Origin of the sequence: Gordonibacter sp. RACS_AR68 (assembly GCF_030418485.1) — a bacterium.
Taxonomy (GTDB): domain Bacteria; phylum Actinomycetota; class Coriobacteriia; order Coriobacteriales; family Eggerthellaceae; genus Gordonibacter; species Gordonibacter urolithinfaciens.
Genome location: NZ_JAIPUP010000003.1, coordinates 285,118 through 399,074 on the forward strand (window position 1 = coordinate 285,118; position 113,957 = coordinate 399,074).

Consider the following 113,957-nt stretch of genomic DNA (forward strand, 5'->3'; position numbering starts at 1 on the left):
GTGGCGGCCCTGCGGCTCGGACTCCATCGGGGCGGCCGCCTCGGGCGGCACGGAGAGCCCCAGGTCGCGCATCATGGCATCGGCGCACACGGATATGCACTCGTCGCAGATGTAGATGCCGTTGGGGCCCGAGATCATCGCGGCCACCTCGTGCGGGTGCTTCCCGCAGAAGGCGCACGCGATGTCGTCCCGGCCGGCGAATTCCTCGTGTCTCTCGTTCGTCATAACAGGTTATTCGCTCTTCTTCTCTTCGGTGTCCGACGCGACGGCGCGCGACGTGGTGATGCGGTCCACCAGGCCGTAGGCCAGCGCCTCCTCGGCGGTCATGTAGTTGTCGCGCTCGGTGTCGGCCTGGATGGTCTCGAGCGTCTGGCCCGTGTTGTCCGCGAGGATCTTGTTCAGGCGGTTGCGGGTCTTCAGCATGAAGTCGGCCACGATGGCGATCTCGGTCTGCTGGCCCTGGGCGCCGCCGGACGGCTGGTGGATGAGCACCATGGAGTTCGGGAGGCACAGGCGCTTGCCCTTGGCGCCGTTGGACAGCAGCACGGCGGCCATGGAGGCGCACTCGCCCAGGCAGATGGTGGACACGTCGCACTTGATGAAGTCCATGGTGTCCAGGATGGCCAGGCCCGCCGTGACGGAGCCGCCCGGCGAGTTGATGTAGAGGGAGATGTCCTTCTCGGGATCGGCGCTCTCCAGGTGCAGCAGCTGCGCCACCACGGAGTTCGCCACGTTGTCGTCGATCTGCTCGCCCAGGAAGATCACGCGGTCGTTCAGCAGGCGGGAGTAGATGTCGTAGCTGCGCTCGCCGCGGGGGGACTGCTCGATGACGTAGGGGATCAGTGCTGCCTTGGTATCGTAGCTCATAGCTTGTTGCCTCGCTTTCGCTCGCGGCCCCGGCGGGACCGCACGGAATCGTCTAATGCCATAGTGATGTACGTTTCGCCGCCACGCAAGGCCAGGCTACCGTTTCGTTACCCTCGGCGAGACGAGCGGACGCGCCCCCGGAAGGGCGCGTCCGAAGAGCCGCCTGCGGCGCTATTCGGCGTCCGCTGCCTTCTCGGCGTCGGCGGCCTCGTCCTTCTTGGCCTTCTTCGGGGCGGCCTTCTTGGCGGCCGGCTTCTTCTCGGTAGCCTCGTCCTTGGCCTCGTCCTTCTTGGCGGTCTTCTTGGCCGCGGCCTTCTTGGCGGGCTTCTTCTCGTCCTTCTTGTCGTCGGCGGCCGCTCCCGGCTCGACGATGGTCACGACGGCCTTCTCCATGACGTCCTCGGCGGCCCTCGTGCGGGCGATGCCGTTCTTCACCATGTGGAGCTGGCCGTTTTTGCGCCACTCCTCCTGGAGCTTCTTCGGATCCTCCACGCCGCTCTTCACGAATTCCTCGGCCACGTCCTCGTCCGTGACCTCCATGCTGTAGTGGCGCGCCCACGCGTCGAGCGCGAGGTCCTGCTTGGTCATGTCGGCGGCCTGCGCCTTCACGTCCTCCTTGAAGCGGTCGGGCGTGATGCCCTGCTGCTTCAGATAGGCGTCGAAGCTCACGCCCTGGCGCTGCAGCTGCTGGAAGAAGTCCTGCAGCAGGCTCGTCTCGGCCTCCTCGCACATGGCCTCCGGCACGTCGCCCTGCAGGCGGTCTGCCAGCTTGGAGAGGCACTGGTTCTCCTTGATGCGGGGCAGCACCTCCTCCTTCTGCTCCAGGATGGAGTCGGCCACGCGGGTGCGCAGGTCGGCCACGTTCTCGAAGCCGAGCGTGTCCTTGACCCACTCGTCCGTGACCTCGGGCAGCACCTTGTTCTTGACGGCCTGCACCTCGACCTCGAAGTTGATCTTGGACGTCTTGCCCATGAGAGGCTGCGTCATGACGGTCGGCTCGGCCGGCACGTCGATGGAGAACTCCTTCTTCTGGCCCTTCTTCATGCCCACGAGCTCGGCGTCGAACGCGGCCGGGAACAGGCCGGTGCCCAAGCCGTACAGGCGCGTGGGGGTGGTCAGGGAGGCGATGTCCTCGCCGGCGTCGTCGGTGGCCTTCATGCCCAGGTCGAGGTAGCTGTCCTCCTTGACCTTCGTGGCCGCGGCGGCGTCCTCGTAGTCATAGTAGTGCTCGCGGAGCTGGTCGATCTGGTCGTCGACCTCGGCGTCGCTCGCGCCCTCGGCGGGCATGTCGATCTCCACCGGCTCGTAGCTGGAAAGCTCCAGCTCCGGCTTCACCTCCACCTCGAGCGAGTACTCGAACGGCTTGCCGGCCGCCACGAGGCCCATGTCCTCGGCGAACGTCGGCTTCGACACGGGGTACAGGTTGCATTCGTCGATGGCGAGGGGATAGGTCTCGTTCACCACGTCGTCCGTCACCGTGGCGGGGACCGCCTCGGCTCCCAGCGCGTTGTCGATGATCGGGCGCGGCGCCTTGCCGGCGCGGAACCCGGGGAAGTTGTACTTGTGCGCGAAGTCCTTGTAGGTCTTCTTGATGCGCGCGTCGATATCCTTGGCATCGACGGTAACGGTCACCTTGACGCGGTTATCCTGCAATGCCTCAACTTTTGTCTCCACGTAACTATCCTCCATCATTTCCGATAAATCGCCTCGCGGCAGCGTGCGGTGCTCTCGGCGGCTGCCCCCTAGCGGCGCGCATCCGCGTCGGCCTCGCAAGACGTCCGATTCGCACTCTGGCACACCGAAACGGAATTATCGCACATATGGTAGGGTTGAGGAAGCAGGTTCACGAAGAACCGACGAAAGAGGCGCGGTATGGGGGCGCAAACGCCGCGTTGCCCGCCCGGAGCTTCTGGGTACCGGGACGTTTCCTGATCTCCGGCGATTTTCCACACCCACCGTCCGCCGCGACCCGCTATCATGGAAACCATCATCATGAACCCGACCGAGAGGTGCGCGTGGCCATCTCCTTGAACATACCGCAGGAGCGCGAGCTGGCGCGGCTCATCGACTACGAGCGCTCGACGTGCAGCGTCGAGGGCGAGCTCGTGTACCGCTGCGCCTTCCCCTACCGCCCCGACGACGAGCTGCAGGCCGAGCTCATCGACGCCGGAGCGCTGGCCGCGAAGGCCGAGGGCAAGCGCGGCACCATCGTGGTCATCACCTCGGACGGGTACTCCTTCTTCCTCGAGCGCAACCGCGCCGAGCGCGAGCGCGTCCGCCGCGAGAAGCGCGACGCGCGGCTCATCGGCCTGTCGGCCCTGTTCGCCGCGCTCTGCGTGGTGGCCGGCTTCCTGCTGGGACGCTTCCTGGCGTAAGGGCCACGGCGCACCCCAATCGCCGATCGGCAGGAGCGGTATCGAAAGTCATGCCTCGTCGTCTCTCCCGGGTCGAGCGTAGGGCAAGGGCAGGGCCCTTGCCTAAGCGAAGAACGTCTGCGTGAGCCAGGGGCCGTACTCGCCTTCCCACATGCCGCCCAGCTGGGCGAACACCTGCGACCAGTCGATGGTCTGGCCGAACAGCAGCTCCAGGTAGTGGCGGTTGCCGATTCCGCGCTCGGACGGCGCTCCCAGGCAGGCCTGCGCCACCGTGTAGGTGCAGGTGGGGCACGTGGTGATGAGCGTTTCAGCGCCGGTTTTGCGCGCCTCGTCGATAATGCGCCACACGCGTCGCTCCGTGACGTCGCCGTCGTAGCCCGCCACGGCGCCGCCCGCCCCGCAGCAGAGCGTGCCCTTGCGGCGGTGGTCCATCTCCAGACGGGCCGTCTCGGGCAGGTTGCGCGCCACGAGCGCGCGGATGGCGGCGCCATGGCGTCCGTCGAAGCGGTCGTGGCACGAGTCGAAGAACGTGACGCTTCGTTCGGGAAGCGGCGCGAAGCCCGTGGGACGGCCGGCGCGCTCGGCGGCTCGGCTCTTCTTCAACAGGAGCTCCGGCAAGGGGACGATGTCCACCTCGTCGCCCATGAGCTCCACGAACTCCTCCCCGCAGCCGGGGCACACCGTGACCACGCGCTCGATGCCCGCCGCGCGTATCTGGTCGAGGATGCGCTGGCGCAGCGCGGCGGCGCGGTCGAACAGCCCGGCGCTCATGAGCGGGCTTCCGCAGCAATCGGTGGAGAGCGCCCAGGCCACGCCGTTGTCGGTGAGCCACCTCCCCACCGTGCGCGTGAGCTCGGGCGCGTAGCTCACCAGCGAGCAGCCGGGGAAGAACAGCGTGTCCGCCAGGCCCGGCCCGTTCCCGGCCGCCTGCTCGAGCGAGGTGAGCTCCGGGTAGCCGATGCCGTAGACGGCACGGTAGGCGCTGAAGATGTTCCACTCGTTGTCCACCATCACGAGCTTGGAGTCGTCGGGCGGCATGAGCCCGGCGCGCATGAACAGCACGCGCCAGTCGCGCATGCGCTCGGGCGCCAGCACGTGGGTCTGGCACGTGGCCGTGCAGAAGCCGCAGAAGCAGCAGCGGCGCAGCGCGTGGTAGAGCTCGGGGCGGTCCTGCACGAGCTGCAGCACGGCGGCGGGCTGGTCGTCGAACGGCAGCGCCGCTATGGCGCCGTAGCCCTCCTCCACCTGGCCCATGTCCAGGCCCGGCTCCTTCAGCACCTCGCAGCGCAGCGTGCAGCGCTTGCAGTGCGCGCAGGTGAGCTTCTTGTTCGCCCAGGCGGCCAGCATATCGAGCTTGGCCGCGTCCAGGCCGGCGATCTGCCCGAGTTCCTCGGTCGTGAGTTTTTCCGGTCGTGGCTGCATGCGCATGGCGTACTCCCCCCTCGTATCCGCGACCAGTTTAGCGCAATGCGCCCCGACTGAGGCGAGAATCGGGCGAGGACGCGCATTTTGCGCAGGCTGCGGCAGAGACGATGCGCTGCGGCAACCGGGAAGCGCGCCCGGGAGCAGCGCCCGGAAGCAGCGCCCGCGTGCGCGGCCCGCGCCTTCGGCCGCAGCCTCAAACGCAGCATACCCGGGAAAGCTTGCAGCTTCCCCGGGTATGCTGGTGCGGGCGAAAGGACTTGAACCTTCACACCTTTCGGTACCAGAACCTAAATCTGGCGCGTCTGCCAATTCCGCCACGCCCGCACGTGCGCCCTTTTCGCGCAGCGAACATGATAGCAGAACTTGGCGGCGCGCGGCCAGGTTGCGCGGTCTGCTATCATAGGCGCCCGAACCGTAGGGAACGAAGGCAAGGAGCAGGCGTGGACTTCAAGGCGCTCGCGCGCAAGTACAACGACATCAGCCTTATCAAGCGCATCGTGGCGGGACTCGCCGTGGGCGCGGTGCTGGGCATCGCGTTTCCAAACGCAGAGGCCGTGGGGCTTCTGGGCACGCTGTTCGTGTCGGCCCTGAAGGCCGTGGCACCGGTGCTCGTGTTCTTCCTCGTGACAAGCGCGCTGGCCAACGCGAAGGCGGCGGGGTCCATGCGAACGGTCGTGGTGCTCTACCTGGTGAGCACGTTCGCGGCGGCGCTCGTGGCCGTGGGGGCGAGCTACCTGTTCCCCACCGAGCTGACGCTGGCGGCCCCGGCGGAGGCGCAGGGCACGCCCTCGGGCATCGGCGAGGTGCTGGGCACGCTCGTCTCGAACATGGTGGCGAACCCCGTGGACGCGCTGGCGAACGCGAACTACCTGGGCATCCTCGTGTGGGCCGTCGTGCTGGGCATCGCGCTGCGCGCGGCGTCGGGCACGGTGAAGGACGTGTTCGCAAGCGTGTCGGACGCCGTGTCCACGGTGGTGCGCTGGGTGATCGCGCTCGCCCCGTTCGGCGTGCTGGGGCTTGTGTACTCCACCGTGTCGCAGAACGGGCTGGACGTCTTCGCCGAGTACGGACGGCTCCTCCTCGTGCTCGTGGGCTGCATGCTGTTCATCGCCCTCGTTGCGAACCCGCTCATCGTGTTCGCCTGCGTGCGCGCGAATCCCTACCCCCTCGTGCTGCGGTGCCTGAAGGACAGCGGCGTCACGGCGTTCTTCACGCGCAGCTCGGCGGCGAACATCCCGGTGAACATGGAGCTCTGCCGGAAGCTCGGCCTCGACAAGGACAACTACTCGGTTTCCATCCCGCTGGGAGCCACCATCAACATGGCGGGCGCGGCCGTGACCATCACGGTCATGGCCATGGCGGCCGCCCACACGCTCGACATCGCCGTGAACCCGCTCGCCGCCGTGGTGCTAAGCGCGCTGGCCGCCGCCTCCGCCTGCGGCGCGTCGGGCGTGGCCGGCGGGTCGCTTCTGCTCATACCCCTGGCCTGCTCGCTGTTCGGCATCGACGGCGACGTGTCCCTGCAGGTGGTGGCCATCGGCTTCATCATCGGCGTGGTTCAGGACTCGTGCGAGACGGCCCTGAACTCCTCGTCCGACGTGCTGTTCACCGCCGCGGCGGAGTACCGCCAGCGCCGCCTCGAGGGCCGCAGCTTCCGCCTGGGCCGCGACGCGTTCGACGAGAACGAATTGGCATAGGGCGGCGCGGGGCAAGCCCCTTCCCATACGGAAACGGCGCGACGGTCCACCGGGCCGCCGCGCCGTTTCCGTATGAGGCGCAGTTTGCGCCCCCCTTACGCGTCCACGATCTGCAGCGTGTAGGCGCCCTCTCCCACGGTGAACGGGTGCAGCAGGTTCTCCACGAGGGTGCGTGCCTGCTCGTTGGCCTGCCCGATCATGCCCGTCTGGTCGACCTTGCCCTCGGCGTCGGCCTGGGCCGTTTTGAGCGCCTCGGCGGTATCCTGCTTGTTCTCCCAGTTGAACAGTGCGAACGCGGAGTCGTAGAACTCGATGGAGTGCGGGTCTATCTCTATGCCCAGAAGACGGGCCTGCGGGAGGCGCACGGTGACGGTGCGGCCGCTCACGTCCACGGAGGCCTGCGACAGGTCCACACCGGCGCGCACCTCGGCGTCGTAGACCATGGTGAAGCCCTTCTTGTTGATGAAGTCGATGTCGCCGTTCTCGTAGCGCACGAGGCCGCGGTACTCCAGCTTGGCCGTGGCCAGCTCGCTCGAGTTCGTGAGCTGCTCCTGGATGGACGTGGCGGAGAGCCTGACGCTGGGCTCGAAGGCGCGCTGGAACGCGAGCGTGCCCACGACGCCCACGGCGACGAGCGCCACGGCCGCCACGATCGCGAGTAACTTCTTCATGGCAAGGTTCCTTCTCGGTGGAAACGGGATCAGGGGGCAGGATACCACGGACGAACGGGCTCCCGTCCTCCGTCAACGAGCGGTTGAAAAGAGGCGCGCGCCCGGACGGCTCCCCCGACGACCGGCGCGCCCCGGATCACCGGGGCGCGCCGGGGGCGGGGCGGATCGCACCGGGCGCGCGAAGGGCGGGCCGGTCTCGCTGGTCCGCGGCCCGCCTAGCGGGCCAGGCGGGCGTAGAACTGGCCGTCGCGCTGCTCGACGGCAACGCCCTCGAGGTCGGCAAGGTACGGGCGGAACTGGGCGTAGCCCAGGTCGCGCAGCTTGAACGTGCGGAACTTGCCGCGCACGCGCTTGCCGAGCGTGGCGAGCGCCACGCCGTCGGGGCCGGCCTCGGCCAGCGTCTGGCGGATGTACTCCTCGGGCCCGCCTGCGGCGAGGGCATCCTGCGCGGGGGCCTCGGGGGCTTGCGCAGCCTTGGGAGGCTTGGGAGCCCTCCCGGACTTCGCGGCCTTCTCGGCGGGCTGCGCCGTCTCGGCCGGATCGGCCGCCTTCGCGCGCTTCGCCGAGGACTTCGGCGCCGGCCTCTCAGAAGCCTTCGCCGAGGCCTTTGCGGGGGCCTCGGCGGCTTGCGGCGGGACTTCGCCCTGCTCGGCGGGCTGCGGGACCGCAGCGGCGGCCTTGGAGGCCGGCTTGCGGCGGGACTTCGACTTCGGCGCCTGCTCCTGCCGCGCCTCTGCGGGTTCCTCGGCCTGCGGGGCGGCCGGGACGTCCTGCGCCTGCGCCTCCGGCTCCTTGCGCGCGGCCGGCTTCGTCTTGGCCGCAGCCTTGCGCCCGCCCATGGCGTTCGCCCATGCGGCGGCGGCCCGCAAGCGGGCGGCTCGGCCCGGACGGTTGTCCACGGGGGGTTCTTCGACAGGCTCGGGCTGTTCGGCGCGCGAAGCAGCCTGCGGCTCCTCCGCCGGAACCTCCGGGGCGGGGGCTTCGGCGCTCTTCGCCTCGACGGCGTCCTTGGCAGCCGCCTTCGGGGCGTCGCCCTTCCCGCCGCGATGCGTGGCCGCGCGCGTGGAGCGACGGGGCTTCTTCGCGGAAGCGCCCTCCCCGCCCCCGTTCGCAGCCGTCTGCCGCGCCGGCTCGCCGGCGTCCTCGGCCGGGGCGGGCTCCGCCTGCGCGTCGACTGCGGCCTCGGCGCTGGCAGGCCCCTTCGGCTCCTGCTCGGCCTGCGCGTCGGACGCCTCTGAGGCCGGCGCCTCCGCGCCGTGCGGGGCGTCCTTGCCGCGGCCGCCCCGACGCTCGCGATCGTCGCCCGCAAGCTCCACCGTCACCGAGCTGCCGTCCTTCGTGATCTGCACGCTCGGGAACTCGTCGAGCAGCTTCGACAGCAGGTTCGTGCCGTAGCTGCGCACGTCGAAGTCCGGGTAGCGCTTCAGCAGGCGACTGCCCACCTCGCCGAGGCCCGTGGACTTCCCGTTGTTCTGGTTGTCGGTGATGATGTTCACCACGGCCTGCTCGATCTCCTCCTTGCTCGCGGTGGCCGTGCCCGCGCCCGCGCCGGCGGCGTTCGCACCGGCCTGGTCGCCCCGGCCCTTGCCGCGGCCGGGCGCCTTGCCGCCCGCATCGCCCAGCAGAAGCTCCAACGTGGTGAAGATATCGCATGCCTTGCGAAACGGCGTGGGCGTCTTCTTCTCGCCCATGCCGATGACCGTGAGGCCGCTCTCGCGGATGCGGCTGGCCAGACGCGTGAAATCGCTGTCGCTCGACACGATGCAGAAGCCCTCCACCGAGCGCGTGTACAGGATGTCCATGGCGTCGATGATCATGGCCGAGTCGGTGGCGTTCTTGCCCTGCGTGTAGCCGAACTGCTGGATGGGCGTGATGGAGTTCTCCAGCAGCGCGTCCTTCCATTTGGCATGGAGCGTGAGCGTCCAGTCGCCGTAGATGCGCTTGTAGGTGACGGTGCCGTATTTCGACAGCTCGTCGGTGATGGGCTTTATATACTTGGCCGACACGTTGTCGGCGTCGATCAAGAGCGCAAAGCGCTTTTCAGATGATTGCTTTTCCACGTGGTGCCGCTCCTCGGTGAAAGTGATGGAGGCGGGCGCGCCCAGGCGCGCAACGCCGGTTTTTGCGCCGTGGCCGGAAACGGTCGGCAGCCCGAAGCGGTGCCAACCTGCGGAAAACACGGCGTTTCAGGCGACTATACTACTCTAAACGGGCCGATCAGAGCCCGATTGCAGCAAGTCTGATACAATTTGTCCATAATCCTCTTGCGCTCGGGAGGGAAAATCCGTATACTTCCACCTTGCGCCTTGGTGGCTATAGTTCAGTTGGCTAGAACGCCAGATTGTGGCTCTGGAGGTCGTCGGTTCGAGTCCGATTAGCCACCCCAGCGCGCTTTTTGAAATTAGGGCTTGCAATCGTTGGACGCATGCTTTAAGATAGCCCAGCGCTTTGAGCACTTTGACATAGTTTTTCTTTGGACCGTTAGCTTAGTTGGTAGAGCAGGGGACTCTTAATCCCAAGGTCCGGGGTTCGAGTCCCCGACGGTCCACCATTGAGAATCTAAAAGCCAGCCGGCAGAAACCGGCTGGCTTTTTTCGTTTTGCGGGCATCTTCCCTCCCCGCCTACGGCGAAGGTCGCCGGACCTTGGGAGCCGGCCGTCCCCGCCGTCGGCCGCATGCCCGAGGGGCATGCGGCGCGGCTCGGAGCCCCTTAGCACACCACGCGCACGCGGCGGACGCCCTCGAGGGCCTCCAGCTTCTCCACGGCGGTGGCGGGCACAGGCTGGTCGAGGTCGAGCATCGTGTAGGCGGCGTCGCCGCGGGACTTGTTCGTCATGTTCTCGATGTTCACGCCCTCCTCGCCGAACACGTCGGTGATGCGGCTGATCATGCTGGGGATGTTCTCGTGCATGACGGCCGCGCGGCTCATGCCGGCAGGGCACGCGCCCATGTCGCATGCGGGGAAGTTCACCGAGTTCTTGATGTTGCCGTTCTCCAGGTAGTCCATCATCTCCTGCACGGCCATGGCGGCGCAGTTGTCCTCTGCCTCGGCGGTCGAGGCGCCCAGGTGGGGCAGCACGATCGCGTGCTCCATCTTCATGACCTCGGGCGTGGCGAAGTCGGTGATGTAGGCGCCCACCTTGCCCGACGCCAGCGCCGAGGCCATGGCGGCGTTGTCCACGAGCGTGTCGCGCGAGAAGTTCAGCACCACGGCGCCGTCCTTCATGAGCGAGCAGGCGCGCCCGCCCACCATGCCGACGGTGCCCTCCATGGCCGGCACATGGATGGTGAGGTAGTCGCAGGTGCGGAAGACGTCGTCCAGGTTCGTGACGTGATGGACGGCGCTCGAGATGCGCCACGCCGCGCCCACCGAGACGTACGGATCGTAGCCGTACACGTCCATGCCCAGCGCCACGGCCGCGTTCGCCACCTCGGCGCCGATGGCGCCCAGGCCGATGACGCCCAGCTTCTTGCCCTTGATCTCGCGGCCGGCGAACTGCTTCTTCGCCTTCTCCACCGCCTTGGCGATATTCGGATCGTCGGCGTTGTCGCGGCACCATGCGATGCCGTCCACGATGCCGCGGCTTCCCAGCAAGAGCGCGCACAGAACGATCTCCTTCACGGCATTGGCATTGGCACCCGGCGTGTTGAACACGACGATGCCCTCCTCGGCGCAGCGGTCCGTGGGGATGTTGTTCACGCCCGCCCCCGCGCGCGCGATGGCCAGCAGGCCGTCGCCGAACGCCATGTCGTGCATGGCAGCGCTGCGCACGAGTATGGCCGAAGCCTGCGCGGGGTCGTCGGTAAGCTCGTAGGAGTCGGTGAGCAGGTCGGTGCCGTGCGAGGAAATGTTGTTCAAGCAGTGGACGTAGCGCATGGTTCTTCTCCTTCTCTCGTATAAGGTGAGGCCGAGGGCTGCCGTCGCGCAGGGGAGCCGCGCCGTCGTTGCGTGGGAGCCGAGCCGCTTTAGCCTGCTGTAGCAGTATACTCCCTCCCCCGCTGGGCGGGCGGGGAAACGGCGGCGCCCGCGCGAACGGGCGCGTGGGCGGAAAGCAGGGGCGCGATTTGAAAACCGTCGCAGCGGGGCCGCGGTGGGCGCGGTACAATCGGCTGCGACGGAAGCCGCGCACGGCTGACGGGAACGGCACGGCGCGCGAAACGCGGCAAGGCAGATGCAGCCAGGCAGACGAGGGAAGGCGGAGGACCATGGGGAAGAACGTGCTGGTGCTGAACGGAAGCCCGCGGACAAACGGCAACACGGCGGCGCTCGTGGACGCGTTCGCGGAAGGGGCCGGACAGGCGGGCAACGACGTGGTGCGCTTCGACGTGGCGCTCATGGACATCGCTCCCTGCCGGGGCTGTCTGGGCGGAGGCGCCGAAGTGGACAGCCCCTGCGTGCAGAAGGACGACATGGATGCCGTGTACGCCGCCTACCGCGCGGCCGACGTGGTGGTGCTGGCGTCGCCCATGTACTGCTGGAGCGTCACCGCGCAGGAAAAGGCCGTGCTCGACCGCCTGTTCGCGCTCATGGAGGCCGGCATGCGCGCCGCAGAGGCGGGCGGTGCCGAGGCGGCAGCGGCCGAGGCGGAGGCGGGCGGCAAGGGCTGCGTGATGCTCATGCCCGCCGAGGAGGACACGGAGCGCAACTTCGCCCCCGTCGTCTCCTATTACGAGACGCTCTGCGAGCGCATGGGCTGGCGCGACCTGGGGCGCGTGCTGGTTGGCGGCGTGTACCGCGCAGGCGACATCGCCGGCAACCCCGCCCTCGACGAGGCCCGCGAGCTGGGTGCCAGACTGCGGTAGGTCGTGCGAATCGGGCGCTGACTTGCGATGGAGCCCGTGGACGCCAGCCTGCGGCAAGGCAAGCGAGGGCGCGAGCATCCAACGGGCGGTTTCGACGGGCGATCGAAACCGCCCGTCTTTTTTCGGGCAGATCGCAACAAATGACGGTTCCTTCCCCGTGTTCTAGGGGAAAGGAGATGGGGTATGGAAGAATCAGGCGAGATAGCGCTGCCCGCGGGCTTCGGCGGCGCAGGGCGGAGGCGGCCGGACGCGGCACGTCCCCCGCTCGACGGCGCTTCCAGCACCGGCACGTCCCGGTCGGCAGGCAGCAGCGATGCGGGCAACGCCTTCCGCGGCGGCGCACCCGACGCAGTCGCCGAGGCAGGCGGCGCGCAGGCGCGCGAGGCGGCGGCGTTCCTAGAGGAAGCGGTCGGGCGCTGGGGCGACACGGTCCTGCGCCTGGCGGCGAGCCGCACGGGCAACCGCGCCGATGCCGAGGACGTGTTCCAGACCGTGTTCCTGCGCCTGCATCAAGGCGGCAAGCGTTTCCGCGACGACGAGCATTTGAAGGCCTGGCTTCTGCACGTGACCGTCAACTGCTGCAACGACCTGCACCGCAGCCCCTGGCACCGGAAGCGCGCCACACTCGGCGACGAGGACGTGGCGCGCCTCGCCGACCATCCCGACCCGAACGCCACGGAGGGCGCCGCAGACCGGGACGACGAGCTGGAGGCCGCCCTCGCCCGCCTGACCGACCGCCAGCGCACCGCCGTGCACCTGCACTACTACGAGGGGTACGCGACCGAAGAGATCGCCCGTATCACCGGCGAGCGCCCCGCCACCGTCCGCTCCCACCTCCACCGCGCACGCAAGGCACTCAAGATCGACCTAGGAGCACGCCCATGAACGAGAACGAGTTCCGCACGCGCTACGCCGCGTCGCAATCCCACGTCGAAGCCTCCCCCGAGCTCAAGCAGCGCGCCGTCTGCAACGCCCTGCAGGAGGGCGCGGCACAGTACGCCGGGAGCCAGGCGCCCGCGAAGGGAGCCGTGTCCGCCAAGCGCCCGACCCGGCGCCGTCCCCGGCCCGTCTCGCGCACCGCCGGCCATTCCGTCGGCGCCGCATCCCTCGCCCGCCGCTGGGCGCCAGCCGCGGCCGCCTGCCTCGTGGCCGGCGCGCTCGCGGTGGCCGGCATCCCCGCCCTCACCTCGTCGCTCTCGGGCTCCCCCGCCATCACGCTCGACGAGGCCGCCGCACGTTGCGGATTCTCGGTGCGCGCCTACGCGAGCGACGGCAGCGCGCCCCTTGCACCGGGCGAGGGCGGCACCGTGGCATTCGACCGCGACCTGGGCTACCGGTTCCGGGGAGGCGACGACTACAAGGTGAGCGGCTTCTTCTCGGGCTGCCTCTTCCACGTGGAAGGAGAGGGCATCGTCCGCGTGCAGGCGCATCTCACGGGCGGGGCGCTGTACCGCGTGACGTTCGAAGACGGGCCGACCGACCCCGACGACCCGCGCATGGGCGAGCTGGCGAGCTGGAAGCCCACCGCGCGCGGCACCGGCGAGCACTACGGCGGCTACGACTTCGTGGGCAGCGCCATGCGCGACGGCGAGAGCAAGCTGAGCCTCGCGAAGCTCATGGGCGCCACCATCGACGTCTCGGCGGACGACGACCCCGGCATCGCCGACGGCACGACGAGCTTCGGCCTCTGGACGAACGAGGGCGAGGTTCCCGAGGATGTCTTCAACGACTTGCAGTCCCCCGTCATCGACTGGTTCGACGGGCAAACGCTCACCGTTACCGTGACGTTCGAGGACGGCAGCACCTCCACGCAGGCCATCGAGCTGCACGTCGCCAACTTCGAGACCGAGATGGTAGACGGCACCCCCCGCCTGACCACCCGCCTCGCTGCGGACGACGCCGAAGCGGGCACATCGGCGAAGTCGCTCTACGGCACCGTGGTGGAAGCCGGGAGCGAGCCGTTCCCCTTCCCGCTCGACAACGCGAACGACCGCGCCGACGAGGTGCTGCCCGCCTCGATCATCGAGCGGCAGGACGATACATGGCGGGCAACCGTTGAGGTGGACGGCGCGCGCGTCGACGCGACGCTGCCCGAGAGCGCGCTCACGGCAGCCGACGGCGAGATCGCGTTCGACTTCGGTTGCGATAACCCCAACTACTCCTACACGAATACCGAGAGCCCGCAACGGCTGACCGCCCAACTGGCCATGAGCTCCCCTTCCCTCTCGCTCTCCGACACCCTGCCGGGCGGGAAGGCGCTCGGCGACTGCCTCTTCGTGATCGACGGCTGGCTCGGAAACGCGCGCTACATGGACAAGTGCTCGCGCGAGGTGTGGGGCTACGGCTACAACGACGACGGCACCTTGACGAGCAACGATTACCGCTACACGTCGACGACGGTGACGGGGCGCAACCTTGGCGATACGGCCGTGCCCGTCTGGGTGAGCGTGCTCTACGAGTTCGCCCTGCGCAACGACGACGGGACGCTCGACGTGGTGCGGACGGGTTACGATCTGGACTTCGAGGCTTCGGGCGACACCCTGCCCTCCGACAACCCCCAGCACGTCGTCATCGCGCCAGGCGGCACGGTGCAGCTGACCATGGTGCGCGTCCTGCCCACGTACGTCCTGGAGAGCGATAACCTGGTGCTCGTGCCGACCGACAACGGCAGCCTATCCTCGCACGCGTTCGCCTTGGGAAAGCAGGGATAGAGGCAAGCAACGCCCCCGCAGGTCGAACCTGCGGGGGCGTTGTCGTCCTTACTCGCGGGCAAGCTTGCGGGCGCCGAGGTACGTCACGGCGAAGTACACGCCGTACACCGCGAGGAACGCTCCGGCGCAGGCGAGTGCCATCGAGGTGATGTCGAGGTGCCCGAACACGGCCACGACGTCGGTGACCACCACGAGCGCGCACGCGGAGTGCGCCACGGCCAACAGCAGCGGGAACAGGAAGTACACGAGCACCTGCACGAACAGCGCGCCGTCGATCATGCGCTCGGGGGCGCCCAGCTTGCGCAACAGGCCGTAGCGCTGTGCGTTGTCGGACGCGTCGGAGAGCTGCTGGATGGCGAGTATTGCCGCGCAGGCGATGACCAGCACGAAACCGAGGTAGATGGCCAGGTACGCCACGATGGTGGAAAGGCTGATGCTCTGGTCGAAGACATCGGCGCGCGTCATGGACAGCGTGATGGGCCAGGTGCCGGGATTGTCGGTATCCGACACGGCGTCCATCATCTCGCCGAACGCCGCCTCGTCCGCATCGCTTGCACACTGCACGTCGAGGATGGACTGCAGGATGCGCGCACCCTCCGGTACCGCCTCGTCGGGCACCACGAGCGTACCGGTGTTCATGGGGAACGGCGTGGTCTGCAGGCAATCGTCGCGGAACTCGACCACGCGCATAGCGCGTCCGCCCACGGACAGCTCGGTGCCGCGTTCCACCACATCGCGGTAGAACCCGCTCGTGATGTCGGAATCGCTATAGACCGCGCACTCCCCCGCTCCCAGTTCGAGCGCGGGCTTGCCCGCCAGCGCAAGCGCATCGTTGACCTGCGACAGCGCCGCCACGTACACAGGGTACACGCCGTAGCCGCTGTTGATGGACGCGCCCGCGTAATCAGCCAGCACCAGGCTGCTCGCGCGCTCCACGTCGTCCATCACCAGGCCGTCGGACGGGTCAACCAACAGATCGACCTGAGCCGCACCGGACACGACCGCGTCATAGTCGCCTGCTCCCACTGCAGCCACGCTCGAGCGCAACCCGGCAACCATATCGTAGCCCTGCTGCTCGGCGAACTCGCCGAACGCCCCCAGGTCCGCCGCCTGGAAGCCCGCCTCGGCGTTGTAGGAGCCGAAGGAGGTGGACACGCTGGCGCTGTAGTCGGTGCTCCTGTCCAGCGAGCCGTCGATGGCGTTGCGGATGCCGATGCCGCCGCACACGCTGGTGATGGCCAGGAACAGCACGATGCACACCACCGACAGCGACGCGAACGTGGTGTTCACCTTGGCGTTCAGCTGCCGCAGCGTGAACATGTTGAGCCCGCGCAGGTACAGCGGGCGTGCAAGCTGCACGAACTTCAGCAAAAAGCCCGACAGCGCATAGAAGAACAGCACCGTGCCCACGCACACGAGCACCGTGGCCGCGGCGAATTCCGGCGAAGGCTCCATGAGCCCGTTGTCGATGAGCAGCTTGTACGATACGCCGATCAGCACGATCGACACCGCGAACAGCACGAGCGACAGCGGCAGGCTCTTGAGCTTCATCTCCTCGTTCCTGCTGCTTGCGTGGAGCAGGTCGATGAGCTTCGCCCGTGCCACCGTGCGCGCGTTCAGCAACGCGGCAACCAGGAAGATGGCCGCGAACACGACGGCGGTCTTCGCCAGCGCGTCGACCGAGAACACGAACGCGAACCCGCCGGCAGCCGCCACGTCGGCCTTGAACAACGCGCTTGTGAGCTGCAGCAGAAGCTGCGAGAGCCCCACGCCCACCGCAAGGCCCACCGCGAGCGACGCCGCGCCCACGATGAGCGATTCAATCGCCACGATCCTCACCACGTCGCCCGTGCTCATGCCCAGAGCCAGGTACACCCCGAACTCGCGCTTGCGCCGCTTGATGAGGAATCCGTTCGCGTACACCACCAAGAACACGAGCACGAACGCGATGAACACCGACACGCCGCCGATCACCATGCCCAGAAGATCGAACATCTTGTCCTGCGTCTCGGAGAACGCGAGCACGCCCTGCTGGGCCGTCATGGAATTGAACGCGTAGAACACGGCCACGCCCAGCATGACCGTGAGGAAGTAGACGCCGAAGTCCGCGAGGGACTTGCGCACGTTGCCGAGCGCGAGCCTAGCAAGCATGGCGCGCCACCTCGCCTTCGACAGGCTCGTCATCGCCCGCGCCGCCCATGGTCGACACCATCTCCACGATCTTGCGGTAGAACGCCCCGCGGCCGGCGCCCGATCGGCGCAGCTCGCCGAACAGGCCGCCGTCCTTGATGAAGATGATGCGGTTGCAGTAGCTGGCCGAGAACGAGTCGTGCGTGACCATGAGGATGGTGGACCCTCGGCTGTTCAGGTACGCGAGCGACTCGAGCAGCTGCCTGGCCGACTTCGAGTCGAGGGCGCCGGTAGGCTCGTCGGCCAGCACGAGGCGCGGGCGGCCCACCGTGGCGCGTGCCGCGGCCACGCGCTGCTTCTGGCCGCCGGACAGCTGGTAGGGGTGCTTCTGCAGCACGTCGGAGATGCCGAGCGTGCGCGCCGCCTCCTGCACGCGCGCATCGATCTCGCGCGCCGGAATCTTCTGGATGGTCAGCGCGAGCGCGATGTTCTCGTACGCCGTGAGCGTGTCGAGCAGGTTAGAGTCTTGGAAGATGAAACCCAGCTCCTCGCGCCTGAACCGCGCCAGCTCCTTGCCGGCGAGCGACCCCACGTCGCGCCCGCCGATATGGATGCTGCCGCTAGTGGGCGCATCGATGGTGGCCAGGCAGTTGAGCAGCGTGGACTTGCCCGACCCGCTGGGCCCCATGATGCCGGTGAACTCGCCTGCCGCCACCGCGAAGCTCACGTGGTCGAGCGCCTGCGTCACGCTCCCGTCGCGCTTGCGCCCCTCGATGCCGTAGCGCTTGCCCACGTTGCGCACCTCCACCACCGTCTGCATCGCCTGCCCTGCATGTTGTGCCGCCATGTTCGTCTCCTTCTCTCGATCGGCTCCGCAGACAAGCTTACGCGGGCGGCCTTACGCCCTCCCTTCCCCTCCCTTGCGCTTTCCTTACGCTGCCTTGCAGCTGCCTTACGCCCCGCGCGCGGCCGCCCGTGCGCGGGGCGGTTGTGCCATAATGCGAACGTGAGAGAAGGGAGCGAAGATGGCATCGGGCGGATTCGGCATGGTGGACGAGCATTTGCGCGGCAAGCGCATCCTGGTGGTGGACGACGAGCGCGAGCTGGCCGACATGGTGGCGGCCATCCTGCACGGCGCGGGGTTCGCCTGCGTGGACGTCGTGCATGCAGGGGCCGAGGCGCTCGCCGCCATCGACAGCCGCGCGGCCTCGCCCGAGCGCGCCTACCAGCTGCTCGTGCTCGACGTGATGATGCCCGGCATGGACGGCTTCGACCTGCTCGCCCGCGTGCGCGAGCGGCCCGCGTGCGCCCGCGTGCCCGCGGTGTTCCTCACGGCGAAGGACGAGCCCTTCGACCGCGTGAGCGGCCTGGCCCTGGGCGCCGACGACTACCTCGCCAAGCCGTTCCTTCCCCAGGAGCTCGTGCTGCGCATCGCCGCGGTGCTCCGGCGCTGCTACGCCGAGGAGAGCCCGTCGCTCGAGCTCGACGCCTGCCGCGTGAACTTCGCCACGGCCGAGGTGGAGCGCGCGGACGGGAGCACGGTGCTGCTCACCGCCAAGGAGCATGAGATACTGAGCGTGCTCGCGCGCAACGCCGGGCGCATCGTCACCATCGACGCCCTGTGCGAGGCGTGCTGGGGCACGTCGTTCGGCTACGAGAACTCGCTCATGGCGCACATCCGCCGCCTGCGCGAGAAGATCGAGGCCAACCCGTCGAAGCCCGCCTCGCTCGTCACGGCGCGGGGGCTCGGCTACAAGCTCGTGAAGCGCGGCTAGCATGGCCGGCGGGACGCGCGGACGGCGCGGTAAGCGGGCCCCCAGCCTCGCGCGGTTCTTCACGAAGCAGCTGCTGCTGTTCGCCGCGCTCGCCTTCCTCATCGTGGTGGTGGACTTCTTCCTGTACACGGTCATCGCCTACAACGAGTCCAACGAGAACTTCGATGACGGCACGCCCGCCACGGTGACGCGCGCCGTGGACGGCGCGCTCGCGCGCGGCGAGGAGGGCTGGGAGCTCGGCGAGGCGGGGGCCGCGGAGCTCGACGCCCACGGCGCGTGGGCGATCCTCGTGGACGGCGAGGGCGCGGTGGCCTGGTCGCATGGAGCGCCTGACGACGTCCCCGCGTCCTTCTCCCCCGACGAGGTGGCCATGGCCGCGCACTACGCCAGCATCGCCGACTACCCTGCCTTCTTTTGGGACCGCGACGACGGCCTGCTCGCGGTGGGCTTCCCGAAGGGCACGTACTGGCACATGGGCCTCACGTTCCCCGCGTCCACCGTGCGCATGGTCCCGTTCTACCTGCTGCTCGTGTTCGCCGTCGACCTGGGGATCCTTTTCACGGTGTACGCGGCGTCGCGACGGCGCACGCAGAGGGCGGTGGGCCCCATCGCCGACGCGCTCGACGCGCTCTCGGAAGGACGCGCCGCCGAGCTGCGCCTCAAGGGCGACCTGCGCGAGATCGGCGAGCAGATCACCGAGGCGAGTGCTGTCATCGAGCAGAAGGACGCCGCGCGCGCGAACTGGATCCGCGGCGTGTCGCACGACATCCGCACGCCGCTGTCGATGATCCTCGGCTACGCCGACGCGCTGGCGGCCGACGAACGGGTGCCGGAGGACGCTCGCGCCGAGGCGGCCCTCATCCGCGCGCAGGGGCTCAAGATCAAGGACCTCGTCACCGACCTCAACACCGCCTCCCAGCTTGACTACGACATGCAGCCGCTCAAGCTGGAGCGCGTGCCCCTGCCGCGCCTTCTGCGCTCGGTGGTGGCGGGGCACATGAACGCGGGCCTCGACGAGCTGCATCCCCTCGACCTCGAGGTGGCCGAGGGCGCTGCCGAGGCCGTGGTGCTGGGCGACGAGCGCCTGATCACGCGCGCCGTGGAGAACGCCATCGCCAACGCGCGCCTGCACAACGAGGGCGGCTGCAACGTGGCGGTGACGCTTTCGGCGCGCGAGGGGCTCGCCGCGATCCGCGTGGCCGACGACGGCGCGGGGGCCGCACCCGAGGAGCTTGCCGCGCTCGAGGCACGCCTGGCGCGCGCTCGCACCGCCCGCAGCGCCGCCGGCTCCTACGGCGAGGAGCACGGCCTGGGCCTCGTGCTGGTGGACCGCATCGCCCGCGCCCACGGCGGCTCGATCGCGCTGGAGAGCGAGCCGGGACGCGGCTTCGCCGTGGAGGTCCTGCTGCCGTTGGCGTGACGGGCGCCGGGAGGCCTACGCCCCGCAGACGCCGATGCCGATGAGGCCGGGGCCGGTGTGCACCACGAGCACCGGGCTGATCTGGCCCTCGTACCAGGCGTCCGCATGCCCGACCCGCTCCCCTAGCTCGGAGCGCACGGCAGCAGCCTCGTCGGCGGCGTCGCCGTTCACCACGGCCATCGTGCAGCGCGGGAACCGCGACGCGAACTTCTCGGCGCACGCCATGGCCTTCTTGAGCGACTGGCGTCGGCCTTTCGCCTTCGACACCGTCACGTACACGCCCTGTTCGTTGCAGGTGATGACCGGCCGCATGTCCAGCATGCTGCCCACGGCGTACGTCACGTTGCCGATGCGCCCGCCCTTATGCAGGTACTCCAACGTATCGACGCAGAAGAACACCTTCGTGTCGCGCACGATGCGCTCGCTCTCGCGCCGCACATCGTCGAGCGATGCCCCGTCCGCCAGCATGCGCGCCACGGCCAGCGCCACGAGCCCGGCGCCCATGCCGATGTTGCGCGTGTCCACGATGGCGCACTCGAGCCCCGCTACGCCCGACGCTACCGAGCGCATGAGGTCGTAGGTTGCCGAGAGCCCGCTCGATATGGTGACGACGACGGCCTGGCTGTAACCGTCGGCCACCACGCGCTCCAGCACCTCGCGCGTCACGGCCGGCGTGGGCGTGGACGTGGTGGGCACCTCCTCGGCAAAGCGGTCGTATACCTGCTGCGGCGTGATGGTGACCTTGTCCAGGAACGTCTCGTCCCGGTAGTTCACCTGCAGCGGCACCACGTACATGCCGAAGCGCTCGATGTCCTCCGGGGGAACGTCCGTGCACGAGTCAACGACGAGCGCGATGCGGGAAGAGTCCATGGGGCCTGCTTTCGATCGGGTGCTTCTCTATCTTGTATTAAAAACTAGATTACGTGCTTTTTATCACCATGTCAACAAGTTGTAGTAATTGACGCAGAAACCCTTTCTTGCTATGCTCCCCCGATACGACCCGCAAAAAGCGCTCGAACCGGAAGGCACGGCCCATGAAAGACGTCAGCGCAACGCCCTACGCCCAGCGGCTTCTCGAGCTGCACTTGCCCCGCTACGGGGAGATTCCCCGCATCGACCTGTACATGGACCAGCTCGTGGGCTTCCTCGAGGAAACGCTCGCGCCCCTTTACCAGCCCGACGAGAAGATCATCACGCGCTCGATGGTGAACAACTACGTGAAGCAGGGCGTGCTGGCGGCGGCGGCCGGCAAGAAGTACTCGCGTGACCACGTGGCCTACCTCGTGGTCATCTGCACGCTGAAGCAGACATTCTCGCTCTCGGAAATCGACCTTCTCATTCGCCGCCAGATAGCAACGTTCGACACAGGCGTGGCCTACGACTACTACTGCGATGCGTTCGAGGCGGCCGTCCGTGCGCTGTTCGGAGCCCGCCCCGCCAGCCCCCAGGGCCTTGCCAGCGGCGATGCGCCTGGCGACTTCGAGCGCGACCTGGTGCTGGCGTCCACGGCAGCCGTGGCCTACACGCTGCACATCAAGGCCAGCGTCGCTCTCATACGGGAGGAGCCCGCTGGGGGAAATGACTCGCAAGGCGTTGCAGGGCCTGCGTAACCACATGAAAAACCCTCGCCTTTGAAGGGCGCCCCCGCTCGATGGTCGGTTACAATGAAGGGGCCGGCCTTTCGGTCCGGCATCCCGGAAAGCAACGCAACGTAAGGAGGGCGATCGGTGGAGGCACTCGTGCTCGCACTGCTCATGCTCGCGGCCGTCCTGCTCTCCTCGGTGATCGACCAGCTTGTCCCCAAAGTGTCCTCCCCGCTCATCCAGATCGGACTGGGCCTGCTCATCGCCCTGTTCGCCCCCTCGCAGATCAACATCACGCTCGACCCCGACCTTTTCCTCGTGCTGTTCATCGCGCCCCTCCTGTTCGACGAGGCCAAGAACGTGGACAAGGGCGCGCTGTGGAAGAACCGCCGGCCCGTGCTGTCGCTGGCCATCGGCCTGGTGGTGGTCACCGCCCTTATCATCGGGTTCGCCGTCGAATGGCTCGAGCCTTCCATCGGCCTGTTCGCCGCCTTCGCGCTGGGAGCTGCGCTCGGCCCCACCGATGCCGTTGCCGTGGCGTCGCTCTCGAAGGAGACGGACATCGCACCGCGCGACAAGAGCATCTTGGAGGGCGAGTCGCTCATCAACGACGCCTCGGGCATCGTGGCGTTCCAGTTCGCCCTTGCGGCGGCCACCACGGGCACGTTCTCGCTGCTTAACGCCTCGCTCGACTTCGTCGTGAGCTTCTTCGGCGGCATCGCCATCGGCTTGGCGCTGGGGTATTTGGGCAACTTCCTCGTGCGGCGCGTGCGCTCGTGGGGCCTCGAGAACACGACGTTCCACGTGCTGTTCGAGGTGTTCACGCCGTTCATCGTATACCTCGTGGCCAACCAGCTGGGCACGAGCGGCATCATCGCCGTGGTGGCGGCGGGCCTGGTGAACGTCATATCGCCGCGCACCATCGGGCCCTCTATCTCGCGCATGAACATCGTGTCGTCCAGCGTGTGGCGCGTGCTGTCGTTCGCGCTGAACGGCATCGTGTTCGTGTTCCTGGGCACGCAGCTGCCGAAGGCCATGCAGGGAACCTGGGACGACGTGAGCATCGACAACGGCGTGCTCATCGGCTACATCCTGCTGCTCACGCTCATCTACGTGGCGGTGCGCTTCGTGTGGCTGCTCGCCATGGAGCGCTACCACTCGCACCGCGCGCCGGAGGACCAGCGGCCGGGATGGCGCGCCGACGTGCGCTCGTCGCTGGTCATGGCGCTGGGCGGGCCGAAGGGCACCATCACGCTGGCCGTGGTGCTCACCATACCGGTGACGTACCTCGACCCGTTGCGCGGCGTCGTGGCCTTCCCCCAGCGGGAACTCATCATATTCTTGGCCTGCGGCGTCATCGTGGTCACGCTGCTCTTGGCCACGTTCGTGGTGCCGCTGCTGGCGCCGAAGAAGCCCCCGACCGACGAGGATCTGCGCTGCGACGAGACGCAGGTGAGCCTGGAGATACTGCGCTCCGTGATAGAGGAGCTGGCCGCGCGCCAGACGCCCGAGAACCGCACGGCCACGCAGACGGTCATCCACTCGTACAACCAGCGCATCGCGCGCATCAAGAACAGCAACGACATCCTGGACGAGCCGAACACCGCCCTACGGCTGCGCGCGCTCGATTGGGAGCAAGACTACGTGCTGAAGCTCATCGAGGCCGAGGAGGTCTACCCTATCGTGGGCTACCAGTACCTAAGCCGCCTCGCGCACATAGAGAACCTGCTGAAGCACCATGCGGGCCGCTGGTCGCTGCAGAACGCCTACCTGCGGATGCGCGCGCTGGCCCGCACCGGATGGCACCGCCTGCTAAGCGGCCTGCCCGGCGTGAGCCCCACCGAGCGCACGCAGGCCATCCGCGAGCTGCAGATCAAGGGCTCCGAGCACGTGATCGCAAAGCTGCAGGCCATGCTGACCTCGCCGGAGTGCAACGAGCCGGCCGAAGACGTGAGCGCGCTGGTCATGGAGTACCAGCGCACCATCTCGATGCTGCGCAACGCGAATCCCTCCATCACCGCGCTCACCCGCACCGGCGCCTTGGCGACGGACGTGGAGCGCTTGGGGCTGCGCTTGGAGTTGGAGCAGATCCAGACCCGCTACGAGGAGGGCGACCTCTGCCGCGCGTCCGCGAAGCGCCTGCGCGAGAACGTGTACCTGATGCAGGTGGATTTGGAGGACAACGTGTGATGGGGCGAGACAAGGGGACGGGGATAATGTCTCATTCCCCTGCGCCTAACGAGCTTCTAAGGCGTTCCGGAATGAGACATTATCCCCGTCCCCTTGTCTCGCCCCGACCACCCATACGCAAAAGGGCCGCCCGCGGGCGGCCCTTCGAATCGCCGGTGCGTCGTGCTTACATCTTCGCCGGAGCGGTGACGCCCAGGAGGTCGAGCGACTTCGCCAGCACGATGCGGGTGGCGTCGACGAGCGCGAGTCGCGCGTTCGTAACAGCCTCCTCCTCGCCAATGACGTGGCAGTTCGTGTAGAACGAGTGGAAGAGCGATGCGAGGTCCTGCGCGTAGTGCGTCAGGCGGAACGCAGCGCGGTCGCGGGCGGCCTGGGCCACGAGCGGCCCGAAGTCGTCCATCTTGCGCATGAGCGCGAGCTCGGACTCGTGCGTGAGCGGCGAGAGGTCCACGTCGGCGGGAATCACCTTCGCAGCCAGCTCGTCCATGCTCATCTCGCCGGCCTCCGCGGCCTCGGCGTCGGCCGGGTCGGCCGCCTTGCGCAGGATGGAGCAGATGCGGGCATGCGCGTACTGCACGTAGTACACCGGGTTCGACGCGTCCTTCTTCTTCGCCACCTCGATGTCGAAGTCGATGGGCTGGTCCGAGGACTTCGCCAGCATGAGGTAGCGGGTCGCGTCCACGCCCACCTCGTCGATGAGCTCCTCGAACGTGATCATCTCGCCGGTGCGCTTGGACATGCGGACGGCCTCGCCGTCGCGGAACAGGTTCACCAGCTGGCCGAGCATGATCTCGAGCGCGCCGGGCCAGCCCCAGGCCGCGAGCATGGCCTCGCAGCGGGCGATGTAGCCGTGGTGGTCGGCGCCCCAGATGTTGATGAGATGGTCGAAGCCGCGCTCCATCTTGTTGTAGTGGTACGCCACGTCGCTCATGAAGTACGTCATCTCGCCGTTGGCCTTGATGAGCACACGGTCCTTCTCGTCGTCGAACGCGCTCGACTTGAACCAGGTGGCGCCGTCCTTTACGTAGATGTAGCCCTTCTCGTCCATGGCCTCGAGGCTGCGGTCCACCGCGCTCTTGCCGGTCTCGTCGGGCACGTACAGGCTGCGCTCGCTGAACCAGCACTCGAACGTCGTGCCGAAGCGCTCGGTCACGCGGTGCTGCTCGGCCAGCTCGTAGGCGTAGGCGCGCTCGCGGAAGTTCTCCATACGCTCCTTCGGGTCGGCGTCGAGCCACACGTCGCCGTCCTCGTCGATGATGGTCTGCGCGATGTCCTTCACGTAAGAGCCGGCGTAGCACGCCTCCGGCATTTCGACGTCGCGGCCGAGCAGCTGCTGGTAGCGCACGGCCACCGACTCGCCGAAGTTGTCCATCTGCGTGCCGGCGTCGTTGATGTAGAACTCCTCGAACACGTCGTAGCCCGCGTGGCGCATGACGCGCGCCGTGGCGTCGCCGAGCGCGGCCCAACGGCCGTGGCCCACGTGCAGGGGGCCGGTCGGGTTCGCCGAGATGTACTCGAGGTTGATCTTGCGCTCGCCCTCCGGGATGGTGCCGCGGCCGAAGTCGCCCTTCTCGGCGCGCGCCTGGGCGGCCACGCCCTGCAGGGCCGACGGGGCCAGGCGGATGTTGATGAAGCCGGGGCCAGCGATGTCCACGCTCTGCACGAGGTCGTTCTCCGGCAGATGGTCGACGATGATCTGGGCGATCTCGCGCGGGTTCTTCTTGGCGAGCTTGGCCGAGCGCATGGCCACGGTGGACGCCCAGTCGCCGTTGGCCTCGTCGCGCGGACGCTCAAGCGCCGCCCCGGGAGCCTGCTCGAGCTCGAGCGATCCGTCCTTGCACGCAGCCGCGACGGCCGCGTCGATCAGCTGTTCAAGTTGTTCGCGAATTTGCATGGTGCGCATCTTTCCTGTCCGATATCCAAACGGTTGCATATCGGTCGATTCTACCACCTTTTGCCCGCACGGAGGACCCGCGCGGCGCCTCCCGGACAAGGCGTGGCTGCTTATGCAGAAAAAGCACACATGACCTCGCAAAAAGCAGGTTCGGTTAAGCGCGCCCCGCCCGTCGTGCGCCCTGTGGTATCGTAGACGCCTGCACCTTACGGAAAGGAAAAGCCATGGAATACCGGTTCGAGCAGGGAAACTTCGCGGACGCGCGCATCGTGCGCACGCGCGTGTTCATGGAGGAGCAGGGCTTCGCGAACGAGTTCGACAGCCTCGATGCGCACCCGGCCACCCTCCACGTGACCCTCTACGACGCCGAGGGCGCGCTCGCGGGCTGCGCGCGCACGTTCCCCGACCCCGAGCACCCCGACGAGCCCGGCCGCTGGGTGTTCGGCCGCCTGGCCGTGCTGCCCGAGGCGCGCGGCGACGGCCTCGGCGCGGCGCTGCTGGCCGAGTCCGAGCGCCTCGCACGCGAATCCGGGGCCACGGAGATGCACCTGCATGCCCAGTGCCGCGTGACCCCGTTCTACGAGCGCCGCGGCTACGAGCAGTACGGCCCCGTTGAGCTGGACGAGCACGTGGAGCACGTCTGGATGCGGAAGGCGCTGTAGGGCGGAATCCGCGCAGGGCGGGCGGTCTGCGCGAAACGCATGCGTGCACCTATAAAGGAATCCCCCGCCGAGGCGGGGGATTCCCGAAGCGCGTCGCGAGCGCGCGATGCGTCAGCCCAGTGCAGCCGACGTTACGCGGCGCCTGGTATGAGCATCATCGCCGCGGTGAGGATGATGATGCAGGCAACGCCCAGCACGATGAACAGCTTGCCGCCGAACTTAAGCCACGTGGAGTACTCCACCTTAGCAAGCGCCAGGCCGCCCATGATGGCGCCGGACGTGGGGGTGAACAGGTTCACCAGGCCGTTGCCGGCGCTGAAGATCATGATCATCACGTCGGGCGAGAAGCCGAGCGAGTTCGCCAGCGGGCCCATGATGGGCATGGAAACCGTGGCCATGCCGGACGACGACGGGATGAGGAACGACAGCACCACGTAGAGCAGGAACGACATGGGGGCGAATATGATCGCCGACAGGCCGTTCAGCGCGTTGGCCGCATTGTTGAGGATCCACATGTCCAGGCCGGTCTCGCCCATGAGCACCGTGATGGAGCGGGCGAGCGCGATGATCAGCACGACGCTCATCATGTCGGCCGCGCCGTTGATGAAGGCCTTGACGAAGCGGCTCTCGGACACGCCGCCCACCACGCCGATGATCAGCGCCATGATGAGGAACCAGGTGGAAGCCTCGTCGAAGTACCACTGCCCCAGCGGCAGGCCCGTGAGGAACGCGGACCAGCCCTCGGAGACCTGCTCCTCGGCGGTGACCGTGCCGGTCACGTTGCCGTTGAACGTGAGCTCGCCCTCAGCCGCGCCCGCATCTGCGGCATCGGCCCACGTCGCAGAGATATCGTCGCCGCTGACCTGGGTCGTTACCTCCTCGGTTGCAGCGCCGGCGTCGAAGATCTCCACACCGAAGTCGCCCCAGGGGATGAAGCCGATGATCATGACCACGAACGTGAGCGCGAACACGATGAGCGCCCACTTCTGGCGGCCCGTCATGAGCTTCTGGTTCGGGTTTGCCTCGGCGTCGACCGCCTCCTGCTGCGCCTCGCCGAACTCGGCCTTCATGGTCTCCTGCTCCTGCAGCGACAGGATGGTGGAGCCCTTGTTGGCCTTGACCTTCTTCGCGTAGCGCATGACGAAGATGATGGAGATTACCAGCGTCACGAGCCAGAGCACGATGCCCAGCAGGATGATGGTGCCCTGGTTGATGGCGATGCCGCTGCCGGACAGCGAGTCGACCGCCGCGCCGACCGCGAACGGGTTGACCGTCGAGCCGAGCACGCCGCAGCCGGCGCCCAGAAGGACGACCGCCGCGCCGACGACGCTGTCGAAGCCGGCCGCCACCATAGTGGCCGCCAGCAGCAGGTAGAACGGAACCGTTTCCTCGCACATGCCGTACGTCGTACCGCCGATGGAGAAGATGAACATCAGGATCGGTATGAGCACGAGTTCGTTGCCCTTGAGCTTCTTCACCAGTGCGGCGATGCCGGCATCCAGCGCGCCCGTCTCGGTCACGATCCCCAGGAAACCACCCAGGATCAGCACGAACAGGCACACGGGAAGCGCATCGGTGAAGCCCTTGACGGGCGCCGTCGCCACGTTGGCGATGGTTGCGCCCTCGACTCCCTCAACACCGGCTAAAGACATGGCCACCGTGATCAGAGCAAGTGCAACGAGCATGATGAGCAAAATGGTGAACGATGATATAGATCGCTTCTTCTTGCTTTTTTCCTTCGCTTTCTCGGTCATGAGAACCCCTCCTTTGAAGAGGATCGAGGTGAATACGTTTGGCGAACGAGAAACCTCTTGAACGTACCGGCCGGAAGCATAACCGCCCGGCACGCGGATACCCCTCCTGCGGCGGCGAGACGCTTGCGCGTCCGCCGCCGCAGGTAAAACACTAGGCCGTGATAACCGTGCCCGTCTTGCCCTTCAGGCCGTCGGCAGCGCACTCGAGCGAGGTGATGAGCGCCTTGCCCTCGGGATGCTGCTGCACGAACTCGATGCAGGCCTCGACCTTCGGCAGCATCGAGCCGGGCGCGAACTGGCCCTCCTCGATGTACTTCTGGGCCTCGGCAACCGTCATGGAGTTGAGCTCCTGCTGCTCGGGCGTGTTGAAGTTGATGCACACCTTCTCCACGGCCGTGAGGATGACCAGCATGTCGGCCTTGAAATCGGCGGCCAGCTTGGCGCTGGAGCGGTCCTTGTCGATGACGGCCGGCACGCCATGGTAGCTGTCGTCCTTCTCGATGACCGGAACGCCGCCGCCGCCCGTGGAGATGACGATGTAGCCGTCGTCCATGAGGTCCTTGATGGCGTCGAACTCAACGATGCGCTGCGGCTTCGGGGAGGCCACTACCTGGCGCCAGCCGCGGCCGGCGTCTTCCTTGTAGGTGTAGCCGGTCTCCTCGGCGCGCTTCATGGCCTCTTCCTCGGTGAGGAAGGCGCCCACGGGCTTCGTCGGGTTCTGGAACGCCGGGTCCTCCGGGTAGACGACCGTCTGCGTCACGATGCAGGCCGTGGAGCGCATGATGCCGCGGCGCTTCATATCGTTCAGGATGGCCTGCGACAGCTGGTAGCCGATGTAGCCCTGGCTCATGGCGCCGCACTCGGGGAACGGCATGGCCGGCGTCTTGCCGTCATGCGTGGAGGCGTAGTCGAACGCGTTGTTGATCATGCCGACCTGCGGGCCGTTGCCGTGGGAGACCACGACGTTGATGCCCTCGGCCACCATGTCAACGATGTGCTCGGCCGTGTTCTTCACCAGCTCCAGCTGCTCCTGGGGCGTGTTGCCCAGGGCGTTGCCGCCGAGCGCGATGACCACGGACTTGCCTTCGCCTTTCTGGTATGCCATAGTTCGTCTCCTTTCTCCAGCTCGTGCTTAGGAGAGCGTGGCGTACATGACGGCCTTGATGGTGTGCATGCGGTTCTCGGCCTCGTCGAACACCTTGGACTGCGTGGACTCGAACACCGCGTCCTCGACCTCCATCTCGGTCACGCCGAACTGCTCGGCGATCTCGGCGCCGATGGTGGTCTTGGTGTCGTGGAACGACGGCAGGCAGTGCATGAAAATGGCGTCCGGAGAGGCCATGGCCATGACTTCCTTCGTCACGCGGTAGGGCTCCAGCAGCTTGATGCGCTCGGCCCAGAGCTCGGCCGGCTCGCCCATGGACACCCAGATGTCGGTGTAGATGACGTTGGCGCCCGTGCAGGCCTCCTTCACGTCCTCGGTCAGCGTGATGGTGGCGCCGGTCTCGGCGGCAACCTCACGGCACTGGGCCACGAGGTCGGCCTTCGGCATACGGGCCTCGGGACCGCAGGCCACGAAGTGCAGGCCCAGCTTCGCGCACACGACCATGAGCGAGTTCGCCACGTTGTTCTCGGCGTCGCCCATGAACACGAACTTCAGGCCCTTGAGGCCCTGCGGGAAGTTCTCCTCGACCGTCAGCATGTCGGCGATCATCTGCGTGGGATGGAACTCGTTGGTCAGGCCGTTCCACACCGGCACGCCGGCGTTGGCGGCCAGGTCCTCGACGATCTCCTGGGAGAAGCCGCGGTACTCGATGCCGTCGTACATGCGGCCGAGCACGCGGGCGGTGTCCTCGATGGACTCCTTCTTGCCCATCTGGGAGCTGCCGGGATCGAGGTAGGTGACGCCCATGCCGAGGTCCATGCCGCCCACCTCGAACGCGCAGCGCGTACGGGTGGAGGTCTTCTCGAACAGCAGGACGATGTTCTTGCCTTCGAGGTAGCGATGGGGGGTACCCGTCAGTTTCAGGTTCTTGAACTCTTTGGACAGCTTGATGAGGTAGCGGATCTCGTCAGGCGTGAAATCCAGCAGCTTCAGGAAGTTGCGTCCGCTCAGGCTCGTGGGCATGATTCATTCCTTTCGTCGTTCTTTGCCAAGTTTTCCTACCGTGTGAACCGTGCAGGCGGGCGTCGCCAAGTTGAAACCGCCCGCCTCTTTTCAGCCTTCGAGGGGAACCCGCCTCGGGGCTCCCCTCTCCGCTGGAAAGACAAAGGGTTGCGGCCCGGTGCGCCCCGGGCCCCGGCGCTGCTAGTCCTCGCGCCAGATGGGCATGCTCATGCAGCGTGGGCCGCCACGGCCGCGGGACAGCTCGGCGGAGGGGATCACGATCAGCTTGATGCCCTTCTCCTCGAGCACCTTGTTCGTCACGTCGTTGCGCTCGTACACGCATACCGTGCCGGGGGCGATGCACAGCGTGTTGCTGCCGTCGTTCCACTGCTCGCGCTCGGCCGCGATGCGGTCGCCGCCGCCGCAGGGGATGAGCTCCACCGGCATGCCGACGTACTTCTCGAGGATGTCCTCGAGCTTGCCGGTCATCTCCTTGACCTTGATGCCCTCGCCCTCGGGGGTGATCTCGAACACGGTCAGCGGGCCCATGATGCCCGGGTGGATGGTGAACTTGTCCGTGTCGATCTGGGTGAACACCGTGTCGAGGTGCATCATGGCGCGGTTGTTCGGGATGTTGAACGCCAGGATGGTGTCGATGGGGCTGGTCTCGTCGTTGAAGATGTTATGCGCCAACGCGTCGATGGCGTCGGGCTCGGTGCGCTGCGAGATGCCCACAGCGAGCACGTGGTCGTTGATGTTGAGGATGTCGCCGCCCTCGATGTGGAACGTGTTGTAGCGGCTGTAGTACTGGGGGACGTCCTTGAAGTCCGGGTGGTACTTGAAGATGTACTCGCCGTAGATGGTCTCGCGGTTGCGCGTGACGGAGTACATGCGGTTGATGGACACGCCGTTGCCGATCATGGCGAAGTTGTCGCGCGTGAAGTACAGGTTCGGCATGGGGGCGACGACCATCTTGGAGGCCTCGGACACGAGGTCCACCAGCGAGTTGGACTTGTCGGTGTGGAGCTCGGTGAGGTTGATGCCCTCCATCGTCTTCAGCACGAGGTCCTTGTTCTCGGGATAGTTGTCGTTCAGGTAGTCGAAGATGATCTTCTGGTAGCGGTCGGTGCGGATGCCGGCTTCCTCGATGAACTGCTTCAGGAAAGTCTCGCGCACGTCGGGGTTCTGGTCGAGCACCTCGGTCATGAGGTCCTCGAGGTACACGACCTCCACGCCGTTGTCGCGCAGAGCCTGGGCGAACGCGTCATGCTCCTCCTGGGCGACCTTCAAGAACGGGATGTCGTCGAACAGCAGCTCTTCGAGCGTGTTCGGCGTCAGGTTCAGAAGCTCGTTACCCGGGCGGTGCAGCAGGACTCGCTTTAAAGGCTTGATCTCGCTTTTAACGTTGACACCAGCCATTGCAACCCTCCTTTTCTTTATGCATTTTCCAGATTTTCGGCCTCGAGGGCATCCGTTGCGCACCGTCTGCCCGCTCGATGACCCCAAAATCGCACGGTTCGATTCGAATTGCAACCACAATTTCGCAACAAAACCGGACCCCGTTTGATATCGGGTGCTTTTTCGGTGAACGGTTGCTTTTAGATGACCTCTTATTCACATTTTCTTCACATACACTTTACTGCGACGGAGCGGTAAATCGAACGGAACAGCGCTTTTTCGACCCGACTGCAGGGCGACCGTCCCCCCACCCTGCGACACGCTGATAAATGGGAATGCATAAACGAGGCCAAAGATGCATTCTTAGCGCAAACGGCTCATCGATGGGCCGCCTGCTGGGCGGACACGGCGAGGGCTTCCGCTCTTCCACTTGGTGAAGCTCGCATGAAACGAGGTTTTCACGTGCGGTTTCTCCACAGAGGGGGCTTCGTCGGCCTTTCTCGGCTCCGCAGGATGCACGCGCGCGTTTTACGGTATAATACCGATGCCGAAGCAAACGCGCTCGTGGCTCAATGGATAGAGCAACGGACTTCTAATCCGTCGGTTGCAGGTTCGAGTCCTGCCGGGCGCACCAGGAATCACCAGCCGCCTCCCCCTCGGAAGGCGGCTTTTTTTATGCCTGTTTGAAAAAATTTTAAAGTATATCATAAGTTTTGTATTTTTGAGAATTTTTTTGCCATCTGGTTTCCGATCCTCTGCCCTGCCGAAACCTTGCACCCCTTCTCGCGGCGCACCCGCCGACGCGCGCCGCACCGACGCGACAGCCATGCAGCTTGCCAGCTCCGGTTTCCAGGCCGCCCAGCCCTCGGCTTCCACCCCGGCCCCCCGCCGTATGCCGTCCTGTGCGCATCCCTCGCAAAGGGGCGGACGCCCCTTTGCTTTATCTTAATAAAGTAAACCGCTCGGCAACAAGTTGGCCCTCGGCTGCAAACAAATCGGACTGCTCGCCTATGATAAAGTTTCCGTTCATATATATCGTCGAGGCCGCTTGCTCGAGCGATGAGGAAAGGAACGTCTATGCCTTATCTGGAAGACCACACCCTGTACTACAAGAAATCGTGTCCTTACTGCCAGAAAGTGCTGCGTTTCATGCAGGACAACAAGATCAACCTGGATATGCGCGACACGCTCCAGCCCGGCAACCAGAACGACCTCATCCACATCGGCGGCAAGAAGCAGGTTCCCTGCCTCGTCATCGGCAGCAAGCCGATGTACGAGTCCGACGACATCATCGCCTACCTGCGCGGGAAAGCAGGCTGAGCGCGGCATACCGCGAAACCCAAGCTACCAAGCGCCCTGCGTCGAGCCAGACCGAATCCAGCTTGCGCCAATCCCCCAACCCCGGCAATCGAAAACGGCCCCGCCAATTGGTAGGGCCGTCGTGTTTCCGTGGAGCGGGTGACGGGAATCGAACCCGCGTCATGAGCTTGGAAGGCTCAGGTTCTACCATTGAACCACACCCGCGTAACGCGGCGATTATTGTACCGCAAGATGGCCCCCTGCGAGCGAGAATATCGAGCATCCAAGTAAAACCCGGAAGATGCGGAGGTATCCGCCGTGCCCGCGAAGCTGAGCGCCTACAACGAGAAGCGCGATTTCAACCGAACCGCCGAGCCGGAAGGCGAGCCCGGCGAGCCCGCGGAGCGCCTGCGGTTCCTCGTGCAGCACCACCTGGCCCGCCGCGACCATTACGATCTGCGCCTGGAATGGGACGGCGTGCTGCTGAGCTGGGCGGTGCCCAAGGGGCCCTCGTACAACCCGCACGACAAGCGGCTTGCCGTGCACGTGGAGGACCATCCGCTGGAGTACCGCAACTTCGAGGGAACCATCCCGCAGGGCGAGTACGGCGGCGGCACGGTGATGCTCTGGGACGAGGGGTTCTGGGAGCCGCTCGGCGACGTCGACGCGGGCCTGCGCGACGGCGAGTTGAAGTTCGCGCTGGACGGCCGGCGCCTCAAAGGCGCCTGGGTGCTCGTGCGGCTGAAGCCCAAGCCGGGCGAGCATGGAGACAACTGGCTCCTCATCAAGGAGAAGGACGGGCACGTGCAGGCCGAACCCGGCATCGCCGGCTATGACACGAGCGTGCGCACGGGCCGCACCATGGACGAGATAGCGTCCGGCGGCGACGGGCGGCTCGCGCGCAACCCCTTCGAACGGGCCGACGTGGAGCTGGCGAAGCTCGTGGCCTCGGCGCCGAAGGGCGACGGGTGGTTGTACGAGGTGAAATACGACGGCTACCGCATGCTCGCGTTCGTGGAGGAGAACCGCGCGCGGCTGGTCAGCCGCAACGGCAAGGACTACACCGGGCATTTCCCCGCCATCGCCGACGAGCTTGCCGACTGGTCCGCCGGCCGCGCGTTCGTGCTGGACGGCGAGGTGGCGATGATCGACGCGGACGGTCGCACCGACTTCCAGGCCCTGCAGAACTTCCTGCGCAACCCCGGCGGCCCGCAGCCCGCCTACCTCGTGTTCGACCTGCTGGCGCTTGACGGCGCGGACCTGCGGGACCGCCCCCTGCTGGAGCGCAAGGAGGCGCTCGAGCAGCTGCTGGAAGGCGCGCCCGCCGACGCACGCTACAGCAGCCACGTGCGCGGGCACGGCGAGGACAGCCTGCGCGCCGCCTGCGAGCTGCGCCTCGAGGGCGTGGTGGGCAAGCGCGCCGACGCGCCCTACCGCGGCGTGCGCAACGGCGATTGGATCAAGCTGAAGTGCGACCATCGCCAGGAATTCGTCGTCGGCGGCTACACGCGTTCCGAGAAGAACCGCACGGGCGTAAGCTCGCTGCTGCTGGGCGCTTACGACGGCAGCGGGCTCTGCTACGTCGGCCGCGTGGGATCGGGCCTGGGAGCAGCCGAGGCACGCGAGCTGGAGGAGGCCTTCGAGGGGTTGCAGCGCGCCGACGCGCCGTTCGAGAACCCGCCGAAGCCGCGACCGCACGAGCAGGCGGCCTGGCTCGAGCCGAAGCTGGTAGCCGAGGTCAGATTCGCCGAATGGACGCAGGACGGGCTCTTGCGCCACCCCAGCTACCTGGGCCTGCGCGCCGACAAGGATCCGCGCGCCGTGCGGCGCGAGGAACCGGACGAGGACGGGCCCGCCGACGATGACGCGAGGCCCTCCCCTGCCACGGCGGCCGCGGACGGCGTGGAGCCGGCAGCCGCCCGCCAACAGGCGGCATCCCCGCAAGCGGCGGCGAGCCCTTCCGCGTGGCCGTCGTCCGATCCGCACTCCCCCGACCGATTGGAGCGTCCCATGGTTACCGCGAGCAGGAAAAGCGGCCTCGTCATCGACGGCGTGACCGTCACGAACCCCGACAAGGTGATGTTCGGCGAGAGCGGCATCACGAAGGAGCAGATGGTCAGGTACTACGCGCAGGTTGCCGAGCGCATGCTGCCCTACGTGGGCGGCCGCGTCCTGAGCATCGTGCGCTGCCCGCGCGGCGTGGGCTCGGCCTGCTTCTTCAAGAAGCACCCGGGTCCCGGCAGCTCCGGGATAGTCACCATCGACGTCCCTGCAAGCGACGGCGGGACGGAGGAGTACTTCTACCTGGAGAGCGCCGCGGGGCTCGTGTCCGAGGCGCAGATGGACACCATGGAGTTCCACGTGTGGGGCAGCCGGGTGGACGAGCTCGAGCACCCCGACACGATGGTGTTCGACCTCGATCCCGACAAGGGCCTCGACCTCGAGCAGGTGCGCCGCGGCGTGCGCGACCTTAAGGGCCTCCTGGACGAATTGTCGCTCACGTCGTTCCTGAAGACGAGCGGGGGCAAGGGCTACCATGTGGTGGTGCCGTTCGAGCCCGCCTCGTCCTGGGACGCGTTCCGCCAGTTCGCGCGCCGCATGGCGCAGGTGATGGCCGAGAAGTGGCCCGACCGCTACACCAGCAACGTGCGCCTGGCCAAGCGCAACGGCAAGATATTCATCGACTGGATGCGCAACGGCCGCGGCGCCACGAGCGTGGCCCCCTACTCCCTGCGCGCGAGGTCGGGTGCGCCCGTGTCGGCCCCCCTCGCCTGGGACGAGCTGGACACGGTAGCCCCCGACGCCATCCACCTGGAAGCCGCCCTCGCACGCGCCGCCGCCCCCGACCCCTGGAAGGGCTACTTCGACGTGGACCAGGGGCTGGGGTGACGCAGGGGGCGTTTCAAACGCACAGGCGGCCACGGAAGCCGCGGACGGCGTAGTACGACTCGGCGCCGTTGTGGTAGACGAACGTGCGACCGAACCGCCGGTCGCCGAAGAGGGCGCCGCCGCGCTGTCGCACGTCCTTTGGCGTGGCAAGCCAGCTTGACGTCTTCTGGTCGAACTCGCCGCGGCTCTGCAGCAGGGCGTACTGGCCCTCCGTCAGAAGCTCGATGCCCAGCCGCTCGGCTTCGCCCATGGCGCTGCCGCGCGGCTTGTTCCGCTTGCGCGCAGCAAGGGCCGCATCATCGAAGCAGAGGTTGCGCCGACCGATCGGGCTCTCGGGCGAGCAGTCGAAGAAGACGAGTCCTCCCGTACGCTCGTCGACATCGACGACATCGGGTTCGCCGCCAGTGTTCTCCATACCCTGCAACACGCGCAGCTTCCCTGGCTGCACCTCCAGGCGAGCCCACACGTTATCCCAGTCGACGCCTGGATGCCGCTCGGGATGCTGCGCGAACCGGCTCTCCAGCACCCGCACGATCCCGCCCCGCTCTTCCGCTCCTCGCCCATCCCTATGCACCATGGCAACTCCAACCGCCGCGTTTGTCTGTTGGCCTGCATGGTATGAGACACCCTGCCGCAAACCCCAAAACGTTGCCGGACCGCAAAACCAGGCCCCCATACGCCAAGGAAGGTCGAAGTAGATTGGTGATGATTGAAAGAGGGAATGGTCGGGGCGACAGGATTTGAACCTGCGACATCCTGCTCCCAAAGCAGGCGCGCTACCAAGCTGCGCCACGCCCCGACGCTGAACAGCAGGGGTCATTATAGCAGAAGCCGCCGTCATGGCGACAGCGGCTTCATCGACGTTTCCGGCGTCTCCGCATCTTCTCCGCGCTCCCAAGCGCACTCTGCTCAGAAGGCGGAAAAGGGGTCGCGCGGCTCGGAGCCGACGGCATCCCGCCCGCCGAAGCGCTCGCCGGCATTGCCGGATGGCCTAGCCTAGCCTCGCCCTAGGCGTTGGCGCCGCCGGCTTCCTCGAGCTTCGCTCGCAATTGGCGCAGGGCGTTGCCGCGGTGGGACACGGCGTTCTTCTCGTCGCGGTCGACCTCGGCGAGCGTGCGGGCGCCGCCGAACACGTCCGGCAGGAACAGCGGGTCGTAGCCGAAGCCCTCGCTTCCCCGTCCCTCGTGCCCGATGCGGCCCTCGACCGCACCCTCCGCCACGATCTCCGAGCCGTCCTCGTCCACGAACACGAGCGTGCTTGCGAAGCGGGCGGTGCGCTCGGCGTCCGGCACGTCGGACAGCTCCGCGAGCAGCTTGGCGTTGTTCGCGGCGTCGTCGCACGGCTCGCCGGCATAGCGGGCCGAGTGCACGCCGGGTGCGCCGTCGAGCGCGTCCACCACCAGGCCGGAGTCGTCAGCCAGCGCCGCGAGCCCGCCGGAGGCCTCGTGTGCCGCGCGGGCCTTGATGCGCGCGTTGCCCTCGAACGTGTCGGCGTCCTCCGCCGGGTCGGACTCGATGCCCAGCTCGCGCAGCGTGCGGAACTCCCAACCCGGGAAGTCCAGCGCCGTGGCGATCTCCGCCACCTTGTGGGCGTTGTTCGTGGCCAGCACCACCGTCTTCATATCAGTTCCCCTTCCCTGCCGCGCACCGTGGCAAACTGCAGTGCGTCATCGTCTTTTACTGCCCGCCTGGACTCCGCGTTCCTCGCTGCGGCACCGTCAAGCCAGGTCGACGTGCGCCACCGTGTCGATAGGCTCGCGGAACACGCGGCTTCCGAAGCCGCGGAACTCCTCCAGGTCGTCGCCCGTCGTGTAGAACTCGTAGCGCGCCTCGTGGTCGACGCGCGCATAGGCGCCGCGGCGGGCCAGGATCTCGGCCACGTCGCGCGCTGCCTCCGTCGACGACGAGATGAGCGTGACCTCGCGCCCCATAACCCCGCCGATCAGCGCCTTGAGCAGCGGGAAATGCGTGCAGCCCAGCACGAGCGTGTCCACGCCCGCGCGCCGCAGCGGCTCCAGGTACTCGCGCGCGATCTCCTCGAACGCCGGGCGGATGTACACCTTCGACGCGAGCGACGTATAGTTCTCCAGCGGCCCTTCCGCCATGCGGATGCCCTGCTCGGCAATCTCAACGAAGCGCGGCGTGGCCGTGGAGAACACGGTGATGCCGGCGTCCAGGTGCCGGATGGCCAACGTGTACGCGTTCGACTCCACCGTGGCCTTCGTGGCCACAACGCCCACGCGGTTGTTCCTCGTGGCGTGCGCCGCCGCCCGCGCGCCCGGCTCCACCACGCCGATGACCGGCACGGGGAACGTCCTCTGCGCGTGCGCCAACCCGGCCGCCGTGGCCGTATTGCAGGCGATGACCACCATCTTCACACCGCGGTCCACCAGCCAGCCGCCGATCTGCTGCACGAAGCCGTCTACCTCCTGCAGCGTGCGCGGCCCGTAGGGGCACCGCGCAGAATCGCCCAGGTACACGATGGATTCCCGCGGAAGCGCCTTCGCCAGCTCGCGCGCCACGGTGAGGCCGCCGAACCCGGAGTCGAACACGCCGATGGGCGCGTCGTCGAAGGTGGGCGCGGGCGCCGTGGGTTCCGGGGCCGAGGATGGCACCGCGGTTGCGCCGGATACCGGGAAGGTTGTCTGCATGTCGTCCATGCGGCCAGTATAACGTAAGGCCCCAGCCATTGTTCGCCATCGGTACCGGGCTGCCATAGTTTCTGCTAATCTGGAACATGAGCAAAACAGGAACGACCACGCGAGAGGAAGGCACCCCCATGAAAGTCCTGCTGATCAACGGAAGTCCGAACGAGGAACGCTGCACGCACACCGCACTGGCCGAGGTAGCCGGCGCGCTCGAGGCCGAGGGCGTGGAAACCGAGATCGCCTGGATCGGCCGCGAGCCCGTGCGCGGGTGCCTCGGCTGCGGCGGCTGCGCCAAGCGCGGCGACGCCCGCTGCATCTTCGACGACGATGTGGTGAACGGACTCATAGCGAAGGCCGAGGCCGCCGACGGCCTGGTGGTGGGCACGCCCGTCTACTACGCCGGCGCGAACGGCGCCCTGCTGGCCATCCTCGACCGCATGTTCTACGCCGCGAGCGCGCGGTTGCGCTTCAAGCCCGCGGCCGCCGTCGCCTCCGCCCGCCGCGCCGGCACGACGCCCGCCATCGACCAGGTGAACAAGTACTTCCAGATCAGCTGTATGCCGGTGGTCTCGTCGAACTACTGGCCCATGGTCCACGGCAAGACCGCCGACGACGTGGCGCAGGACGCCGAGGGCCTGCAGATCATGCGCGTTTTGGGCAGGAACATGGCCTGGCTGCTGAAGGCCACAGCCCAGGTGCCGGCCCCCGAAGTGGAGCCCAAGGTAATGACGAACTTCATCAGGTAAAGAGCGAAACGCCCGGCCTACACGAGCCGGGCGTGATTCTGCGCTGTATAGAAAATGCGGCCAACCTTCACCGTGTGATCCTCCACACGGTGAAGCGCCATATACCTCCTACCATGGGCGAAATCATCCTCGGCCTCCACTGCCCACATAAGCCTAGCCTAGTCGGGAATATACTCCATGATGCCCCCGGCTGCACGTCGAACCGCTCGCAAATGCGCACGACAGCGTCCTACGGCAAAAGAAGCTCGCACAGATGCTCCGATTGAAACACCCCGTTATAAGTGATATTCTCCGTACATCCAGACATTCAAAGGAGAATAGATGTATCGGCAAAGGCCCGTTATAGCATCGCGACTAGAGGCCCTCGACGAGCTGCGCGACGTGCAAATGACGCTCGATGGAACCTCGGCGCTCGCAATGGCGCTCTCCAAAAGCGGTATAGCCGATACGTAAGCCGTCGCACTCATCTCCTGCCTGCTCGAGTACTGCGCGCTTACCGTCGAGACCAGTTGTCAGGTTATGGATGATGAACTGGCGATCAGTCACGAGTACCGTGCGTAATCGACATCATGTCCTCTGATCGATTGCTTTCATGATTGGATTGTAGCATGATGTGCAACAATCCAATCATTAGCGGCGCTCAAGAGCCCAGGTCAGGCTTAGAAGACGATCAACCGGCATCTGGAAAACATTGACTTCTGCCTGGGCGTGGACATGCTTAGACACGCCCAAGGGACGCTGACAATCAAATTTGTGAAAAACCGCCCTGTCCAAAGCGTAAAATGTTGTGCCCAGATTCGGACCTGATCAGGAGTTTGGTTATCAAAGAAGTGATCACTCTACGATGTTTTACCTGATGGCGAGTTGATTATCGTGATTTTCTACCCATATTGTTGTTCAGAGCCTCTCTCCCTTCGCAGCCTGACAGCAAGGCCTCGCGCCAACGGCGCCGCCTGGCCCCTCTCGACCCACCAGAACGCGGCAAGTGCAGCCGCCACGGGCAACACGCTCCAGGCGGCCAAGAACCACGACGCCGCCATGAACACAGCCGAAATAACCGCCTCCAGGACGCAGTCCCGCACGTATGGCTCTCCGTAGCGGCCAGCCATAATTCTCTCGAAAGCGAAGTCCCTCGCCGCCAGTGAGGCAACGATACCCACGGATGCGGCCCCCACGCTCCCAGTTCCCAGAATCGCAGTGGCAGATAGGGCGGCGTTCGCAACCATTGTCGCAACGTTCACGGCGCACAGCAAGCCCTCGTCACGCGACATCTTGAGATAGGTGCTAAACAGGATATTCGCCTTGCAGCTGTAGACGCATACGGGCAGGACCAGGCCAAGATAGGCAAGGCTCTCCCTGTACTCAGGCAACCACCAGCCCAGGATGAGCAGAACGGGGGCATAGCCCAGGTACACCGCAGGTAGGAAGCAGTGCAGCACCGAGCGGATCTCCAGGTACTTCTCGCGCTTGCCCTCCTCGCCGAGACGCTTCAACACGGGGAACGCCACCATAGCGAACTGCCCGACGAAGTTGAGGGCGAAGTTGATGAGGGAGAAGGAGAAGGACAGCTTACCAAACACAGCGAGGCCAAGGTGCCAGTCGGTAAGCATGCGCGTGAAACCGACCACGAGAGAGTCCGCGTAATAGGCGACCATAACCTTTGCACCCGCCCTTACGTCGGCAGCGCAGGTGCGGGCCGCCTTGGAAAGAGACCCGCACCGAGCCCGGATGACATCGCGCGCGCAGACGAGAAGGTATGCGAACGCAACGAGCTGGCACAGAATGAAGGCAACGACCACCGAAATGTAGCTGTCAATGTCCAGGACGATGAAAGAGGCCAGCAGGGGCAGGAACAGCACCTTGTTGAAGAAGCTAGCCAGGGAAGACACCTGCGTCAGGTTCACGCTCTGAAAAACGTAACCTAGACAGACGAAGTTGTTGGCGAGCAGCCCGTAGACGATCACCACAAGGAACACCAGCAATCGATCCCCTGAGATACCTGACGCGAGTAGCGTAGCAAGGCAAAGCGCACCGACAGTCACCTGGGAAATCCCGATAACGGAAAGCTGAGCCTTGAGCCCGCTCTTGTCCAGCTCCCCGTACCTCATCCCGCCGAGCCGGAGGTATATTCCGTCGTTGACGCCCAAGGCGGCAAAGCCAGTGTACGAGGAATAGAGCGTGAACATCTGCCAATAGGCGTAGTTCTCAAGGCCCAGCACCTTCGGTATCACCAGGGACATGACAATGCTGGAGACAAAGCCCATACCCTGCGCAGTCGCCGCATACGCCAGATTCTTGGTCAGGCCCGCGTTCTCTTTAGTAGAAAAAATCGACAAGATGTCTCCCATGCTTCATGCACGACATCGACGTGTTGGTCGGCAACAGCTTAGCCACGCTGCGGCACCTCATCTCCTCGAGATCTTATGCAGGGCGGCCTTCGCTTTCGCCATGGCCCAGATGACGTCGAAATGGCCCGAGGAGAGCATCCTGAGAATCAAGCGCCTGTCCCTACGGATGCCGTCAAGGCAGCAGGGAAGCGCATAGTACTCGAGGAAGGTTGGGTCTTGGGAAAATTCGCAAAGACAATTCATTGCTTCTGCCTTGGGCAAGACCTCGCAGACGCCCTGAGCGATTTCGGCGTAGGACTTAAGTCCCGTCATCTGCACGCCCGCGACAAGCGAGGTGTCTCCAAGTTCCTCGGCCCATCGCCTGGCGTACCCAAGGTGGATCTTATGCACCAGTTCGCGTGCATCGAGTTGCCTGAGGTCGAACTTCCTCGTAAGGCTTGCCGTGTTGACCCGGTAGTAGTACAGAGGTTCATCGATGTAGTAGCCTCTTCGCACGGCATCGGCTATGGGCAGCGATTGCAGGAGGTCTTCGGCGAAGCTGAGGCCGAAGTAATCGGAATAGTCGGCATCCAAATCCATGACCCTGCGGCGAACCGCCTTCGCCCACATTGAGAACAATGTGGGCGGAAGGCACGACCTTCGCACAAGGTCGGCCCTCGTGAAGTGCCCGGCGGAGTCAAAGGGAGCCGCGACCATCGTGGAGAAGCCCCTGTCCCTGCTGTAGCCGTACGCGACAACGTCGACATCCTCACCCGACCGAAAGGCTGCATCGATCATTTCAAGCGCGTCGGAGCGAAGGGCATCGTCGGAATCAAGCGAGACAAAGGCGTCGCCCTTCGCCGCCCGCAGGCCCGCTCGCCGGGCGGCGAGCGGGCCTGCGCTGTCCTGATGGACAACGCAGGCCTGCTCCCCTAGCTCCTCCGCAAGTTCGTCGCAGATCGCAGGCGAGGAATCCGTCGAGCCGTCATCCACGAGGACAAGCTCCCAGTCCGGATACGTCTGCGCCCTAACCGAGCTCACGCACTCGCGAAGATACGCCTCCACGTTGTACACCGGGACTATCACCGAGTAAAGCATGGGCATCAGTCTAGCCCTCCCTTCTGCTCAATACCGCTGAGGGCTCGAACCGTGCACCGCCCGAGGCGAAGAACTCGGCAAGCCTTGCAGCCTCCGCGTCTATATCGTAGCCCGCGGCTCTCACCGCAGCGACTCCGGCCTTCCTGTCGGCGGGCAACTCAGCCGAGGCCATTCGCTTTGCCCAGGCCATCGCCCCAGTGGAGAGCGGGATCCTCTCAAGCGAGCCGAGAATCGCAACCTCGGGCGTGATAGCATCCGAGCACAGGCAAGGAAGGCCCGATGCCTGAGCCTCAACAAGGACGAGGCTCAGGCCTTCGAACAGGCTCGGCATCATAAAGCAGTCGGCGGAGCAGAGCAGCTCGGGTATGTCGCTTCTGAACCCGAGAAACAGCACGCTGTCGCCCAGGCCTAGATCTCTCGCCTTGGCCCTAAGTGCCCCTTCGTCAGGCCCGCCGCCAACAAGCAGCAGCACACTCTCCGGCTGTAAAGCAAGCAACTCCTTGAAGGCCTCTAGGAGAAAGGCCTGGTTCTTCTGATGATCGAGCCTGCCTACGTTGATGTAGGTAGGCAGGTCGCCGAGCCTCAGCTGTCTGCGCATGCGCGTTCTTGTCTCTTCGTCGAACGAGAAGCGACCGACGTCCACGGCGTTCCGGACAACTCGGAAGCGCTGGGATTCAAGCTGGGATTCGTTGAAGCACCACTTAGCCGCCGCCAACGAGCACGCCCAGAAGTCCGTGGCCAGCGAGGCAATGCGGATCCGGTTCGCCTTGTGCCTCAAGATCCTGACTTGACCGTCGGCGATGTCGCGAGTGTTGTGCGCGTGGGCGATGCGCCGCGGTACCCCGACCTTCTTCGCCTTAACGAGAATGTCGAGGTTGCCCCATCTGCAGTCGTTGAGCCAAACGGCATCATATGAGCCTAAGCACTCGCTGGAAAACCTGTCAATGGCCTGCTTGTAACCAATCGGATCCTTTGAGCGCGAAGGCAGATAGAGCACCTCGCTTCCTAACTCCAGGACCCAGTCTTCGAAGGCCATGCTCTCGTGCGTGGTCACGAAGTCGAAACGCACGTCCGAGGGGGATATGCGCCCGACGTAGTTCTTGACAACCATCTCCAGGCCGCCGACGTTCGAAGTGAGGCCCCAAACAAGCACCTTTTTTCCTGGCTCGCTCATCGAGGCCCTCCGCCCTTCTCTGCTGAGCAGGCATTGTCGCCTGCAAGGTGGATACGAAAAAGACGTCCGCTCGCGGGGCGCTTCGCCATAAGCCCCATAAGAATCATAAGCAGGGTCCAGGCGAAGTTGGTTCCGAGAGAGTCAGCGAAAAGCATCTGGGCCATGACGAAGGTCATCACGAACGTCCCGTAAAGGCGGTTGCAGGCCATATCCCAGTAAAGCCAGATGAACAGCGCAAGGCCTAAGGGAGAAACCTCCAGGATGAGCCTGGCGAAGTCCATCTCGATGCCCCTTCCCGCAAAGGCCTGGATGGATCCGAAGCCGTACATCACGTAGTTATGTGAAAGCGCATTTACGAGCATCTGGTTTCTACCGGAGGTGAAGTCGGACTGGGTCTCGCCGAACAGGCCGTAGAAGAGTATGCTGTTCTCTGGCAGAAGGAGCCAGAGCCACGCAAAGGCCGCTAGGAAGAAAGCGAGTTTGAAGAAAACGGCCCAGCCTTTCTTGATGCGCCTGTCAGGGTCGAAAACCAACGGCAGGATGAACGCGGCTATCGCGTAAACAATCATGAGGCGTTTGAACACGAATATCGCAAAGAGAATGCTCAGAACGACCCAAACCTTGTTCTTCCTGAAGTAGCAGAAGTAGAAGCAAAGCATGATGGCGTTACTGGCGGCATGACTCGACTCGGTTACGGACTCGGAGTCTTCGATGCTTGCCGAAAAGAGGGCATCGAAGGACAGGCTTTCGAAACCTATCTCAAGTCCATAACCGATAATGGAGAAGACGAGGATCGCTACCATATCCCGATAGATCTGATCCTCGCTGAGACAATTCAGCATGCAGTAGGCAAGAAAGATGGGGATGGCCATCTTGAGCAAAAGCCCCAGGCAGGTCGTGTTGACAGCCCCCCTGATCAACATGACGAGGCAGGTGAAGATGATGAAGGCGAATAAAACGACGAGCAGCTTCTTGAAAGGCTCCCCAAACACCTCACGCTTCGAGCGAAGCACCGATGGTAAAGAGCAAAGCACCGCGAGGAGAGCCGTCAGGTACTTGACGTCGACAAGCGCTGACTCCACGTCGTGGGCAACGTAAAGCCCGTCGGTAAGCGCCTTCAGCGCATAGGTGGCAACAAAAAGGAAAGAGGCGATGGAAGAAAGACCGATCACTCGCCGCCTATAGGATGCTCCGGTCGTTGAGGTGCGCCGCACGTCATCTGTCTTCGACGCTATGCCCTCCATAGTGCCTCCCCACCCAAGAGCGCATACAGGACCCTCTCGTTCACAGCCGTGTACAGGTATTGCTCCGAGGCCTTATACGCATTTAGCGAATAGAGCTGGTAGCTATTGGCGACGCGCTCGACCGCCCTTCGAATCGATTCCGCAGTCCCGTCGGCGCTCTCGCCAGTAACCCCAAACTCCAAGACCTCGGAAATGCCGCCGACGGCGGTGGTGACAACCGGCAGCCCCATCCCCAAGGCCTCTAAGATGGTCATTGGGATGCCCTCATGGCTGGAGTTCATAACGAGGACGTCGGCGTGCCTCATCTCGTCGAGAACCTCATCGTGCGCAAGGGCTCCTGTGAAGCGCACCTTCGCCGTCGGGATTGAACGAAGGTCGTCATCGAGCTCCCCGGCTCCAACAAGCGTGAGCGAGGCCACGCGGGCGTCGGACTCCGCAGCTTCAATGATGGCGGGGATGCCCTTCACAGCCGAGAAGCGCCCGACGAAGAGCAGCCTCACGGCATTTGGATCGAAAGCTCTCTTGACCCCCTCGCGATACGTTATCGAATTCCCGACGAGCCTCACGTTGTCGTTCAGCCTCTCGTATTCCGCTTGAGTCCCACGGTCGAGTACGAACAGCCCGTCGGCAGCCTTGATAACGTGCGTCATGTAGTGCTGAAAAGCCGCCGCCACGGGGGAGCCGGAGAAGAACCGCAGGTTCCTGGACATCCCGACGAAGCTGCCATGCGAGAAGACGTAGCGCCTCCGTCCGCCGCGCAGTCGGATGAAGGAAAACGCCTCGGGGGTGTGAATGTAGTTGACGTCGTTGCCGGTCAGGTGGAGCCGGCCAAGGTTCCGCAGGAGGCCCTTGGCATACTCGAATCTAAGCGAGCGCCTTGTGTGGCTCTGGTCGCGCTCAGCAAGGCAGACGGGCAGAAAGGCAAAAGCCATGCCGAAGAGCTCCACGGAGCCAAGCTTGCCGACGGCGCCCCCGTCGAGCGTAACGCCGATGAGCACCGTGCGCTCAGCAACATCGGGGTGCTCTTCCGCCAGATTGCGTAGGAAGCCCTTGACGCTTGTCAGCTGCCCTCCGAGCGGGAAGTCTTCGAAGTTTGACGTGTCGTATATGAGAAGACGGGCACCGGCGTTCATCGCAGAACCCTGCTCTCGCGCAAGGTAAGGGTCTCCGCGCATCCGCCCGTGCCGTACGTCCATACCGGCGTTCCGCAAGCCTCGGCCTCCAGGTTCATCGTGGGGTAGTTGTCCTCTCGCGTGGGATTGAGAAAGAGGTCCGCGGCGGTATAGATCGCCGCCAGCTGCCCATGGCTCTCGGTGCGCTCAAGCATCACGACGAGGCACCCCCCCCCCAGCCGAATGACAGTCGCACGCAGGTCGGAGAGGTCGGCGGCTATGACGTGCGCCTCCGCCCCCGAGGCCTCTGCGACCTCAACGCAAGCGCTTCCCTCGACAACGGCCACGGGTGTCCCGCAGGCGGCGGCCTCGGCAACGGTCATCCCATAGGTTTCCTCGCGGCTCGGGTTCACGAACAGGTCTGCAGCGGTGTATATACCGGCAAGCTCAGCAGGGCCGTCTACGCGCCCAAGGCCAACGGCGTTGGCGGGGAGCTGCTTCATCTGCTTGGAACTCAGACCCACCAATACAACGGCGTAGCGCTCGTCTAGGTTGGCGGCCAACCACTCGAAATCCCCAAGCCCCTTACGCTCCGTCCACGGACTCGCCACGCCCAGCACCATGAAGCGGTCGCCGATGCCGTACCTCTCGCGGAAGTCGCTGGGGGTCGGCTTGAATACGGAGCGGTCGATCTCATTGTGCCTCACGGTGACCGGGTACTTCGAGAGGAAGGACTCGCCCACGAGGTCGGCGAGCCACTGCGAGGGGGCTATCAGCTCCATGCGCTCGGCGGGGACGAGGTTGAAGAGGCACCTCTTGTCGTCGAAGTTCCGCGTGCAGGAGCGCTTGGAGATCGTCTTAGGGTACGTGAACAGCTGGCAGCAGGGCTCTTCGTACGCGCAGCGGGACTGCCACTGCGCGCACTTCGCATATGTGAAGTGCGCGCAGTGGCCCGTGAACGCCCAGCAGTCGTGGAGGGTCCATTTGACTTGGCAGCGGTGCGCCGCCAGCCACTCGAAGAGCATCTCGACGTTGACGTAGTAGCCGTGGACGTTATGCAGGTGCACCACGTCGGGGTCGATCCGGTCGAGCTCCGCGAGCAGCCTCGCCGTGTCGCGCCTCGAGTAGAAGCCCGCGCGGCCGGTCAGGCGCGTCAGCGCCCCGTGCAAGCAGACCCCCGCTTTCGAGGCGCAGCGCCGCTCATGGTCGGACACCGTCTCGTGGCGGCGCCCCCAGAAGACGTACGAGTCGTGGCCCTGCTCGAGCAGCTCCTTGTGCAGGCCGCGCATGATGGTGCCGGTCGACCCGTTGTAGAAGGAGTTGATCTGGACGTATCTCACGTCAGCCCTTCCGCCACACCGTCTTGTCGACGACGCCGGCGTAGGACTGGACGATCCTCACGACCTTCGCCGACACGTTCTCGTCGGCGTAGTCGGGCACCTGGATGCCGCCGTCGCCGGCCTCCTCGAGGGCGACGGCGGTGCGCACGGCCTGCAGGAGGCCCCGCTCGTCGATGCCGGCCAGGACGAAGCAGGCCTTCTCGAGGGCCTCGGGGCGCTCGGTGGAGGTGCGCACGCACACCGCCGGGAAGGGGCGGCCGATCGAGGCGAAGAAGGACGACTCCTCGGGCAGCGTCCCCGAGTCGGAGACGACGCAGTACGCGCTCGACTGCAGCTTGTTGTAGTCGTGGAAGCCAAGCGGCTCGTGCATGCGCACGAGGGGGTGCAGCGCGAGGCCGGCCTCGGCGAGCCTCTTGCGGCTGCGCGGATGGCAGGAGTAGAGGATCGGCATGCCGTAGCGCTCCGCGAGCGCGTTCACGGCGCCGAAGAGCGAGCGCAGGCTCGCCGCGTCGTCGACGTTCTCCTCGCGGTGGGCGGAGAGGAGCATGTAGCGCTCGGGCTCGAGGCCGAGCCCGCCCAGGATGCCGCTCGCGTCGATCCTCGGGAGGTTCGCGCGCAGCACCTCGGCCATGGGGCTGCCGGTCACGAAGGTGCGCTCGGGGGCGCATCCGCACTCGGCGAGGTACCGTCTAGCGTGCTCGGAGTAGGCGAGGTTGACGTCCGATATGATGTCGACGATGCGACGGTTCGTCTCCTCTGGGAGCCTCTCGTCCTTGCAGCGGTTGCCCGCCTCCATGTGGAAGATGGGGATGTGCAGGCGCTTGGCGGGGATGGCCGACAGGCACGAGTTCGTGTCGCCGAGGACCAGGAGCGCGTCGGGGCGGACGGCGGCCATGAGCTTGTAGCTCGACTCGACTATGGCGCCGATCGTCTCGCCGAGGTCCTCCCCCGCGGCATCCAGGTAGACGTCCGCGTCTCCGAGCTCGAGGTCGCGGAAGAAGACGCCGTTCAGGGAGTAGTCGTAGTTCTGCCCCGTGTGCGCGAGCAGGCAGTCGAAGTGCTCGCGGCACTTCTTGACCGTCTCGGACAGGCGGATGACCTCGGGGCGCGTGCCCACGATCACGAGCAGCCTGAGGCGGCCGTCGCCCTTGAAGGAGACGTCGGAGAAGTCCGTCCTCATAGATCCACCTCCTCGAAGAACGTGTCGGGGTCCTCGGGGTCGAAGGGCTCGTTGGCCCACATGAGGGTCACGAGGTCGCGCTCGGCCGAGAGGTTCTCGATGCAGTGGGTCATGCCCGGCGCCATCTCCACGACCTCGGGGCGCCCGCCGGAAACGCGGTGCTCCACGGTCGGAAAAGGCCTCCCCTCCTCGTCGAGGCCCACGCGGCGCAGGCGGATCGACGCCTCGCCGGAGACGACGAGGAACTTCTCCCACTTCATGCAGTGCCAGTGGTTGCCCTTGGTCACGCCGGGCTTGGAGACGTTCACGGACACCTGGCCGCGGTCGGGGGTGCGCAGGACCTCGCAGAAGGAGCCGCGCTCGTCGGACTTGGGGTCGAGGGGGTACGAGAGGCGTTCGGGCTCGTAGTACGAAAGGAACGTCGAGTGGAGCTTCTTGGAGAAGGAGCCCTCCGACTGGTCGGGGACGACGAGGGTGGCGCGCGAGTCCCGGAACGACTCGAGCAGGGCCACGATCTCCCCGAGGGTGGCCCTGTCGGTCGGGCCGGCATGGCAGAGGCCGTCGTCGCCGCGGGACTCGTTCCCGAGCAGGGCCTCGAGCATCTCGGCGACGAGGTCGTCGACGTGCAGGAGCTCCAGCTCCGTCGAGGGGTCGTCGACCCTCACGGGAAGCCCGCGCGCGACGTTGTGGCAGAACGTGGCCACGGCGGAGTTGTAGTTCGGGCGGCACCACTTGCCGTAGAGGTTCGGGAAGCGGTAGACGAGCACCTTCGCGCCGGTGCGCTCGGAGTGGTCGCGGAACAGCTCCTCCCCCGCGAGCTTGGACCTACCGTACTCGCTTCCGGCGTAGCGGCCCTCCAGCGACGCCTGCGCGGAGGAGGCGAGCATGACCGGGCACGCGTTGCCATGGCGCTCCAGGAGCCCCAGGAGCTCGGAGGCGAACCCGAGGTTGCCCTCCATGAACTCGGCGGGGTCGTCGGGCCGGTTCACGCCGGCGAGGTTGAAGACGAAGTCGGCCCCCGCGCACCACGCGTCGAGGTCCTCCGGGGAGGAGCCCCGATCGTGCTCCCAGACCTCCAGCGGCAGCAGCGGGGCGTAGCGCGGCCGGCGGTCCTTGCCGTCCCGGACAGCCTTGAGCGACTCGCAGAGGTTGCGGCCCACGAAGCCCTTGGCGCCGGTCACGAGCACCCTCACAGCAGGTCCCCCTTCCGCCCGGCGAGCGCCTCGCGAACGTAGGAGGCGGTCGCGATCTTCCCCACGGTACCGGCCACGTCGAGCCGCTCGGTGTTGTGGGAGGTGTAGGACTCGTCGGCCTGGGTGCGCACGTTGCCCACGGTGAACCTGTCGTAGTTGAGGTCGCGCGTGTCGGCCCTCACGCGGAAGTACTCCCCCATGTCCTCGGCCCGGAGGCGCTCCTCGCGCGTCATGAGCGTCTCGAAGAGCTTCTCGCCGTGACGGGTGCCGATGACCTTGGTGCCCGTGCGCCCGAAGAGCTCCTGCACGGCCTCGGCGAGGTCGCCCACCGTGGCGGCGGGCGCCTTCTGGATGAAGAGGTCCCCCGGCTCGGCGTGCCCGAAGGCGAAGAGCACCAGGTCGACCGCCTCGTCGAGGTTCATGAGGAACCGCGTCATGGCCGGGTCGGTGACCGTGACGGGCCGCCCGGCGCGGATCTGGTCGATGAACAGCGGTATGACCGACCCGCGGCTGCACATGACGTTGCCGTAGCGGGTGCAGCAGATGGTGGTCCGGCCCGCGCCGTTGCGGGCGTTGGCGTAGATGATCTTCTCCATCATGGCCTTGGAGGTGCCCATGGCGTTGATGGGGTAGGCGGCCTTGTCGGTGGAGAGGCACACGACCTTCTGCACGCCCTCGTCGATGGCGGCGTGGAGCACGTTGTCGGTGCCGACCACGTTGGTCTTCACGGCCTCCATCGGGAAGAACTCGCAGGAGGGCACCTGCTTGAGCGCCGCGGCGTGGAACACGTAGTCGACCCCGCGCATCGCGTCGCGGACGCTGCGCTCGTCGCGCACGTCTCCAATGAGGAAGCGCACCTTCGCGGCGAGCCCGGGGTCGCGCTCCTGCAGGCGGTGGCGCATGTCGTCCTGCTTCTTCTCGTCGCGGCTGAACACGCGCACCTCGCCCACGTCCGAGCCGACGAAGTGGTCGAGCACGGTGGAGCCGAAGCTGCCCGTGCCGCCGGTTATCATGAGGGTCCTGCCTTCCATTGCCCGCATCTAAGAGATCCTTTTCTTCCCTGTCGCCGCGTAGTAGACGAACTTCGTGTTGGTGACGGCGTAGCGCTCGAACAGCCGACTGGGCTCCTGGACAAGGCGGTAGAGCCACTCGAGCCCCGCCCGCTGCATCCAGCCTGGAGCCTCCGGCACCACCCCGGCCAGGATGTTGAACGCGCCGCCGACGCCGGCCATGAGGCAGCGCGTTCTGCCCTCGAGGCGCGCGCAGAGCGCCTCCTGGCGCGGGGCCCCGATGCCGACCCAGAGGAAGTCCGCGCCGGAGGCGTCCACGCGCTCCGCGAGCTCCCCCACCTCCTCGTCGGAGATCTCCCGGAAAACCGAGGGCTCGGCGCCGACGACCCGAACCCGCGGATAGTCCCGCCCGAGGGCGGCCGCCAAGAGCCCGAGGTTCTCCGGCGTGCTACCGTAAAAGTAATGGGACCAACCGTGCGACGGCGATCGCTCGAGCAGGGCCCGCAGCAAGTCGGGGCCGGTCACGCGGCCCATCGAGGGCTCGCTCCTGCGCCCGATTACGGAGAGGGGCTTGCCGTCTGGCAGGGACATCAGCGATCCCGCCTGCACCTCGAAGTACGCCGGGTCGTCGTGGGCCATGACCGTGGTGTGGGCGTTGGAGAGGCAGAGGTAGCTCCCCCGGATCGCGTCGAGGTTCTCCTCGACGAAGCGAACGCACCCCTCGAGGTCGACCGCCGTGATGGGCACGCCGATGACCGGCACGCGCGGCGGGGCCTGGACGCAGGGCTCGGCAGCCACCTAGCACGCTCCCTTGCCGGTGAACACGACGGCCACCGTCTTGAAGATCACCTTGAAGTCGGTCAGCACGCCGCGCTCCTCGATGTACTTGAGGTCGAGGTCCACCATGTCGTCGAAGGTCGTGTCGCTGCGGCCGCTCACCTGCCAGTAGCCGGTGAGGCCGGGCTTCACGGAGAGACGGCGCATGGCGCGCTCGTCGTACTGGGCGACCTCGGAGGGCAAGGGCGGCCTCGGACCTACGCAGGAGAGCTGGCCCAGCAGGCAGTTCACGAACTGGGGGAGCTCGTCGATGGAGTGCTTGCGGATGAAGCGGCCGATGCGGGTCACGCGGGGGTCGTCCTTGATCTTGAAGAGCGGGCCGTCGGCCTCGTTCAGGTCCTTGAGGTCGGCCAGGCGCTCGTCGGCGTCCTTGTGCATGCTCCTGAACTTGTACATGTCGAACGTCTCCACCTCGCCGCTTTTGCCGATGCGGCCCACGCGCTTCTGGGAGTAGATGGGACACCCCGGACTCTCTAGGCGGATCGCCAGGCACAGCAGGAGCGAGGGCGCCAGCAGCACGGCTATCACGCAGAGAGAGCACTATGTCGAACGCCCTCTTCGCAAAGCGGTACGCGAGCCGTGCATCGTCGCACACATGCCCAACACGTGCTTCAGCATCTTTCGCCCCGGCCGCCGTCTCGCACAACGGAGCGTCTGCGTCGAGAGCCAACTCGCCTATCTGGTTCGGTTCTTGCACGAAGCTGCGACCGTAGCGGTCAGCACCCCCCCCCGTCGGAAGGTCCAGGTGCCTCACGCGGTCTTCCTCACAACTTCCAGGCCGACGCTTGCCGGCACGGTGCGGCCGAAGAGGGTGACGTCGAGGTAGGCGCGGCGCTTGTGGCGGTCGATCTTGCGGATGTCGCCCTCGAGGCCTATGAGGGGACCGCGCGTCACCGTGACCTTGTCGCCTGTGATGTAGCCCTCGCTCATGCGGACGATGTGCTCGCCGTCCATGAACGACAGGAACCAGTCCTGCTCCTTCTTCGTCAGCGGGAAGAACGAGTTCTCCTCGTTGCCCAGCAGGCGGATGGGCAGGGGCACGCGCAGAAGCTCCTTGTTGAGCTCCTCGGCATCGCCTGTGACGAAGAACAGGTAGCCGGGGAACAGCAGGCGCCTCACTAGCTTCCACTCGCCGCGGACGCGCCACATGGTCTCGTACTCGGGCATGAAGCACTCCTCGAGCACGTCCGGGGACACCAGGCGAAGGCAGAGGTCGCGCGTCGCGGACTCGCGTCCCGCCTGCACCTGCGCCACGTACCACATCGCCAGCCCCTTTCCCGCCGCGTCGATGCTCCGCCAAAAGAAAAGAGGATGAACAGCTGCATGCTTCTGCTTTCCCGACCCATGGCCGCGAGAGAGATCGCCTGCACCTATTCATCCTCTTGTCGATCGGCGGAACGCGCTTAGCGACGATTACGCCATCTCAAGATATGTAAGTTGCCTCGATGTTGCTTTTATACAACAACGAGGAGCCAAAGAAAGGCGCCTCGCGCCCTTCGAATGGTCAACGATTGGGCAATGTTGTATATAGTCCGTTGTTATACATACAACACGCCCGTAGTCTTCGTTCATGCGAAACTTACTGCAAACAAAAGTCGGGTTGCGGATCAAGGACCTGCGCGCCGCCGCCGGGCTAAGCCAGGAGCGGTTCGCCCTGAAGATCGGCATGGACCGCACCTATCTTGCCTCCATCGAAGTCGGCGGGCGCAACGTCACGCTGCAGAACCTCGCCAAAATCGCCAACGGCTTCGACATGACCTTGTCGGAGTTCTTCGAGGGCATCCCCCGCATCGATCCCCGCGAGTAGAGGCCCGCGATGCTTTCCGCACCCGGCATGTCGATTATAACCTATAGTTGTATAAAAACAACAATTGAGTAACAGGATGCCGGGAGAACGGCGCGAAACGCGCGGCTCCGCTGGGGCGAGGCGCTAATCCGCGGGCATCCCCAGGCCAGCCGATCCCATGCTATGCCGTCGGAGAGAGAACCGCGGCGGCCACCCGGATCGGAGCAGCCCGATTGGAAAGGAAGGACCCATGCCGAAGGACCACGACCGCAAGACGAACGCGCTGCGCGAGCTGGACGCGGCGTGCGTGCCGTACGAGGCGCGGTTCTTCACCTGTCCCGAGGCGCTCTCGGGCATGGAGGTGGCGAACCTTCTGGGCCTCGAGGCCGACCGCGTGTTCAAGACGCTCGTCACGCAGGCCAAGTCGGGCGGGCACTACGTGTTCATGATTCCCGTGGCATGCGAGCTGGACCTGAAGAAGGCCGCCCTGGCCGTGGGCGAGAAGGCCGTGGCCATGCTCCCTGCGCGCGAGCTGCTTCCGCTCACCGGCTACGTGCACGGCGGCTGCTCGCCCATCGGCATGAGGCGCCCCCTCCCCACCGTCATCGACGAGACGGCGGACCTCTTCGACCGCATCGCGTTCTCGGGCGGGCGCCTGGGCTGCCAGGTGGAGATGGCGCCCGACGACCTGGCGCGCGTCGTGCCGCTCGTGCGCGCCGACCTGACGGTGGCGTGAGGGCGGGCGCGCCATGGGCCGCCCCGATCACGGTCCCCGTGCGAAAGGATCCCGACAGCGGGCGGCCCTGCCGACCGAAAGGCCGGCAGGCGAGGCATCCTACCAGTGGCTCACCACGACGTCGCCCGCCTGGATGATGCCGTACAGCTCGGCAGCCTTGTACGGCGGCAGGTTCACGCAGCCGTGGCTGCCGGCGCCGTCGCGGTAGCGGGAACCGCCGAAAGAGGACTGCCAATCGGCATCGTGCAGGCCGATGACGTTGCCCACGAACGGCATCCAGTACTGCACGGTGGACTCGTACTTGCTGCCGTCGAGGTTCGTCCCTTTGAGCTTCGAAGGGCTGGCCTTCTGGTTGAGCCAGTACACGCCGGTCGGCGTGTCGTGCGACCCGTTCGGCGTGCCCGACACGATGGGCGACTCCCACACGAGCGCACCCGTCTCATCGTAGAACCGTGCGTACTGCTCGGCCAGGTCGATGTCGCAGTACCGCAGGCCCCAGTCCTGCGCGCCCGCGCCGTTGTAACCTGTGCCGACCGTGGTGCAGGGAACCTCCGCGGTCTGCACGGTGCCGGCCGCCACGGACTCTTTCACCAGGTTGAGCAGCGCGTCGCGGTCGACGCTCCAGCCGTAGACGCCTCCCGCCACCGTGACCACCTTGCCGTCGGGGCGCGTGTAGGTGCGCTGCGTGCCCACCGTGTTGCAGGCGGCCGCCAGCTCGTCGACCCAGGCCGTGAGCGCGGCCTCGTCGAGCGTGGCCGAGAGGTCGTCGCCCAGGCGCACCCACTGCGAGATGAGGTCGGCGTTCACCTCGCCGGCCGTGTCGCCGGCCATCGTGAGCACGAGGTCGGCCTTGATCATGGTGTTCGCCTGCTCGGCCGCAGCCGTGAGCTTCGGATCGGATGAGAGCACCTTGGGCTGCTGCAGGGCATCCGCTCCCAGCTTCACCGCGGGCTGCAGGGCCAGCACGGCGTCGTCCACGGCCTTGATGACGGTATCGTAGCTAAGCGCCGTGCCCACAGCTTCCGGCTCCACCACGAATGCGCCCTTGGCCTCGCTATACGCGATCACGGCATCCGTGGGCGGGGTGGCGGTCTTGTTGAACTCGTCCACCGCGGCGCGCACCGTGTCGCCCAGGCCGCTCTCGTTGTACGTGGCTGCGAGCTTGTCGCTCTCGTCATGGGCCTTCAGTATCTCTATGGGCCACGCCCACACGTTCGCGGAGGCGTGCATGGCATCGGTGGCGGCCCGACCGTCCAGCCTCATGCCGGCCTCCGCCGCGGACAGCTTGAGCGAGAAGCCCTGGCCCTCCACCTTCAGCACGTAATCGTCGATAACGTCGGCAAGCAGGCCCTGAACCTCCGCGGACGACTTGAGCGACACGTCGAGGTCGCCCACGGTCGTGCGCGGCAGAAAGCGGTCCATGAACACGAGCGCCCCGGCCAAATACACCACGGCCAGGAGAGCAACGATCACGCCGAGGACGATGCCGAGCACCTTGAGCGGCTTGCGGCCGCCCTTGGCGTCCGCCTCGCTCACGTCCACCGGCAGCATGGGGCCGCCCGCGAATGCAGGCTGGCCCGGCTGGCCGCCGGGCTTCGCCTTGGCGTTCGGCATGACGGGGCGCACGGGCTGGGGCATGACGGCGGTCTGGTCCGGGGCAGGCTTGCCGGGAGCCGGCGCGCCCGAGGTTGCCTTCCCCGGGTCCTTGTCGGGAGCCGCCGAGCCGGGAGTCTCCGGCTTCGGCGGCACGGCTTGACCGGCAGGCATCGGGCCTCCCTGCGCATCGCCGCCGTCCGGCTGCGGGGCCGGGGCGGCGTGGCGCGCATGCCGGGCTTTGCTGTTCTTGTTATCGTTCATGTGCGACTCTCATACACTCGGTTGTCTCGTCTGAAACAGGCTTCTCGGGTATCCGTTGCATTGTACCAAGAGAAGCGTCGATCCCTCGTAAACAAAACGACTAACGCTGCCCGAAGGTTACACTCGTCACAAATTCGCCACGGGAAAAGTCTCATTTCCCCGGGTGCGTCAACGCTCGGATGAAGGTCGCAGGTTGCGAACGGCCGTACCGCCGTGCTTGACAAACGCGCGTGGCAGGATAGAATGAACGTTCCGCAGCGCCTCGGCGCGGCGGGCGCCCGGCATCGGGCGCGATCCTTGAAAAGGTGGGGCCATCCCCTCCCGACGGCTGCGCCGGCCCGGCACGGGCATCGCGGCAAGCATCCGGGGGCGACTGGTTTCGACATGGTACGTCTGAAATGAGGAGCAGGTCGTGGTCTCCTCGCCACGTTAAACAGGGGTAACGTCAATTTAATTGGCAAAGCTAAGACTCAGAGCGCTCCGGCGCTCGCCATGGCTGCTTAATAGCGCCTGGCTGTCGGCCTTGGGACTTCCCCGCCCCTCGGTCCGGCATCAACTTAGGGGAACGCGCTCGGGCACGTAGCCGGTATGGCTCGGGCAAAGACTGAACCGGCTAGGAAGCGCAACGCCCGTCGGCGGGCCGCGCGCAACCGAACGATGATCGCCGACTAAGCTTGTAGAGCCTCATGGACGAGGTAGTATGGACCGGAGTTCGATTCTCCGCGCCTCCACCAACCAAAGGCAGGAGCCCTGCCGGCAGCATGCCGGCAGGGCTCCTTTGCGTTGCGGCCACGCCGCCGGGAGCTGCGCACGGAACGCTCGCCGACCCTCGATAGGGCGGCCACACCCCGCACGCCCCGGCCGGCCCTATTTCTGCTTCAGGAACGAGAAGTCGAAGGCGCTCTTGATGTCGTCGAAAGCGTCCTTCAGCTCGGCCGCCACGGCTATGCCGTCCTTGTAGATGGCGTTCATGTCGTTGGTTGCCTCGGCCACGCCCTCCTTGGTGATGCCCAGGTCGTAGGGGTTGTCCTCGTCCTCCCCCGCACCGTCGGCATCCTCCTCGTCGTCCTCGACGTAGAGGTACTCGCACTCCTCGCCGTCCTCCATGAGCACGAAGCCTATGCGGTTGCCGTCTTCGTCCTCCAGGTAGCGCACGATGTCGTCCTCGTCCAGCTCCAGCTCAACCAGCTCGTAGCCGTCCTCGTTGTCGGCCGGCTCCACCACGGTGACGTCCTCCGTGTCGTCGGCCAGCTCCTCGCCGTCGTAGCCGTCCACGGTGCCTTCCTCGCCCAGCTCCGCCTCGAGGTCCTCCCCGTCGCCGTCCACCAAGTGGAAGCCCTCCTCGGAAAGGTCGATGCCCGTGGAGCGCTCGACGACCGCGGCCAAGCCGCCGTCGTCTCCGGAGGGCGACGTCTCGCCCTCGCCGTCCGGGCCCTCCTCGGCGAAGAAGCCCTCGTAGGCCTCCTCGAGGTCGGTCTCCCCGGCGTTGGGGTCGAACTCCTCGTCGTCCTGGAACTCCTCGAGGTCTTCCAGCTCGGTTTCCTCGTCGATCTGCTCGGCCTCCGTCTCGGCGCCGTTTTCTATGTTCTCAAGCTCATCGTCCAAGTCCATGGAAGGCCTCCTTCGCGTAAGGCGCCGTCGCTCGGGCGGCGCGGGTTTCGTCCTAGCGGCTGCGCTCCTTGAGCGCGCGCTCGATCTCGCGGCGGGAGTCGCGCTCGGCCATGGTCGCGCGCTTGTCGTGCAGCTTCTTGCCGCGCGCCACGCCCAGCTCCACCTTCACGAGCGAGTTCTCCTTGAAGTACATCTTCAGCGGCACGAGGGCCATGCCCTTCTCCTTCACCTGCTCGCGCAGAAGGCGGATCTGCCGCTTGTGCAGCAGGAGCTTGCGCTTGCGGTCGGGGTCGGGGTTGGCCAGGTTGCCGTTGGCATACGGCGGGATGTGCACGTTGTGCAGCCACACCTCGCCGTCGCGCACGAGCGCGAAGCAGTCCGTGAGCTGGCAGTGGTTCTCGCGCAGCGAGCGCACCTCGGTGCCCGTGAGCTCGATGCCGGCCTCGTAGGTCTCCAATATGTCGTACTCGTGGAAGGCCTTCTTGTTCTTGGCGATGGTGGAGGCTTCGCGTTTCATGGCGGCTACTCCACGCCCGTCTCGTCGAACTGCCGCTGCGCAGCCGTCTCGTGCGCAGGCGCGCCGGCGACAGCCTGGGCCGCGAGCTCGGCGTCGTCAGCGGCCTCCTCGCGCGCAAGCGGGCTCGCGCCGGCCATGCCGGGCACGAAGCACGCGTCCTCGCCCAGGTCGAGCGCGAACCTCACGACCAGCTTAACCGTGGCGTCCAGGTCGGCCAGGCACACCACCTCGGTGGGCGTGTGCATGTAGCGCAGCGGCACCGACACGAGGCCCGTGGGGATGCCGCCGCGAGCCATCTGGATGGCGCGCGCGTCGGTGCCCGTCACGCCCGGCTCGGCCTCCAGCTGGTACGGCAGGCCCTCGGCCTCGGCGGCGGCCACCAGGCGCTCGAACACCTCGGGGTTGATGTTGGGGCCGCGCGCGATGACGGGGCCCTGGCCGCAGACGATCTTGCCGTGCTTCGTCGGGTCGATGCCCGGATAGTCGGTGGCGTGCGTCACGTCGAAGGCGAGCCCCACGTCGGGGCGCACGGAGTACGCGCTCGTCTCGGCGCCGCGCGTGCCGATCTCCTCCTGCACGGTGGCGGCGAACGTGAAGTCGCCGGGCGCACGGCCGGCGCGCGCCAGCTGCTCCAGCACGCGCACGCCCACCCAGACGCCCGCCTTGTCGTCGAACGCGCGCGACACGGCCATGCCCGCGCCGAAGCGCTCGAAGCCCACGCCGAACGTGATGACGTCGCCCACGCGCACGAGCTTGCGCACCTTCTTCCCCGGAAGCCCCAAGTCGATGACCAGCTTGTCCAGCGGCGTGACCTTCTTGCGCTCGTCGGGCTCAATGAGGTGGATGGGCTTGCGGCCCACCACGCCGCGCAGCGGCTCCGCCGACTCCGAGGCGTGCACGTCCACGCGCATGCCTGGCAGCACGGCCGCGTCCACGCCGCCCACCGAGGCCACCGACAGGTAGCCCTCGTCGGAGATGTACGTGACCATGAGGCCGATCTCGTCCATGTGGGCGGACAGCATGAGGGACGGGCCCGCGCCGGCGCCCTTGAGCGTGGCGTGCACCGACCCCATGACGTCGGTCCTTACCTCGTCGGCCGTGTCGGCCAGGCGCTCGCGCACGAGGCGTGCGACGGCGATCTCCGTGCCGGTGGCGGAAGGCGTCTCGAGCAGTTCCTTGAGGAACCTCACCTGTTTCTTCTTCATGGCGCTCCCTGCTGGTTCGCGCGCGCCGGGCCGGCAGCGCAGCAAGCCGTGAGCCTGCCGCCTGCGCCGATGCGGCGCGCTTCCACTGATGTCGGGCCTCATTATAGCGCCTCGCGCACGAGGCGCGGGCGTCTTTCGCACGATGACGCAAGGCCGTCACCAGCCCATCACGAATGCGCCCGGGCGGGGCACGGCGGGAGCCTACCAGTACTCCTTCTTCTTCGCGCGCACGCGCTGCTTCTTCGGCGGGCGGAAGTCCAGCTCCAGCTGGCCGTCCTGGCTGGCCTCGGAAGCCTTCTTGCGCTCGACGCGGTCGATGGTCCACGACACGGCGGCCTTCCCATACAGCTCCAGCATGCGCAGGCGCGCATCGCGGGAGTTCGCCTTGGTGCCGGCGCGGGCGTCGCTTTGGAACTCGAAGAGCCCCGTGGCACGCGCATCGGAGGCGGCGGGCGAGCGGTAGTGGGCGATATAGGTCTGCATGTCCTTCCTTCACGGTCGAGCGGTTTTCCAAACGGCAGCGAAGATGATACCACGACGCGCCGCCGAATGGCCTGCCGTCCGACAGCGCAAGGGGCTGCGCGGCGGCGGTCACAAGAGAACCACGGCCCCGCAACGGCCCCGCAACCGCTTCGCGGGGCCGCAGGGCTCACCCGTACAATGGAACGGAAACCGGCAACAGGTAAGGTGAACCGCATGGACAACCCGCACAACCGCCTCATCATCGTATCGAACCGCCTGCCCTATCGCATCGAGCCCGACGAACGCGAGGGCTTTGCCTTCACGCGCACCGTGGGCGGCCTCGTGGCCGGGCTGGAGCCGCTGCACGCCCAGCCGGGCAACGTGTGGCTGGGCTGGGCCGACGAGCCCGCCGGGCTCGACGATGCGGGGCGGGCGCGGTTCGAGCGGGCGCTGGCCGAGCGCTCCTGCGCCCCGGTGCGCCTGGACGGGCGCGACGCGGAGCTGTACTACGAGGGCTTCTCGAACTCCACGCTATGGCCGCTCTTCCACGGGTTCCCCCAGCATACCCGCTTCGACGAGGAGGCATGGGAGGCCTACGTGCGCGTGAACGAGCGGTTCCGCGACGCGGTGCTCGCGCTGGCGCGCCCTGGCGACACCGTATGGGTGCACGACTACCACCTCATGCTGCTGCCGTCGCTTCTGCGCGAGGCGCTGCCGGACGCCTCCATCGGCTTCTTCCTGCACATCCCCTTCCCCGACTACGAGACGTTCCGCATGCTGCCGTGGCGCCGCGAGCTCATGCGCGGCGTGCTGGGCGCCGACCTCGTGGGCTTCCACGCCTACGACTACGTGCGCCACTTCCTTTCCAGCTGCCGGCGCATCGTGGGCGTGGAGAACGAGAGCGGCACGCTGTTCGCCGACGGCCGTCTCGCACAGGTGGACGCGTTCCCGCTGGGCATCGACTACGGTCGCTACCGCGACGCCGCGCGCCTCCCCGCGGTGCGCCGCCTGGTGACGGAACTGGGAGAGGAGAAGGGGCACGAGGGCTGCAAGCTCATGCTGTCGGTGGAGCGGCTGGACTATTCCAAGGGCATCCCCGAGCGCCTGCTGGCCTTCGACGCGTTCCTGGACCGCTTCCCGGAGTGGCGCGGCCGCGTGGTGCTGGTGCTGGTAACGGTGCCGTCGCGCGAGAACGTGGCGTCGTACGCCGCCCTGAAGAAGCAGGTGGACGAGCTGGTGGGGCTCATCAACGGCAAGCACTCCACCATGGACTGGACGCCCGTGGACTACTACTACCGCTCGCTGCCCTTCGAGCGGCTGGTCAGCCTGTACGCCGCGAGCGACGTCATGCTGGTCACGCCTTTGCGCGACGGCATGAACCTCGTGTGCAAGGAATACCTTGCCTGCCACGACGGGGCCGGCGGGACGCTCGTGCTCTCCGAGATGGCCGGCGCATCTTATGAGCTGCACGAGGCCCTGACGGTGAACCCGTTCGACCAGGAGGGCGTCGTGGACGCCATGCGGCGGGCGCTGGAGATGCCGGAGGCCGAGCAGCGGCGGCGCAACGCCCCCATGCAGGAGCGCCTGGCCCGCTACACGTCCGAGAAGTGGGCGCGGGAGTTCCTGGACGCGGCGGCCGATGTGAAGCGCCGCCAGGCGGGGCTGAGCGCGCATCTGCTGGGGCCCACGTCGGCAGGTCGGCTGCTGGAGGCGTTCCGCGGGGCGCGGCGGCGGGCGCTTCTGCTCGATTACGACGGCACGCTCATGCCGTTCTCCGACGACCCGGCCCGCGTGGCCCCCGATGCGCGGCTGCGCGCGCTGCTGCAGCAGCTGGGCGCAGGCGCGCGCACCGACGTGGCCGTGGTGTCGGGCCGCGACCGCGCCACATTGGAATCGTGGCTGGGAGATTTGCCGGTGGACCTGGTGGCTGAGCACGGCATCTGGTTCCGCGGACGCGACGAGCGCACGTGGGTGCTCGAGGAGCCGTTGAGCGACGACTGGAAGGACGCCGTGCGCCCCGTGCTGGCCGACTTCGTGGACCGCACGCCGGGCTCGATGCTGGAGGAGAAGGACTTCTCGCTCGTCTGGCATTACCGCATGTGCAGCCAGGAGCTGGCCGAGCGGCGCGTCATCGAGATAAAGAACGCCCTGGGCGACGGGCTGGCCGACCGCGGCATCGCGCTCATGGACGGCAACAAGGTGGTGGAGGTGAAGCCGCGCGGCGTGGACAAGGGCCATGCGGCCCACCGGTGGTTCCGCGACCCCGCCTACGGCTTCGTGATGGCGGCCGGCGACGACCGCACCGACGAGGACGTGTTCGAGGCCGCGCCCGAGAGCGCCTGGACCGTGAAGATAGGCGACGGCCCCACGCGGGCGCGCTACGCGCTGAAGAACACGGGCGAGATGCGCGCGCTGCTGGAGCAGCTGGCGGCCGCATGCGCCGAAAAGGACGCCGGGGACGACGTGCCGCCCAGTGCCGGGCGCCGGGACGCGCTGCGCGCGCCGGCGACGGTAATGCCGCGCACGCGGGCGCTCGCGCGGGCGTAGGCTCAAGGTCGCGGGAAGGCTGCAGGGCGAAACGGCTTTCTTCGGCCTCCGCTGCCCCATCGCGCGACCCCTCTCGGCCCGCGCCCCGGATGGGCGCCTGCCCGCATCGCTCAGAATACCCGCGACACGAACCGCACGGCACCCGGACGGGCGCCCTCGCGCACGGGGTCTCCCAGCAGGAACGCCATAACGGCGTCCAGCAGCTCGGCCAGCCCCTCCGGCGGCAGCGTGCGCGAAAGGCCGCTCTCCGCCAGGCCCGCGAACCCGGCGTCCTGGGCGTGCCGCACGCCGTCGAGCACGAACGCGCGACGACGGTTCACCGCATCGCGCACCGCCACGACGGTGCGCGCGGGCAGCTGGGCGTAGAGCTGCGGGGGCACGCCGAGCTTGCGCTCGTACCACTCGGGCACGTTGCGCACGCCCTCCTCGGCGAAGAACTCACGGAACTCCCCGCTGCCGTCCAGCGGGTACGCCGGCAGGCTGTAGCCCGCGCGGCGGCCGTACTCGTAGACGTAGCGCGAGGCGTCGCCCACCAGGGCGCGCTCCCCCAGCAGCAGCGACAGCAGCTCCAGCATGCGGCGCGTGCCCAAGCGGTCGCGCTCCGCTTCCAGCAGGCGCGCGAGCTGCCCGACGAGCGCGTCCTCGCCGGCCGTCAAGCCCGCACCTTCACCACGATCTTGCGCACGCGCCCCGGCTCGTCGGCCGCGCATCCCGGCTTGTGGGCGTCCTCGGGCGCGAGCACGGCCATCTCCCCCGCCCGCAGCACGATGGAGCTCAGCGCCTCGGGCGTGGCGAACAGCCCGAAGTCGGCCTCCTCGTCGAACTCCCCGTTGGGCACGAGGCCTGCGAGCGGCGCATACTGCAGCACCTCCTCGCCTTCCACCACGTACTGCACGTCGTAGTAGCGCCGGTGGGCCTCCATCTGCTTCTGGTCGGCGGGCACCGTGTCGTACTCCTGCACGTTCGCGAACACCTCGTCGCCGTCGATGTCCGCGCGCCCCAACGGCAGGTGCGCCAGATCGGCCTCGCGCAGGAAGGAGAAGGCGGCGCGCATGCGCGCGGAGAGGTAGTCGTTCTTGTCGGCAGTGGGAAGCGGGGTCACGAGCACGGGAAGGTCCTTTCGACGGCGGGCTCCCCTGCAGCGTGCGGCGCTGCAGGGGAGATGTTGGATGCGTTTCGCCTGCCATTCTAGCAGCATCGGGCGCCGAACGCGCCAGCCGTCTCCCTACGCTTTACCGCCCGGGTGCCCGCCGTCATCGACGGCAGCGCCCGCATCGGCGCTCGCAGCCTCCTGCAGCTCGGCGAGGACGACGGCGAAGCCCTCCGTGCGGGCGCGGGCAAGCAGGCGGTCCTTCGCGCGGCGCGACAGGTGCTTGAAGCGGAACTCGGCGCTCATGGCCTCGTGCTTCGTGGCGAAGCGCGCCTGCGCCACCACTTCCACGGGCGTGCGGCTGCGCGTGTACTTTGCCCCCTTGCCGGCGTTGTGCGTGCGGGCGCGCTGCTCCACGTCGTTCGTGTAGCCCGTGTAGAGCGTGCCGTCGGCGCAGGCCAGCACGTACACGTAGAAGGCCGGCCGCTCCTGCGGCGCCGCGTCCGGCTCGGGGCTCGACCCACCCTCTACGCCCACTTGTAGGTCACGCCCCTGCCGTCGGCGGCGGCCTCGTCGCCCCAGCGCTGGAAGAGGTCGTGCAGCGTGGTATCGGGCTTGTAGCGCTTGACCTGCGCGTATCCGTCACGCACAAGGATGGCGTTCAGCATCTTGCCTGCGATCTCACCTTCGTCCGCTGGGTCATCCGGCCGCTCGATCCACACGTAGCGCAGAAGGCGCCCGTAGCGGTCGGCGTCCGAGACGTCGCGCGAGAGCCACACCGTCTGCCCCGGCGCCACGAGCGACTTCGCGTAGTCCGAGGCGATGCGCCCCTCCTCGCAGTTGCGCGCCTCGTCGGCCGCCACGCTCTCTGGGGTATCCATCCCGATGAGACGCACCGTGGCGTCCGCTTCGCCAGGCACGCTCACCTTGAGCGTGTCGCCGTCGACCACGCGCACGACCTGGGCTTGCTGGAGGCCGTCCCCTACGGGGGCGATAGTTGCTTGGCCGTCTCGGCCCGGCGCGGCATCCTCCGCGACCCCGCCGCCCGCAGCGCCGAACCATCCAAGCGCGGCACCGATCACGAGCACGGCCGCAATGGCGAGGGCGGCAAGCGGGTTCTTCCGCGCCAACCGCCTTAAGGCGCGCCCTGCCTGCTGCTTCTCCGACGCCATGGATCCCCTTCTCCCGTTTTTCTACGAACGAGAATTATAGACCAACTGCTTGGAGATCGCCGCAAGCTCCAACCTTCGTCGAGCCTCCTTGCAGGTAGCCGGGACCGCACCAGCCGGCTCGCCGCTCACCGCTACCGCCCGTCGAGGGGTGCGGCATAGCATGTGCGCGGAGTCGGGCGGGCGCGCCTCGACAGCCGCATCGTTTTAGGAGGGAAATAACCCGTCCAGTCCATCGACGCATGCGGCGCCGTTTTCACTTAGGAGCCCGCCATGATCAACCAGCTCTGCAAGAAATCGCTGCGGGAGTGCTCGTTTTAACGCGCGAGCCAATAAGGGGCGCGACTTCTCGTCCAGCTCCACGCAAATATAAGATGTCTCGTTTCAATCCATGCGCCCTGAGGACTCGACCATGGTGCCCTCAACGGCCTCACCGTCCGAATCGACGTTTCAACCCGCGAGCCCGCGAGGGCTCGACCATTTTCTCCTCCCAACCTTGATTAGATTGTTTCCAGTTTCAACCCGCGAGCCCGCGAGGGCTCGACGAGCCTGAACCAGGGCGTCACGCAGCTCATCACCCTGGTTTCAACCCGCGAGCCCGCGAGGGCTCGACTGATGCACTCCGCTATTTTCTGGGCCGATCCTTGTTTCAACCCGCGAGCCCGCGAGGGCTCGACAGGTCTTTAAGGCCCTCGCTTGCTGCTTCGTAGCGTTTCAACCCGCGAGCCCGCGAGGGCTCGACCCGGTGAGCGGAGCGATGGCCACGTCGGAGAGGCCGTTTCAACCCGCGAGCCCGCGAGGGCTCGACGGGCAGCGCCCAGGTCTTTTTCGAGCCGGCCAGACGGTTTCAACCCGCGAGCCCGCGAGGGCTCGACCGAGGCTGCAAGAGTTCGGCATCGTCGCAGGGGCGGTTTCAACCCGCGAGCCCGCGAGGGCTCGACGCTCATCTCGCTCTTCGCCTTGCGCAAAGCACTCGTTTCAACCCGCGAGCCCGCGAGGGCTCGACTGTCAGAATATGCATATATACGCATATTCTGATTATTATATTCATATTAGACAATCAGTCTGCCCCATGAACAGCTATCAGCGGGCTTGTGAAGCCTAAAACCTGCGCGAACCTCCCGAATGGCGCGCCATCGCTTGGGGTTCGCGCAGCACGCAATAGAGCTTCTACATTGTCAAGGTGCGCATTTCCTCTCACACGCACAGGAACCCTTCCGGGTCGTAAGCCTCCTTCGCCCCCACATGCTCGACTTTCCGCTTCCAGTTCTTCCCGAGATTGTAGAACCGTAGGCTGTCACGCGTCAGGTCGGCCGCCTTCATCAGCTCGCTCTTCATTGTCTCGAACTGCGCCGGATCGAGCGAGCACTCGAACACCGAGTTCTGCACGCGCTGGCCGTACTTCACGCAGATCTTCGCAACCCGACGCAACCGGCAGGTTCCCTGCGGACTCGCCGTTTCCACATCGTATGTCACCAGCACGTACATCGCTACCTCCAAATGAACGCCGGATAATCGTCCAAATCTCCGCGCAGGTGCCGCGCCAGCAGCTGTACCTGCAAGAACGGCACGAGACCCACCGGCACCTTCTCCTTCAAGAACGGATGCATCACCTGCTCCTGTTTGCGCTGCTGCCATAGCCCAAGCGCATTCTTGCGGGCTGCGTCAGTCAAAACGACGCCCGATGCTTCGCTCGACGAGAAATCGGCCCCGCCCACCTGCCGACGATTGATAAGGGACACCACGAAACGATCGACGTACCACGCTCGCAACTCCTCCATGACATCCAACGCGAGGCTCGCCCGCCCCGGCCGATCTCGATGGAAGAACCCGACCTGGGGGTCGAGCCCGACGGTCTCGCACGCGCTCGCCACCTCGCGCGCCAACAGCGAGTAGAAGAACGAAAGCATGGCGTTCACCGGATCCCTCGGCGGCCTCCTCGTGCGTCCCGAGAAGGCGAAACCGTCCCCCGCCCGGAGCAAGCGGTCGAACACGCCGAAGTACCGGTGCGCCGCGTCGCCTTCGATTCCCCTCAGCTCGTCGGCGTCGACTGCCGAGAACGCACCAGCTTCACGAAGCTTGAGCCCTTCGATGGCCTCGTCCAAGGCGCTGTCCGCCTCATCGGGATAATCGCGCCTGTAACGCTGCAGAACGGTCCGTGCGTTGCGCACCTTGGCCGCGACGAATCGCTGCGCGAGATGGAGGGCAGCGTCAGGATCGTCCGACACCCGGTACTGAGCGCGTCGGAGCAGCACGTTCCCGGAAACCGGCCCCTCGACCCGCGCGAGAAACCGGCCGGCCTCATCCAAAAACGAGAGCGTTATCCCCCGTTCGGCGCACGCCCCCAAGACGGCAGGGGAACAGCCGAGGTACCCGAACATCACGATGCCCTCGAGCAAGTGGAACGGCACCTGCAGCGCCTTCTCGCCGTCCACCCGCACCACGAGAGCGTCGTCGCCCTTGCACACGTACGCCTCAGAGTTCGTCACATAGAGCGTGTTGAGAAGCTTTTTCAAATCCCGCCTCCTTCCAATACGCCACGGCATCGTGGTCGAACGCCTCGGGGAGACAGGAGTCGGCCAACGAGCACCGTCTGCACTTCGAGCCGCGCACGGCCCGAGGTGTCTCGCCGCGCTCGAACAGTTCATGCATGCGAAGCGCCAACCCCGCGACACGCTCGCGCAAGGCATCGTCGAGCACGACGCGCTCCCGACGACGGGTGGCGCCGTAGAACAGGTCGCCCTGCCCTACGGCGCATCCGAGCATCTCCTCCAGGCACAGCGCCTGCGCGCACACCTGGATGCGATCCCATTCCTCTATCTTCGGCTTCCCCACCTTGTACTCCACGGGGCGCACCACAGCCTTGGCAGCATCGCCGTCGGCAGCGAACTCAACGACATCGGCGATGCCCGCTATACCGAGGCTGCGGCTCACGAGCCGATACCCTCGTTCGGATCTGACGCCCTTCGCGGCGGAGTATCCCTCCAAGTGCACCCGTTCGTGGAACAGCGAGCCCCGCACCGTGTCGTAACTCTCGTCCCATATCTGCTCGAGATGGATGAGCGCCCATTGCCGCTCGCAGTACGCGATGTGCTGCAGCCCCGAAAGCGGCAAAAGCTCGTCATCGGCGTACATGGCCTACTCGACCGGAAGCTCCAGCAGCTCGACCCCCTCGGGAATCGCCGCGCGGTCGACGACGATCTCGTAGTCCGAGAACGCACGGGCCTCGGCGCCGTCCTCGATAAGCCGCTTCACCGACACCGTATCGAACAGCTTATGGGCCGGCGCGTTCCCCAGCTTGCTCTCATGCTTGAACGCGAACAGCTTGCGCGAGGCCATCAGCCCGCGCGCGGCGCTGCGGTCGTTCTCGAACATGTTCATGAGCGCCTCGAAGAACAGGTCGAGGTCGTCCTGGGAGAAACCCGTCTTCTCGGCCAGCGCCGCGGAGATGAACCCCTCGGCCCGGTACAGCCCGTAGGGCACGTACTGCTTGCGGCCCATGGTCTTCTCCTTCTCGGCGTCCTTCTCGTTGGTCACCGCCATGCGCGTGATGCTCATCTCGAGCGGCAGCACCGGGTCGACGGACTCGGCGAAGCACAACTGGATGGGGCCGCGCACCTGCCCGCAGTTCACGTCGGTGGTCATGACCGCGCCGAACGCGCGGATGTCGAAGAAGTTGTCGCACATGAACTTCGTGACTTTGAGCTGGTCCTCCTTGGCCTTCGGCAGCTTCTTCGACGCGGGCTTCATATCGTAGTGCACGTACGCCTTGCGGTTGCGGTCGTTGAGCACGGCCGCCTCCTGCACGTAGATCTTGTACCCGAGCTCGCCCTCGGCCACGTCGGGGTCATCGATCTCCTCGCCCTTCACCAGGTCGACGTAGTTGCGGATCTTGCGCTTCAGGCACACGTCGGACACGATGCCGCGGCTCGTGTCGGGGTCGATGCGGGGCATGTTGCCGGCATCCGGATCGCCGTTGGGATTGCCGTTCTTCACATCGAAGAAGAAGACGAAGTCGTAGCGGTTCTTGATGGGCTCTGCCATGATGTCCTCCTAGTTGGTTTCGGTCTCGTCGTCAGCGTCTTCGGCATCCGCTGCCGCATCGGCCTCGTCGTCGTGCTTCTTCCACAGGTCGACGCGCTGCTGGTGGTACCCCACGAAGAACTCGCCCTGGTCTTCCGCGTCGAGCGTCTTGGGGAACAGGGCCGGTCCGTCGAGCATCGCCATGATCTCGTCGTTCGCCTTCTCGAACTTCACGCAAAGCCCCGGGTTGAACTTGCGAAGCTTAGACAGATGGTTCTGCGTGTTGTGCAGCAGGTGCGGGAACACGCGTGCCGGCGTCGTGGAGGCGGCCCCGATGTAGCGGTCGCGGATGGTCGCGTTCACCTCGCCGAGCGCGCTTCGCTGCGCGTGCTCCATGACGGCGAACAGCCTTCCCAGCACGTAGCCGCGGTTCGCCCTTTTCTTGTCCAGATCCACGTCCAGACTCCTTTCCTCATCGGCGCGTGCGGCGCCGTCCTCTCCATTCGAGTTTTCAGCGCCGAGCCGCGCTCTGCGCACAAGGCACGCCTTGAGCAGCGCCGCGCGTTGGCCCATGTCCCACGAGTTGCGCCGCGCATGGTCGGAGCGCATCCGTGAAAGCACCGCGTAGTAGAGGGCCTGTGGAAACGCACGGCCAGTGAGCATGGCCTCTATGCAGCCGTTCACCAGCGTCGAAGGCAGCTGGTCGGCCGACCCCATGGGCGCGGTCTGCAGCAGCAGCGTGCGAAGCGAGCGGGCGCGCACGTCGGCCATGCTCACGTCGCGAAGGTACGCTCCGAAGTTCTCGGCCATGCGCCCGAGCGTGCTCGTCTCGAAGAACCTCACGGCCAAGCGCGCCGCATTCGGCGCGAGGCCGAGCACGAAGTAGCGCGTCTCGGTGTCGACGCCGGCCAGGGGAAGACCGCGCTCCATGCTCTCGAGCGCCGCGCGCACTTCCTGCACGGCGTTCTGGTCCTCGGCCCTGTCGAGCTCGTCGGGGTCGAGTATCCCCAGCATGACCAGGTCCTCCGCCGGAGCCGGACGATCGGCCCAGAACACCACCGTCGTCTCTCCGATGCGCACCCGATGCTCGCGATCGGCGCAGAGCTGCCGTAGCGCGGAGCCCGCGTTGAAAGCCGCCGCCTCCGAAACCGACGCGTTGTAAGCCTGCGACTTGCCATACGACTCGAACGACTGCAGGTTGAACGATACGAGCGACGCTCCGGCCGACTGCGCTCCGGGAACGCCGGTCACCTGAGGAAACAAGCGAGCGAGCGGGCCCTCTTCGCCCGTGACGGCGCATTGGCCAACCACCTCGCCTGCCGCTTGGCCATCGCAATAGGAAGCCCATGCGGCAGCCACCGCGGGCCGCTCGTGCAATCGCCCCCGGTCTCCGTCCAGCCGGAACACCGCGAAGCCGCCGCCTTCGGCCAGCTCCGAGCGCACACCCTCATCGAGGTCGGCGTCGCGATCCTCGCGCTCGAAGAAGCGCAGGACGGCTTGCGCACCCTCGTCGTCGCACTCGCCCAGCACGGCCTCGTGCAGCGCATGCGCGCTCGCCAGCTTATCGGGACCGCGCTTCTCGTCGTAGCCGAGCAGGTAGGCTGCATTGTCGCACAGGAAGAACGGCAGCATGCCGGTTCCGCTGCGCGTCGTATGCTCGGGCACGCGCAGCGAGACGAACCTCCGCAGCTCCTTGCCCGTGCCCGCCGTGAGTTGATACGCGCCCAGCAGCCTGCCATCGCGGGAGAGCTTGAGCTCCCACGCCGCCTTCTCCACGCTCCAATGACGGGCGGGAACGTCGCGCTCGGGATCGGCCAAAAGGCGCTCGTAATACCTGTTGAGCTCTTGCAGGATCATCTGACCACCGCCTCGCGCGCGCGGGCGACGTCGATCACGCCGTCGCGCATCGAGGCGCGGAAGAACTGCGGCTCCATGTCGTGGTCGAAGTCGATGTCGAAGAGCATGAACCCCAGATCCTGCCCGCCGGAACCGGCGTAGAACGACTTGGGCCTATCGCCAGGCTCCTCCATGATCGATACGTCCGCAGGAAACTCGCGGCAGCCGAAGTAGGGCTGGTTGAAGCACTGCCCCTTGCGCAGGCGGCGCAGGGCGATGTTGTAGTGCTTCTCCACCGTGTCGTCCTCCCCCGCCTGCTCCGTCAGCGTGAAATGCGCGTCGATCAGGTACGCGACGTCCTTCAAATACATGGTCGCGCGCTGCTGGCGGTCGTCGTTGGCCGCCGTCCATACCTCCTCGCCGCGCTCCATGGCGGCCTTGGCGTTGCGGTAGCTCAACTTGCCGCCCAGCTCGTTGCGCCTGAACGTGTCGAAGCGGATCTCGTTGAGCACCTCGATGCGATCGATGTGCCACCGGATGGCCGGCTTCCAGTACACGGCCTCGATGAGCCCGCGCGCCGCCGACGGCGTGATGACGTCGTAGCTGACGCGCTCGGCCTTCATCTCAGGTCTCGTGAAACACGCCCGAGGGCCTCGCGCGAGCACTTTGATGCCATACCCCATGTCGAACCTCCTTTCCCTCTCGTCGTAACCGCGCTCGCAAGCGCAGCCTCCGTATCAGCAGCTCAGCAGCTCGAGAACCTCCTCTCCCGCCGCAACCAACCCCACATCCTCCCGGTAGAAGGACCGGCAACCGTCCTCTTTCAATATGAGGAACGGCTCAAGCTCTTCGACGGCGTCCGCCTGCTTGTACCCCTCGATGCTCCAGATAGGCACCCCCACGCTGAACCGCTGCAAGCGCATGGCCATGCCCGCCGGGTTCTCGCTCGCGAGCAGCTCCTTGAGAAGCGCGCGGCCTTCGGCGCCCCAAGGCACGAACACGGGAACGGAGTCGTCTTGGATGATCCGGTAGTCCAAGGCGCACTGCTCGAACGGCATGGTTTCGAATCTGTCCGAAATCAGGTTTTTCGTGGCCGTTTTCTGGAAGATGCCCTTGGCATCGAGGCATTCGGAACCATAGCGCGTTTGGAAGAACGCGGGAATCAGCCCCTCGTCGACCCGTCCGCCGTTTTCACGGACCACGTCGCGGGCAATGCCCTTCATCTTCTCGAGCCACGTTTCCGTCTTCTGCCGCTCGCCGTCGACGGACAGCTCGAACACGCGCACCGTGCCCGCTCCCGGCAAGCGCCCCTCGCGGTTGCAACGGCCGGCGGCCTGCACGACGGAGTCGAGCCCTGCGAGCTCGCGGTACACCTCGGGGAAATCGACGTCCACGCCCGCCTCCACGAGCTGCGTCGACACCACGACGCAGCGCTCTTTGCGGTCAAGGCGCTCGCGAATGCGCTCGAGCATGGCGCTGCGATGGCCCGGAATCATGAAGGCGCTCAAATGGAAGTACCCCTCGTCGAACGCGCGCTTGACGTCCGATAGGTCGCCGCGCTCCACCGCTCGCGCCACCACATTGTCGTATATGGCACGGGCGAGGCCGCGCGTGCCCACCACGCAGAGCACCTCACGACCAGCCGCGATGCGCTCGACGAGATCCGCCTGCTCGATCGTGCCGAGCGACTCGTAGGCAACCCGCCCGCCGAACGCCTCGTCGAACAAGTCGCGATGCTGCACGATCTCGCGCGGCTCGGCGCCGAAGGGCCACAGCCCCTCCAGCGCCGGCTGCGTGGCCGTGCACAGCACCATGCTCGAGCCGTAGCCCGCCGCAAGCTCCTCGAGCATGGCGAGCGAAGGCTTCAGCAGTTCGTCGGGGAGCGTCTGCGCCTCGTCGAGGATGATGACGCTTCGCGCCATGTTGTGCACCTTGCGGCTCTTGCCCGGCTTGTTCGAGAAGAGCGATTCGAACAGCTGCACGTTCGTCGTCACCACAATGGGCGCGTCCCAATTTTGGATGGCGAGACGCTGCCTGGCCTTCTCCTCGTCATCGAGGTCGCGGAAGTCGTAGTTGGAGTGGTGCTCCAGCACGTTCTCGGCGCCGAATATGGCTTTGAGCGTGGCGGCTGTCTGCTCGACGATGCTGGTATAGGGGATAGCCACGATGACACGCTCCATCCCCTGCTCAACCGCATGCCGCAACCCGAAAGCCATCGAGCTGAGCGTCTTGCCGCCGCCGGTCGGCACCGTCATGGTGTAGAGCCCGGAAGGCTGCACGGCGGTCGCGAGGCAGTCTTCGTACACCGAGCGCCGCGCACGGTTGACTGACGTGTCGCCCGCCTTTTCCATAAGCTCGGCCATGTGGCTCTCGAGCTTCGCGAGCAGCTCTTCCATGTTGGCGAGCTCGCGCGCCTCGCGCGCTTCCGAGGCTTCAGGCGTCATGAAGCGTTCGGTATCGAGGTAATCGCCATCGACCAAGCTGGAATACAGGAAGTGCTCGAGCACGAACATCGAGAACGCTTTTCTCGCTGTGCTTTCGAACGTTCGACCGGGGTGCATAGGGGCTCCAAGCCGGGCAGCATCGGGAAGGTTGATTTGCCCTGCCTCGACCAGCTCGAAGAAAGCATTGTAGGATTCGATCTCGCCGCCAAGGCGATCTTTGAGCGGCGACCGCAGCAATTTGCTATTTGAACTGGGGGGATTTGACCAAATTTTACCGTTGGGCATTCCGCCGTGATGTCCGCAAAGGGCGTATGCCATGAATTGCCCGCAGACTCCATACCGACCGACAGCGACCTTCGCTCCCGCCGTCGAATGATCGACCGGCTTGCCGCCTTCCAAGCGCCTCCGGAAGCCGACACTCGCCTTGCCCGCATCGTGCAGCAATCCGAGCGTGCGCCCCCATACCCCCATGCCGAACTTCTCCGCAAACGCCTCGGCCAGCCGCGCCACCTCGTTCGCATGCTCCGAAAGGGTCTGCCACGTTGAAACATCGTCGAGGTCGGAACCAGTATGAGCGTAGTATTCTGGCATGAGGCTTCCGATCAATAATCTAAATCATAATAGATTATTTCATTGTACACGTTTATCGGATTTTGATTATCCTCATAATGGTACAGGTCAAATTATGGGATGAAATATAATTTGAGTTTTGACGTTAGTTCAAAAAACAAGAGCGATCGGCTCCGTTTATCCAACATCCTGTCTGATCTTCCCGGGATCAACCGTCGGGAGCTCAAGGAGGACCTCTGCCCGGCGTGCCACGTAGCCGTTCAGACACTTCAACCGCTCGTCGCTGAAATAGTTGCGGGTATCGCTTTCGTCGAACTCGTCCATGACTGGATGACGCTCAAAAACGAATCCGGCAAGCCGCTCCAATTGCGCTTTCTGCACCGGACCGATCACGAGAGCCGCCTGCTCGTCGAGCGAGGGGGCGAACGCGCCGCGGCCGATCGACGCCTTCCGCATCATGGCATCCACGTTCAGCTCGTCGGGCATCGCTCCCGCGAACAGCCCCACGTTATGGTCGAACAGCGGAGCCATCCCCTTTACGGCGCCTGTGGCGCTATCGCGCAGCACGCCGTAGTTCCCCATATGGCGATCCTCGTTGCCTATGAGCGCGTCAAACACGAGCATCGATTTGAACCTTTCGAGCGCCTCTTCGCCGAGGCTTGCAAAATACGCGAGAGCCTCGCGCAAGTTCATGTTCTTGAAACGCTCGGTGGGTACCGCAAAGCCGAAAGGTACGAACGCGACGTCCTTCGAGCAGAACAGCTCGCAGGTGGAGCAGAGCTTCCCCTTCCATAGGGCCAGGTCATACGGAACCGCGTCGATCCCCATGCGGTGCGCGATCTGGAAGGAAAGGTATTCCGAGTAGGGCTCCTTGCCAACGTTGGCGCCTTCGAACAGATGACCAGCCTTGTACAGGATGCGCTTAGATCCTTCCGCCCGCCATGCCTTGGGGAACATGCCGCTGTTGGTGAGCTCGCTTGGGATGCCGCCGTCGGCAAGCGCGTCTGAAGCGACGCCAGTGTACGCGACAAGCTGCAAAGCGGCGCTCATCTCATTCTCATAGAGGTTCCATTCAGCAAAAGAACCCTCGAAGCCTCGAGGAACAACCCAATAGGAATCGTTGAGCGAAAGGCCCTTACTCACATCGATGATCGATTTCGCATCGTCGGACTCGATGCCGCACGACTTGAGTATCTCGTCAACATAGGCGCGATTCTTCGGGATGCGCCGTCGGCGAATCCATTCGAAGAGACGCTCGTCGGTAGTCTCTCCATCGAACGACAGCGGGAGAAGGCGGCTTGCCGACGAGTCTGCCGAGACAACCTCAACTGAAAGATCGCCGTACTCGCCGCGCGACATGCGAAAGACGATCAGGATCCGATCGAACAGCCGCAGCTCGTATATGTCGCTCTCGCGCATCATGAGCGCATTGTAGCATGGGGGCGCAAATGTCTGTCGAAACCGGTGCTAAGAGCACGATACGGCGACGGTGCGCACCCAATTCACACCCCTTTCGCAACTGCAGCAGTGACAAATCAGGTAGCTTCGCAGAGGCCGAGGCCTATCACTCGTTTTATCGGAAGCTAGCGCGGCGGCATTTCAACCCACGCGCCCCTATGGGGCGCGACCCCTGCATGAGCGACCCGAGCTGCTGGACTAAGGGCAGTTTCAACCCACGCGCCCCGCGAGGGGCGCGACGTTAGAAGAGCTCGTGTGAGCCTTTTTGAGACCTTGTTTCAACCCACGCGCCCCGCGAGGGGCGCGACTATGGCTTCAATCGCTCGTTTGGGCGTGCTCGAGTTTCAACCCACGCGCCCCGCGAGGGGCGCGACGGTGTCTTCCAAGCTCTCGCCTGTCGCGGGCGCGGTGTTTCAACCCACGCGCCCCGCGAGGGGCGCGACAGGCCGCTGCGGCGGATGACGCTCGCGCCCTGACCGTTTCAACCCACGCGCCCCGCGAGGGGCGCGACTGTCAATTCATGCATAATTCTGAATAAAATTGAATGAAATATGCAATTTTCAAGCTGCCTCAGAACCCTCCTAGCAACCATCGACCCGAAATGACTCGATTCATGCGCGAACCTCACGTGTGAATCCCCATAGCTTAGGGTTCGCGCACTAGCGGATCGAGGGCACCCAGACTCATCGTCAACCTCGAATTCACTCAAGCTCATTATAGAACAAGCAAGAACGTACGAGTTCGCATCACCCAAAAGGAAGCCTCTCCTGCCCACCGCTTACCCTATCAGCACGGAATTCCCAATCCTATCCCCCTGCGCCCTTTTGGACATGGCGCCACCGCGCCGCGCCGGCCATACTGCACTCAACATCACTTCCTAGTTGCACTTCCACGGCGTTTCCGAAGGTTTGCGCTCGCAGGCGGCGGCAGGCGGGCGGTCAACATGAAGGCGGGCCTCGTTTGCGGAAAGGAGCGGGATCGGGCTGCGACGGCCGGGCACGGCCGCCAATCGGAGAGACGAGAGGAAGAGGGCTCATGGCTGAGGACAAGGTTGAGGTACTGCGCGCCGGTTGCTTCTTCTGCCACGTGCGCTGCGGCGTGCTGGTGACGAAGGTGAACGGCAGGATCACGAACATCGAGGGCGACCCGGACTGCCCGCACAACAAGGGCTACACGTGCTCGCGCCTGGACAAGCAGCGCTACCTGGAGGGGTTCGTGTACAACCCGAACCGCCTGAAGAAGCCGCTCAAGCGCGTGGGCGAGCGCGGCGGCGGCCAGTGGGAGGAGATCTCCTGGGACCAGGCGTTCGACGAGATAGCCGAGAAGCTGGCCGAGCTGCGCGACGAGTACGGCCCCGAGACGCTTGCCTTCACCGAGGGCACGGCGCGCACGTGGAGCTGGCTGCACTACAAGTTCACGAACCTGTTCGGCAGCCCGAACACGGGCGGCAACGGCACCATCTGCTACTCCAGCGACATGTGGCTCGAGCCCTGCACCTACGGCGGGTTCTGCTCCGACAAGTCGGACTGGGTGAACGCCGGCCTCGTGGTGCTGTGGGGCCGTAACACCATCGCGTCGGAGCCGCTTTTGTGGGACTGGGTGAACACGAACCGCAAGGAGCGCGGCGCCAAGCTCATGGTCATCGACCCGCGCTTCAGCGAGGTGGCCCAGCAGGCCGACCTGTTCCTGCAGATCCGCCCCGGCACCGACGCAGCGCTCGCGCTCGGCTGGATCAACGTGATCATCGAGGAGGATCTCTACGACCACGAGTTCGTGGACGAGTGGTGCGTGGGCTTCGACGAGCTGCGCGAGCGCGCCAAGGACTACCCGCCCGAGAAGGTGGCCGAGATCACCTGGATACCCGCCGACAAGATTCGCGAGTCGGCCCGGATGTACGCCACCACGAAGCCGGCCTGCCTGCCGTGGGGCCAGAAGGGCGGCGACGCGAGCGGCATCAACGCCTCCAGCGCCATCCGCGGCAAGGCCATCCTGCGCGCCATCACGGGCAACATCGACAAGAAGGGCGGCGACCAGCTGGCGCCCCCGTCGCGCTTCCCCCCGGCGTTCTACGAGCACTACGCGCTCTCGCAGGAGCAGCGCGACAAGATGATCGGCAACGACCGCTTCCCCGGCCTCACGTTCAAGGGCTGGGACGTCATCTCGCAGGCCTACCCGTCGTTCTATCCGTACTCCAACGCGCCGCTGCTGTTCCGCGCCATGCGCGACGGCGACCCCTATCCGGTGAAGGCCCTCATCGTGCAGGCCGACAACCCGGTCATGGCGTTCTCGAACACGAAGCTCGTGGTAGAGGCCCTCATGAACCTAGACCTCTTGGTGGTGCACGACTACTTCATGACGCCCACCGCGGCGCTTGCCGACTACGCGCTTCCAGCCGCCACATGGCTCGAACGCCCGGACAACTGCTATGCCGTCATGAACCACCGCCCCATGTACTTCGGCGCGCAGGCGCGCGTGCTGGAGCGCTTCGAGGGCGGCGCCGACGTGGACTTCCGCGACGACTACGAGTTCTTCTACGGCCTGGCCATCCGCCTGGGCCAGGAGGACAAGTGGTGGGGCCCGAAGGCCGAGGACATGCTGGATTTCCAGCTGGCGCCCATGGGGCTCACGCACGAGAAGTTCTACCATGACGTGAAGTACATGGCCGGCCAGAAGAAGTTCGAGAAGTACAAGGAGCCCGGCTACAAGTTCCTCACGCCGTCGGGTAAGGTGGAGCTGTACTCCTCGGTCATCGAGGACCTGGCGCGCGAGACCGGGCTGCCCTTCGACCCGCTGCCGGCGTTCGAGTACCCGGCGTCGAGCGTGGAGAAGCATCCCGAATGGGAGGGCGTCTACCCGCTCGTCATGATCACGGGCGCTCGCTTCCTGCCGTTCTACCACTCCGAGCACCGGCAGCCCGGGCCGTACCGCAACCTGCATCCCGACCCGATTTTCGACATCCACCCCGACACGGCCATCGATCTGGACATCCGCGACGGCGACTGGTGCTGGATCGAGACGCACATGGGCCGCATCAAGCAGCGCGCCCGCAAGACGTCCATCGTGGACCCGCGCGTCATCAGCGTGCAGCACGACTGGTGGTTCCCGGAGAAGGACCAGGCCCTGCCGAGCCTGTTCGGTGCGTTCGAGTCGAACGCGAACGTGCTCTTGGACGACGACCCCGACTCGCTCGACCAGCTCATCGGCGCCTGGCAGCAAACCGGCGTGGCCGCAAAGGTGTACAAGTGCGAGGAGCAGGACCGGTAGGCCCGCTTCCCGCACGCCAAGCCCCGCGGCGCCCGGCGCACGAGCGCCGCGGAAACCGGAAGGCGCCGGGCTGCGACGCGCGCGACCCGGCGCACGAGACGCCCCCCTCGGCAGCACTGCCGAGGGGGCGCGCGAACCAACAGGAAGGCGGATGATCGCAATGGCTGCCGATCTCGACAAGCTTTTCGGAATCGACCCCGACGCCGTGGCAAAGCTCAAGGAGCTGGGCATAGCCACCATCGAGGAGTTCTACGACGTGGCCAAGTACGCGGACTCGCGTGCGGAGCTCTCGGAGAAGACCGGCGTCGACCCCTTCAAGCTGGAGGAATGGTCCTCGACCGCCGGCAACTTCATACTCATGTCGAACTGCGAATGGTAAAGGAGGCCCAGCCGTGTGCTTCAGACCACCCACGGCGGAGGCGGGCGAGGTGGTATGCCCCAGCTGCTACATCGTCGCCGAGCCGAACCCCGACGGAACCTGCCCCGAGTGCGGGGCGGTGATGAGGAAGCCGGAACCTGTAGCGCCGCCGAGCGCCCCTGGCGGCGCTACACCCGGGGCGCCGACATCCCCCGCGCCGCCGAAGGCACCGGGAACCCCGAGCCCGGGCGCCTAGCCGGGCGCCCTTCCCCGCAAGAGCGGAAGTTCCCGCAGCATGCCGCACCGCTGCGGGAACTTCCGCGCTATCATGGAGTCCGCAGCCGCCCACGCAATGCAGCCCGGCAACACCGCAGCCACGTCCCAACGAGGTAGCCATGAGCCCGAAGCGCCCTGATGCGAAGCTCCGCCTGGCCGAGGCGTTCGTGCGCCTCGTGGAAACCATGCCCGCCGAGCGCATAACCGTCAACATGATCGCCGAGCAGGCAGGCAAGCACCGCAAGACGTTCTACTACCATTTCGGCGACAAGGAGCAGCTTGTCGTGTGGCTCTTCCGCTATGACCTGGCGTGCGGCCTGCTGGACAAGTTCCCCGAGGACCTGCTGGTGTGGGAGACAGGCAGCCCTGAAAGCACGCTCGCTGCGTTCCCGTTCTACGCGCGCAAGATCGAGGACTCGGGACGCATCTACAACGCCCCCTTCTTCGCCGCGCTCTCCTACTCGCTGGAGCGTCGGCGGACGTACTACCGCCGCATGTTCTCCACGCGCGGCCCGGGTACGCTCGACTTCTACCTGCACCAGCTGTTCTTCCCCGTCATCAGGGAGGACATCCTGTTCCTGATCGACCGCAGGGTGGAGGAGCAGGCCCCGCTTGTCCGGCAGGCCGTGCGCGAGCGCCTGACCGGCAACGCGGGCGTCGACTTCCTGGCCGAGTTTTACACCGGCGCGTTCCTGTCGCGCTTCGTGGAGCGTTTGAACTACACGTCGGCGCGACGCACGGCGCGCGACATCCTCCCCTTCGAGAACGTGGTGCATGACTCCCTGGCCGCGCTCATACGGCAGGAGGTCGAGAAGGCCGCGAGCGAGATCGGTGGCATGCCGGGGGAGATAGCGAAACCGCAAGCGGAAGGAGGCTTCCCATGTGCATCCCCTGCGTGATGTGCGGCGCATGCATGGCCGACGGAAGCGGCGAGCGCATCGACGACGGCCGCTGCCCCGAATGCGGCGAGCCGGTGCCCGACAACGCCGTGAGCTGCCCGAAGTGCTTCACGTTCCTGTATCGCCCTTCTGACATGATGGCGAGCACGATAAAGAAGTATGGGGCGAACGAGACGCGCGCAACAGCGGGATCGGACGAGCCGGGGAAGCCGGGCAAGACAGGCGAGCCTGCCGGGTAGTGCGGCAAGCTGGGACAATGCGGCCCAAGAACCGGCGAGCGAGGCGTCAACCCAGTTCGCACGAGGATGCCTCTCGGGTTGTTTAGCCGTCCATTTAGCGAGCACGATTCGAATGATTCAACCCGCGCGCCCCTGTGGGGCGCGACAACGACGAACCGCTTCCCGAGGCGACCTTCAGCGGTTTCAACCCACGCGCCCCTATGGGGCGCGACGGCGACCAGCTGCCCCGGGGCCTTGGGCGGCTCGCAGTTTCAACCCACGCGCCCCTATGGGGCGCGACGTGTCGGTTACGTACGGGCCGTGGTAGTCGTTGGTTTCAACCCACGCGCCCCTATGGGGCGCGACGAGCGCATGCACCTCACTCCCCCGCCCTGCTGCGAGTTTCAACCCACGCGCCCCTATGGGGCGCGACCACGGGGTTCCGCCGTGGCGAGGTGTCCGGCTTCCAGGTTTCAACCCACGCGCCCCTATGGGGCGCGACGACGGGGATGTGGGCCAATAGGTATTCGAGCAGGTTTCAACCCACGCGCCCCTATGGGGCGCGACTGGCAGTTTATGCAGGATAGTGCATTTTTCACTTGTAGTATTCATTTTTCAAGATGCGTAGCACCTTGCGCAACCAGCAAGCTACCCCTCTGGACGTGTCATTCTGCGCGAACCTCTTGAGTGGACTGCCAGAGCTTCGGGTTCGCGCAGAGCGGCGCGCTCTCGCGCGAGGCCTCCTCCCATGACACGCGCGTCAGATAGTACGTCTCCAGGTCCTGCATGGTGCCGTCGGGGGCGGGCTCGGCGGCGTGGATGATGCCCTCGCGTTCGAAGCCGCACTTCTCGATAACGCGTCGAGAGCGATCGTTGAACAGGTAATGCGTGCAGGAGATCAGGCCGAGGGCCAGCTCCTCGAAACCGTAGCGGATAACCTCGCGCGACGCCTCCGTCATGTAGCCCCGGCCCCAGGCGGGCTTCGCCAGGGAGTACCCCAACATGAGGGCATCGACGTTGCGCCGCTGCGGGTCAGGGATGAGCCCGACCGAGCCGATGCAGGGACCCGTGCACGGTTCCGATACGGCGCCGTCGGAACCGTCAGCCCCGTCGGCAGCGGAAAGCTTCTCGAACACGCCGAACACGTGCGGCTCGCAGGCCACGGCCTCGATGAACGCGCGCGAGTCATCGAGCGTGCGGTGCACGGGCCAGCCGGCGTCGGCGCCCACATCGGGATCGGAGCAGTAGGCGAACACGTCCTCGGCATCCTCCGGCCCGATGGCGCGCAGCACGAGCCGCTCAGTCTCGAGCACGGGGCAGGCGGCAGACGTCTCGGCGAACAGGGCTGGAAGGGCATCGGGATGCCGCGCGGCAGAGGAGGCGAGCACGGCCGCCAGCTGCTCCTCGTCGACCACGCGCACGCCCTCCGTCCGCAGCAGGCGCGCCGCGGCGCCGTAGCCGGGAACGAGCGCGCCGGAGAACGTGCCGTCGTACACCAGGCCGCATCCGCACGACGGGCTCTTCGCCTTCAGCACGGCCAGCTTGCAGCCGCCCTCCCCCACGGCCTCGAGCGCCGCCTGCGCGCCGGCCATGAAAGCGGCCGTGACGTCCGCGCCCTCCGCGCTCGTCACGCGCAGAACACGCTCGGCGGCATCGATCTCGCTCGGCGACCGCAGCACCGGCAGACCGCCCAAGACCTCCGGGCACACGGGCACGAGCTCGACGCCATCCAAGCCCTGCAGGAGCCGGGCGGCCTCGGACGGACACGACCTCCCGTCGTAGCGGCAGGGCTCTCCCAGCAGGCAGGAACTGATGGCAATCTTCAACGTCTGCGCCTTTCGTCGGCGGGATACGGCTGCGAACGCCATTCTAACACGTGGCAGTGCGGCGAACGGGGCTCCCGGAGCCGATGAGGGCGAGCGCCTTGCTACGACGACCCATCGAAAGCGCACGACGGACTGCATAGCCTCAGACCGGAACCCGACAGAAAGAGCATCTGATGCCGAAAAGCGCCCCTTCCGGCGAAGTCGCGACAGCGATGACGGCCGTTAAGATGACCTGCATGGCGGGGTTTCCGAGCCTGAAGGTCAGACACGACTTCGCCGGCGTGAAGGCGAGCCCGGCGGGATTCGAATCGCTCAAGCCGAAGATTGACCGGTACGCGCACGAGATGGAGGAGGAATCACGTCGAATCGACGCGGACTCTTGGAAGATCAGCGCGGCAACCTAGCCCATGAGCCTGCCTACGAGGCGGCGGGATAGCCCCGATGCATGCCCGAAGCGCCGGAGGTAGGCGAGATGCTCTCCATCCCAACGCTTCCGAGCAGTTTCTGGCACCGAGCCGAAACACAGTCAGAAATCGATGAGGTCGCGCACCTCCACGCCGAGCGCGTCCGCGATCCTTCCCAGCTGCTCGAGCCCGATCTTGATCTTCCCCTGCTCGACGCGGGTGATATAGGTGTGGGAGTTGGGCTGGCCGATCATGCCCGCGAGCTTGCGCTGCGAGAGGCCCTGCGCCAAGCGCTGCTCGCGGATTGACTTCCCAAGCCGCTCGTATTTGTTGTCCTGTGTCACTCCCATGTGCCAAGGGTATGCGCTAGACTATTCGTCATAGTCACATGTGAGTGACCTTGTCGAAATCGTTTCCGCCCTGTCCGGCGGAGGAGGGCATGATAGAGCTGGAGGGGGCGGCAGATGCCGAGAGGGCCGTCGACGAGGCGAAGGCTGCGCTGGAGGAACTCGCCGTGTACTTGAAGCTGTACGGCGAGGGGCTGGAGAACGAGGGGCTCGACACGTTCGACGCTATCGGCGTCAACACGATGGCAAGGGAGGTTCCGGGATCGGCCGCCTCGCGCCTTGGAGAGGCGGTGGACCTGCTCGCTAGACGCCCCTCAGAAGCTCTTCCAGGGAGACGTCCAACCCGCGGGCGATCGAATCGAGCGCGGCCAGGCTCGCGTTGCGCCTGCCGCATTCGACGTCGGCCAGATAGGTCCGCGACACCCCGAGCAAGGGGGCGCAGGCGTACTGCGACAGGCCCGCTCCTCGCGTAGGTCCTTGATCCTGAGGCCGAGCCTCCTCTGCGTTTCGGATGATGTTCGCATTCGCCCATGCTTGCGCATCGCTACTGCTCCAATAGTCCACTTTGGGGGTCTATTTGACACTCGGAGCGGTATCGTCGAACACCCGTTGTCCCGGATCGGAAAGGAGGGACTCATGGCCGTCATCTCCAAACTCGGCCGCATGATGGAAGAGCGCGGCGCAGGCACCATCGAGCTCGCGGCGAGGGTCGGGATCACCCCGGTCAACCTCTCCCGCATCAAGACGGGCAGGGTGAGGTCGATCCGGTTCTCGACGCTGAACGCGCTCTGCCGAGAACTCGAATGCGAGCCAGGGGACATCTTGGGATACTCTCCCGACGAGAAACCGGGTTGATCACGTTGGGAACTATATATGCCCAGCTCCGTTGCACCGCCCACACCGCACGCGTACAATGCCCTCATGGCCCTCATCGACGACATACGCACCTACGAGCCTTTCAACGAGCAGGAGGCCGTCGACCGGCTGACCATCCTGCGCGCGCTCGCGGACGACCAGCACGTGTTCGACCGCTCGGCACCGGCGCATATGGCCTGTTCGATTTGGACGGTCGACCCCGACAAGCAGCGCACGCTCATGGTGTACCACAACCTCTACGACTCGTGGAGCTGGATCGGCGGACATGCGGACGGCGAGCGCGACCTGGCACGCGTGGCCCTCCGCGAGCTCGAGGAGGAGACAGGCGTGGCCGGCGCGCGGCTCGTGCCGTGCGGGCCCGGCGGCATCTTCTCGCTCGAGGTGCTCACCGTGAACGGCCACGAGAAGCGCGGGCGCTATGTGGGCTCGCACCTCCATCTGAACGTCACGTACCTGGCCGTCGCCTCGCCGGAGGAGCCGCTGCGCGTCAAGCCCGACGAGAACAGCGGCGTGCGGTGGGTCGATCTGGACGACGTCTGCGCCATGTCCACCGAACCGTGGATCGCAAACCGCATCTACCGCAAGCTCATCGAGAAGCTGGCAGGTATCGCGCTCTGACAGGATAGGGCCCTTCCCCGGTAAACGGAAGGAGGCGCCGCGCACGCGGCACCTCCTTCACTCGGGCAACCAGGAGTTCGCGCAGCCCCTACTCCAGGTAGTCGCCGTAGCAGTAGCCCACCTGGTCGCCGTACTTCACCTTGTACCAGTCGCCCTCCACCGAGATAGTGCTCACCGACTCGCCAGCCGCGAACGAGCCCAGGACGCGGGCGTCGGCGCCCGGCTCGGCACGCACGTTCAGGGGTGCCGTCGTGGTGAGCTTGTTCATCTGGCTGTTCGAGATGTCCTCGAGCGCGGCGGCCTGGCACTTGTCGGCGCCCGTCTGGCCGAAGCCCAGGTACTCGCCGTAGCAGTACGCCTCCTGGCCGTTGAAGCTCACCTTGAACCAGCCATCGTGCTTGCTGATCACGGGCACGTACTGGCCCTCGGCCAGCGAGCCGATGATCGAGGTGCCCGTGTTGGGCTGCGCGCGCACGTTGAGCGGCGCAGTGGCGTACATGTCGGTGACGTGCCCGTCGTGTACGGTGCCCTCGGCCGTACCCTCGAAGTCGAGGTACTGGTACCAGCAGTGCCCGCGCGCACCGTTGTACTCAACGTCGTACCAGCCGTCCTGCGTCATGCCGAACACCTGCACCGACGTGCCCTGAGGCATGGTGTCCATGATGTTCGAGTTGATGTTGGCGCCCTCGCGCAGGTTGAGCGGAGCCGTAGTGGCCATGGTGGTGACGCCCTCCTCGGCGAACGCGCACGGCACGGCCACGGCCGTCGTCAGCATCACCGCCGCGGCCAGGCCGCCGAGCATGAGCTTCGCGGTTCTCATCATCTTCATCGTCTCGCTTCTCCTTCGTTCTTTGCGCAAGCAAACTGCCCGCGCTTCCCTCCTGGAGAAAAGTATGACGCTTTCGCACATCGGGCCGGCCCAGACCCAGGGCATTCAATGAAGGTTTGAGGGAAGCGCCCCCGAAACGCAGCCAAGGCAGCACAACTGCGTGGCGCAGCGGTGCGGCGGTGCGGCGGCGCGATCCAACCCGGCCGCGACGGGCCCGATGCCGTTTTCGCGTCGGGCTCCGACCGCAGGCCCCGCGCAGGCGGTGCTGTAGTATGATGAACTAGTACACCCGTTCGGAGAGGAAGGTGGGGAAAGCACCGATGATCCCGGAGAACGCCCTCGCGGCTATCTGCTCCGCGCGCACCCTGGCACGCGCGGAGCAGATAGCCGCCTCCGACCGCAACATCCTCACAAAGCAGGTGCGCTACGATGGCGACGAGGTCACGCTCTCGGCATTCGTAGCATCGAGCAGCGGCTGGGACGACCGCTACCGCACGTCGGTGTGCTTCGAGGACGAGAGCGGCATCGTGCTGGACTATTCCTGCACCTGCCCCGCCTACCGCGAGCATGACGGCATGTGCAAGCACTGCGCGGCGCTGATGCTCTCCTACCGTCGCGCACCCCAGCGGTTCCTCGGCTATCAGGCGCAGCGCACGCGCACGACCTCGGCCTGCATCGAGGACTACATGAAGCGCGCGGCGCGGGCGTCTGGCACGCAGAAGGCGACCGGAAACGTCGATATCGAGACCACGCTCGTTTTCGGCTACCGCTCGTGGTCGGCGCACTTCCGCCTTTCAGGGCCGCAGGGCTCCTATGCGATGAAGGGCGTCTCCGACTTCGTCGAGCGCATGCGCGCGGGCGAGTTCTTCTCCTACGGCAAGAAGCTCGCGTTCCTCCATGTGCCGGCCCAGCTCACCGAGCACGCCCGGCGCGTCGCGCTCTTCCTCGACCGCGCCGTGGCCCTGCGCGAGCAGACGAGCGCGGCGGCGTACTGGCGCTACCGCTCCTCGAGCGTGGTGGGACGCGACCTGGAGCTCTCGGATGCCGAGGCCGTCGAGCTGCTCGACCTCCTGGCCGGACGGGAGTTCGCCATGGAGGAAGACGAGGCCGGCGCACGGCGGACCGTGCGCACGCATGTCGTGGAAGAAGACCCGCGCATAGCCGTTGCCCTGCGCCCCGCCGATCGGGGCGGCTACCGTATCGAGCGCACCGACCTCCTGGCCCTGGCCGCGCAGGGAGAGCGCCTCTACGTGTGGAAGGACGGCCTCTTCCACAACTGCTCGCCCGAGTTCGCCCAATGCGCCGACTTCCTGCGCAATGTCTACGACAGCAGCGAGAGCGACCTTTACGTGGCGGAGGCCGACATGCCGCTCTTCTGCGCGGCGGCGCTGCCGACTATCGAGCAGCACCTGCACGTGGACATGCCCGCCCAGATCGCTGCCTACAAGCCGGTGCCCTGCCAGCTGGAATTCTTCTTCGACCGCGACGACGCACGCGTGACCTGCGAAGCCTGGGCGGCCTATGGCGAGGCACGCCATCTGTTGTTCGGCGGCGAGGTACAGGAAGAGGAAGGCGCGCCGGACGCAGCCTCGGAAACGGAAGCGGCGGCGAAGAAGGCGGAAACACCGCCGAAGCTCTCCGGCCCGCTGCGCGACGAGCGCCTGGAGGCGCGTGCGGGCGAGCTGGCGGCAAGGTACCTCGATGCGGCAGACGCCTCGCTCTCCCTCGCCGACGACGAGGCCGTGGGCGCGCTTTTGTTCGGCGGCCTCACGGAGTTCCGCGCGCTGGGCACGGTGTTCACCACGCCTGCGTTCGACCGCCTCATCCGCGACAAGAAGCCGCGCGTGTCGCTGGGCGTGTCGCTCGCCGGCAACCTCATCAACCTCACGTTGGATTCGGGCGACCTGCCCGCCCGCGAGCTCGCGTCGCTTCTGGCAAGCTACCGCAAGCGCAAGCGGTTCCACCGGCTGCGAGACGGCATGTTCCTCGATTTGCAGGACTTCGACCTCTCGCAGCTCGACCGCCTGGCAGCCGACTTGGGGCTCACGGCCAAGGAGCTGGCCGCAGGCTCGGCGGAGCTGCCCGCCTACCGCGCGTTCTACCTCGACGAGGAGGCCGACCTTGCGCGCGACCGCTCGTTCACGCGTTACGTGGAAGGCTTCCGCACAACCGACGAGCGCGCCTACGACGTGCCACCGGCGCTCGCAGACGTCCTGCGTCCCTACCAGGCCGAGGGTTTCCGCTGGCTCTCGGCGCGCTGCGACGCGGGTTTCGGCGGCGTGCTGGCCGACGAGATGGGCCTCGGCAAATCGGTGCAGATCATAACCCTGCTGCTCGCCCGGCGAGAGCAAGCGCGCACGGTCGGCCCCTCCCTTGTCGTATGCCCCGCCTCGCTCGTGTACAACTGGCTCGCGGAATTCGAGCGGTTCGCGCCCGAGCTCGACGTGCGCGCCGTGGCGGGCACGAAACGCGAACGCGTGCAGTTGCGGCGCGAGGCCTTCGAGGGCGACGGGTGCGACGTGCTCGTGACCTCGTACGACCTCCTGCGCATCGATGCGGCCGCATGGGCGGAACGCGGGCTGTTCTGCTGCGTGCTCGACGAGGCGCAGTACATCAAGAACCCGGCGACCCTCACCACGCGCGCCGTCAAGCGGGTGCAGGCGCAACACCGCTTCGCGCTCACCGGCACGCCCGTGGAGAACCGCCTTAGCGAGCTCTGGAGCATCTTCGACTTCCTCATGCCGGGCCTTCTGGGACCGTACAACCGCTTCCGCGAGCGCTTCGAGCTGCCCATCGTGGGCGGCGACGAGGAGACGGCACGGCGCCTGCAGGCCGTCGCGGGGCCGTTCATGCTGCGCCGCCTGAAGACCGACGTGCTGCGCGAGCTGCCCGACAAGCTTGAATCCATCGTGTACGCGCCGCTCGAAGGCGAGCAGCTGCGCCTGTACGCCGCGCACGAGCAGCGGCTGCGCGAGGAGCTGACCGCGCAGCGCAAGAACAGGAACGACCGCAGCTTCGACCAGCGCAAGGTTGAGGTGCTCGCCGAGCTCACGAAGCTGCGACAGCTGTGCTGCGACCCTCGCCTGCTCTACGAGAACTACGAGAGGGGCGCGGCCAAGCTCGATGCCATCATGGAGCTCGTGTCCTCCGCCCGGGACGCCGGCGAGAAAACGCTCGTGTTCTCCCAGTTCACCAGCTTCCTCGACCGCATTGCGGAACGGCTCGACGCCGCGGGGGTGGGCTACTTCACCATCACGGGGGCCACGCCGAAGAAGCGCCGCCTCGCGCTGGTGAACGCCTTCAACGCCGACGACACGCCCGTGTTCCTCGTATCGCTCAAGGCGGGCGGCACCGGGCTCAACCTCACGGGCGCCTCCGTGGTCGTGCACGCCGACCCCTGGTGGAACGCCGCCGCGCAGAACCAGGCCACCGACCGCGCGCATCGCATCGGGCAGGATAAGGTGGTGAGCGTGCAGAAGGTCATCGCCAAAGGCACCATCGAGGAGCGCATCATGCGCCTCCAAGAGGCGAAGAGCGATCTGGCCGAGCAGATAGTCGGCGCAGGCGGCGTCTCGCTGGCCAGCCTCACCCGCGAGGACCTGATCGACCTCCTGCAGGGATAGCGTGGATCCAGCCGCGTCCGGACGTGACAGGGGGACGGGGATAATGTCTCACGCTCTCGAACGTCTCGCGTAGCCCTGTCGCACCGGAGAGCGTGAGACATTATCCCCGTCCCCCTGTCACGTCCCCCGGCCGGGCGGCCGCTAGAACTTCGCGAAGCGCTCGTAGCGGGCTTGCAGCAAGGCATCCGTCGGCTGCTCGGCGAGCTCGGCCAGGGCGGTGCTCACGTAGGCGCGCACCTGCTCGGCGGCGGCCTCGGGATTCTCGTGGGCGGGGGCGGGACCCTCCGAGAGCACGGCGTCCACAATGCCCATCTGGCACGCCTCCGCCGCGCTCATCTTCATGACCGCGGCCGCCTCGGGGGCGCGGGTGCGGTCCTTCCAGAGGATGGACGCGAAGCCCTCCGGCGACAGCACCGAGTACACGGCGTGCTCCTGCATGGCCACGCGATCGGCCAGGGCGAGCGCGAGCGCACCGCCGCTTCCGCCCTCGCCCACCAGCACGCTCACCACGGGCACGCGCAGGCCTGCGAGCGCCAGCAGGTTGTCGGCGATGGCGTTGCCCTGCCCGCGCTCCTCGGCCTCCATGCCGCAGAACGCGCCCTGCGTGTCAACGAGGCACACGACGGGGCGGCCGAACTTCTCGGCCTGACGCATGAGACGCAGGGACTTGCGGTACCCTTCCGGCTGCGGGCAGCCGAAGTTGCGGCGGATGCGCTCCTTCAGGTCGGCCCCCTTCTCCTGCGCTATCACCGTCACGGCCCGCCCGCCGATCCAGCCGACGCCCGCCACCACGGCCGCATCGTCGCCGAAGGAGCGGTCGCCGTGCAGCTCGATGAAGCCGTCCACCAGCGCGTCGATGTACGTGCGCGCCGTGGGCCGGTGCACGTTGCGCGCCAGCTGCACGCTCTGCCAGGCGCGGTTGCCGGAGTCGGCGGCCGCAGCGGCGGAGATGTCGGCAGATATCCCGTTCACCTCGAGCGACGCGCCGCCCTCGGCGTCGAAGCCGCCGCGAGCGAGGACCTTCCCCAGGCGCTTCGGCGACACGGCGCCAGGGGCCTTCCGCTCCAGGCGCCCCGCCAGGCCGCCCAGCAGCTGCTGGGCGCGCCGCGGGCGCCAGGGAGACGACTCGCCGAACGGCAGGCCGCCCTCGGGTTCGAGCAGGCCGTACGTCACCGTGTTGTACGTGTCGGTGCCATGCTCCAGGTTGTCGCGCACCGTCTGGAAGTCCACGAGGATGGCGCGGTCGCCCGGCTCGTGCGCGCCGCGGTTCGACCTCGCGGTGGCCAGGTGGATGGCCAGCAGGTGCGCGAGGGTCGCGCGCATCTCGGAGCGCTCCACGATGGCGTCGATCAGGCCGTGCTCGAGCGCGAACTCGGCCGTCTGGAAGCCCTCGGGCAGCTCCTGCTTGATGGTGTCCCTGATGACGCGCTGACCCGCGAAGCCGATGAGGGCACCCGGCTCGGCCAGGATCACATCGCCCTGCATGGCGAACGACGCGGTCACGCCGCCCGTGGTTGGGTCGGTGAGCACCGAGAGGTACGGCAACCCCGCCTCGGCATGGCGTGCGAGCGCGCACGAAACCTTCGCCATCTGCATGAGCGAAACAAGGCCCTCTTGCATGCGCGCGCCGCCCGAGGCCGTGAAGATAACGACGGGCAGGCGCTCATCGGTGGCGCGTTCCACCAGCCGGCACAGCTTCTCGCCCACCACCGAGCCCATGGAGCCCATGAAGAACTGCGACTCCATGATGCCCACGGCCACGCGCAAACCCGCGATGCGGCCCTCGCCCGTGCGCACGGCTTCCTCGAGCCCCGTCTTGGCGCGCTGCGCCGCCAGCTTGCCGCCGTAGCCCGGGAAGCCCAGCGGGTCGGTCTCGGGCACGGAGCGGTTCCACTCCGCGAAGCTGCCCGCGTCGAGCGTGTCGTCGATGCGCTCGGCAGACGACATGCGGAAGTAGCCGCCGCACGACGGGCACGTGCAGTGTCCCGACGCCAGGCTCGCCTCGTCGAACGAGAGGCCGCAGCGTGGGCAGGTGCGCCACGTGCCGTCATCGAGCGGCGGCTTGTCGGTGGAGCAGAGTATCCAGCCGAGGGCCGGCGCGTCCGGGCTCATCGCGCGGAACACGCGCACGCCCCGCGCGGCGGCGCGGGCAAGGAAGCTGTCCACCTCGGCCAGCGGAAGCGCCTCGTCGGAGAGCAGCACCACCGCGGCGCCGCATTCGTCCGCCGCCTGCAACACGGCATGGCCGTTGCAGAAGAGCGCGTCGGAGTAGCGCTCGCCCAAGCACACCGCACGCTGTGCCGCCTTGAGGTACCCTTCCCCGCGACGGTCCTGCGTGTACACGGCGCAGGCGCAGAAGCCCGCATCGGCCACGGCCTGCAGCAGGCGCTTGGCCGCTTTGGAGCGCGCCATCACGAGCGCTACGGGCTTGGCGGCCGGGACAGACGTACCAACCTGCGCGTCGACCGCGGCACGCACCCGCGAGCTGGCCTGGGCCTCGCCCGGGGCGACCGCCGTGTACTCGGACGCGTCGGCCGCCTCGAGCGCGTTCGGGGCGAGCGGCAGAGCGGCCGCGGCCTCCTCCACCATGCGCGACAGGCGGTAGGCGACGTCGGCCGACTCCGGCGCAGGGGCTGTCGCACCGCGCTGCGGGACGACCTCGCCGTCGCAGGAGAGCGTGATGTAGTTCTGCTTGCGTTGCCTCATCGGATGCTCCTTGCCTCTTGCCTCGGGGCGCCTGCGCCTCATGCCTGTGCTTCCGCTTTCGCCAGCACGTACTTCTGCGTGGCCGACGCGCACAGCTGGCCGTCGACGCTCGCCTCCACCTCGGCCACGCACAAACGCGACGAGGACTTCACGATGCGCCCCTTGAGGGTGAGCGTCTCGCCCGGGCTCACCTGGCGGCGGAACTTCGCGCCGTCGATGCCGGTGAGGAAGCCGATGGACCTCTCGGCGCCGCGCTCCACGAGGATGCAGAACGAGGCGGCCTGCGCGAGCGCCTCCATGATGATGACGCCCGGCAGCACGGGGTGGCCCGGAAAGTGGCCCGCGAACAGCGGGAGCGCGGGGTCGACGTCCAACTCGGCCGTCACCTCGACGCCCGGCTCGCACGCGACGACGCGGCTCACCCAGCTAAACGGTTCGCGATGCGGCAGCACCGCCTCGACGACGTCCCTCCCACAAGGATATTCGATATCCATGTTGACTCCTTCTTCAATCGACGCACACTCGGCTTCTTCTGCAACCGAACGGATGCGCTTTCCCGTAATGTCGGCAATCCCGACGAGCGCGAGGAGGACGGTGCCGCCCACCAAGCGAGTTCCGCAGCGAAGCGAGGACTGTTCGAGCGACTGGGCGGCACCGTCCTCCTCGCGCGTCCCGCAGGTCGCTAGCCGCGATACGGCGATAGCGCCAAAGAGGCGTTATGCCCCCCGAAGCCGAGGCTGTTCGACAGCGCCACCTTCTGCGGGTAGTTCGTCTTCGCCTCCGTGACGACGTTGACCGGGCACTCCGGGTCGGCCTCGGCGAAGCCGGCCGTGGGCGGCACGCAGTCGTTCATCACGGACAGGGCGCAGACGATGGCCTCGATGGCGCCGGCGGCGCCCAGCGTGTGGCCCGTCGTGCCCTTCACGGACGTCACCGGCACGGCGCGCCCGGCCTCTTCGCCGACGAGGGCCAGCAGCGCCTTGGACTCGGTGGCGTCGTTGGCGGGCGTGCCGGTGCCGTGGGCGTTCAGGTGTCCCAGGTCCTCCGGCGAGAAGCCGCCCTCCTCGAGCGCCTGGCGCATGGCGCGCACCACGCCCTCGCCGCTGGGCTCGGGGGCCGTCATGTGGTAGGCGTCGCCGGTGGAGCCGAAGCCCGTGATCTCGGCGAGCACCTCGGCGCCCCGGCCGAGCGCATGCTCGAGCGACTCGACGACCACGGCGCCCGCGCCCTCGCCCGCCACGAAGCCGGCGCGGCGCGCGTCGAACGGCAGCGAGGCCTGGGAGGGGTCGTCGGCCTTCGACAGCGCGCCGAGGTTCGAGAACCCGGCCAGGCAGATGGGCGACACGGACTCCTCCGAGCCACCGGCCAGCGCCGCGTCGATGTAGCCGTGGCGGATGTCGCGCACGGCCGCGCCGATGGAGTGCGCTCCGGTGGCGCATGCGGTCACGACGTTCAGGCACTCGCCGCGCAAGCCGTAGCGGATGGAGAGGTTGCCGGCGGCGATGTTGCCGATCATCGTGGGGATGAACAGCGGGCTCACGCGCTTCGGCCCCTTCTCGGCCAACGCGCGGAAGCCGCTCTGCAGCTCGTCGATGCCGCCGATGCCCGTGCCGAACACGCAGGCGATGCGCGTGGTGTCCTCGGCCTCGAGGTCGAGGCCCGACTGCGCCAGCGCCTCGTCGGACGCGACGATGGCGTACTGCACGAAGCGCTCGAACCGGCGCGCCTCCTTCTTCGAGATGCCGTGCTCGCACGGGTCGAAATCGCGCACCTCGGCGGCGATGTGCACGTCGAAGTCGGCCGTATCGAAGCGCGTCACCGGACCGATGCAGCACGCGCGGCCCATGACCGCGTCCCATAGCGCCCCCACGCCCACGCCGGCCGGCGATACCGCGCCCATGCCGGTGATGACCACGCGATGCGTGCCGTCTGCGCGGCGCGTGGCGCCCGTGCTCATGCTGTTCTCGCTCATAGCGACATACCTCCGTCGATGCAGATAACCTGTCCGGTGATGTAGCCGGCCTCCTCGCTCGCCAAAAAGCGCACGAGCTTCGCCACGTCCTCCGGCTCCCCGAGGCGCTTCGAGGCGATGCGGCCGAGGATGGCCTCGCGCTGCTTCTCCGACAGCGCGTCGGTCATGTCCGTGGCGATGAAGCCGGGGGCCACCGCGTTCGCCGTGACGTTGCGCGCGGCCAATTCGCGGGCGATGGACTTCGTGAGGCCGATCACGCCGGCCTTCGAGGCGGCGTAGTTCGCCTGGCCCGCGTTGCCCGCCACGCCCACGACGCTTGACAGGTTGACGATGCGCCCGTAGCGCTGCTTCATCATGCGTTGCGCCGCGGCCTTGCAGCAGTTGAACGTGCCCTTGAGGTTCACGTCGATCACCGCGTCGAAATCCTCTTCCTTCATGCGGGCCAGAAGGCCGTCGCGCGTGATCCCCGCGTTGTTCACGAGCACGTCGACGCGGCCGAACGCTTCGTGGGCGGCATCGACGAGCGCGGCGGCTTCCGCGGCGTCGGCCACGTTGGCGGCCACCGCGATGGCGCGCACGCCGCAGTCGGCCTCGAGGGCGGCGGCGAAGGCGCGGGCCTCGTCGAGGCCGCGCTCGCTCGAGCAGTTCACGCACACGTCGAAGCCCGCGCGCGCGAGCTCCTCGGCCACGGCGCGGCCGATGCCGCGGTTCGAGCCGGTGACGACCGCGCTTCGGCGCGGGGTTTCGGTTTCGTTGGTCATGGGAGAAGGGGCTCCTATTCGGAATCGGGCGCGGCCTGGGCGGCGAGGAGCGCGTCGAAGCTCGCGCGGTCCTGGACGCAGGCGCGCGTCGCGGTTTTGTCGATGCGCTTCACGAGGTTGGCCAGCACGCCGCCGAAGCCCACTTCGACGAACGTGTCGGCGCCGGCTGCTGCGAGCGCGGCCACGCTCGCGTCGAAGCGCACGGGGCTCGTGAGATGGCGCACGAGGCTCTCGCGCGCGTCGGCGGCGGACAGCGGCGCGGCGGTGACGTTGCAGATGAGGGGCACGCGCGGCTCCGAGAACTCGACGTTCTCCAGATAGGCGGCCATCCCCTCGGCAGCCGAGGCCATGAGCGGGCTGTGGAACGCGCCCGACGTGGCCAGGCGCGACGAGCGCTTCCCCGCCGCAGCCCACGCCGCCTCGGCGCGCTCGACGGCCTCCGGCGTGCCCGCCACGACGATCTGCCCCGGGCAGTTGAAGTTCGCCGGCACGAGCACGTCGCCTTCGGCGCACTCGTCGCAGAGGGCCTGCACGGCATCCTCGTCGGCCTTCAGCAGCGCGCTCATCGCGCCGGGATGCGCCGCAGCGGCCTCGGCCATGAGCTCCGAGCGCGCCTTCACGAGCGCGAACGTGGCCTCGTCGGCGAGCATGCCCGACACGGCGAGCGCGCTCACCTGGCCGAGCGAGAAGCCCAGCACCGCCGCCGGCTCAACGCCGCGCGCCATGAGCGCGCGGGCGACGGCCACCGACAGCGCGCACAGCGCCGGCTGGGCGTTGCGCGTGTCGTTGAGCTTTTCGGGTTCGGCGTTGAGCACGAGGTCGGCCACGTCGAAGCCCAGCACGTCGGAGGCGCAGGCGAACGTCGCGCGCACCTCTTCCACAGCGAAGAGATCGGCCCCCATCCCCGGTTTCTGCGAGCCCTGACCCGAGAACATGAACACAGGAGCCCCGGAAGCGATAGCGGAAACCGGTTTCGCATTCGACGTGGAGCCGGGCCGATCGGCGGCGTCCACCAAGCGAGTTCCCCCTTCGGGGACTAGCTTCGCTTCGCTTCGCGTCGCCGCACCCGTGCGAAGCGAGGACTGTCCGAGCGACTGGGCGCCGCCGATCGGCCCTCCCGCAGGTTGAAGTTCGGTCACGTTGCCCCCCCCTTAGCGAACGCGCCCACGGCGAGCATTCGATTCCGCCAGGGCCTCCAGGTCGAGTCTGCCGAGGGCCTCGGCCTCATCGATCATCCGAGCGACCGCTTCGGCCGCCGTCGCGCGCTCTCGCACGAGCGCCGCCGACTGGCCCGCCATCATCGTGCCGTTGTCCACGTCGCCCTCGACCGCGCGCTTGAGCGAGCCCACGTACATCGCCTCCAGCTCGTCGCCGTTGGCCGCCACGTCGCCCTCGAGCTTGCGAACGGTGCGGGCGAACTTGTTCTTGAGGCAGCGCACGGGATGCCCGCTGCCGCGACCCGTGACGATGGTGTCTGCGTCCTTCGCCGCGATCACGCGCTCCTTGTACGCGTCGGCGATGGTGCACTCGTCCACCGTGAGGAAGCGGGTGCCCACCTGCACGCCCTCGGCGCCCAGCGCGAAGGCTGCGGCCATGCCGCGCCCGTCGGCGATGCCGCCGGCGGCGATCACGGGGATGGACACGGCGTCGCGCACCGCGGGGATGAGCGCCATCGTGGTGAGCTCGCCGATATGGCCGCCGGCCTCGGTGCCCTCGGCCACCACGGCGTCGGCGCCGAGGCGCTCCATGCGCGCGGCCAGCGCGCTCGAGGCAACCACGGGCACCACCTTGATGCCGGCGTCCTTCCACAGCTGCAGGTAGTTCGCCGGGCTGCCCGCGCCCGTCGTGATGACGTCGACGCGCAGCTTCGCCAGAAGCTCGGCCGTCTCGCCCGCGTTCGGATCCATGAGCATGACGTTCGCGCCGATGGGCTTGTCGGTCATCGAGCGGGCGATGCGCACCTGCTCTTCCACCCACTCAAGCGGCGCGCCGCCGCACGCGATGATGCCGAGGCCGCCGGCCTCGCTCACCGCGCCAGCCAGGCTCGCGTCGGCGATGCGCGCCATCGCGCCCTGCACGACGGGCACCTCGATGCCCAGCAGTTCCGTAATCCTCGTTTTCATGCCCATGCTCCCTTTCCTCGAACCGCCCGAGCCCGCCGGGCGAACATTGCGAACGAGCCGCATTGCGCAGGGCCCGTCAAGCAAGCGGGCCCCGTGATGGGGCCCGGTCAACGCGCCTTTACAGCGAGTCGATGTGCGCGACCAGCTGGCCCACCGTCTCGATGCCCTCGGGCTCGCCGAACTCGACGTCGCACTTCTCCTCGAGGTCGCAGATGAGCTCGACCATGTCGAGCGAGTCAATGCCGAGCGACTCGAGCGTGGCCTCCTCGGTGATCTTGTCGGCCTCGAGATCGAGGTTCTCCACGAGCACTTCCTTGACGGTGTCGATGGTAGCCATGGGGTATCCTTTCGCGTTCAGATTAGTTTGATAATCAAAGTATTTCCGCAGAGGTAATGATACGGACCCGCTCGCCCCGCGGCAAGCCCCGCGGCAAGCCCTCCACGATTTCTGCGCGTCGCAGGCGTCGTGCGGCCGACGTCCCCGCTCGGGAAAAGGGAGGTTCGCGAAACGACGGGCTCGAGGTCACCGTTTTGGCCCCGGTGAAGCCCTACGACAGATTGTCGGAACGCGGCGCGATCATCGACCTGCGCAAACGCAGCTACCGAGACCGCCCGAACCGCGAAAGCACCTCCCGCGGCCGCGAAAACGCTTCACAGCGGCCAAGACGGTGACCTCGGGGGTTCTTTTCCGCGATGGATCTTTCATTGCTCCGCGCACCGCATGCGCCCGCATCGCGCGCGCCCTCGCCCGATGCCCACACGCCTCACCGCCCCTGCCCTACGCCTGGGAGTCGAAAAACGCCTTCACCTTGCAAAGCGCCTCGGCGAACACGCGTTCCTCCTCCTCGGAAAGATCGGCCAGCGCCTCGTCGATCATCTGGTGGTGGAACAGGTTGTGGGCGCGCAGCACCTGCCGGCCCTTCTTGGTGAGCGACACGAGCACCTTGCGCCGGTCGTCCTCGGCGCGCGTGCGCTCCACGAAGCCCTTGCTCGCCAGCTTGCCCACCGCCGTGGTCAGCGTGGCCAGCGTCACGTTCAGGCGAGCCGCGACCACGTTCATCGGATTGCGCTCGTGCAGGCCGATGGCCACGATGGTGTGCACCTCGGTGATGGTGAGCCCGTGCGTCAGGCGGTTGTCGAGCGACTGCTCCTCGATCCGCAGGATGGAGTTGAACGTGCCGGACAGCAGATCGTCGATCTCCTCGCGCCGCTTGGACACGGCATCGGCATCCCCGGAGGAACCGTCCATTGCCCCTCCTTCCTTCCCAATTGTCGTTTCCGTTCCCAGCATCATACCGCAATTGGTTAGATGATCAAAGTATTCGTGCCCGCCACCGGAAGCCGAGGCGCCTCCAGGCCTTGCCGCCCACACGCCTGCCTCATGCCGCACCCGCATCATCCGCCTCGTCGTCCAAAGCATCACCGCATCCTGCCACGTCGGCAGGACCGCCGGCGTCGTCGGTCCAGCCGCCCTTCCCCGGCGCGTCCAGCACCGGCACGAAGCGACGTGCGAACGTTCCGGCGCCCTTGCTCTTCAGGTAGCGGTACCCGATGACGGAGAACGACAACGCGCCGACGAAGTTCACCAGCAGGTCCTCCATCGTGTCGACCAGCCCCACGTCCAGGTACCCGCCCAAGCCCAGGTCCTGCCCGTTCACCACCACGGTCTGGATACCGTCGATGCTAAACGGCCGCTGCAGCCCCTCGGGGTCCAGCAGCACGCTCGCGATCCCGTCCAGCACGGTGTCCTTCTGCATGTCCAGCCCGAACACCCAGTCCATGCCGAACTCGAAAAACTCCCACAGCACGCCGATGGTCATGGAGAAGCAGAACGCCACCACGGCGCAGAAGAACGGCGACAACGAGAACGCGATGCGGTCGGAGCGGTTCAAGATGGACACGAGCGCCAGCCCGATGGCCGCCGCCAGAAATCCGTTGAACGTGTGCAGCAGCGTGTCCCAAAAGGGGAAGAGGGTGTAGAAGTGGAACAGCTCGCCCAGTATCTCGGCCGCGAAGATGAACAGCGCGATGACCACCTCGAGCGTCTCGGGGATGGTGATGCTGAAGCTCGCCTCGATGAACGGGGGCACCAGGAACAACACGAGCGTGAGCAGGCACAGGAAGAACGCCTCGTAGTTGCCGAACACGAGCGCGCCCACTGCGCAGGCCAGCACGATGAGGCGCAGCACGACGAAGAGCGCGAGCGCCTTCTTGCTGCGGCGCATGACGCGCCCCATGGCCTGCGCCTTCTCGCGTACCCGCCCCATCTTCCTCCTTTGCCCCCCTGGCGCCGCGCTCAGCGCCCGCCTTCGCGCGCCGGGCGGAAGTCGAGCCGGCCGGCGCGCGGGTCGGCCGCCGCAAGGATGACGGGCAGGCGCTGCCCCAGCCGGTAGACCGTGCCCGTGTCCTCCCCCGTCAGGCGGTGCAGCACCGGGTCGAACGCGAAGTACTCTCGGCCCAGGCTCTTCATCGGCACAAGGCCCTCCGCCGTGTTCTCCAGCCGCACGTACACGCCGTAGCTCGTCACGCCCGACACGACGGCCGGGAACGCCTGGCCCACCGAACGTTCCATATACTCCACGATCTTGAGCTCCTGCGACTCGCGCGCCGCCTTCTCGGCCACGCGCTCCATGTTCGAGGAGTGCTCGGCTATCCACGGCAGCGCCGCCACCTCCTGGTCGAAGCGCTCGGGGCGGCGCGTCAGCTGCGCCTTGAGCATGCGATGCACCACGAGGTCGGGATAGCGCCTGATGGGGCTCGTGAAGTGCGTGTACGCCCCGCTGGCCAGCCCGTAGTGCGGCTCGCAGGCGGGGCGGTACACGGCGCGCTTCATGGAGCGCAGCACGAGCGTTGACACGAGCTCGCCCTCGGGGCGCCCCGCGCTCGCCTCGAGCACCTGGCCGAGCACATGCGGGTCGCCGGCCACGAGCCGGTTCTGGTCGATGCCGCCGAACCAGGCGAACTCCTGGAACACCGGCACAAGCGCGGCCAGGCTGTCGGGAGAGGGCTTGTCGTGCACGCGGAAGATGCCGGGGAACCGGGCATCGCGCAGGTGGCGCGCCACCGTCTCGTTCGCCAGGATCATGGCCTCCTCCACAAGCGACGTCGCATCCGTCTTGCGGCGCAGGTCGATGCCCACAGGATGCCCTTCCGCATCCAAGCGCACCTTCGCCTCCACCGTGGCGAAGTCCAACCCGCCGGCCGCCTCGCGCGCCGCCGCACGCCTCCTCGCCAAGCACGAGAGCCTCGCGAGCCGGCTTGTGAGGGCATCGTCCCCCGACGCGTCGACGTCGCGGCCCGCCGCCTCCTCCAGCAAGGCCTGCGCCTCGTCGTAGGTCAACCGTGCATCCGAGCGGATGAGCGCCGGATACAGCTCGTAGCCCACGAGTCGCGCGTCGTTGTCCAGGTACAGGTCGGCCGTCATCGTGCGGCGCACCTCGCCGGGCTTGAGCGAGCACAGATCGCCCGACAGCTCTTCGGGCAGCATGGGTATCACGCGGTCGGCCAAGTACACGCTCGTCGCCCGCCGTCGCGCATCCAAGTCGATCGACGAGTTCCACGGCACGTAATGCGACACGTCCGCGATATGAACCCCCAGCCGCCAGCGCGCCGCCGCTAGCGCGCGCCCATCCACTGCCCGCACGCTGCGGGGCATCCCGTCGTTCGCCAGAACGACGGGATGCAACGACAAGGCGTCATCGAAGTCGCGGGCGTCGGCGGGGTCGATGGTGAGCGTGAAGCGCTCCCGCAGGTCGCGGTAGCCCTCGGCGAGCGCGCCCGCCTCGTCCAGCACGGCGGCACGCGCCTCGGCGAGCGCGCCGTCCGAGAACGCCGTCTCCAGCTTGTGGCGCGCCACGATGAGGTCCACGCCCACCCCCTCGTCGCCCGCCCGCCCGATGACCTCCTCCACCACGCCGGTTGCTGCGGTGTGGCGCGTGGGGAACGCGGTGATGCGAACGCGCACGAGCGAGCCGTCCGGCACGTCCGGATGGTCGGAGCGCATGGTGAAGATGTCGTAGGGTATGCGCGCATCCTCGGGCACCACCACGCCGAAGGGCTCGGCCACCTCGTAGCGGCCCACAAGCGTGTCGTGCGCGCGGTCGACGACGCGCAGCACCCGCGCGGCCGGCTGGTCGCCAGGGCGGGCAGCACCCTGATGCGGCTGGCGCGCGACGCCCTTGCCGCCCGTGGGCGGCAGCGGCGCCACCTCCACCAGGTCGCCGTCGAAGGCGCCGGCCATCTTCGACGCGGGAATGAAGTAGGCGCCCTCGGCCGTCTGCACGAAGCCGAAGCCGCCGCCGTGGACGGTCAGCACGCCGCGCGGGTTGCTGCGGGGGCTGCGTCGCGTATGCGACCGCTTGCGCGCCATGGCGCTACTCCCGCGCGAGCGACTGGGCGGTTTCCAGGGCCAGGCTTCTCTGGTTGTCGCTGCCGGCCTCGCCGCCGAGGCCCACCGACACGTCGGGCGTCACGCCCACGTCGTTGATGGTCCGCCCCTGGGGGGTGAGGTAGTAGGCCGCCGTGTAGCGCAGCGCGCCGCCGAAGCTCAGGTCGCGCACCACCTGCACGGAGCCTTTGCCCAGCGTGGAAGCGCCCACGAGCGTGGCGCGCTGGTTCTCCTGCAGCGCCGCCGCCAGCACCTCGGCCGCGGCAGCCGTGTTCTCGTTCACCAGCACCACGAGCGGCTTGTCCGTCGCCACGTTGCCCGTGGCGGACTTCACGCTCTTGCCGTCCTTCGTCTCGATTTGCACGATGGAGCCGCTCTTCACGAACAGGCTGGCCAGGTCCACGGCCTGCGTGAGGTAGCCGCCCGGGTTGTCGCGGATGTCGAGCACGAACGAGAGCGCCCCTTGGGAGCCCAGGTCCGCGAGCGCCTGCTTCACGAGGTCGGCCGACGTCTGCGTCAGCTGCCGCACCTTGAGGTAGCCCACGGTGCCCTCGAGGCTCGTCGTGACGTTCTTCACATCGTACTTCGAGCAGGCCAGCGTCGTGGTGAACTCCTCCCCGCCCTCGGCCTCGAGCGTGGCCGGACGCCGCCACGTGACCACGACGGTGTCGCCCTCGGCACGGTCGAGCGAGGCCGTGACCTCGTTCATCGACCACTCTTGGCCGCGGTCGCCGTCGATGGCCACCACGAAGTCGCCCTGGCGCACGCCTGCCGCCTGGGCCACGGAGCCGTCGAACACGTCCACGACGTACGCCAGCCCGTTGTACTCCGAGAACAGCACGCCCACGCCCGCATAGCTGCCCGAGCTGTCGTGCATGAGCGAGGAGTAGCGCGCCGGATCGTAGTAGCGCAGGTAGGCGTCCTCGGTCGTGTCGGCGAACGCATCGAGCACGCTCATGGTGGCCGCGTCCAAGTCGTAGGAGTCCAACGAGTCGTTGGCGAGCGCGTCCTCCACCTCGGCAACGCGCGCCGACAGCGCATTGTAGGTGTTCTTGTCCTTCGAGGCCGCCGTGCCGGCCGTGGAGTCGCCGCTCTCAAGCAGCGCCGTGAAGCCGAGCGACTCGAGCAGCGCGTCGTTGCTGCGCACGGCGAAGCCGGCCACGAAGGCCGTGCACAGTATCACGACGAACGCGAACGCCCGCATGAGGCGCAGGTTGCGGAGCCGCGCCTTGCGCGCGGACGCCGCAACCTGCTTGTTGTCGCCATGCTTGGCCATAAGGGGCCGCCCCGAGCGCCCGCTACACCTTCAGGTAGCGGCGCATGGCCAGAGCCGAGCCCAGCAGGCCTATGAGCAGGCCCGCGACGACGAGCGCGGCATAGATGAGCAGGAACATGTTAAGGCTCACGTCGAACGACAGGAACGGCAGCGCGCCCTGCAGCTTCGGCAGCGCCGTGTTGCGCAAGAGCTCCAGCACGCCCACTGCCAGAAGCGAGCCGATGAGCGCATGCAGCGCGCCCTCCATGAGGAAGGGCCCGCGGATGAACCCGTTCGACGCGCCCACGAGCCGCATGATGGCGATCTCCTTGCGTCGCGCCAGGATGGCCAGGCGGATGGTGTTGTTGATGAACACCATGGCAATGAAGATGAGCAGGGCGATGAGCGCGATGCCGATGTAGCGCACGTAGTTGGTGAGCGTGAACAGCTTCTCCACCGTCTGCTGGCCGTACTTGAGCGACTCGGACTTCGTCTCGCCGTCCCGGATCTGCTGGTAGGTGGGGTTGTCCCAGATCGAGCCGGCCACCTGCTCGACCAGCTGCGGGTCGGACAGCTCCACGTCGATGGACGCGGGCAGCGGGTTCTGGCCGTCGAGCGCGTCGATGATGTCGGTGGTGTTCGAGGAGCGGAAGTTCTCGAGCGCCTGTTCCTTGTCCGTGAAGGTCACCGACGCCACGCCCTCGAGGCCGCGGACGTAGTCCTCCACCTTGTCGATATCGGCCTGCGAGGCGTCGTCGGCAACGTACGCCGCGATGGACACCTCGTTCTCCACGCCCGACACCACGTTCTCTATGACGAGGCCGCCCACGAGGAACACGCCGATGATCATAAGCGACAGGAAGATGGTGACGATAGAGCCGAGCGTCGTCGAGAGGTTGCGCGTGAAGCCCTTGAGCGACTCGCGTATGAAGTAAGCGAAACTAGACATCGAAGCCGTACACCCCCCGGTCCTGGTCGCGGGTGAGGTGCCCGCGGTCGAGCGCGATGACGCGCCGGCGCATGTTGTCCACCATCTCGCGGTCGTGCGTGGCCACGAGCACCGTGGTGCCCGTGCGGTTGATGCGCTCGAGCAGGTCCATGATGCCGCGCGACGTCTGCGGGTCGAGGTTGCCGGTGGGCTCGTCGCACACGAGCAGCGGCGGGCGGTTCACGATGGCGCGCGCGATGGACACGCGCTGCTGCTCGCCGCCGGAGAGCTGGTCGGGGCGCTTGTTGAGCTTGTCCTGCAAACCCACCAGGCGCAGCACCTCGGGCACCTGCGTCTTGATGACGTGGCGGCTCTTGCCGATGACCTCGAGCGCGAACGCCACGTTCTCGAACACGGTCTTGTTCGGCAGGAGCTTGAAGTCCTGGAACACGCACCCGATGTTGCGGCGCAAATACGGCACGCGCCAGTTGCGCATGGTGGTCAGGTCCTCGTCGGCCACGTAGATATGGCCCTGCGTCGGCTTCACCTCGCGGATGAGCATGCGGATGAACGTGGACTTGCCGGAGCCGGAATGGCCCACGAGGAAGATGAACTCGCCCGCGTAGATCTGCAGGGATATGTCGTTGAGCGCCGGCTTGTTGGGCTGCGCGGGGTAGACTTTCGTCACGTGGTCGAAGGTGATGACCGGCGTGCCCGTCTGCTGGGGAATGTCGTCGACCTCCAAGACGGGCAGCGACGCCGAGAGCTGCGATGCCGTCTGGCGCGCAGGCGCCGGCGCCGCATGGGCGCCGCCGCGCCGGGCTTGGCGCGCAGGAACCCCTTGGCTGGTATCGTTCGTCACAGAATGCTCCGTTCGAATAGTGATGTACTGAGACGGCTCGATTCTATCAGACTTGCTTTCGGGCCATAACCTTCTTCACAGCTTCGACAATCGCCCTCGCGTCCAGGTTGAAGTACGCCATCAGCTCGTCGAACTCGCCCGATTTGCCGAAGGCGTCGCGCATGCCCACGAACTCCGCCGGTGCCGGACGGGTGCGCGCCAGCGTCTCGGCCACGGCCGAGCCGAGGCCCCCCATCACGCTGTGCTCCTCGGCAACCACGGCGCAGCCCGTCTTGCCCACGGAGGCGAGGATCGTCTCCTCGTCGAGCGGCTTCACGGAGAACGCGTCGATGACTTCGGCTTCGATACCCTCCGCGGCCAGCAGCTCGGCCGCCTTGAGCGCCTGCTCCACCTCCACGCCGCAGGCGACGATCGTGGCGTCGGCGCCCTCGCGCAGCACGTAGGCGCGGCCGAGCTCCAGCTCCACGTCGTCGGCGTAGACGCACGGCACGCTCGCGCGGCCCATGCGCACGTACACCGGGCCGGGCGTGGCGGCGGCCAGGCGCAGCGCGGCGCGGGCGGCGGCGTAGTCGGCCGGCACGAGCACGCGCATGTTCGGCAGGCCCCGCATGAGCGACACGTCCTCGAGCATCTGGTGGCTGCCGCCGTCGGGGCCCACCGAGATGCCGGCGTGCGTGGGGGCGATCTTCACGTCCAGGTTGCTGTAGCACACCGTGTTGCGGATCTGGTCGTAGGCGCGCCCCGTGCCGAACACGGCGAAGGAGCCGGTGAAGGCCACGTGCCCCGTGATGGCCAGGCCCGCCGCCACGTCCACCATGTTCTGCTCGGCGATGCCGCAGTTGAACAGGCGGTCGGCGAAACCGGCGTCGGCCAGCTTCTTCGTGGTCGTGGACCCCGTGAGGTCGGCATCCACCGCCACGACGGGCACGCCCTCGGACGCGAGCTCGGCGAGCGTCGCCCCGTAGGCCGCGCGCGTGGCCTTCTTCTGCTGGGCCTGGGCCCCGTCTGCAAGCTTAACCACGGATCGACTCCTTCCCCGCGCCGCCCTCGAGCGCGGCGAGCGCCTCGGCGGCCTGTTCGGCATTCGGGGCCTTCCCGTGCCAACCCGCCTCGTTTTCCATGAACGGCACGCCCTTGCCCTTGACGGTGCGGGCGATGACCGCATGCGGCCTGCCGTCGCGACCGGCCTTCGCAGCCCCGAGCACCGCTACGAGGGCGTCCAGGTCGTGGCCGTCGACCTCCGCCACGTCCCAGCCGAACGCCGCGAACTTCGCGCCCAGGTCGCCGGGGTCGCACACGTCGCAGGTGCGCCCGTCGATCTGCAGGCCGTTGCGGTCGACGACGGCCACGAGGTTGTCCAGCTGCCGGTGCGCCGCGAACATGGCGGCCTCCCACACCTGGCCCTCCTGGCACTCGCCGTCGCCCAGCAGCGCGAACACCGTCTGGGGGGCGCCGTCCAGCTTCAGGCCGGCCGCGGCCCCCGCCGCGACGGACAGCCCCTGTCCGAGCGAGCCCGTGGACACCTCCACGCCGGGCACCTGGTTCGAGTCCGGATGTCCTTGCAGCCGGCTGCCCAGCTTGCGCAGCGTGGCCAGCTCCTCGCGCGGGAAGTAGCCCGCCTGGGCGAGCACGGCGTAAAGCGCCGGTGCCGCGTGCCCCTTGGCCAGGATGAAGCGGTCGCGCCCCTCCCACTGCGGGTTGCGCGGGTCGTGCTCCAGCACGCCCCCGAAGTACAGCGCCGCGAGTATGTCGGCGCATGATAACGACCCGCCAGGATGCCCGCTCCCCGCCTCCGCGATCATGCGCACGATGTCGGCGCGCATGTCGTTAGCACGCCGTTCAAGCTCGGTCATACCGGTTCCTTCCATTATTGGGACACCCTCCATTTGTGGTAGCCTATCACGAACTCCTCCAGGTCGCCGTCGAGGACGGCATCCACGTTGCCGGTCTCCACGCCGCTGCGCACGTCCTTCACCATCTGGTAGGGATAGAGCACGTAGTTGCGGATCTGGCTGCCGAACGTGTTGTCCATGCGGTCGCCGCGCAGCTCGGCCAGCTCCTCCTGGCGCTTCTGCTCCTCGCGCTCGTAGAGCTTCGCCTTGAGCACGCGGAACGCCGCCTCCTTGTTCTGGAGCTGGGACTTCTCGTTCTGGCACGTCACCACGATGTTCGTGGGGAGGTGCGTGAGGCGCACGGCCGAGTCGGTGGTGTTCACGCACTGGCCGCCGGGGCCGCTCGAGCGGTACACGTCCACGCGCACGTCGGCGGGGTTGAGATCCACCTCGATGTCGTCGGGCAGCACCGGCAGCACCTCCACGCCCGCGAACGTGGTGTGGCGGCGCTTCTTGTCATCGGTGGGGCTGATGCGCACGAGGCGATGCACGCCGTTCTCGCTCTTCAGCATGCCGAACGCGTTGCGGCCCTCGATCTGGATGGTGGCCTTGTCGAGGCCTATGCCCTCGCCGGGCACCACGTCGAGGATCGTGACCTTCCAGTCCTTCTTCTCGGCATAGCGCACGTACATGCGGTAGAGCATGTCGGTCCAGTCCTGCGCCTCGAGGCCGCCGGATCCGGGGTTCACCGTGAGGATGGCGTCGCCGCCGTCGAAGCGCTCCGAGAACCACGAGGTGATCTCCAGCGCGTCGAGCAGGCCGGACAGGCGCGCGAGGGCGTCGTCGGCCTCCGCGGCGAAGGCCTCGTCCTCCCCCGCCAGCTCGAGCGCCGCGCGGGCGTCGTCCAGCAGCGCCGCGGCCTCGTCGTACTCGCGGATGGTCTCGCGCAGGTTCGAGGCCTGCTTCGAGACGCCCTGCGCATGCGCCGCATCGTCCCAGAACCCGGGCGCGGCTATCTCCTCGTCGAGCCTTGCCAGCTCGGCCGTCTTGTCGTCGATGTGCAGAAAGCCGCGCGCGTCGGCCACGCGCGCCGCCATCTGCTCGATATCGTGTTCGCTGTCTGCCATGTTCGTCCTACTGGTTCGCGCCGTGGCACTTCTTGAACTTCTTGCCCGAGCCGCAGGGGCACGGGTCGTTGCGGCCCACGTTCGCGAAGGGGTCGTCCTTGTCCTTCTCGAACGTCTGCGGCTTCGCGGCCGCCGGCTTCGGTGGCGGCGCGGACTGGCCGCCAGGCGCGGCGGCGGGCGCCTGGCGGCGTGCGGCGGCCACGCCCGTCTGCTCGAGCGCCTGCTCGGGCGACGAGTAGCTCACCTTGCCGTCGAGCGGGCTCTTCTCCTCGGCGAGCTGCGGGGCCTGCTGCACGGCAACCTGCAGGCGCAGCAGCGTGCGCAGGTAGTCCTCGTACATGGACGACGTGAGGTTCTGGAAGGCATTGTAGGCCTCGTTCTTGTACTCGACGAGCGGGTCGCGCTGGCCGAACGCGCGAAGCCCGATGCCGGACTTGAGGTAGTCCATCTCCTGGAGGTGGGCCATCCAGCGCGTGTCGATGATGCGGAGCATGACCTGGCTCTCCAGCATCTTCATGACCGGCTCGCCCAGCTGCTCGGCCTTCTCGGCGTATACGCCGTCCAGGTACCCCACGAGCGCGTCGGCCAGAAGGCCGGGATCGTCCTCGTGGTCGACGTCGGCCACCTTGAAGTCGTCGCGGCCCGTCATGTTGGCGGCCCACGTCTCCACGGGCCTCACATCCCAGTCGTCGGAAGGCGCCTTGTCGGGGCAGTTCTCCGCGACCACGGCCTCGGCCGCGTCGCGCACGATCTCGGGGATGCGCTCGGAGAGGTCCTTGCCGTCCAAGATGGCGTTGCGCTCGCCGTAGATGGCGGCGCGCTGCAGGTTCATGACGTCGTCGTACTCGAGCACGTTCTTGCGGGCGGAGAAGTGCATGCTCTCCACCTGGCGCTGCGCGCTCTCGATGGCCTTCGACACCATGCCGGCCTGGATGGGCATGTCGTCGGGCATGTCGGTCTTCTCCATCATGCGCCCGATGGAGTCCATGCGGTTGCCGCCGAACAGGCGCATGAGGTCGTCCTCGAGCGACAGGTAGAACTGCGTGGTGCCCGGGTCTCCCTGGCGGCCGGCGCGGCCGCGCAGCTGGTTGTCGATACGGCGCGACTCGTGGCGCTCGGTGCCGATGACGGTGAGGCCGCCGGCGGCTATGACCTGGTCGTGCTCGGCGGCGCACACGCGCTTCGCCTCGGCGAGCGCCGCGGCGCGCTGCTCCTCGGTGGGCGCGGGGGCCGCAGCCTCGTCGCCCTCGGCCGCCACGTCCTCCGGACTGCGGTCGGGGTCGAGCCCCTGCGCGCGCAGGGCGTCTTCGGCCATGACGTCGGGGTTGCCGCCGAGCAGGATGTCGGTGCCGCGGCCGGCCATGTTCGTGGCGATGGTCACGGCGCCCACGCGGCCGGCCTGCGCGATGATGTGCGCCTCGCGCTCGTGGTTCTTCGCGTTCAGGGTCTCGTGCTTGATGCCGCGCTTGTCCAAGAGGCGCGAGAGCTTCTCGGAGCTCTCGATGGACACCGTGCCGATGAGGCAGGGCTGGCCCTTCGCGTTGCGCGCGGCCACGTCGTCGGCCACGGCGTTGAACTTGGCCTCCACCGTGCGGTAGATGAGGTCGTCCTCGTCCTTTCGCGCAACGGGGCGGTTCGGCGGGATGGCCACGACCGGCAGCTTGTAGATCTCGCGGAACTCGGCGTCCTCGGTCATGGCGGTGCCGGTCATGCCGGAGAGCTTCTCGTAGAGGCGGAAGTAGTTCTGCAGCGTGATGGTGGCCAGCGTCTGGTTCTCCTCGCGCACGAGCACGCGCTCCTTGGCCTCCACGGCCTGGTGCAGGCCCTCCGACCAGCGGCGGCCCTCCATGATGCGGCCGGTGAACTCGTCGACGATCTTCACCTCGCCGTCCACCACCACGTAGTCCACGTCGCGGTGGAACAGGAACTGCGCCTTGAGCGCCTGCTGCAGATGGTTCGCCAGCTGGCCCGACGGGTCGGCGTAGATGTCGTCGATGCCGAGCATGGCCTCGATCTTCTCCAGGCCGCCCTCGGTGGCGTTGATGGTCTTCTTCGCCTCGTCCATGTCGAAGTCCACCTCGGGGACGAGGCCGGGCATGACGCGCGCGAACTTGTTGTACGTCTCGGCCGCCTGCGTGCCGGCGCCCGAGATGATGAGCGGGGTGCGGGCCTCGTCGATGAGGATGGAGTCCACCTCGTCGACGATGGCGAAGTGGTGGCCGCGCTGCACGCGGGCCTCCGCGCGCGTGACCATGTTGTCGCGCAGGTAGTCGAAGCCGAACTCGGAGTTCGTGCCGTAGGTGACCTCGGCCCGGTAGGCGGGGATCTTCTTGTCGGGGCGCATGCCGTTCTGGATGAGGCCCACGTCCATGCCCAGGAAGCGGTAGATCTGGCCCATCCACTCGCTGTCGCGGCGGGCCAGGTAGTCGTTCACGGTGACGATGTGCACGTTGGTGCCGTTGAGCGCGTTCAGGTAGCCGGCCAGCGTGGACACGAGCGTCTTGCCCTCGCCGGTCTTCATCTCGGCGATCTGCCCGTCGTTGAGCGCCATGCCGCCGATGAGCTGCACGTCGAAGTGGCGCAGGCCGAGCGTGCGCACGGACGCCTCGCGCACGGCGGCGAACGCCTCGGGCAGCAGGCTCTTCAGGTCCTCGCCGTTGTCGGCGCGCTCGCGGAAGGCGGCGGTGAGGGCGGCAAGCTCGGCGTCGGACTTCGCCTGCATCCCGCCTTCGAGGGCGTTGACCTTCTGCGCGAGCGCCTCGTAGTTCTTCAACTGCTTGCCCTCGCCGAGCGTCAGCAGCCTGGATAGGAATCCTGCCATGTGATGCGCCGTCCTTTTCTTGGCTTTGAACAGTACCTGCTACTCTAGCATAACGCGCCTGGCCTCAAAGGAAATCCACAGTGGCCGCAAGGCGCTGCCGGCGGTCGACCGCCTAAGCGGCGGCCGCACGGGCGACGCCTCCCGTGCGGCCGCCGCCTCGAAGAGAAGCGGCACGGACCCCGCAAGCTCAGCGGTGATCGGCGCTCCCTAGCCCTCGGTCCCCTGCCCGGCATCGGGCATGGCGCCTTCCGCCTGGCCGCCGCCGTTTCCGCCCTTGTCCTTCCGCAGGGACCTCGGGAGCGGGATGGCGGCGCCCAGGGCGGCGGCCAGGAACATGACCACGACGCCCTTGACGGGGAAGCACAGGAACAGCAGCAGCACGGCCATGAGGGGCTGGCGCATGACGGCGCCCACGAGGGCGGCCGTGCAGGCGCAGAGGCAGAACACCGGGTCGGTGCCGGTGAGGGCGGCCATGCCGTAGCCTATCGACACGCCCGCGAAGATGACGGGGAAGAAATGCCCGCCGCGCCAGCCGAAGCGGATGCACAGCGGCGTTACCATGACCTTCGCGAAGCCGGTGGCCAGAAGCGCGAGCGCGCCCATGGAGGCCCATACCTCGCCCAGCTGCTCGGCCTGCACCTCGCCGGCGAACATGGTGAACGGCAGCAGGATGCCGAGCACGGCCAGCACGAGCCCGGCGATGAGCGCCTTCGCCACGGGACGGTCGCCCATCTTTCCCGCCGCGCGCTCGAACAGGCCGTCGAACACGCAGAAGAGCCATCCCGCCGCCGCGCCCACGAACGCGAGCGGCAAAAGCCAGGCGAGCTCCGCCGTGCCGACGTGGATGTCGGTGAAGCGCGGCAGCGACATGCCGCCGCCGAACAGCGCTCCCAGCCCCATGAACGCGGCGAGCGCGCCCGCGATGGCGCAGAAGTACACGACGATCTTCGAGTTCTTCGGCAGCGTGATGGTGGCCGCCCCCTTGGGACCGTCCCCGTTCTCGCCGCCGTCCTTCCCGTCGCCGTAGAGCGGCGCCGCGAACCCGAACAGGGGGGCGGTGAAGATGGCCGAGAGCGCCGCCATGGTGCCCACGGACGTGAGCTGCTGGAAGTCGGCGCCGAAGCGCTTCATGCGGTCGCCCACCCAGGTGCAGATGCCCGCTACGGCGCCGGTGAGACCCGCCTCGGGGCCGATGGAGCCGCCGAAGAACAACGGCAGCAGCGCGGCGATGGACATGACCCCCAGCTTGTCGTAGTCGTAGCGTCCGTCGCGCTTCACCTTCGCCATGACAGTGTCCAGGTCCTCGGGGTAGGGCCCGAAGCGCTTGGCGAAGAGGCCGACGACAAGGCCGCCTACGAGGCAGGCGGCCAAGGGGAAGTAGATGCCGAAGCGGGCCCCCACGCTGTCCCAGACAAACGAGATGCCCAGGTTCATGACGAACAGGAGCGCCCAGACGAACGCGCCGGCCACGGATCCGGTCACCACGACCGAGAGGACGAACAACGTGCGGTTCGCGAGCTTGGCGAGCCTCATGCGCGCCCCCTACCGGCCGGCGATCAGGTCGCGGGCCGCCGGCAGGCCGCATGCGCCCTCGGCTTGGCGCACGGCGTTCACAATGGCGCCCTGCATGGCCTCGCAGGCCAGCACCGATACCGCGTCGGGCAGCGCCTCCACCTCGCCGGACGCGAACGCGAACACGGTATCGCCGTCGTTCAGGGTGTGCACGGGCTTGATGGCGCGGGCGTAGGCGTCGTGCACGGTCGAGGCGGTCTTGCTCGCCTGGGCCTTCGTGAGCCGCGCGTTCGTGAGCACGACGCCGATGGTGGTGTTGGCGCAGGGCCCGCCGGCGGCGGGAGCCGTCCCGTCGCCGGCCGCCGCCATCGCCCCGAACGCGGCGAGCGGGTCCATGACGCGTCCCTCGTCGTCGCGGCAGCCGGCGATCCACGCGCCGTCCCCGTCGCGCACGTTGCCGAGCGCGTTCACGGCCACGATGGCCACCACCGCCAGCTCGCCGAGGGCGAGCCCGCAGGTCCCCAGGCCCGACTTCATGGCGCGCTCGCCACCCAGGAGCTTCCCCACCGTGGCGCCGCAGCCGGCGCCCACGTTTCCCTCGGCCAGCGGCTCTTCCGCCGTGCGCGCGAACGCCGCGGCGCAGGCCTCGGCGCCCATGGCGGCATCCGGGTGGGCGCTCTCCCCCACTAGCAGGTCGAAGAGGCAGGCCCCCACCACGATGGGCACGCGCGCGCCCTCGACGGGAAAGCCGATGCCGCGCGCCGCGAGCTCGTCCATGACGCCGGTGGAGGCGGCCAGCCCGAAGGCGCTGCCGCCGGCGAGCACCACGGCGTGCACGGCCTCGATCATGTTCTCGGGGCGCAACAGGTCGGTCTCGCGGGTGGCAGGGCCGCCGCCGCGCACGTCCACGCCGCATACCGCCCCCTCGGGCGCCACGACCACCGTGCATCCGGTGGCGGCTTCGGGGTTTTGGGCGTGCCCGCAGAGGAAGGCGGGCAGGTCGGCGAGGGAGGCGGTTCGGAACATGGTTCTCTCCTTGCTCGGATCGGGCGGCAGGGGCAGGCTGTAGCCATTGTACACCGCCCGCCGCGCCCGGCGGACGGTCGGTCGGGCGTTGTTCGCATCCCGAAAGGCCGTTTGCGTAACGCGGCGAACGAATGTCCGGTCTTGCTAAATGCTGACCTCGCCGCTATGATGATCGAATCCAACCGGGCCGATGCGCTGCCTCCGCGAGAGGAGCGTTTCCCTATGACCGGATTCCTGAAGCAATCGTCCTGCAAGGGCCATCGGCCCAACCATCTGGCATCGCGCCGCCATTACCCGCGCCCCGACCTCATCGCTCGCCTGCTGCGCGAGCGCCATGTGGCGCGCTTCCTGGTGGCGCCCGAGGGCTTCGGCAAGACGGGGCTCGCCATGGAGTACGCCGACGTGGTGTTCTCATTCGACCACGTGTTCTGGATCAACGGGAAGAGCCCCTGCTTCCTACGCGACCTCGACCGGGGCATTATCTCGTCCTCGCTGACGGCGGCGGACGCCTCATCGTTCCTCGCGGTGGTGGAGGACGTGCCGCCCCTCGATGCGACCCGGGCCGCCGCGCTCTCCGGCGTGTTCGACGAGCTGCTGGGGCGCGGATGCGAGGTGCTGGCCACGTGCGCGCCCTCATGCGACGCCTACGGGCCGTTGCAGCACGACCGCTTGAAGCTCTCCGCCGCCGACCTGCTGCTCTCCGACGCCGAGCTGGACGCCGCCCGCCCCGCCGACGATCGGGCTTCCCGCCCGGCGGCAGCCGTCCCTCCGGCCGAGCGCGTGCCCGGTTTGGTGTGGGGGCCTCTCGGCGGGGAGGGCTCCTTCCTGGAGGGCGCCTTGCGCGAGGAGCTGCCGGCCGACATGCTGCTGGCCATGGCCACCATGCTCGTGCTGGGCCGGGGCTCCCTGTCCGACGTCGAGGCGTTCGGCCCGTGCGGCGAGGACCTGGCGGCGCTTATGGCGACGGGCTACCCCTACCTGGGCATCGATCGGCGATGCGACCGTTTCGAGACGCCTTGCTTCCCCGTGGAGGCCGTGGCGGGGGCGGTCGGGAGCAGGTTGGACGTCCTGGCCGCGCGCTCGCACCTTGCCAACCGCGATGCGCTCGCCGGGCGCTGGGCCGACGTGCTGCTGTCCCGCGCCCAGGGAGAGCGTGCCTGCGGCCTTGTGGGGGCGCTGTGCTCGCGCGGTGCGCGGGCGGCGTGGCTCGCGGAACGATCGCGCGCGCTCGCGCGGCAGGTGTGCATGCTGCCGGCCCATCGGCTGTACGCTTCGCTCGGCCCGTCGACCCCCTCCGGGAACTCCCTGCTCGAGCTGGGGGAGGTCCTGCGGCTCGTCGTGCTCGGAGACCGTGCCGCAGCCCTTGCCCCTGCGCGGCGCATCGCCTTCGACCTGGGGGCGCCCGCCGGCGTCCGCGCCCTTGCGGCGCTCGTGGTCGTGCGGGAGGGAAAGGGACCCGTGAGCAAGCGGGCCCGAGAGGAGCTCGCGCGGCTCGCCGGTCCCGGCGATGCGCCCGACGTCGTGGCGGCGGGCGGAGGCGGCGCGGCGCGGCCCGACCCCACTTTCTGGCGCCCGCTCGCGCAGGCGCAACTTGCCCTGCTCGACGACCCCGCCTGGCTCGTGCACGGTGCCGCCGCGGTCGACGGGAGCGGGGCTCTCGAGGCTGACGGGGACGCCCTCGCCATCGCGGCGGCCTGGGCGCTTGCGGAGGTGGCCGAGGGCCGCGAGGGCGTGGGCGCCGAGGGGGCCGAGCAGGGTGCCGCGGCCTTGGGCCGCATCGACCGGTACGTCCGCATGCGCCTCGCCGAACTGGAAGAGCCCGGGGGCGACCTCTTCGCCGCTGCGGCCGGCCTCGCTCTCGAACGCGTCCGCGAGAGGGGCCTTCTCCCCTCCTCCCCTCCGCTGCGCGCCGCCGAGGCCCTCGCGCTGCACCGCGCCGAGATGGAGCTGTTCTCCCAGCGCCGCGCCTTCGAGCGCTCTGCCCGCGAGAGCGCCGAGCGCCGGGCGGAGCGTGCGGCCACGCATCCCGATGCGTACCTCGACGGGCGCTACCTGCCCGAGGAGGGCCGCGCGCCCACCTTGGTGCCCCTGCTCACCGTCAACCTGTTCGGCGGGTTGGACGTGCGCATCGGCGACACCCCGGTCGATCCGGGCCGCTTTCGCCGCCAGAAGGTGAAGACGCTGCTGGCGCTGCTCGTGCTGAACCGGGGCCGCGAGTTCCCGCGCGACCGCCTCGT

Annotated in this window: 97 protein-coding genes, 6 tRNA genes, 1 other RNA gene and 3 CRISPR repeat arrays (2 of these 107 only partly in view); of the genes, 30 read left to right on the plus strand and 74 right to left on the minus strand. The window is 67.0% G+C overall.

Features of this window, described 5'->3' with window-relative positions; all coding sequences use genetic code 11:
- The 3 genes from clpX to tig all read right to left on the minus strand — a co-directional run.
- Window positions 1-225, minus strand: the start of a protein-coding gene (gene clpX / locus K9U15_RS08450) for an ATP-dependent Clp protease ATP-binding subunit ClpX (protein ID WP_096226738.1). The gene continues 1,173 nt to the left of window position 1, outside the view; only the first 225 of its 1,398 coding nucleotides appear in the window; it begins with the start codon at window positions 223-225; its stop codon lies beyond the left edge, outside the window.
- Window positions 226-231: 6 nt separating this feature from the next.
- The gene (locus K9U15_RS08455) at window positions 232-867 is read right to left on the minus strand and encodes an ATP-dependent Clp protease proteolytic subunit (RefSeq protein ID WP_087190938.1); all 636 of its coding nucleotides are present in this window, start codon (window positions 865-867) and stop codon (window positions 232-234) included.
- Between the two features lie 171 nt (window positions 868-1,038).
- The gene (gene tig / locus K9U15_RS08460) at window positions 1,039-2,541 is read right to left on the minus strand and encodes a trigger factor (RefSeq protein ID WP_227115307.1); all 1,503 of its coding nucleotides are present in this window, start codon (window positions 2,539-2,541) and stop codon (window positions 1,039-1,041) included.
- Window positions 2,542-2,882: 341 nt separating this feature from the next.
- On the opposite strand from tig, the gene K9U15_RS08465 reads away from it, so the two are divergent.
- On the plus strand, window positions 2,883-3,242 hold the full coding sequence (locus K9U15_RS08465) for a hypothetical protein (RefSeq protein ID WP_041239908.1): 360 nt from the start codon (window positions 2,883-2,885) through the stop codon (window positions 3,240-3,242).
- Between the two features lie 102 nt (window positions 3,243-3,344).
- Here the strand turns inward: K9U15_RS08465 and K9U15_RS08470 are convergent, their stop codons facing one another.
- Both K9U15_RS08470 and K9U15_RS08475 read right to left on the minus strand, forming a co-directional pair.
- Window positions 3,345-4,664 (minus strand): (Fe-S)-binding protein, encoded by a 1,320-nt coding sequence (locus K9U15_RS08470; RefSeq protein ID WP_206611224.1) that lies wholly within the window; start codon window positions 4,662-4,664, stop codon window positions 3,345-3,347.
- A gap of 242 nt (window positions 4,665-4,906) precedes the next feature.
- A tRNA-Leu gene (locus tag K9U15_RS08475) sits at window positions 4,907-4,991 on the minus strand.
- Between the two features lie 116 nt (window positions 4,992-5,107).
- Here K9U15_RS08475 and sstT point away from each other — a divergent pair.
- A complete protein-coding gene (gene sstT, locus K9U15_RS08480; RefSeq protein ID WP_087190941.1) occupies window positions 5,108-6,364 on the plus strand; it encodes a serine/threonine transporter SstT in 1,257 nt (418 codons plus the stop codon).
- Between the two features lie 95 nt (window positions 6,365-6,459).
- Here the strand turns inward: sstT and K9U15_RS08485 are convergent, their stop codons facing one another.
- A complete protein-coding gene (locus K9U15_RS08485) occupies window positions 6,460-7,035 on the minus strand; it encodes a DUF4230 domain-containing protein (RefSeq protein ID WP_123673864.1) in 576 nt (191 codons plus the stop codon).
- A gap of 215 nt (window positions 7,036-7,250) precedes the next feature.
- Entirely contained in the window at window positions 7,251-9,095 is a 1,845-nt protein-coding gene (locus tag K9U15_RS08490; RefSeq protein WP_123673862.1) for an NYN domain-containing protein, read from the minus strand.
- A gap of 249 nt (window positions 9,096-9,344) precedes the next feature.
- Here K9U15_RS08490 and K9U15_RS08495 point away from each other — a divergent pair.
- Both K9U15_RS08495 and K9U15_RS08500 read left to right on the plus strand, forming a co-directional pair.
- Window positions 9,345-9,421: transfer RNA gene (locus K9U15_RS08495), tRNA-His, on the plus strand.
- Window positions 9,422-9,510: 89 nt separating this feature from the next.
- Window positions 9,511-9,586: transfer RNA gene (locus K9U15_RS08500), tRNA-Lys, on the plus strand.
- A gap of 159 nt (window positions 9,587-9,745) precedes the next feature.
- Here the strand turns inward: K9U15_RS08500 and K9U15_RS08505 are convergent.
- Window positions 9,746-10,912, minus strand: coding sequence for a phosphoglycerate dehydrogenase (locus K9U15_RS08505; RefSeq protein WP_096226749.1), 1,167 nt, complete (start codon window positions 10,910-10,912; stop codon window positions 9,746-9,748).
- A gap of 329 nt (window positions 10,913-11,241) precedes the next feature.
- Between K9U15_RS08505 and K9U15_RS08510 the strand changes: the two genes are divergently transcribed.
- From K9U15_RS08510 to K9U15_RS08520, 3 genes are all read left to right on the plus strand, one after another.
- Window positions 11,242-11,838 (plus strand): flavodoxin family protein, encoded by a 597-nt coding sequence (locus tag K9U15_RS08510; RefSeq protein WP_123673860.1) that lies wholly within the window; start codon window positions 11,242-11,244, stop codon window positions 11,836-11,838.
- 183 nt (window positions 11,839-12,021) lie between these two features.
- Window positions 12,022-12,723, plus strand: coding sequence for a sigma-70 family RNA polymerase sigma factor (locus tag K9U15_RS08515; RefSeq protein WP_123673858.1), 702 nt, complete (start codon window positions 12,022-12,024; stop codon window positions 12,721-12,723).
- Window positions 12,720-14,549: a hypothetical protein gene (locus K9U15_RS08520; protein WP_123673856.1), complete on the plus strand. Its 1,830-nt coding sequence runs from the start codon at window positions 12,720-12,722 to the stop codon at window positions 14,547-14,549. The genes K9U15_RS08515 and K9U15_RS08520 overlap by 4 nt, the downstream gene beginning before the upstream one ends.
- 48 nt (window positions 14,550-14,597) lie before the next feature.
- Here the strand turns inward: K9U15_RS08520 and K9U15_RS08525 are convergent, their stop codons facing one another.
- Both K9U15_RS08525 and K9U15_RS08530 read right to left on the minus strand, forming a co-directional pair.
- Window positions 14,598-16,700, minus strand: a complete 2,103-nt coding sequence (locus K9U15_RS08525) for an ABC transporter permease (RefSeq protein ID WP_123673854.1) — start codon at window positions 16,698-16,700, stop codon at window positions 14,598-14,600.
- Window positions 16,690-17,499, minus strand: a complete 810-nt coding sequence (locus K9U15_RS08530; protein ID WP_194073885.1) for an ABC transporter ATP-binding protein — start codon at window positions 17,497-17,499, stop codon at window positions 16,690-16,692. The genes K9U15_RS08525 and K9U15_RS08530 overlap by 11 nt, the downstream gene beginning before the upstream one ends.
- A gap of 226 nt (window positions 17,500-17,725) precedes the next feature.
- Here K9U15_RS08530 and K9U15_RS08535 point away from each other — a divergent pair, with 226 nt between their 5' ends.
- Both K9U15_RS08535 and K9U15_RS08540 read left to right on the plus strand, forming a co-directional pair.
- A complete protein-coding gene (locus K9U15_RS08535) occupies window positions 17,726-18,454 on the plus strand; it encodes a response regulator transcription factor (protein WP_123673892.1) in 729 nt (242 codons plus the stop codon).
- A 1-nt stretch (window position 18,455) separates the two neighbouring features.
- Window positions 18,456-19,874: a sensor histidine kinase KdpD gene (locus K9U15_RS08540; RefSeq protein WP_123673850.1), complete on the plus strand. Its 1,419-nt coding sequence runs from the start codon at window positions 18,456-18,458 to the stop codon at window positions 19,872-19,874.
- A gap of 15 nt (window positions 19,875-19,889) precedes the next feature.
- On the opposite strand, the gene K9U15_RS08545 is transcribed toward K9U15_RS08540, so the two are convergent.
- A complete protein-coding gene (locus tag K9U15_RS08545; RefSeq protein ID WP_301155893.1) occupies window positions 19,890-20,744 on the minus strand; it encodes a DegV family protein in 855 nt (284 codons plus the stop codon).
- 164 nt (window positions 20,745-20,908) lie between these two features.
- Here K9U15_RS08545 and K9U15_RS08550 point away from each other — a divergent pair, with 164 nt between their 5' ends.
- Together K9U15_RS08550 and K9U15_RS08555 are read left to right on the plus strand one after the other, a co-directional pair.
- Window positions 20,909-21,484 (plus strand): DUF1836 domain-containing protein, encoded by a 576-nt coding sequence (locus K9U15_RS08550; RefSeq protein WP_123673845.1) that lies wholly within the window; start codon window positions 20,909-20,911, stop codon window positions 21,482-21,484.
- Window positions 21,485-21,601: 117 nt separating this feature from the next.
- Entirely contained in the window at window positions 21,602-23,647 is a 2,046-nt protein-coding gene (locus tag K9U15_RS08555) for a Na+/H+ antiporter (protein WP_123673843.1), read from the plus strand.
- A 166-nt stretch (window positions 23,648-23,813) separates the two neighbouring features.
- Here K9U15_RS08555 and argS read toward each other — a convergent pair whose 3' ends face one another.
- Window positions 23,814-25,541 (minus strand): arginine--tRNA ligase, encoded by a 1,728-nt coding sequence (argS, locus tag K9U15_RS08560; protein WP_301155895.1) that lies wholly within the window; start codon window positions 25,539-25,541, stop codon window positions 23,814-23,816.
- A gap of 224 nt (window positions 25,542-25,765) precedes the next feature.
- Between argS and K9U15_RS08565 the strand changes: the two genes are divergently transcribed.
- On the plus strand, window positions 25,766-26,203 hold the full coding sequence (locus tag K9U15_RS08565; protein ID WP_087190958.1) for a GNAT family N-acetyltransferase: 438 nt from the start codon (window positions 25,766-25,768) through the stop codon (window positions 26,201-26,203).
- 131 nt (window positions 26,204-26,334) lie between these two features.
- On the opposite strand, the gene K9U15_RS08570 is transcribed toward K9U15_RS08565, so the two are convergent.
- The 4 genes from K9U15_RS08570 to arcA all read right to left on the minus strand — a co-directional run bounded on the left by K9U15_RS08570 (window position 26,335) and on the right by arcA (window position 31,483).
- Entirely contained in the window at window positions 26,335-27,957 is a 1,623-nt protein-coding gene (locus K9U15_RS08570; RefSeq protein WP_096226761.1) for a YfcC family protein, read from the minus strand.
- Between the two features lie 151 nt (window positions 27,958-28,108).
- Window positions 28,109-29,062, minus strand: a complete 954-nt coding sequence (gene arcC / locus K9U15_RS08575) for a carbamate kinase (RefSeq protein WP_087190960.1) — start codon at window positions 29,060-29,062, stop codon at window positions 28,109-28,111.
- Window positions 29,063-29,089: 27 nt separating this feature from the next.
- Window positions 29,090-30,085, minus strand: coding sequence for an ornithine carbamoyltransferase (gene argF, locus K9U15_RS08580; RefSeq protein WP_087190961.1), 996 nt, complete (start codon window positions 30,083-30,085; stop codon window positions 29,090-29,092).
- Between the two features lie 180 nt (window positions 30,086-30,265).
- Window positions 30,266-31,483 carry an arginine deiminase gene (arcA, locus tag K9U15_RS08585; RefSeq protein WP_087190962.1) on the minus strand — a complete coding sequence of 406 codons (1,218 nt, stop codon included), beginning with the start codon at window positions 31,481-31,483 and terminating at the stop codon, window positions 30,266-30,268.
- Between the two features lie 537 nt (window positions 31,484-32,020).
- Here arcA and K9U15_RS08590 point away from each other — a divergent pair.
- Both K9U15_RS08590 and K9U15_RS08595 read left to right on the plus strand, forming a co-directional pair.
- Window positions 32,021-32,096 (plus strand) — tRNA-Arg (locus K9U15_RS08590).
- 443 nt (window positions 32,097-32,539) lie between these two features.
- Window positions 32,540-32,782, plus strand: a complete 243-nt coding sequence (locus K9U15_RS08595) for a glutathione S-transferase N-terminal domain-containing protein (protein WP_087192277.1) — start codon at window positions 32,540-32,542, stop codon at window positions 32,780-32,782.
- A gap of 130 nt (window positions 32,783-32,912) precedes the next feature.
- Here the strand turns inward: K9U15_RS08595 and K9U15_RS08600 are convergent.
- Window positions 32,913-32,986: transfer RNA gene (locus K9U15_RS08600), tRNA-Gly, on the minus strand.
- Window positions 32,987-33,079: 93 nt separating this feature from the next.
- Between K9U15_RS08600 and ligD the strand changes: the two genes are divergently transcribed.
- Window positions 33,080-35,650, plus strand: coding sequence for a DNA ligase D (ligD, locus tag K9U15_RS08605; RefSeq protein ID WP_123673838.1), 2,571 nt, complete (start codon window positions 33,080-33,082; stop codon window positions 35,648-35,650).
- Between the two features lie 13 nt (window positions 35,651-35,663).
- On the opposite strand, the gene K9U15_RS08610 is transcribed toward ligD, so the two are convergent.
- From K9U15_RS08610 to murI, 4 genes are all read right to left on the minus strand, one after another.
- Complete coding sequence (locus K9U15_RS08610) at window positions 35,664-36,227, minus strand: DUF4256 domain-containing protein (RefSeq protein ID WP_161959738.1); 564 nt, start codon at window positions 36,225-36,227, stop codon at window positions 35,664-35,666.
- Window positions 36,228-36,372: 145 nt separating this feature from the next.
- A tRNA-Pro gene (locus K9U15_RS08615) sits at window positions 36,373-36,449 on the minus strand.
- Window positions 36,450-36,657: 208 nt separating this feature from the next.
- Window positions 36,658-37,272, minus strand: coding sequence for an RdgB/HAM1 family non-canonical purine NTP pyrophosphatase (gene rdgB, locus K9U15_RS08620; RefSeq protein WP_096226767.1), 615 nt, complete (start codon window positions 37,270-37,272; stop codon window positions 36,658-36,660).
- A gap of 96 nt (window positions 37,273-37,368) precedes the next feature.
- A complete protein-coding gene (gene murI, locus K9U15_RS08625; RefSeq protein ID WP_096226769.1) occupies window positions 37,369-38,310 on the minus strand; it encodes a glutamate racemase in 942 nt (313 codons plus the stop codon).
- A 119-nt stretch (window positions 38,311-38,429) separates the two neighbouring features.
- Between murI and K9U15_RS08630 the strand changes: the two genes are divergently transcribed.
- Both K9U15_RS08630 and K9U15_RS08635 read left to right on the plus strand, forming a co-directional pair.
- A complete protein-coding gene (locus tag K9U15_RS08630; protein ID WP_096226771.1) occupies window positions 38,430-39,044 on the plus strand; it encodes a flavodoxin family protein in 615 nt (204 codons plus the stop codon).
- A gap of 321 nt (window positions 39,045-39,365) precedes the next feature.
- On the plus strand, window positions 39,366-39,497 hold the full coding sequence (locus K9U15_RS08635; RefSeq protein ID WP_274542442.1) for a hypothetical protein: 132 nt from the start codon (window positions 39,366-39,368) through the stop codon (window positions 39,495-39,497).
- Window positions 39,498-39,925: 428 nt separating this feature from the next.
- Here K9U15_RS08635 and K9U15_RS08640 read toward each other — a convergent pair whose 3' ends face one another.
- From K9U15_RS08640 to loaP, 13 genes are all read right to left on the minus strand, one after another.
- Window positions 39,926-41,392 (minus strand): hypothetical protein, encoded by a 1,467-nt coding sequence (locus K9U15_RS08640; protein WP_123673834.1) that lies wholly within the window; start codon window positions 41,390-41,392, stop codon window positions 39,926-39,928.
- 57 nt (window positions 41,393-41,449) lie between these two features.
- On the minus strand, window positions 41,450-42,475 hold the full coding sequence (locus K9U15_RS08645; RefSeq protein ID WP_301155007.1) for a glycosyltransferase family 2 protein: 1,026 nt from the start codon (window positions 42,473-42,475) through the stop codon (window positions 41,450-41,452).
- Window positions 42,476-42,479: 4 nt separating this feature from the next.
- Complete coding sequence (locus K9U15_RS08650) at window positions 42,480-43,643, minus strand: glycosyltransferase (protein ID WP_123673828.1); 1,164 nt, start codon at window positions 43,641-43,643, stop codon at window positions 42,480-42,482.
- Window positions 43,640-44,887 (minus strand): hypothetical protein, encoded by a 1,248-nt coding sequence (locus K9U15_RS08655; RefSeq protein WP_301155896.1) that lies wholly within the window; start codon window positions 44,885-44,887, stop codon window positions 43,640-43,642. The genes K9U15_RS08650 and K9U15_RS08655 overlap by 4 nt, the downstream gene beginning before the upstream one ends.
- On the minus strand, window positions 44,875-46,020 hold the full coding sequence (locus K9U15_RS08660; protein WP_161959736.1) for a glycosyltransferase family 4 protein: 1,146 nt from the start codon (window positions 46,018-46,020) through the stop codon (window positions 44,875-44,877). The genes K9U15_RS08655 and K9U15_RS08660 overlap by 13 nt, the downstream gene beginning before the upstream one ends.
- Complete coding sequence (locus tag K9U15_RS08665) at window positions 46,017-47,339, minus strand: glycosyltransferase (RefSeq protein WP_301155897.1); 1,323 nt, start codon at window positions 47,337-47,339, stop codon at window positions 46,017-46,019. The genes K9U15_RS08660 and K9U15_RS08665 overlap by 4 nt, the downstream gene beginning before the upstream one ends.
- Window position 47,340: 1 nt before the next feature.
- Window positions 47,341-48,519: a UDP-N-acetyl glucosamine 2-epimerase gene (locus K9U15_RS08670; protein ID WP_123673822.1), complete on the minus strand. Its 1,179-nt coding sequence runs from the start codon at window positions 48,517-48,519 to the stop codon at window positions 47,341-47,343.
- A complete protein-coding gene (locus K9U15_RS08675; protein ID WP_123673820.1) occupies window positions 48,516-49,712 on the minus strand; it encodes an NAD-dependent epimerase/dehydratase family protein in 1,197 nt (398 codons plus the stop codon). Before K9U15_RS08675 ends, K9U15_RS08670 begins: the two co-directional genes overlap by 4 nt.
- On the minus strand, window positions 49,709-50,752 hold the full coding sequence (locus K9U15_RS08680; protein ID WP_087190863.1) for a polysaccharide biosynthesis protein: 1,044 nt from the start codon (window positions 50,750-50,752) through the stop codon (window positions 49,709-49,711). Before K9U15_RS08680 ends, K9U15_RS08675 begins: the two co-directional genes overlap by 4 nt.
- Window positions 50,753-51,520, minus strand: a complete 768-nt coding sequence (locus K9U15_RS08685; protein WP_096226794.1) for a WecB/TagA/CpsF family glycosyltransferase — start codon at window positions 51,518-51,520, stop codon at window positions 50,753-50,755.
- The gene (locus K9U15_RS08690; RefSeq protein ID WP_301155898.1) at window positions 51,521-52,087 is read right to left on the minus strand and encodes a sugar transferase; all 567 of its coding nucleotides are present in this window, start codon (window positions 52,085-52,087) and stop codon (window positions 51,521-51,523) included.
- 147 nt (window positions 52,088-52,234) lie between these two features.
- Window positions 52,235-52,282, minus strand: coding sequence for a Vmc-like lipoprotein signal peptide domain-containing protein (locus K9U15_RS14530; RefSeq protein WP_367316813.1), 48 nt, complete (start codon window positions 52,280-52,282; stop codon window positions 52,235-52,237).
- A 27-nt stretch (window positions 52,283-52,309) separates the two neighbouring features.
- A complete protein-coding gene (gene loaP / locus K9U15_RS08695) occupies window positions 52,310-52,822 on the minus strand; it encodes an antiterminator LoaP (RefSeq protein ID WP_123673818.1) in 513 nt (170 codons plus the stop codon).
- 337 nt (window positions 52,823-53,159) lie between these two features.
- On the opposite strand from loaP, the gene K9U15_RS08700 reads away from it, so the two are divergent.
- Entirely contained in the window at window positions 53,160-53,366 is a 207-nt protein-coding gene (locus K9U15_RS08700; RefSeq protein ID WP_231897325.1) for a helix-turn-helix domain-containing protein, read from the plus strand.
- Between the two features lie 229 nt (window positions 53,367-53,595).
- Window positions 53,596-54,081 (plus strand): aminoacyl-tRNA deacylase, encoded by a 486-nt coding sequence (locus K9U15_RS08705; protein ID WP_096226798.1) that lies wholly within the window; start codon window positions 53,596-53,598, stop codon window positions 54,079-54,081.
- 99 nt (window positions 54,082-54,180) lie between these two features.
- Here the strand turns inward: K9U15_RS08705 and K9U15_RS08710 are convergent, their stop codons facing one another.
- On the minus strand, window positions 54,181-55,938 hold the full coding sequence (locus K9U15_RS08710; RefSeq protein WP_241557699.1) for a L,D-transpeptidase family protein: 1,758 nt from the start codon (window positions 55,936-55,938) through the stop codon (window positions 54,181-54,183).
- A 365-nt stretch (window positions 55,939-56,303) separates the two neighbouring features.
- Here K9U15_RS08710 and ssrA point away from each other — a divergent pair.
- Window positions 56,304-56,672, plus strand: a transfer-messenger RNA (tmRNA) gene (gene ssrA, locus K9U15_RS08715).
- A gap of 133 nt (window positions 56,673-56,805) precedes the next feature.
- Here ssrA and K9U15_RS08720 read toward each other — a convergent pair.
- From K9U15_RS08720 to K9U15_RS08735, 4 genes are all read right to left on the minus strand, one after another.
- Window positions 56,806-57,549, minus strand: coding sequence for a hypothetical protein (locus K9U15_RS08720; RefSeq protein WP_096226799.1), 744 nt, complete (start codon window positions 57,547-57,549; stop codon window positions 56,806-56,808).
- Window positions 57,550-57,601: 52 nt separating this feature from the next.
- Entirely contained in the window at window positions 57,602-58,066 is a 465-nt protein-coding gene (smpB, locus tag K9U15_RS08725; protein WP_096226801.1) for an SsrA-binding protein SmpB, read from the minus strand.
- A 5-nt stretch (window positions 58,067-58,071) separates the two neighbouring features.
- Window positions 58,072-59,271, minus strand: coding sequence for a M42 family metallopeptidase (locus K9U15_RS08730; RefSeq protein WP_096226803.1), 1,200 nt, complete (start codon window positions 59,269-59,271; stop codon window positions 58,072-58,074).
- 201 nt (window positions 59,272-59,472) lie between these two features.
- Window positions 59,473-59,754 carry a hypothetical protein gene (locus K9U15_RS08735; RefSeq protein ID WP_087190846.1) on the minus strand — a complete coding sequence of 94 codons (282 nt, stop codon included), beginning with the start codon at window positions 59,752-59,754 and terminating at the stop codon, window positions 59,473-59,475.
- Between the two features lie 213 nt (window positions 59,755-59,967).
- Between K9U15_RS08735 and K9U15_RS08740 the strand changes: the two genes are divergently transcribed.
- Window positions 59,968-62,280, plus strand: coding sequence for a bifunctional alpha,alpha-trehalose-phosphate synthase (UDP-forming)/trehalose-phosphatase (locus tag K9U15_RS08740; RefSeq protein ID WP_227115298.1), 2,313 nt, complete (start codon window positions 59,968-59,970; stop codon window positions 62,278-62,280).
- A 110-nt stretch (window positions 62,281-62,390) separates the two neighbouring features.
- Here K9U15_RS08740 and K9U15_RS08745 read toward each other — a convergent pair whose 3' ends face one another.
- The 12 genes from K9U15_RS08745 to K9U15_RS08800 form a co-directional block, all read right to left on the minus strand.
- The gene (locus tag K9U15_RS08745; RefSeq protein ID WP_096226805.1) at window positions 62,391-62,936 is read right to left on the minus strand and encodes a hypothetical protein; all 546 of its coding nucleotides are present in this window, start codon (window positions 62,934-62,936) and stop codon (window positions 62,391-62,393) included.
- A complete protein-coding gene (locus K9U15_RS08750) occupies window positions 62,933-63,388 on the minus strand; it encodes a YhcH/YjgK/YiaL family protein (protein WP_096226806.1) in 456 nt (151 codons plus the stop codon). The genes K9U15_RS08745 and K9U15_RS08750 overlap by 4 nt, the downstream gene beginning before the upstream one ends.
- Before the next feature lie 117 nt (window positions 63,389-63,505).
- A complete protein-coding gene (locus tag K9U15_RS08755; protein WP_096226807.1) occupies window positions 63,506-63,907 on the minus strand; it encodes a GIY-YIG nuclease family protein in 402 nt (133 codons plus the stop codon).
- On the minus strand, window positions 63,898-64,542 hold the full coding sequence (locus tag K9U15_RS08760; RefSeq protein WP_096226808.1) for a thermonuclease family protein: 645 nt from the start codon (window positions 64,540-64,542) through the stop codon (window positions 63,898-63,900). The genes K9U15_RS08755 and K9U15_RS08760 overlap by 10 nt, the downstream gene beginning before the upstream one ends.
- 377 nt (window positions 64,543-64,919) lie before the next feature.
- A CRISPR array of direct repeats spans window positions 64,920-65,545; the repeat unit is 31 nt; unit sequence GTTTCAACCCGCGAGCCCGCGAGGGCTCGAC.
- 191 nt (window positions 65,546-65,736) lie between these two features.
- Window positions 65,737-66,027 carry a CRISPR-associated endonuclease Cas2 gene (gene cas2, locus K9U15_RS08765; protein ID WP_096226809.1) on the minus strand — a complete coding sequence of 97 codons (291 nt, stop codon included), beginning with the start codon at window positions 66,025-66,027 and terminating at the stop codon, window positions 65,737-65,739.
- Window positions 66,028-66,029: 2 nt separating this feature from the next.
- A complete protein-coding gene (cas1c, locus tag K9U15_RS08770; RefSeq protein ID WP_301155899.1) occupies window positions 66,030-67,007 on the minus strand; it encodes a type I-C CRISPR-associated endonuclease Cas1c in 978 nt (325 codons plus the stop codon).
- Window positions 67,008-67,014: 7 nt separating this feature from the next.
- Window positions 67,015-67,674: a CRISPR-associated protein Cas4 gene (cas4, locus tag K9U15_RS08775; RefSeq protein ID WP_096226811.1), complete on the minus strand. Its 660-nt coding sequence runs from the start codon at window positions 67,672-67,674 to the stop codon at window positions 67,015-67,017.
- Between the two features lie 3 nt (window positions 67,675-67,677).
- Entirely contained in the window at window positions 67,678-68,583 is a 906-nt protein-coding gene (gene cas7c, locus K9U15_RS08780) for a type I-C CRISPR-associated protein Cas7/Csd2 (RefSeq protein ID WP_096226812.1), read from the minus strand.
- Between the two features lie 9 nt (window positions 68,584-68,592).
- Window positions 68,593-70,419, minus strand: coding sequence for a type I-C CRISPR-associated protein Cas8c/Csd1 (gene cas8c / locus K9U15_RS08785; protein WP_096226813.1), 1,827 nt, complete (start codon window positions 70,417-70,419; stop codon window positions 68,593-68,595).
- Window positions 70,416-71,081, minus strand: a complete 666-nt coding sequence (gene cas5c / locus K9U15_RS08790; RefSeq protein WP_096226814.1) for a type I-C CRISPR-associated protein Cas5c — start codon at window positions 71,079-71,081, stop codon at window positions 70,416-70,418. Before cas5c ends, cas8c begins: the two co-directional genes overlap by 4 nt.
- Before the next feature lie 54 nt (window positions 71,082-71,135).
- Window positions 71,136-73,433, minus strand: coding sequence for a CRISPR-associated helicase Cas3' (cas3, locus tag K9U15_RS08795; protein ID WP_123649861.1), 2,298 nt, complete (start codon window positions 73,431-73,433; stop codon window positions 71,136-71,138).
- Window positions 73,434-73,589: 156 nt separating this feature from the next.
- Window positions 73,590-74,834 carry a HipA domain-containing protein gene (locus tag K9U15_RS08800; protein ID WP_123649862.1) on the minus strand — a complete coding sequence of 415 codons (1,245 nt, stop codon included), beginning with the start codon at window positions 74,832-74,834 and terminating at the stop codon, window positions 73,590-73,592.
- 174 nt (window positions 74,835-75,008) lie between these two features.
- Window positions 75,009-75,381: direct repeats of the CRISPR family, unit length 33 nt; unit sequence GTTTCAACCCACGCGCCCCGCGAGGGGCGCGAC.
- 524 nt (window positions 75,382-75,905) lie between these two features.
- Between K9U15_RS08800 and K9U15_RS08805 the strand changes: the two genes are divergently transcribed.
- From K9U15_RS08805 to K9U15_RS08820, 4 genes are all read left to right on the plus strand, one after another.
- Window positions 75,906-78,134 carry a molybdopterin-dependent oxidoreductase gene (locus K9U15_RS08805; protein ID WP_096226817.1) on the plus strand — a complete coding sequence of 743 codons (2,229 nt, stop codon included), beginning with the start codon at window positions 75,906-75,908 and terminating at the stop codon, window positions 78,132-78,134.
- Between the two features lie 160 nt (window positions 78,135-78,294).
- Complete coding sequence (locus tag K9U15_RS08810; protein WP_123649863.1) at window positions 78,295-78,513, plus strand: DUF4332 domain-containing protein; 219 nt, start codon at window positions 78,295-78,297, stop codon at window positions 78,511-78,513.
- A gap of 374 nt (window positions 78,514-78,887) precedes the next feature.
- Window positions 78,888-79,667: a TetR family transcriptional regulator gene (locus K9U15_RS08815; protein ID WP_096226819.1), complete on the plus strand. Its 780-nt coding sequence runs from the start codon at window positions 78,888-78,890 to the stop codon at window positions 79,665-79,667.
- Entirely contained in the window at window positions 79,649-79,906 is a 258-nt protein-coding gene (locus tag K9U15_RS08820; RefSeq protein ID WP_301155900.1) for a zinc-ribbon domain-containing protein, read from the plus strand. The genes K9U15_RS08815 and K9U15_RS08820 overlap by 19 nt, the downstream gene beginning before the upstream one ends.
- A 114-nt stretch (window positions 79,907-80,020) precedes the next feature.
- Window positions 80,021-80,452: direct repeats of the CRISPR family, unit length 32 nt; unit sequence GTTTCAACCCACGCGCCCCTATGGGGCGCGAC.
- A gap of 98 nt (window positions 80,453-80,550) precedes the next feature.
- On the opposite strand, the gene K9U15_RS08825 is transcribed toward K9U15_RS08820, so the two are convergent.
- The gene (locus tag K9U15_RS08825; RefSeq protein ID WP_301155901.1) at window positions 80,551-81,711 is read right to left on the minus strand and encodes a GNAT family N-acetyltransferase; all 1,161 of its coding nucleotides are present in this window, start codon (window positions 81,709-81,711) and stop codon (window positions 80,551-80,553) included.
- A gap of 173 nt (window positions 81,712-81,884) precedes the next feature.
- Here K9U15_RS08825 and K9U15_RS08830 point away from each other — a divergent pair, with 173 nt between their 5' ends.
- Complete coding sequence (locus K9U15_RS08830) at window positions 81,885-82,115, plus strand: hypothetical protein (protein ID WP_123673814.1); 231 nt, start codon at window positions 81,885-81,887, stop codon at window positions 82,113-82,115.
- Between the two features lie 122 nt (window positions 82,116-82,237).
- On the opposite strand, the gene K9U15_RS08835 is transcribed toward K9U15_RS08830, so the two are convergent.
- Both K9U15_RS08835 and K9U15_RS14535 read right to left on the minus strand, forming a co-directional pair.
- Window positions 82,238-82,465: a helix-turn-helix domain-containing protein gene (locus K9U15_RS08835; protein WP_087190831.1), complete on the minus strand. Its 228-nt coding sequence runs from the start codon at window positions 82,463-82,465 to the stop codon at window positions 82,238-82,240.
- Window positions 82,466-82,765: 300 nt separating this feature from the next.
- Window positions 82,766-83,026 carry a helix-turn-helix domain-containing protein gene (locus K9U15_RS14535; protein ID WP_367316880.1) on the minus strand — a complete coding sequence of 87 codons (261 nt, stop codon included), beginning with the start codon at window positions 83,024-83,026 and terminating at the stop codon, window positions 82,766-82,768.
- Window positions 83,027-83,098: 72 nt separating this feature from the next.
- Here K9U15_RS14535 and K9U15_RS08845 point away from each other — a divergent pair, with 72 nt between their 5' ends.
- Together K9U15_RS08845 and K9U15_RS08850 are read left to right on the plus strand one after the other, a co-directional pair.
- Window positions 83,099-83,317 carry a helix-turn-helix transcriptional regulator gene (locus K9U15_RS08845; RefSeq protein ID WP_123673812.1) on the plus strand — a complete coding sequence of 73 codons (219 nt, stop codon included), beginning with the start codon at window positions 83,099-83,101 and terminating at the stop codon, window positions 83,315-83,317.
- Window positions 83,318-83,335: 18 nt separating this feature from the next.
- The gene (locus K9U15_RS08850) at window positions 83,336-83,956 is read left to right on the plus strand and encodes an NUDIX hydrolase (protein WP_241557698.1); all 621 of its coding nucleotides are present in this window, start codon (window positions 83,336-83,338) and stop codon (window positions 83,954-83,956) included.
- Between the two features lie 88 nt (window positions 83,957-84,044).
- On the opposite strand, the gene K9U15_RS08855 is transcribed toward K9U15_RS08850, so the two are convergent.
- Window positions 84,045-84,785 carry an SH3 domain-containing protein gene (locus tag K9U15_RS08855; RefSeq protein WP_123673810.1) on the minus strand — a complete coding sequence of 247 codons (741 nt, stop codon included), beginning with the start codon at window positions 84,783-84,785 and terminating at the stop codon, window positions 84,045-84,047.
- 320 nt (window positions 84,786-85,105) lie between these two features.
- Between K9U15_RS08855 and K9U15_RS08860 the strand changes: the two genes are divergently transcribed.
- Window positions 85,106-88,408, plus strand: coding sequence for a DEAD/DEAH box helicase (locus tag K9U15_RS08860; protein ID WP_123673808.1), 3,303 nt, complete (start codon window positions 85,106-85,108; stop codon window positions 88,406-88,408).
- A 141-nt stretch (window positions 88,409-88,549) separates the two neighbouring features.
- Here K9U15_RS08860 and K9U15_RS08865 read toward each other — a convergent pair whose 3' ends face one another.
- The 19 genes from K9U15_RS08865 to K9U15_RS08955 form a co-directional block, all read right to left on the minus strand.
- Window positions 88,550-91,114, minus strand: a complete 2,565-nt coding sequence (locus tag K9U15_RS08865; RefSeq protein ID WP_301155903.1) for an acetyl-CoA carboxylase carboxyltransferase subunit alpha — start codon at window positions 91,112-91,114, stop codon at window positions 88,550-88,552.
- A gap of 38 nt (window positions 91,115-91,152) precedes the next feature.
- Window positions 91,153-91,608: a 3-hydroxyacyl-ACP dehydratase FabZ gene (gene fabZ / locus K9U15_RS08870; RefSeq protein WP_096226827.1), complete on the minus strand. Its 456-nt coding sequence runs from the start codon at window positions 91,606-91,608 to the stop codon at window positions 91,153-91,155.
- Window positions 91,609-91,796: 188 nt separating this feature from the next.
- Complete coding sequence (fabF, locus tag K9U15_RS08875) at window positions 91,797-93,086, minus strand: beta-ketoacyl-ACP synthase II (protein ID WP_096226828.1); 1,290 nt, start codon at window positions 93,084-93,086, stop codon at window positions 91,797-91,799.
- Window positions 93,083-93,847 carry a 3-oxoacyl-[acyl-carrier-protein] reductase gene (fabG, locus tag K9U15_RS08880; protein ID WP_096226829.1) on the minus strand — a complete coding sequence of 255 codons (765 nt, stop codon included), beginning with the start codon at window positions 93,845-93,847 and terminating at the stop codon, window positions 93,083-93,085. The genes fabF and fabG overlap by 4 nt, the downstream gene beginning before the upstream one ends.
- Window positions 93,848-93,861: 14 nt before the next feature.
- Window positions 93,862-94,782, minus strand: a complete 921-nt coding sequence (fabD, locus tag K9U15_RS08885; RefSeq protein ID WP_096228550.1) for an ACP S-malonyltransferase — start codon at window positions 94,780-94,782, stop codon at window positions 93,862-93,864.
- A 216-nt stretch (window positions 94,783-94,998) separates the two neighbouring features.
- Window positions 94,999-95,976, minus strand: coding sequence for a nitronate monooxygenase (locus K9U15_RS08890; protein ID WP_096226830.1), 978 nt, complete (start codon window positions 95,974-95,976; stop codon window positions 94,999-95,001).
- Window positions 95,977-96,088: 112 nt separating this feature from the next.
- Window positions 96,089-96,307, minus strand: a complete 219-nt coding sequence (locus tag K9U15_RS08895; protein ID WP_015539843.1) for an acyl carrier protein — start codon at window positions 96,305-96,307, stop codon at window positions 96,089-96,091.
- Between the two features lie 441 nt (window positions 96,308-96,748).
- Window positions 96,749-97,219: a MarR family winged helix-turn-helix transcriptional regulator gene (locus tag K9U15_RS08900; RefSeq protein WP_096226831.1), complete on the minus strand. Its 471-nt coding sequence runs from the start codon at window positions 97,217-97,219 to the stop codon at window positions 96,749-96,751.
- A gap of 130 nt (window positions 97,220-97,349) precedes the next feature.
- Window positions 97,350-98,237 (minus strand): hypothetical protein, encoded by an 888-nt coding sequence (locus tag K9U15_RS08905; protein WP_227115296.1) that lies wholly within the window; start codon window positions 98,235-98,237, stop codon window positions 97,350-97,352.
- Between the two features lie 29 nt (window positions 98,238-98,266).
- A complete protein-coding gene (gene rnr, locus K9U15_RS08910; RefSeq protein WP_123673804.1) occupies window positions 98,267-100,339 on the minus strand; it encodes a ribonuclease R in 2,073 nt (690 codons plus the stop codon).
- Window positions 100,340-100,343: 4 nt separating this feature from the next.
- A complete protein-coding gene (locus tag K9U15_RS08915; protein ID WP_096226833.1) occupies window positions 100,344-101,633 on the minus strand; it encodes a S41 family peptidase in 1,290 nt (429 codons plus the stop codon).
- A gap of 22 nt (window positions 101,634-101,655) precedes the next feature.
- Window positions 101,656-102,561 carry a permease-like cell division protein FtsX gene (gene ftsX, locus K9U15_RS08920; RefSeq protein ID WP_096226834.1) on the minus strand — a complete coding sequence of 302 codons (906 nt, stop codon included), beginning with the start codon at window positions 102,559-102,561 and terminating at the stop codon, window positions 101,656-101,658.
- On the minus strand, window positions 102,554-103,270 hold the full coding sequence (ftsE, locus tag K9U15_RS08925) for a cell division ATP-binding protein FtsE (protein ID WP_367316814.1): 717 nt from the start codon (window positions 103,268-103,270) through the stop codon (window positions 102,554-102,556). The genes ftsX and ftsE overlap by 8 nt, the downstream gene beginning before the upstream one ends.
- A 178-nt stretch (window positions 103,271-103,448) precedes the next feature.
- Complete coding sequence (locus K9U15_RS08930) at window positions 103,449-104,423, minus strand: transketolase C-terminal domain-containing protein (protein WP_096226835.1); 975 nt, start codon at window positions 104,421-104,423, stop codon at window positions 103,449-103,451.
- Window positions 104,416-105,255: a transketolase gene (locus K9U15_RS08935; protein ID WP_087190815.1), complete on the minus strand. Its 840-nt coding sequence runs from the start codon at window positions 105,253-105,255 to the stop codon at window positions 104,416-104,418. Before K9U15_RS08935 ends, K9U15_RS08930 begins: the two co-directional genes overlap by 8 nt.
- 14 nt (window positions 105,256-105,269) lie before the next feature.
- Window positions 105,270-106,361, minus strand: a complete 1,092-nt coding sequence (gene prfB / locus K9U15_RS08940) for a peptide chain release factor 2 (protein ID WP_087190814.1) — start codon at window positions 106,359-106,361, stop codon at window positions 105,270-105,272.
- Between the two features lie 7 nt (window positions 106,362-106,368).
- Window positions 106,369-109,182 (minus strand): preprotein translocase subunit SecA, encoded by a 2,814-nt coding sequence (gene secA / locus K9U15_RS08945; protein WP_278805064.1) that lies wholly within the window; start codon window positions 109,180-109,182, stop codon window positions 106,369-106,371.
- A 207-nt stretch (window positions 109,183-109,389) separates the two neighbouring features.
- A complete protein-coding gene (locus K9U15_RS08950; RefSeq protein WP_096226838.1) occupies window positions 109,390-110,715 on the minus strand; it encodes a chloride channel protein in 1,326 nt (441 codons plus the stop codon).
- A gap of 9 nt (window positions 110,716-110,724) precedes the next feature.
- The gene (locus tag K9U15_RS08955) at window positions 110,725-111,720 is read right to left on the minus strand and encodes a P1 family peptidase (RefSeq protein ID WP_096226839.1); all 996 of its coding nucleotides are present in this window, start codon (window positions 111,718-111,720) and stop codon (window positions 110,725-110,727) included.
- A 222-nt stretch (window positions 111,721-111,942) separates the two neighbouring features.
- Between K9U15_RS08955 and K9U15_RS08960 the strand changes: the two genes are divergently transcribed.
- Window positions 111,943-113,957 carry the 5' portion of a BTAD domain-containing putative transcriptional regulator gene (locus K9U15_RS08960; RefSeq protein WP_301155904.1) on the plus strand. 613 nt of this gene lie beyond the right edge of the window, so 2,015 of the gene's 2,628 nt are visible here — the first part of the coding sequence; the start codon lies at window positions 111,943-111,945; the stop codon falls past the right edge of the window.

Bases quoted from the DNA above. Each gene is read 5' to 3' on its own strand.
- K9U15_RS08455 (WP_087190938.1), bottom strand. From the start codon at position 867: ATGAGCTACGATACCAAGGCAGCACTGATCCCCTACGTCATCGAGCAG.
- K9U15_RS08470 (WP_206611224.1), bottom strand. From the start codon at position 4,664: ATGCAGCCACGACCGGAAAAACTCACGACCGAGGAACTCGGGCAGATC.
- K9U15_RS08485 (WP_123673864.1), bottom strand. From the start codon at position 7,035: ATGAAGAAGTTACTCGCGATCGTGGCGGCCGTGGCGCTCGTCGCCGTG.
- K9U15_RS08505 (WP_096226749.1), bottom strand. From the start codon at position 10,912: ATGCGCTACGTCCACTGCTTGAACAACATTTCCTCGCACGGCACCGAC.
- K9U15_RS08510 (WP_123673860.1), top strand. From the start codon at position 11,242: ATGGGGAAGAACGTGCTGGTGCTGAACGGAAGCCCGCGGACAAACGGC.
- K9U15_RS08515 (WP_123673858.1), top strand. From the start codon at position 12,022: ATGGAAGAATCAGGCGAGATAGCGCTGCCCGCGGGCTTCGGCGGCGCA.
- K9U15_RS08520 (WP_123673856.1), top strand. From the start codon at position 12,720: ATGAACGAGAACGAGTTCCGCACGCGCTACGCCGCGTCGCAATCCCAC.
- K9U15_RS08525 (WP_123673854.1), bottom strand. From the start codon at position 16,700: ATGCTTGCTAGGCTCGCGCTCGGCAACGTGCGCAAGTCCCTCGCGGAC.
- K9U15_RS08530 (WP_194073885.1), bottom strand. From the start codon at position 17,499: ATGCAGACGGTGGTGGAGGTGCGCAACGTGGGCAAGCGCTACGGCATC.
- K9U15_RS08535 (WP_123673892.1), top strand. From the start codon at position 17,726: ATGGTGGACGAGCATTTGCGCGGCAAGCGCATCCTGGTGGTGGACGAC.
- K9U15_RS08540 (WP_123673850.1), top strand. From the start codon at position 18,456: ATGGCCGGCGGGACGCGCGGACGGCGCGGTAAGCGGGCCCCCAGCCTC.
- K9U15_RS08545 (WP_301155893.1), bottom strand. From the start codon at position 20,744: ATGGACTCTTCCCGCATCGCGCTCGTCGTTGACTCGTGCACGGACGTT.
- K9U15_RS08550 (WP_123673845.1), top strand. From the start codon at position 20,909: ATGAAAGACGTCAGCGCAACGCCCTACGCCCAGCGGCTTCTCGAGCTG.
- argS (WP_301155895.1), bottom strand. From the start codon at position 25,541: ATGCAAATTCGCGAACAACTTGAACAGCTGATCGACGCGGCCGTCGCG.
- K9U15_RS08565 (WP_087190958.1), top strand. From the start codon at position 25,766: ATGGAATACCGGTTCGAGCAGGGAAACTTCGCGGACGCGCGCATCGTG.
- K9U15_RS08570 (WP_096226761.1), bottom strand. From the start codon at position 27,957: ATGACCGAGAAAGCGAAGGAAAAAAGCAAGAAGAAGCGATCTATATCA.
- arcC (WP_087190960.1), bottom strand. From the start codon at position 29,062: ATGGCATACCAGAAAGGCGAAGGCAAGTCCGTGGTCATCGCGCTCGGC.
- argF (WP_087190961.1), bottom strand. From the start codon at position 30,085: ATGCCCACGAGCCTGAGCGGACGCAACTTCCTGAAGCTGCTGGATTTC.
- arcA (WP_087190962.1), bottom strand. From the start codon at position 31,483: ATGGCTGGTGTCAACGTTAAAAGCGAGATCAAGCCTTTAAAGCGAGTC.
- K9U15_RS08595 (WP_087192277.1), top strand. From the start codon at position 32,540: ATGCCTTATCTGGAAGACCACACCCTGTACTACAAGAAATCGTGTCCT.
- K9U15_RS08610 (WP_161959738.1), bottom strand. From the start codon at position 36,227: ATGGTGCATAGGGATGGGCGAGGAGCGGAAGAGCGGGGCGGGATCGTG.
- rdgB (WP_096226767.1), bottom strand. From the start codon at position 37,272: ATGAAGACGGTGGTGCTGGCCACGAACAACGCCCACAAGGTGGCGGAG.
- murI (WP_096226769.1), bottom strand. From the start codon at position 38,310: ATGGACGACATGCAGACAACCTTCCCGGTATCCGGCGCAACCGCGGTG.
- K9U15_RS08630 (WP_096226771.1), top strand. From the start codon at position 38,430: ATGAAAGTCCTGCTGATCAACGGAAGTCCGAACGAGGAACGCTGCACG.
- K9U15_RS08635 (WP_274542442.1), top strand. From the start codon at position 39,366: ATGTATCGGCAAAGGCCCGTTATAGCATCGCGACTAGAGGCCCTCGAC.
- K9U15_RS08640 (WP_123673834.1), bottom strand. From the start codon at position 41,392: ATGGGAGACATCTTGTCGATTTTTTCTACTAAAGAGAACGCGGGCCTG.
- K9U15_RS08645 (WP_301155007.1), bottom strand. From the start codon at position 42,475: ATGCCCATGCTTTACTCGGTGATAGTCCCGGTGTACAACGTGGAGGCG.
- K9U15_RS08650 (WP_123673828.1), bottom strand. From the start codon at position 43,643: ATGAGCGAGCCAGGAAAAAAGGTGCTTGTTTGGGGCCTCACTTCGAAC.
- K9U15_RS08655 (WP_301155896.1), bottom strand. From the start codon at position 44,887: ATGGAGGGCATAGCGTCGAAGACAGATGACGTGCGGCGCACCTCAACG.
- K9U15_RS08660 (WP_161959736.1), bottom strand. From the start codon at position 46,020: ATGAACGCCGGTGCCCGTCTTCTCATATACGACACGTCAAACTTCGAA.
- K9U15_RS08670 (WP_123673822.1), bottom strand. From the start codon at position 48,519: ATGAGGACGGACTTCTCCGACGTCTCCTTCAAGGGCGACGGCCGCCTC.
- K9U15_RS08680 (WP_087190863.1), bottom strand. From the start codon at position 50,752: ATGCGGGCAATGGAAGGCAGGACCCTCATGATAACCGGCGGCACGGGC.
- loaP (WP_123673818.1), bottom strand. From the start codon at position 52,822: ATGTGGTACGTGGCGCAGGTGCAGGCGGGACGCGAGTCCGCGACGCGC.
- K9U15_RS08705 (WP_096226798.1), top strand. From the start codon at position 53,596: ATGCCGAAGGACCACGACCGCAAGACGAACGCGCTGCGCGAGCTGGAC.
- K9U15_RS08710 (WP_241557699.1), bottom strand. From the start codon at position 55,938: ATGAACGATAACAAGAACAGCAAAGCCCGGCATGCGCGCCACGCCGCC.
- K9U15_RS08720 (WP_096226799.1), bottom strand. From the start codon at position 57,549: ATGGACTTGGACGATGAGCTTGAGAACATAGAAAACGGCGCCGAGACG.
- smpB (WP_096226801.1), bottom strand. From the start codon at position 58,066: ATGAAACGCGAAGCCTCCACCATCGCCAAGAACAAGAAGGCCTTCCAC.
- K9U15_RS08730 (WP_096226803.1), bottom strand. From the start codon at position 59,271: ATGAAGAAGAAACAGGTGAGGTTCCTCAAGGAACTGCTCGAGACGCCT.
- K9U15_RS08735 (WP_087190846.1), bottom strand. From the start codon at position 59,754: ATGCAGACCTATATCGCCCACTACCGCTCGCCCGCCGCCTCCGATGCG.
- K9U15_RS08740 (WP_227115298.1), top strand. From the start codon at position 59,968: ATGGACAACCCGCACAACCGCCTCATCATCGTATCGAACCGCCTGCCC.
- K9U15_RS08760 (WP_096226808.1), bottom strand. From the start codon at position 64,542: ATGGCGTCGGAGAAGCAGCAGGCAGGGCGCGCCTTAAGGCGGTTGGCG.
- cas2 (WP_096226809.1), bottom strand. From the start codon at position 66,027: ATGTACGTGCTGGTGACATACGATGTGGAAACGGCGAGTCCGCAGGGA.
- cas4 (WP_096226811.1), bottom strand. From the start codon at position 67,674: ATGTACGCCGATGACGAGCTTTTGCCGCTTTCGGGGCTGCAGCACATC.
- cas7c (WP_096226812.1), bottom strand. From the start codon at position 68,583: ATGGCAGAGCCCATCAAGAACCGCTACGACTTCGTCTTCTTCTTCGAT.
- cas8c (WP_096226813.1), bottom strand. From the start codon at position 70,419: ATGATCCTGCAAGAGCTCAACAGGTATTACGAGCGCCTTTTGGCCGAT.
- cas5c (WP_096226814.1), bottom strand. From the start codon at position 71,081: ATGGGGTATGGCATCAAAGTGCTCGCGCGAGGCCCTCGGGCGTGTTTC.
- cas3 (WP_123649861.1), bottom strand. From the start codon at position 73,433: ATGCCAGAATACTACGCTCATACTGGTTCCGACCTCGACGATGTTTCA.
- K9U15_RS08800 (WP_123649862.1), bottom strand. From the start codon at position 74,834: ATGATGCGCGAGAGCGACATATACGAGCTGCGGCTGTTCGATCGGATC.
- K9U15_RS08805 (WP_096226817.1), top strand. From the start codon at position 75,906: ATGGCTGAGGACAAGGTTGAGGTACTGCGCGCCGGTTGCTTCTTCTGC.
- K9U15_RS08810 (WP_123649863.1), top strand. From the start codon at position 78,295: ATGGCTGCCGATCTCGACAAGCTTTTCGGAATCGACCCCGACGCCGTG.
- K9U15_RS08815 (WP_096226819.1), top strand. From the start codon at position 78,888: ATGAGCCCGAAGCGCCCTGATGCGAAGCTCCGCCTGGCCGAGGCGTTC.
- K9U15_RS08820 (WP_301155900.1), top strand. From the start codon at position 79,649: ATGTGCATCCCCTGCGTGATGTGCGGCGCATGCATGGCCGACGGAAGC.
- K9U15_RS08830 (WP_123673814.1), top strand. From the start codon at position 81,885: ATGCCGAAAAGCGCCCCTTCCGGCGAAGTCGCGACAGCGATGACGGCC.
- K9U15_RS08835 (WP_087190831.1), bottom strand. From the start codon at position 82,465: ATGGGAGTGACACAGGACAACAAATACGAGCGGCTTGGGAAGTCAATC.
- K9U15_RS08845 (WP_123673812.1), top strand. From the start codon at position 83,099: ATGGCCGTCATCTCCAAACTCGGCCGCATGATGGAAGAGCGCGGCGCA.
- K9U15_RS08850 (WP_241557698.1), top strand. From the start codon at position 83,336: ATGCCCAGCTCCGTTGCACCGCCCACACCGCACGCGTACAATGCCCTC.
- K9U15_RS08855 (WP_123673810.1), bottom strand. From the start codon at position 84,785: ATGAAGATGATGAGAACCGCGAAGCTCATGCTCGGCGGCCTGGCCGCG.
- K9U15_RS08860 (WP_123673808.1), top strand. From the start codon at position 85,106: ATGATCCCGGAGAACGCCCTCGCGGCTATCTGCTCCGCGCGCACCCTG.
- K9U15_RS08865 (WP_301155903.1), bottom strand. From the start codon at position 91,114: ATGAGGCAACGCAAGCAGAACTACATCACGCTCTCCTGCGACGGCGAG.
- fabZ (WP_096226827.1), bottom strand. From the start codon at position 91,608: ATGGATATCGAATATCCTTGTGGGAGGGACGTCGTCGAGGCGGTGCTG.
- fabF (WP_096226828.1), bottom strand. From the start codon at position 93,086: ATGAGCGAGAACAGCATGAGCACGGGCGCCACGCGCCGCGCAGACGGC.
- fabG (WP_096226829.1), bottom strand. From the start codon at position 93,847: ATGACCAACGAAACCGAAACCCCGCGCCGAAGCGCGGTCGTCACCGGC.
- fabD (WP_096228550.1), bottom strand. From the start codon at position 94,782: ATGTTCTCGGGTCAGGGCTCGCAGAAACCGGGGATGGGGGCCGATCTC.
- K9U15_RS08890 (WP_096226830.1), bottom strand. From the start codon at position 95,976: ATGGGCATGAAAACGAGGATTACGGAACTGCTGGGCATCGAGGTGCCC.
- K9U15_RS08895 (WP_015539843.1), bottom strand. From the start codon at position 96,307: ATGGCTACCATCGACACCGTCAAGGAAGTGCTCGTGGAGAACCTCGAT.
- K9U15_RS08900 (WP_096226831.1), bottom strand. From the start codon at position 97,219: ATGGACGGTTCCTCCGGGGATGCCGATGCCGTGTCCAAGCGGCGCGAG.
- K9U15_RS08905 (WP_227115296.1), bottom strand. From the start codon at position 98,237: ATGGGGCGGGTACGCGAGAAGGCGCAGGCCATGGGGCGCGTCATGCGC.
- rnr (WP_123673804.1), bottom strand. From the start codon at position 100,339: ATGGCGCGCAAGCGGTCGCATACGCGACGCAGCCCCCGCAGCAACCCG.
- K9U15_RS08915 (WP_096226833.1), bottom strand. From the start codon at position 101,633: ATGGCCAAGCATGGCGACAACAAGCAGGTTGCGGCGTCCGCGCGCAAG.
- ftsX (WP_096226834.1), bottom strand. From the start codon at position 102,561: ATGTCTAGTTTCGCTTACTTCATACGCGAGTCGCTCAAGGGCTTCACG.
- K9U15_RS08935 (WP_087190815.1), bottom strand. From the start codon at position 105,255: ATGACCGAGCTTGAACGGCGTGCTAACGACATGCGCGCCGACATCGTG.
- prfB (WP_087190814.1), bottom strand. From the start codon at position 106,361: ATGGCAGACAGCGAACACGATATCGAGCAGATGGCGGCGCGCGTGGCC.
- secA (WP_278805064.1), bottom strand. From the start codon at position 109,182: ATGGCAGGATTCCTATCCAGGCTGCTGACGCTCGGCGAGGGCAAGCAG.
- K9U15_RS08950 (WP_096226838.1), bottom strand. From the start codon at position 110,715: ATGAGGCTCGCCAAGCTCGCGAACCGCACGTTGTTCGTCCTCTCGGTC.
- K9U15_RS08955 (WP_096226839.1), bottom strand. From the start codon at position 111,720: ATGTTCCGAACCGCCTCCCTCGCCGACCTGCCCGCCTTCCTCTGCGGG.